Source organism: Streptomyces sp. NPDC101194, assembly GCF_044767885.1.
GTDB lineage: Bacteria > Actinomycetota > Actinomycetes > Streptomycetales > Streptomycetaceae > Streptomyces.
Window position 1 is genome coordinate 167,753 of sequence record NZ_JBIWOS010000011.1, and the last position, 115,343, is coordinate 283,095.

Genomic DNA, 115,343 nt, shown 5'->3' on the forward strand with positions numbered 1-115,343 from the left:
TGGCCGATCTGCTGGCCCGAACCGTGGCAGCCCCCGAAGAGATTCCCGCCGGGGTGATCACCGCCCTGCTCGGCGGTCCGTTCTTCCTCTGGCTGCTGCGCCGCTCCAGCCGTACCGAAGGGATCACCGGATGAGTCCGGCACCGTCCGCGACAGCGCTCGCCGCCGACGGGATCAGCTACCAGGTGGCCGGCCGTACCCTGCTCGACGCGGTCACGCTGGACGCCGCCCCCGGCGAGACGGTCGGCCTGGTCGGGCCGAACGGCAGCGGCAAAACCACTTTCCTGCGCTGTGTGTACGGCGCTCTGCGCCCCGCGGCGGGTCGGGTTCTGCTGGACGGAGCGGACGCCGCGGCCCTCGGCGTGAAGGAACGGGCCCGCCGCGTCGCCGTCGTACCGCAGGACAGCTTCGGCACCTTCGGCCTGACCGTACGCCAGGTCGTGGCGATGGGCCGAAGCCCGCACAAACGGTTCTGGGAGCAGGACGACGCCGACGACGCCCGCCGCATCGACCAGTCGCTCCGGCGCGTCGGCGCGGCGCCCTTGGCGGACCGGCGGTTCGAAGAGCTGTCCGGCGGGGAACGGCAACGGGCCCTGATCGCCCGCGCCCTGGTCCAGGAGCCGGGGCTGCTGGCGCTCGACGAACCCACGAACCATCTGGACATCCGCTACCAGCTGGAGATCCTCGGCCTGGTGAGGACGCTGGGCACCACCAATCTGCTGGTGCTGCACGACCTCAACCTGGCCGCTTCCTACTGCGACCGGCTGTTCGTCCTCAGCGCCGGACGACTGGTGGCGTCCGGCTCCCCGCACGCGGTACTGACGGAGGAACTGCTGGCCGAGGTCTACGGGATACGATCCCGGATCGGCGTCCACCCGGTCACCGGCTCCCCCAACGTCGTCTACCTCCCGCTGTCATGAGGGACGCCACCTCCTCCGTCTGGACGCCCTTGCCGCACGGGCCGCGCTGGCAGGTCACCGAAGGCGAACCGCCCGCGAGCGAAGCAGGACGGTGGCTGGCAGCCGACCGACTGGCCGATCCGGCGGGCACGGAGCTGTCCGGTCTGCTGGAGCACGAACGCACCGGCAGCGGCCACCGCACCGATCACGCGGCCGCACTGACCCTGATGGCGGTGTACGCGGGCTGGGTCACCGCCGCCGCCGTGCTCCATTGGGCGCTGTACGACGAGGTCCCGGACATGCGGTCCGTCAATGTCCTGGTGCGCCCCGCCACGCACGGGATCGGCGGAGTCCGGGTGCGCGGAGCCCGGCTGCTGGCGCCCCGGGTCGGGGAGGACTCCGTACGGCTGCTGCACCGCACCGTGCTCGACGGGCATCTGCTGCCCATCGCCGATGCGCTGCACCGTCGTACCCGCGCCGGGGCACGGCAGTTGAGTGGAGGGATCGCCCATGGCTGCGCCACGGCGTTGTGTGCGTACGGCGAACAGGTGGATCTACTGGCGGTCCGTTGGCGGCAGTTCGTGGACACCGCGCCCGGCGGACTCGCGGCGCTGGGCGAGGTGGTACGGGTCCGACGAGCGCCGGACGGCTCGGAGCGGCTGGTCTATCTGCGCAACACCTGCTGCCTGTACTACACGAGTGCGGAGGCGGTGCGCTGTGCGAGCTGTTGTCTGACGAGCCGCGAGGAGCGGCTACGGGCCTACATGACGCCGGCACCTACGAGTGCGACGACACCGACGGCGGCGCCCACGCGTCGAAGGTCCTGACTCCGACGGCCGTCCTCGCCCGCGCGGCGAAGTGGAACAACTTCTCCTGAGACGATGCCTGGTACGCGTCCTTCGACGTGCTCGGTCGACATCGTCAAGGGTGTGAACGGCGGCGGCTGCGCCTGCTCCAGCCATCGCCGGCGAAACGAACACGTGGCCCCGGCAAGCCTTCGTCCACTCCAGTCCTCCTGGTCCTCGTCGAGGGCAGCCGACCATTCGCTGAACCGAACGAGGACGGGGCGCGGCGGCTCACCGCTCGTCCGAGCGGGCAGCGGAGGTCTCGATGCGCTGCCGGTCGAGGGCATCGTCCAGAGTCGTGGCGGCCATGATCAATGAGAGATGGGTGAACGCCTGGGGAAAATTGCCCAGTTGCTCACCGCTGGGGCCGATCTCCTCGGCAAACAGGCCGACATGGTTGGCGTAGGTCTGCATCTTCTCGAAGGCATAGCGTGCGGGGCGCAGGCGCCCGGCGCGGGCGAGGGCGTCCACGTAGAGGAAGGTGCACAGGCTGAAGGTGCCTTCGCAGCCGCGCAGTCCGTCGGGGGACGCCTCCGGGTCATAGCGGTAGACGAGGCTGTCCGACACGAGGCTCTGTTCGATGGCATCGAGCGTGGACAGCCAGCTCTCCGTCCTCGGAGTCAGGAAGCCGACCCGGGGAATGAGCAGCAGCACGGCATCGAGGACTTCGCCTCCGTAGTGCTGCACGAGCGCCTGTTGCCTCTCGTTCCAGCCGCGTTCCATCACCTGTTCGAGGATGGCATCACGAGAGGCGGTCCACCGGGCGATGTCGGCGGGACGGCTGTACTCGGTCGCCAGTCGCAGCCCCCGATCGAGGGCCACCCAGGACATCACTCGGCTGAAGGTGAAGTCCTTGCGCCCGCCGCGGGTCTCCCACACGCCCTCGTCGGGCCGGTCCCAGGAGTCGGCGAGCCAGTCCAGCGTCCGGGCGACGTTCTTCCAGCCGTGGTAGCCGGCCCGCATGGTGATGTCGCCGCCCTCGGCCAGGGCGTAGAGCGCCTCGCCGTAGATGTCCAGCTGGAGCTGATCGGCTGCGCCGTTCCCGACCCTCACCGGATACGAGCCGCGATAGCCCTCGAAATGCGTGAGCTCCTCCTCCGGCAGTCGATGGTCCCCGTCGACGCGGTACATGATCTGCAGCGGTTCACCTCCGACGGCGTCATGGGCTCGGAAGCGGTCTCCCAGCCAGCGGGTGAACTGCGCCGCCTCTTCGACGTACCCGAGGTCGAGCAGGGCCCGCACCGACAGAGAACCGTCGCGGATCCAGGTGTACCGGTAGTCCCAGTTGCGTTCCCCTCCGATCCGCTCGGGCAGGCCCATGGTGGCTGCGGCGACCGGAGCACCCGTCGGGGCGTAGGTGAGCAGTTTCAGAGTGATGGCCGATCGGTGCACCGCGCCCGGCCAGCGCCCGCGGTACCGGGAGGCGCCGACCCAGCGCTGCCAGAACTCCACCACGTCCCAGAACCGCCGGGTCACACTGTCCGGTGTCGGGGGATCCGGGGGCTGCAGTCCGTCCACGGTGTCGACGGTGAACACCGCGGCGGCCACCTCCCCCGCGTTCAGGGTGACGGCACCCCGTACGTCCCTGCCGTCCAACTGCAGGGGAATCGTGCTCTGCAGATACGCGGTGACACCCGGGGCCCGGAACGTGGCGGTGCCGTCGCGGAGGTCGACCTCGTGGTCGGCCCGGGCGTAGTCGAACCGCGGCCGGCACTCCAGCGCGAAGCGCACACTGCCGCGTACTGCCCGCGCTCCGCGGATCAGCGTATGCCGGTCGGTGACCCTGCCGGTCCGGTCCGGCGGCATGCAGTCGAAGATCTCGCCGGCGCCGTCGGGCGACAGGAAACGCGTCACCAGGACCGCAGTGTCGGGATAGTACAACTGCTTGCAGGTGGCGCCCCGATCCTGCGGGGCGAACAGGAAGTGGCCCCCTCGGTCGTGATCGAGCAGGGCGGCGAAAATGCTGGGCGAGTCGAACCGGGGGGCTGCGAACCAGTCGACGACCCCCTGGGAAGAAACCAGGGCGGCCGTCTGCAAGTCGCCGACGAGGCCGTGGTCGGCGATGGGTGGGTAGCGGTCCATCGTCCTGTCGCCTTCCTGAAACCCCCTTCCACTGTCGTCCCGGTCCGCCGGGGACGCCAGAGGAGCACCGAAGAAGGCTCCCCCGGCCCGTGGCCACCTCGCCGCACCGGCCACTCACCCGATCGACGCCGATGCCGCGCGTGAAGGTCACCGCCGCGCGACGACGGGTGTGGTCCCACGGTTCGGCGAGCGGACCGCTGCCCGTGCCGCGGTCGCACCGGCCCCGACGGCTTCGAAGGGGACGGGGGCGCCTTCTCCATCTGCTCCTTCCGGTACGTCCAGGCCCCCACCCGCGCCGGACACCGGAGAGAGCCTGCCCGGCCGTCGAGACGGTGCTCACCCCCGCAGGCCGCCTCGGCCCGCAGGCCGAGGAGACCAGCCGCACCGCAGAACAACTGGGCCGTTCCCCGAAGCGTTCACGCGCGTGGGTCCCACCGCCGGATTCGGCCTCGACTGCGCATGGGCCGACGGCTGCCCCGGCAGCGCCCCGCGAGCGGTCGCCGTGCGAGCCTGCGGTGCTCGTCCCATGCTGGAGAAGAGGGGGGTGCGGCGACAGAGGGAGTGGTGCGGATGCGAACCGTTGTGGACCTCACGCGCTGCCAGGGCTATGCGCAGTGCGTGTTCCTCGCACCCAAGATGTTCACACTGCACGGCGCGGAAGGACTGCTGTACGCCACAGCCGTCCCGGACGACCAGGCCGAGCGCGTGCGCCAGGCCGCGGCGGCCTGTCCGGTCCAGGCCATCCTCGTCGGTGAGGAAGTGAATCCCGATGGCCGCCGGTGAACTCCGGGACGGCCGGATCGTGATCGTCGGTGCGTCGCTGGCCGGGCTGAGGGCCGCGGAGACACTGCGCGAGGAGGGCTTCACCGGCTCCCTCACGGTGGTCGGGGACGAGCCCCATCCGCCCTACGACCGGCCGCCACTGTCCAAGCAGGTACTGCTCGGCCAGGCGACGGCGGACACCACCGAACTGCCGATGCGCCGGGACCCGGGCGCCGACTGGCGGCTGGGAGTGGCCGCCACCGGTCTGGACCCTCTGGAGAAGCGGCTGCTGCTGGCCGACGGGGAGTCGCTGCCGTACGACCGTCTGCTGATCGCCACCGGGACCCGGGCGCGGCCCTGGCCCAACGCGGCGGAGGGCGCCCTGGACGGAGTGTTCACGCTGCGCACGCGTGAGGACGCCGCGGGGCTGGCCGAGCGACTGGACGCCGGGCCGAAGCGGGTGCTGGTGATCGGCGCCGGGTTCACCGGCTCGGAGATCGCCTCGGCCTGCCGCGAACGCGGACTGGACGTCACGGTCGCCGAACGCGGCCCCGCACCCCTGGTGGGCGCGCTCGGCGGCACCCTGTCGAAACTCGCGGCCGTCATGCACCGCAATCACGGCGTGGACCTGCGCACCGGGGTCACCGTCACCGCCCTGCGCGGCAACGGCGGTTTGACCGGCGCGGACCTGTCCGACGGCAGCCGTGTGGAGGCGGACGTGTGCGTCGTGGCCCTGGGGGCGGTCCGCAACGTCGAGTGGCTGGCCGACTCCGGACTGGCGGCGGGCCCGCGCGGGATCGCCTGCGACGCCGGGTGCCGGGCCTTCAACATGTACGGCATCGTCACCGACGACGTCTTCGTGGCCGGTGACGTCTCCCGGTTCCCCCACCCGCTGTTCGGCTATCAGATGCTCTCCCTGGAGCACTGGGGCAACGCGGTGGAGCAGGCCGAGGTGGCGGCCCACAACATGATCAGCCCGGGGCCCATGAAGCGCCCGCACCTGGCCATCCCGACGTTCTGGTCGACCCAGTTCGGGCTCAACATCAAGTCCGTCGGCGTACCCACCTACTCCGACCACGTGGTCATCGCCCAGGGCTCCCTGGAGGCGCGCCGTCTGGTAATGGTCTACGGCTACCAGGGGCGGATCACCGCCGCGGTCACCGTCGACATGGCCAAGTCGCTCGACTACTACCGGCACCTGATCGAGACCGCGGCCCCGTTCCCGCCCCCGCCCGGCGCGCAGGACCGTGCGCTCGCGGCCGACGTACCGGTTCCGTCCGACGTACCGGATCCGAAGGGGCTGTCCCACGGCCCGACCGTGGCGCTCACCGGATACCTGCCCGACCGTCGACTGAGCGTGGTGCAGCCCACGCATTGACCCACGCCCCGTCCCACGACGAGGAGCCACCATGGACTCCGAGACCCTGCTGGCCCGGATCACCGACTACGCCAGCCGCCCCAACCCCTATCCGCTGTACGCGGAACTCCGCGCGGCCGGTCCCGTGGTCCGGCAGGCGGACGGCAGCTACCTGATCGGCACGTACCACGAGATCGCCGCACTGCTTCACGACCCACGGATGAGTGTCGACCCGCGCACCCGTGGCGAAGTGACCCACAAGCCGCCCTTCCTGCGGCTCGACGACCCGGAGCACGACCGGCTGCGCACCCTGGCCATGCGGCCGTTCGGGCCACCGCACAGCCCGGGCCGGGTCGACGCCATGCGCGGCGAGATCGACCGGATCACCAAGGAACTGCTGGCATCCTTCGAGGCAGGCCGGCAGGTCGACATCGTCGACGACTTCGCCTACCCGCTGCCCGTCACGGTGATCTGCCGCCTGCTCGGCGTCCCCCACGAGGACGAACCGAAGTTCCGGGCCTGGTCCGACGCTCTGGTCACAGCCGCCGACGTCCGGCCCGACAAGGACACCACCGAGACGGACCAGGCCGGCGACCGGGCGCGGATCGAGATGGGCGGATACCTGGTCGGGCTCGCCGAACAGCGCCGTGGCCGGCCGACCGACGACATGCTCTCCGCGTTCGTCAACGAGCCGGACCCGGCCCTGCGGCTCACTCAGGAGGAGCTCGCGGAAACCGCCGTACTGCTGCTCATCGCCGGACACGAGACCACTGTCAACCTGATCACCAACGGGGTGCTCACCCTGCTGCGCCACCCTGAGCACCTGGACCATCTGCGCCGTGACCCCGACCTGCTGCCGCGAGCGGTGGAGGAACTGCTGCGCTACGAACCCCCCGTCCACATGCGTGAGCGCATCCCCCACGCGGACATCGACGTCTCCGGCACCACGATCCCCGCAGGCGCGTCCGTCGTCCTCGCGCTGGCCTCGGGCAGCCGCGACCCCATGAGGTTCCACGAGCCCGACCGGTTCGACCCCACCCGCCAGGACAACCAGCACCTCGGCTTCGGCAGCGGTATTCACCTTTGCTACGGCGGTCCCCTGGCCCGGTTGGAGGCCCAGGCCGCGCTCGGCGCGCTGGTCCCCTGGCTCAGCAAGGCGCACCTGGTCCAGGATCCGCCTCCCTACCGGCAGAACGCCATGCTTCGCGGTCCCCGCCACCTGCTCGTTCAGCTCTGAGGTGATCGACGGCTGTCTCTCGGGCACCGTCCCGACCTCCAGGGCGTGACACCGAGTCCCCCGTCCCGCGGTGCCGCGGGACGGGGGACTCGCGGCTCGGCCTGCTCAGCACGACGACGCGACCCCCGGGTGTTGCGGCGTTCGCCCGGCTCGCCGTTGCGGTCCTGAAGCCTCAGGGGGCCTCGGCGACGCCTCGCGTCGGACCCGGTCCGACTTGCCGAGGCCTGCCGAGGCCGGTGGGGCGTTCCGGTGCGCGAGCAGCGGATCAGCGCTCGTCCTCGGCGGCTTCGACCGGGCCGGCGGTCCGTACCGGAAAGAGCGCGGACCAGCGAGCCTCCTCCTCACGCCGCTCCCGGCCCCGCCGCCGCCACGCCTGGACGGTCAGGGACACCACGGCGGTGGTGCCCCCGACCGCCAGCACCGCGACCATGCCCGGATCGACCGGCATGAGCAGCAGAAACATCGTGAGGGCCGCCGATCCCCAACCGGTCAGCACGGCGGCCGCGGCCAGCCGCCTGGAGTGCGGCCGGTCCTGGCCCGCCCGCAGATCGACGTAGGCAGGCAGGTACCAGACGTTGCCGGATGCGAGGAGCACGACGACACCGACCGCCAGAACACCGTGGGACATCGGGCAGCACTCTCCTGAGGACGGGGCTTACGGGGGGACGGAACGGTCAGTTCGATACAGCGGGTTCGAGTTCGAGCGCGGCGATCTCCGGATGGTGCAGATCGAACGCCGGGGACTCGCTGCGGATGCGGGGCAGGGCGGTGAAGTTGTGCCGGGGCGGAGGGCAGGACGTGGCCCATTCCAGGGAGCGGCCGTAACCCCAGGGGTCGTCGACGGTGACCTTCCGGCCGTACTGGCTGGTCTTCCAGACGTTGTAGAAGAAGGGCAGGAACGACAGTCCGAGAAGGAATGAGCCGATGGTGGAAAGGGTGTTGAGAGCGGTGAAACCGTCGGCGGCGAGATAGTCCGCGTACCGGCGCGGCATTCCTTCGGCTCCGAGCCAGTGCTGCACGAGGAACGTGAGGTGGAAGCCGACCGTCAGCACCCAGAACGTGATCTTGCCCAGGCGTTCGTCGAGCATCTTGCCGGTGAACTTCGGCCACCAGAAATGGAATCCGGCGAACATCGCGTACACGACCGTGCCGAAGAGCGTGTAGTGGAAGTGGGCGACGACGAAGTACGAGTCGGAGACATGGAAGTCAAGTGGCGGTGCGGCCAGGATGACTCCGGTCAGTCCGCCGAAGACGAAGGTGATCAGAAATCCGGTGGTCCACAGCATCGGTGTCTCGAAGGACAGCGATCCCTTCCACATCGTGCCGATCCAGTTGAAGAACTTCACTCCGGTCGGTACGGCGATCAGGAAGGTCATGAAGGCGAAGAAGGGCAGCAGTACGCCACCGGTCACATACATGTGGTGGGCCCAGACGGTGACGGACAGTCCGGCGATGGCGATCGTCGCGGCGACGAGACCGATGTAGCCGAACATCGGTTTCCGGGAGAAGACCGGAATGATCTCGGACACGATGCCGAAGAACGGCAGAGCCAGTACGTAGACCTCCGGGTGGCCGAAGAACCAGAAGAGGTGCTGCCACAGAAGCGCGCCTCCGTTCGCGGGATCGAAGATGTGTGACCCGAATTTCCGGTCCATCTCCAGAGCGAAGAGCGCGGCGGCCAGGACCGGGAAGACCAGGAGGATGAGCACGGCGGTCAGCAGTACGTTCCAGGTGAAGATGGACATCCGGAACATGGTCATTCCCGGGGCACGCATGCAGATGATGGTGGTGATGAAGTTCACCGCTCCGAGAATGGAACCGAAACCGGAAAGCGCCACACCCATGATCCACATGTCGGCGCCGATGCCCGGTGAATGCGTGGCATCGGACAACGGGGCGTAGGCGAACCAACCGAAATCGGCGGCTCCCTGGGGAGTGAGGAACCCCGCGGCGGCGATCAGCGAACCGAAGAGGAACAACCAGTACGCCAACATGTTCAGCCGCGGAAACGCCACATCGGGTGCGCCTATCTGAAGCGGCATGAGCCAATTGGCGAATCCCGTGAACAGCGGCATGGCAAACAGCAGCAGCATCACCGAGCCATGCATGGTGAAGGCCTGGTTGAACTGCTCGTTGGAAATGATCTGCGTCCCGGGACGGGCCAGTTCGGCGCGCATCACGAGTGCCATCGCGCCGCCGATCAGAAAGAAGACGAACGCGGTGACGAGATAGAGCGTGCCGATCTGCTTGTGGTCGGTCGTCGTGAGCCACGAGACGACGATCCGCCCGCGGGACGAACGGCCCGGCAGATCGGTGCCGGGCCGCACCGCCGGCTCCTTCGTGTCGGCCCGATCGGCCTCGCGGCCGTTCCCGGTGGAGTGCGCGTCGGCAGTGGCGGCACCCGGGTCGTGGGGCAAGGGCCCCTGTGCGGGGGCGGTCTGACTGCCCTGCGATTCCATTGCGTCCACCGGACCGTGTCCTCCAGCTGTTGCGGTTCTTCGAACGCCCCCCGGCCGGACGGGGCGGAGGGGAGCGGTCGGGAAGGCCCGGTGGATCACGAGGGGACGGGCCGGACCTTCCCGGCCGCACCATCCTGGCCGTGCCCCTCGAAGCCCTCCAGGGACCGACAGGCACCTTCCACGGGGCCGACCGGCCCTACTGCGGAGCCGTCGGACGGCCGACCGGCCTCACCCGGGCCGGCCCCGGCGGCAGTGCACCGCCGGGCCCCCGGCCCGTGGCTGCCGTAGGCTGACCGTCCGTGGACCGGTCCCAGCCCCGCGGTGATCCGGTGAGCGATTTCCCGGCATACGGCACACGGAACCAGAGAGCGGCGCCCCGATGACAGAGACAGCACCCACCGCGCCCGGCTCCCCGTCCGGAGTCCCTTCACCCGGCTCCGGCTCCCCCGCCCTCGTCGCGCCCGGTGCCTCCTGCCCCGTCCCGGCGACCTGGCCCAAGCCCAGCCGGCCGGACAGGATGCGCAGTCTGCTGGACGCCGTGATGAGTCTGGGGCGGGGCCTGGAACTGCCCGAGGTGCTCCGCGGGATCGTGGAAGCCGCGGTGACCCTGACCGACGCGCAGTACGGAGCGCTCGGCATCGTCGGGGACGGGCAGAAGCTGCTGGAGTTCCTTCCGGTCGGCATATCGGAGCAGCTCGCCGCCGTGATCGGCCAGACGCCGTGCGGGCGCGGAATCCTCGGTGAGCTGATCCATCACCCACAGCCGCTGCGGCTCACCGATCTGAGCAGCCATCCGCGCAGCTTCGGTTTTCCGCCCCATCACCCCCCGATGCGCACCTTCCTCGGAGTGCCGGTGCGCGTTCGCGACGAGGTGTTCGGCAACCTCTACCTCACCGAGAAGCAGGGCGGGGTGAGCTTCGACGCCGACGACGAGGCGGTGCTGACCACCTTGTCGATCGCGGCCGGGGTCGCCATCGACAACGCCCGCATGTACGACGAGAGCCGTCGCCGCGAGCGGCGTCTGGAGGCACTGGGTGAGATCACCCGCACGCTGCTCTCGGGGACGGACGCCGACGAGGTGCTGCATCTGATCGCCGAGCGGGCGATGGAGGTGGCGGGGGCCGACCGGGCCGCGATCCTGCTGCCGACGCACCCGGTGGCCCTCACCGCGTCGTCGGAGGACTCCGGGGCCGAGGCACGTCTCACCGTCGCCGTCGCCCACGGCATGGACGCCGAACGCGTGACGGGACTGTCCGTTCCCGCGTGGGGATCACTGGCCGGACTCGCCGCCCGTACCGGGACACCGGTGCACTGCGCCGATGTCCGTACCGATCCCAGGGCCCACCCGTTCGGCAACGGTGCCGAGGAGGGTCTGGGTCCGGTGGTGACGGTGCCTCTGCGGGTCGACACGGGAGCAAGGGGCGTACTGCGCCTGGGTAGGCCGGTGGACCGTCCACCGTTCGACGACACCGAGATCGCACTCGTCTCGGGCTTCGCCGATCAGGCGGCCATCGCTCTTGAACTGGCCCGTCGACGAGCCGAGTCCGAGGAACTCGCCGTCATGCACGACCGGGACCGGATCGCCCGCGATCTGCACGATCTGGCGATCCAGCGCCTCTTCGCGACCGGGATGACTCTCCAGAGCACCACGCGTGCCATCGCGGACCGGCCGGACGCGGCCGAGCGGGTGAGCCGGGCGGTGGATGATCTGGACACCACGATCCGGATCATCCGGTCCACCATCTTCGATCTGCGGACGGCGGACGGTTCGGACCGTGGCGGCCTGCGGCACCGGATGACGGAGACTGCTCGTACGGCGGCACACGCCCTCGGTTTCCGGCCCTCGGTGCGGATCGACGGGCCCGTGGACACCACGGTGCCGGACGAACTGGCCGAACACGTGGTCGCGGTCGCCGCGGAGGCGGTGTCCAACGCCTCTCGCCATGCGCGTGCCACTCGTATCGGAATCGTGCTGTCCGCCGACGACGAGGTGACCCTGACCGTCACCGACAACGGCATCGGAATCCCGGACGGTGTCACGACCGCGCCCGAGGCAGGGGCAGCGGTCGATGCCGACGAGCCGGCGCCCGGGCGCCTCGGGGGGCTGGCCAACATGCGTACGCGGGCGGAGCTGTGCGGCGGCACACTGGCCGTCGAACGGCCGGCGGACGGCGGCACCCGGATCATCTGGCGCGTGCCGCTCCACGACTGACGCCCGAGTGCCCGTCGGCTCCCCGGGGACGGTGTCAGCCCTGCCGGTCCTTGATCCGGCCGACGAGCATCGCCGCCTGGATCCGGCGGCCCACGCCCAGTTTGGCGAGGATCGAGGAGATGCGGTTCTTGACCGTCTTCTCGGCCAGGAAGAGACGTTCCGCGATCTCACGGTTGGTGAGGCCCTCGCCGATGAGATCCAGGATCTGCCTCTCTCTGGGCGTGAGTCCGTCCAGCTCCGATGCCTGCGACGTCTCGGCAGGGGTTCGTTCGGTGCCCCGCAGCCGTGCCATCACGCGGGCGGTCGTCCGCGGATCGAGCATCGAGGTGCCCGACGCGACCGTGCGTACGGCGGCGATCAGATCGGCTCCGTTGATCTGCTTCAGCACGTACCCCGCAGCGCCCGCCATGATGGCGTCGAAGAGCGCCTCGTCGTCGTCGAACGATGTCAGCATCAGGCAGGCGAGTTCCGGCATCAGCGCACGCAGTTCCCGGCATACCTCGATGCCGGCGTGGTCACCGCCCCGGTCGTCGCCGAGGCGTACGTCCAGCACGGCGACCTGCGGTCTGCTGGCCGGTACGCGGGCCAGCGCCTCCCGGGCGTCGGACGCCTCGCCGACGACCTCGATGCCGTCCTCGGCCTCCAGCAGATCGCGCACACCGCGCCGTACGACCTCGTGGTCGTCGAGGATGAAGACGCGTACGGGGGCCGCGGACTGCGACGGGGTCGTGCTCAAGGGGGACTTCGCGGACTCGTTCACATCATGCTCGATCGGTTCGGGGAGAGGGCCGGAACCAGTATGTGCCCGTCCAAAGGCCCGTTCCCGCCGGGGTGCCACAGCATGGCAAACAGTGGTTGAACAGGGCCGAAAGGCCCTGTGGCCAGGGCCGGTCAGCGGGCCGGACGCGGTGCCATACTGACGCCGCCAAGATCGTCCGGGCACCACGGACATCTCCCGTTCCCGGCCACCCCACTGCGCTGCACCGAGGAGTCACCGGCCCATGAACACTTCGAGCGAGGACTACCACGCACTGCTCGCACGTCACGACGCGATGCGGCTGCGACGACGCATCCTGGCCCCGTCCGACACCCGTCCCGAGCCGTGGAGGACCAAGGCCCCGCAGGCGTACGACGGAACGGCCGACCAGCTGCTGATCAGTGACTCCCTGCCGCTGGTGAGTCCCTTGGAGGAGCTGATCGCCGAACTGTACCGGCTGCTGTTCGAGCGGCATCCGTATCTGCGGTCGTTGTTCCCCGAGTCGATGGCGTTCCAGCAGGTCCATCTCGTGGGCATCTTCCGCCACCTGATCGGCAATCTGCACCGCGCGGACGAAATGATCGGCGTCTTCGAGCAGTTGGGGCGCGACCATCGCAAGCTCGGTGTGCGCCCCGCGCATTTCCAGGCCTTCGAGGCGGCGTTGGTCGAGGCGCTGCGCGTACGCGCGGGCGCCCGGTGGACCAGCGCGCTGGAGCACGCCTGGGTGCGGATGCTGCGGCTCGCGGTCACGGCGATGGTCAGGGGCGCCGACGAGGCGATCGCCGAACCGCCCAGCTGGGAGGCGACCGTGACCTCGCACGAACTCCGCACGCCCGGTCTCGCGGTGCTGCGGGTACGGCCCCATCAGCCCTACGCATGCGAGGCCGGGCAGTACGCGTCCCTGGAGTCGCCGCTGCTGGAACAGGCATGGCGTCCCTACTATCTGGCCCGCGCGCCGCATCCGGACGGTGAGCTGGAGTTCCATGTACGGGCCCGGGGCGCCGGCGGGGTGAGCGATGCGCTGGTGCACGGTACGCGGGAGGGCGGCGTCGTCCGTCTCAGCGCCCCGCGCGGCGCGCTGGCGCTGCCCGATCACACTCCGTCCGCGGACCTGCTGCTGATCGCCTCCGGCACGGGCTGGGCTCCGATGAAGGCGCTGCTCCAGCGGATCGACGCCGACCGGTCCCGTGCGCACCGGGTACGGCTGCTGCTGGGTCCCGCCGCGCCGGAGGAGGGGGTGCCGGCCGAAGGGATGTACGACGCTGCGTATCTGGAGGCGTTCCGACGCGGACGCCCCTGGCTGACCGTCATCACGGCCGATGCGGCGGATGCCCGCTTCGCGGCTGCCGGACTGCGGGCCCTGAACGACGTACTGCCCCCGCGTCCCGGGGCCGCCGCCCGTCAGCACGCCTTTCTGGCCCTGGCCCCCGAGGCCTCCACGACGGAGCCGGCGCGGGCCGTCGCCGAACGGCTCGTCGCCGCCGGAGTACCGGCCGCGCACATCCATCACGAGACCACCGGCATCGTGGCGGTCACAGAAACGTCTGCCAGTACGACCAGAACCGGGTTGCTATCAGCGTGACGATGGCCAGGCACCAGGTCACCGGCACCACGAGCGGGAACTCCAGCACCGCCGCCACCAGGGCGCGTGGGGCGGGCAGGACACCGTGGCGCAGATTGTGCACCGTGGTGTGCCAGAACATGAAGATGGTGACCACCCACACGAGCACGCACCACAGGCAGAGGGCGCCGATCTCGTACAACGCCTGCGTCATCAGCCACATGCAGAAACCGACGCCGAACAGCATGCCGAGATTCAGCCCCACCCAGTACCAGCGCCTGTAGCGTGCGCCCGCGAGCAGGCCCGCACCGGCGCCCATCACCACCCCGAAGGCGACCAGCCCGATGAGCGGGTTGGGGAAGCCGAACACCGACGCCTGCTCGCTGCGCATCACATTCGTGCAGGACACCACGGGGCTCAGCGAGCAGGCGGGCACGAAGCCGGGGTCGGCGAGCAGTTCGAACTTGTCGATCGTGATGACGAACGAGCCGAGCAGCCCGAGCGCGGCGGTGATCACCAACAGCCACCCGAACCCCCGCCTCGCCCCGGCGCACTCCTGGTCGGCGCCCGTCCCGGACGCACCGGCGCACTCCCGGTCGTCGGTATCGGGACCTTCCGTCATCAACCCGGTCCCACGTTCCGACAGTTTCATGTCCGCCCCCGTACAGAACCCTCCGGCCAGACGACCTCCACCCGGATTCCTCGCGCACGCGCGAAGGCGACCAGATGGGCGGTGGCGTCCCGGCCGTCCGACGGCGATCCGTCCCACACGGCGAGCACCGTCCGGCACGTCTCCACCAGACGTTCATCGGCGCTGACACACGCGTTGCGGTCGGCCGGATCGAAAGCCAGCAGCCGTACGTGTTCGGCCAGAACCAGCAGTTCGCCCGCGGCCGACCGGTCCCGTTCGGGCAGCACGGCGGGAACGACGCCCTGGGCCGGCAGCAGCACCGTCAGCTTCCGCCCGGCCTCGCGGGCGGCCCGCCCGAACACCAGCGGCAGCCCCGCCCCGACCCGCACCAGGGCGGCCGCACCTTCCGCCAAGCGGTCCAGCCGCGCCCTCAGTTCAGCTTCCACCAGCTCCAGGGTCCTGTTGCTGAGGTCTCTGTGCCCGACAACTGCGATCACCACGTTTCCCTCCTGCGCGCACAGCGCCGTCCGAACGATCTCGCACGCCGCGCCACGGCCCGGCCCGGCCCGGGTGCCGCTGCCGGACCCGCACGCGCAGCAAGCGATGCACCGCAGTGAACCCATCGGAGGTCCGGCGCCGCTAGGGCCGTTCGGCCCTGGGGCCGTTCGGCCCTGGCGTGGGGACTACGCCGCACGATGTACTCGTGCGGCAGGTGAGCAGACCAGGAGACGAGGCAGCCCCGTGAGCCACTCATGCCATCAGGCGCCCCAGCCGTCCGCGCGCACGGCTGTGACCGCACCGCCGGAGAACACGGCGCCGTTCCCGGGTTCGGCGGCCACCGGGCCACGCCGCACGATCGAATTGACGGGCGCCCAGGCACTGGGCCTGCTCGGCGGGACGTCGCTCGGGCGAATCGTCTTCACCCAGCGTGCGCTGCCCGCCATCCGGCCGGTGAACCATCTGCTGGACCACGGGCGGATCGTCATCCTGACCCATGAGGACTCGGATCTGTACGCCCAGGCCCGCGACCACGGCGATCGGGGAGTCGTGGTCGCCTACCAGGCCGACGACATCGATGCGCTGACCCATCTGGGCTGGAGTGTCGTCGTCACGGGCTACTGCCGCCCGGTCTCCGATCCACACGCGCTGACGCGCTACCAGCGGCTGCTCCGCCCCTGGTCGGGCCCGGTGATGAACTGCGCGGTACGCATCCGTCCGCATCTGATCACCGGAATCCGGCTGACCGTCTGACACGACACACAGAAAGCACGGTGTCTGATCATTCGTCAACTCAGGCGTCGGCCAACGACATCGGCCCGGAACCGGACGACCGCCGGCCTCGACCGGGATCCGCATCGTCGGCCTGTCAGGTCCTGACGCGGCATCAACACAGGAAAGTCCGTGCGGCGGCGGCTTCGCCACCCGCTACGGCAGGACCATCGAACACGAAGAGGCCATCGTCACACCCGCATCACCCCTCATCCGGGCACGGCTTTGGGACGACACCCCCTGGCAGCATCCGCTCACCCAGCAGCACCGCGCAGGCCACGACGGTCAGCAGCCCGCCCGCGAGGAAGGTGCCGCGCACGTCGGCAAGCGGCAGGACCAGTCCCCCGAGAGCGGCGCCCGCCGCGATACCGGCGTTGTAGGCACCGGAGTTGGCCGCGAGCGCGATATCCGTGCGGCCCGGTGCGCAGCGCAGCATCTCGTTCTGGGTGGCCATGAACACCGGCCCGAGCGCACCGCCCATCAGCACCAGGAACACCACCGCCGACGACGGATCGGCGCCGGTCGCGTACAGACCGAGCATGCCCACCGCCTGTGCGGCCACGGCAGTGGTCAGCGTGGATTGCGGGAAGCGGTCCAGCAGCACCCCGGTCATGCTCACCCCGGCCAGACACGCAGCGCCGAAAGCCACGAACAGGGCGCTGACCGCGTTCTGGGAGAATCCGCTCACATCGCCCAGGAACTTCACGATGTAGGTGTACCCCGCGAACGCCCCGGCGGCGGACAGGGCCCCTGCTGTCAGCACCGTCCCGAACCGGCGGGCGTCGGGACGCGCGCCGTAGGCGGCATGCCCCTCTTCCGGACGGGAGGTCGGCAGCAGGGTGGCGATCGTCACGAGGGAGACGAGCCCGAGACCGGCCAGTACCGCGATGGGCACCGGCCAGTCGCTCTGCTGCCCCAGCCAGGTCCCGGCGGGAATGCCGAGCACGAGAGCGAGCGAACCGGCGACGGACAGCGCTCCGACGACCCGCCCCCGGACCTCGGGCTGGAACAGTCCCACCGCGACCGGCCCCATCACGGCCCAGAACAGCGCCTGCGCGAGCGCGGTCAGCAGCCGTGCCGCGAGCAGCAGCCAGTAGGAGGTGGCCAGCGCCGCGACCAGACTGGACGTGATGAGCGCGGCCAGCAGTCCCGTGAGGACATGACGTCGGGGCATGGTCCGCGTGACGTGGGCCAGTGGCAGGGACGTCACGGCGACCGTCACACCGTAACCGGTGACCAGGTATCCGACCGCCGACAGGGACACCCGCAGGTCGTCGGCGATGAGTTCCAGGAGGCCGATCGGCAGGTTCTCCGCGGTGTTGAAGGTGAAGGCGGCCAGCATCAGGGCCGCGAGCACCGCCGGCCTGTGCCATCGAGCCGGTTGCGCCGTGACCATACGGCCTCTTCCTGTTCTCGCCCGTCACGCCCGCGCCGTCCCCCACGACCCGGCCGAGCTCAACCTACACACGATCGCGCCGCTGCGGTTCGTCGCCGTGCGGCCTGCCGTCTTGCGCGGCTGGGGACGGAGGGTCGCCGGCCCGGCCTGTTCGTGGACGACGCCTCGGCCGGTCACCGGTGACGCGGGCCTCGGAGAAGACGCCGACATCCGCGTCCACCGCTCGGTTCACGTCGACTTCGTCCCGGCCCGTCGGGCCGGTCGTCGGCAACCTCGGCACCGGCGCTGCCCGGACCCGCGCCCGGCCCGGCCACTCTTTCCGGTGATCGACCCGGGGAACCGCCATCCGGTGCCGACCGCCACGTTATCCAGGAATCGACGGATCACCGGTCGGACCCTACGGAAGGAAACTGTATGAAGCTCCGCCGTTCACTCTCCTGCGCCGCCGCGGCCCTTGTTGCCGCCACGCTGTGCGTTGCGGCAGCCCACGCACCCGCTGAGGCTGCGTCCCACTGCAAGGGAAATGCCTGCACCGGGAAGAACCCGCAGACGCAGGGGTGCGGTACGGACGCGCACGACCTGCCCAAGAGCGCCGTCAGGGCACCGGGCGGCGGCCCCACCGTCCGGCTGCGGGTCTCCAACCGGTGCAGCGCGGCGTGGGCCAGGGCGGACAAGGCCGACCACGGCTGGCTCTTCAAGATCGAGATCAAGGGAGGGAAGTCGTACCACGGCAATCCCTCCCGGAATGCGGAGACCTACACCGCGATGGTCGGGACGGGCAACGCCTACCGGGCCTGCATCCAGGACGTCGACAAGCAGTGGGAATGCGGCCGGTGGTTCTAGAAACGAACTGACGGCCCGGCGGCGCCCCGCGGAACGGAGACACGAGCTCCGCGGGGCGACCGGCCTTGTCGGCACATCCGCGACGCCCGTCGCCGCAGCCCGATCCGACCGTGTGTCAAAGTCCTTGGCACGGGGCGCTTCGGCGCCGTCAGGGCTTCGTGAGCACAGCCGACACCCACGCGGGAGACCGTGCGGAAGCAGGTCACGACTGCCCGTCGAGGGCCACGCCCCCACCGCGGGCCTCACCGACCAGCAGGGCGACGAGTCGCTCCGCCCGGTCGCGGCGGTCCGGTGCGCCGTCCCAACTCGTCATCAGGAGATGGTGGATGGTGCCGACCAGGGCGAGCGCGATCGAAGGGGCATCGATGGAGGCCCCGAGTCTGCCGAGTCGGATCTCGGCGTGCAGATAGTCGGTGATCGAGTCCTGGATCGCCGCGAAGCCCGGTGCGCCCGCCGCCATCGCCTCACGAATGCGCAGGGAGGTGGCTGGGCGCGTCATGGCCAGGCCGGCGACCGTGGGGTCCAGGGAATCGAGCAGTGCGAGCGCGACCGAGCCGAGGTTCTCGGCGATGGTGGCCAGGCCGGCCCGTCCGTGGAGTCCCGCGGCCTGTCGTGCGCCGCGCGCGAACCGGTCCAGGACCAGCTCGGCGACGAATTCGTCCAAGCCGTCGAAGTGCTTGTGCAGCATGCCCTTGGCGCAGCCCGCCTCGGTGGTGATGGCTCTGCTGGTCAACGCGGCCGGGCCCTCACCGGCCAGGATCCGCACCGCGGCGTCGAAGAGCCGCTCGCGGACATCGGGAATCGCTACTCCGCGCGGTGACATGGGTCCTCTCCTGGTACGAATCCGCGGCGCACCCCGCAGCCGACAAGGGGATTGCCAGTATGGGCATTCGCCCATACCGTTTGGGCGAGCGCCCATTCTAGTCCGCGGGCTGCGTGCCCGGCAGGGGCCGCGCCGCGGCAGGAGCCATGTCCAACAGGGGGTAGTCACATGCGCGTCGTCAACACCGCACAGGCGCAGGCCTGGAACGGTCACGAAGGAGACCACTGGGCCCGGAACCAGGAACGTTGGGATGCCGTGAACGGGGGCTTCGACCAACCGTTGATCGCCGCCGCCTCGATCGCGGACCGCGACCGGGTTCTCGACATCGGCTGCGGGGCCGGCTCCTCGACGCGGCTGGCCGGCCGCCACGCACGTCACGGCAGGGCCTCGGGGTTCGACCTGTCGGCGCCGATGCTGGCCCGGGCCCGCGAGAGTGCCCGGCGCGAGGGCTTGGCCAACGTGAGCTTCGAGCAGGCCGACGTCCAGGTCCACGACTTCGCGTCCCACGCGTACGACGTCGCGATCAGTCGGTTCGGAGTGATGTTCTTCGCCGACCCCGTCGGCGCCTTCGCCAACATCGGTCGCGCGCTGCGCCCCGGCGGCCGCCTGGCGTTCGTCTGCACCGCCGAGGCCGAGGCCAACGAATGGCTGCGGGCCCTCGCGGAGTTGCACGACATCCTGCCCATCGGGGGCTTCGGCGCACCCGGCAGCCCCGGCATGTTCTCCCTCGCCGCCCCGGACAGCACCCGCGGGGTGCTGGCGGCCGCCGGATTCGAGCACATCGACGCGGTACGTGTGGAGGCGTACGGGACTTGGGGCCTCGACGGACAGGACGCGGCCGACTTCCTGCTGGGCTCGGGCCCCGGACGTCATCTGACGAGCCAGGTCGACGAAGCCGCCCGGACCCGCGCCCGCCGGAAACTCACCGACATCCTGCGCACGTACGAGAGGGACGGAGCGGTGCGCATGCGCAGCACCGCCTGGCTCGTCACCGCCGACCGCCCGGCCTGACCGGACCCGCGCGGCGGCGGACCCGAACGCGACGGCACGTGACGCCTTCGGCAAGGGGTGGGCCGAGGGCGGTCATCGCTCCAGGCAGCTGTTCGCGTCCGTGAAACCGGCGCCGAGCGACCGCACATGACTCCGTTGCCGTCGTCCGAGCGGCGACCACCGGTTCCCGGGACGCGCGCCGAGCGGGCCGAACTGCCGCGCGGGGGCGCCCCGTCAGGGGCCGGGCTCGTCGAAGAGCAGAGCGAGTGCCACGGCGCGATAGTGGCGCACGTGCGCCAGCGCCAGCCGGGCCGCCGCCTCCGTGTCGGAGGCGGCGATGGCCTCGTACAGGGCGCGGTGCTCCTCCCACACCGAATGCGGGTCGTCGATCTGCTGGAAGAGCCAGCGCATCCGGCCCTCCAGGGGTTCGAGTGCCGAGGCGAGCAGGTCGTTGCCGGCGATCTCGACGATGTGATGATGAAAGGCCGTGTTGGAGCGGGAGATCCGGTCGGCCCGGCCCGACCTGGTGGCTTTGCGGGCGCTCTCCAACAGCCGCTCCAGGCGCTGAACCTGCGCGGGCAGCGCGCGCTCGGCCGCCCGGCGGGCAGCCAGCACCTCGAGTGCCTCGCGCAGGTCGAAGAGGTCGAGCACGTCCTGATGCGACAGTTCACGCACGACGATGCGGCGAGGCGACAGCGCCTGCAGGAAACCTTCGCTGAGCAGGACCCGGATCGCCTCGCGTACGGGAATGCGCGAGACGCCGAACTCCTCCGCGACCTCGCGCTCCACCAGTCTGTCGCCGGGCTTGAGCCGCCCCGCGATGATCCTGTCGCGGATTCCCTCGCACACCTGGTCACGCAGCCATGCGCCGCCGCCGTTCGCCGGTGCCGCCTCTCGCTCTATCACGTGTCGCCCCCGTGTCCCACCTGCAAAGAAGTCCTCACGGTATACCAAACCCTTGACGCGAGGCCGCCCCGTACTCATTCTTTGGTATGCCATAACGAGTAAGGGGCACGTCAGGGGCTCGCGCATCTGTCGACGCCTGCGTTCACGCGCCCCTGCCAACGCACGGTCCTCAGCTCGACGTCAGCCCCTGCATCCGTCATCGCCAGCCGAATCGAGGGTCCCGCCATGCCGTCGTCCCCGCCTCCGCCCGAGACCGCCCGCTCGACGAGAACCGGTCCGCAGCCCAGCAGGACGGACCCCGGTCCACGTCCCACACGCACACGTTGGAAGGTCTTCGTCCTTCTTCTCGGCATCGTCGCGCTGAACTACATCGACCGCGGTTCCGTCTCCGTGGCACTGCCGCTGATCACCGAGGACCTGCAACTGTCCAAGGAGGTCACCGGGTTCGTGCTCAGCGCGTTCTTCTGGACCTATGCGTTGATGCAGATACCGGCGGGCAAGCTCATCGACCGGTTCGGACCGCGCCGGATGGCGGGGGGTGCCTGCGTCGGCTGGGGGCTCGCCACCTCTCTCACCGCCGCCTCCACCGGGGTCGGCTCACTGCTCGGTTACCGACTGCTGCTCGGTGTGGTCGAAGCACCGGTGATGCCGGCCGGCGGCAAGCTCAACGCACAGTGGCTGCCCGCACGGGAGCGCGGCCGCGGCGCCGTTCTGATGGACGGCGGGGCGCCGCTGGGTTCGGCGCTCGGCGGCATCGCGATCTCGGGACTGATCACCTGGACGGGCAGTTGGCGCGTCAGTTTCGTCGTCGCGGGAGCGGTGACGGTCGGCGTCGGCCTGTTCGCCCTCCGGTACCTGCGCGACACCCCGCGCGCGCACCGCTCCGTCAATGCCGCCGAACTCGCCCACATCGAGCGCGCACACGCCGAGGAGGATGCGGCAAGCCCGGTCGCCGACGAGCCGGCCCGGCTGGTCGCCTACCTCAAGTACCGGTCGTTCTGGGGGATGTGCCTGGGCTGGATGGGGTTCAACGGCGTCTTCTACGGCGTGCTGACCTGGGGACCGCTCTATCTCTCCGAGACCAAGGGCTTCGACATCAAGACCATCGGCTGGTCGACGCTGGTCATCTTCGGCGCCGGTTTCGTCGGCGAGCTGTTCGGTGGCTGGCTCGCCGACCGCTGGCGGGCACGGGGCGTCCACGCCAACACGGTCATGCGCACCATGATGGGCGTCGCCGGTGCGGCCGTCGTCGCGGGCCTGCTCGGGGTCGTCCTCGTACCCGACGCACTGACGGCCGTACTCCTGCTGTCGGTCGTGCTGTTCTTCCTGCGCTGGGCCGGCCTGTACTGGATGCTCCCCTCCGTTCTGGGCGGGCGCAGCAACGCCGGCGTGGTGGGCGCCGCCATGAACCTCTCCGGCAACATCGCCGGCATCGTCACACCGATCGCGGTCGGCTTCATCGTCGGCGGGACCGGCTCCTACACCTGGGCTCTGCTGTACTTCGTCGGCGCCGGGGCCCTGTTCACCGCTTCGTCCCTTGTCATCGACTACTCCCGGAGGCTTGCCGTCCGATGATCGACCAGTCCCTGACCGAGCGCACACGTCCGATACGACTCGGCATGCTCACCCCGTCGTCCAACACCTGCCTGGAACCGGTGACCTACGGCCTGCTCGGCACCGACACCACCCGCTTCACGGCCCACTTCGCCCGCGTCCCCGTCATCCGGATCGCGCTCGACGCCGGAAGCGACTCCCAGTTCGATACCGGTCCGATGCTGGCCGCGGCCCGTCAACTCGCCGACGCCGAGGTCGATGTCATCGCCTGGAACGGCACATCCGGCTCCTGGCTCGGGCCGGCCCGGGACCGCGCGCTGGCCGAGGCGATCACCACCGCGACCGGCGTTCCCGCCACCACTTCGACGCTTGCCCTGCTGGACGCCTGCGCCGCGTACGGGGTGACACGCCTCGGGCTCGCGCTGCCCTACACGCGGGACGTGTGCGAGCGGATCACGGAGACGTATGCGAAGGAGGCCGGCCTGGAGTGCTTCCTCGCCGAGCCGTTCGGCGAGGACGACAACGAGGCGTTCGCGCGGATCCCGGCCGCCGATGTCGCCCGTCAGATCGAGGAAGCGGCGGTGACTGCGGTGGACGGCGCCGTGCACGCCGTCGCCGTCGTCTGCACCAACGTGCACGGCGCTTTCGAGGCCCCCCGTCTCGAACAGCGCCTGGGCATCCCGGTGTTCGACTCCGTGACGGCCACCCTGTGGAAGGCCCTGGATCTCGCGGGCGCCACCGCCGCACTGCCGGGCCGTGGCACGCTGCTGCACACGGGAAGCCCGCGGGCCAGGATCCAGGAGACGCTGGAGACGTTGCTGACGGCGACCGGGGCGGACCGCACCACCTTCCGCGTCGACCTGCCCGCGCTCGGACTGCACGTGGATCTCACGGCGGGCGAGGCCTGCGGCCCCGGCGTCCGCCCCATCCGCCGCGACGCCTCCCTCGACCAGAGGCGTCTCGACACCGTCCGGTGGCTGGCGCAGCACCGCCGCCCTCTCGTCCAGCCGTGCTTCACCGCCGAGCCGCGTCCACCGCAGGCACTGATCGAGGTGTACGGCGTGCGGGGCCAGGTGCTCGTTCCCGTACCGGCGCCGGGCGACGACGCCCTCACCGGCTGGATCTCCGTGCACAGCCTGAGCGAACGGTCCTGGAGCGACGCGGACGTCGCGCACGCCACCGCGGCGGCGAGCCGGCTCTCCGCCGTCATCGGCCGGTTCACCGGAACATCCCACTGAAGAGGAGAAACGCCCCCATGCCCAAGGACATCCGGATAGCCCTCGGTGTCGATGTCGACGCGGTAGCCGGCTGGCTCGGCAGCTACGGCGGTGAGGACTCCCCCAACGACATTCAACGCGGCGTCTTCGCCGGTGAGATCGGCACGCCGCGTCTGCTCAAGCTCTTCGAGCGCCGCGGGATCCGCACCAGCTGGTTCGTCCCCGGCCACTCCATCGAGACGTTCCCCGAGCAGACCCGGATGATCGTCGATGCGGGGCACGAGATCGGTGCGCACGGGTACTCGCACGAGAATCCCATCGCGATGTCCCCGCAGCAGGAGGAGGATGTCCTCGCCAAGTCGGTCGAGCTGATCGAGCAGTTCACCGGGCGCCGGCCCAAGGGGTACGTCGCGCCGTGGTGGGAGATGTCGCAGTCGACGGCCGCACTGTTGCACAAGTACGGCTTCAGCTACGACCATTCGCAGAACTACCGCGATTTCACCCCCTTCTACGCCCGGGTCGGCGACTCCTGGACGAAGATCGACTACTCCGGCGAGGCGAAGGACTGGATGAAGCCCCTCGTCCACGGTCGCGAGGTCGACCTGGTCGAGTTCTGCGGCAACTGGTACGTCGACGACCTGCCCCCGATGATGTTCAACAAGCACGCCCACAACAGCCACGGCTATGTCTCGCCGCGCGCCCTGGAGCAGGACTGGAAGGACCAGTTCGACTGGGTGCACCGGGAGCTGGACTACGCGGTGATCCCCGTGACGCTGCACCCGGACGTCTCCGGGCGCCCGCAGGTCCTGCTGATGCTGGAGCGGTTCATCGACTACGTCTCCGGGCACGAGGGCGTGTCGTTCGTGACGCTGGAGGACGCGGCGGACGACTTCCGCCGCCGCTTCCCGTTCGAGGGAGAGGAGCGGCCGGCCGACATGCGCTGAGGTACGGCGGCATCCGGTGCCCCTTCTCCGGCCGCCTCGAAGAGGGGGCCACGCCGCTTTCGGCGCGCCTCGTCGCCCGGATGCCGATACCGCTGTGACGTTCGATGCCGCGCCCGTCACACACCGCGACGGAGCTCGTCGACGCGGCGCGGCAGCGGGGCGGCGCCGATTCCCACACACTGCCGGGGCCGGGTGACGCGGTTCGACGCCGAAGTCCGGCGCCGCCGTGCGGGCGCCGAACGACAGCTCCGGCGGTGCGACCCGGTCCCGGCAAAGTCCTCCGGCCGGGTCGTGCGCGATCCGGGGGCAGTGCACTGTGGAGACGTGGGCCTCACCGAACGGTTTACGGATCTGCGAGAACCATGGCGTCCGATCCATGTGCTGCTGGCGATTCCCGTCACGCTCATCGTCGTGATCACCGTGGTGGACATCCTCGCGCCGCAGGACATCCGTCTGGGACCGCTGCTGGTCATCGCGCCGGCGCTCACCGCCTCGTTCGCCGGTGTGCTCCCGACCGGAGGCGTCGGCCTCCTGGCGGTGGCGGCCCAGGCCTACATCGGCCGGCACATCGGGGTGCTGTCCTCCCGGAGCATGGTGGTGCAGATCGTCGCTCTCGCTCTGCTCTCGGCGCTGACCGTGCTCTTCGCGCTGATACGCGAGCGGCGCGGCCGGGAGCTGGCGCGCGTGCGGTCGGTGGCCGAAGCCGCGCAGCGGGTCCTGCTGTGGCCGCTCCCGGACCGGATCGGCCCCTTGCGGGTCGCCTCGCTGTACCTGGCCGCGGAGGACGAGACCCTGATCGGCGGAGACCTGTACGCGGCCACGCGGACCAGGGGTGCAACGCGGGTGATGATCGGGGACGTGAGGGGCAAGGGCCTGGCCGCCGTCGGAGAAGCCGCCCTCCTGCTCGGCGCCTTCCGCGAGGCCGCCCACCAGCACGTCGGCCTGCCCGAACTCGCCGCCGCCCTCGAACGGAGCGTCGCGCGCTACGAGGACGACTTCGAGCCCCGGGAGGTGACCGGGGAGTGCTTCGTCACCACGCTGCTCCTGGAGATCCCCGACGAGGACCGCGTCGTCCGCATGACCAGCTGCGGGCACCCCGCGCCCCTGCTCCTGAGTCCCGGGCGTTCCGTCGGCATGCCGAGTCTGCACCCGGCACCCCCGCTGGGGGTCGGGTACCGCGGTCCGGCCGGCTACGCCGCGGACGCGTTCCCCTTCGAGGACGGCGACACCCTCCTCCTCTACACCGACGGCGTCACCGAGGCGCGTGACCGGGGCGGGGACTTCTACCCGTTCGAGGAACGGGCCGCCCGATGGACGGAGAGTTCCCCGGAGGCGCTCCTGAACCATCTGCGACACGACCTCCTCGCCCACGTCGGCGGGCGTCTGGGCGACGACGCCGCGCTCGTCGCGCTCCGTCGCGACCCCACCATGCCGCGTCACAAACGCCGTCCCGCAAGGACCGACCGCCCCGACGCCTCCCATCAGGGCCGAGGAACGACCGGCCCACGGCGTTGACCGGTACGGCCCGGCACGCGCGGTGACCGGGGACACCCCCCGTCCCGGGGACCACATCCGTCCGCCACGGGTCTCCGCACATCGCGCACGGGACCGAGCCGCGCCAACCAGACATTCATGATCGCTTCACCGGGGAGTCGATCGGACCCCACCATGGCCTGGCGCACGCCACCTAGCGTCTTTGGTTCAGACCGGTTATGAACTCGTTACATGGCTGGACCAGAAATCCCGGACCGTATGTCCCGGGCCAGAGAACAGGGACCCCCGTGAGACTCACCCCTCTCGTGATCGCCGCAACGTCCGTCGCCCTCATCTCCCCGACCGCCGCGCAAGCCCAGTCCCCCGGCACCGACGCCCCCGCCACCCCTGCCGCGCCCGGCGTCAGCGTCCCGGGCGGACGGTACGAGCATGCGGTGGAGCTGAAGTTCCGGGCCGAGCGCGGGACCACCGTCCGCTACACGCTGGACGGCACGACCCCGACCCGCGACAGTCGCGTCTACTCCCCCGGCCGTCCGCTGCGGATCAAGAAGGACACCAACGTCACGGCCGTGGCCTTCCGCGGCAAGCAGAGCAGCGTCCCGGTGTCCTACGGCTATCTGATCAAATCCCGGGAGAAGCCGCTCGCCCGCCTCGTGGTCATGTCCGATGTACATGTCGGCAGCCACGCGAGCGCCGACAAGAAGTACGAGAGCTTCTTCGACACCATCGGATCGATCTTCCCGCAGCCGGACGCGATCCTGTCCAACGGCGACATGATCAACGACAACGGCGACGGCAAGGGCCCCGACCACAGGATCGTCTCCGAGATCTTCCAGGCCAACCTCGCGCGCAAGGGCATGACCGACACCCGGCTGCTGATCTCCAACGGCAACCACGACGCGAGCCTCGCGGCGATACGGTCCGGATACCCCGAGGCGTGGTTCCCCGACTCGGGCGGCGGCTCCTACGAGTCGGAGGTGAAGGGCCTGCACATCCTCACGGTCAACACCGAGACGTACAACTCCGACACCGCGCAGCGCACCTGGCTGAAGCAGCGGCTCGCGGCGATCACCGCCGACCCGGGCTACGCGGGCAAGCCCGTCCTGGTCCAGGGGCACCGCCCCACCACCGGGACGACCATGGACGGACAGCAGGCTGCCAACCCGCGGCTCGCGGAGGATCTGAGCGCCTTCCCGCAGGCCGTCCTCTTCTCGGGCCACTCGCACCTGAACATCAACGACGACCGATCCATCCATCAGCGCGACTTCACCTCGGTCAACGACGGCTCGATGTCCTACGTCGAGATCGATCACGGCTACCAGATGGTCACCGAGGACGGCCTCGCCAACCGCTTCGAGTCGCCGACCGCGCAGGCACTTTTCGTGGAGGTCTACAAGGACCGTACGGAGATCGCGCGGGTGAACATGGCCGCGGACAAGCACGACATCTACACCGGTGGCCAGTGGTCGGCGAACTGGCAGCCGCCGTACGCCAGCGCGGGCACCCTGAGCGGCGCCACCTGGACCGTGCGCCTCAAGGGCTCGACGAACCAGCAGATCAAGGACAACTTCCGGTACACGGACGCCGAACGCAACACGGTGGCGCCGGAGTTCACCACCGATCGGCCGCTGTCCCGGGTGCGGGACGCCAAGGGCGGCACCGCGCTGAGGATCGCACAGGCCGAGGACGACCAGATGGTGCACCACTACGACGTCGACATCACCGACGCGGCCACGGGCGCCTCGGTCGTCTCGTCCAAGGTCCTCTCGGACTTCTCCTTCATGCCCCGGCCCAACACCCTCGACATCCCGGTGCCGGGCGCGGTCGAGGGCAGGCGGTACGTGGCGCGGGTCGTCGCCGTCGACGCGTACGGCAACGCCTCCCCGGCCGCGTCGCTGACGTTCCGCAGGTAGCGCGGCCGGGACCGGGCGGCTCCCTCCCTGGGGTGCCGTCCGGTCCCTGTCCTTGCCGGGTGGGTCAGGTCGCGTCGGGATCGACCGCGGCCCGGCCCCTGGCTCGCCTGCCGACGACCGCAGCCGCCGCGACCGCGCTGCCCGTGAAGGCGAGGGCGACCATCCAGGGCTGGTTGAAGACGTGCCGGGTGACATGGTCGACGGAGTACCGGCCGGGTCCGGTCAGGCCGATCGCCGCGGCGGTGAAGCCGAGGAAGGCCGGGTACTCGTAGCCGCCGCCCTGTGCGAAGAATCCGGCGGGTGCGTGGACGGCCACGGCCCCCGCCATCGCCCCCGCCGCCGCCGCGCCCGCCGCGGGGGTGCCGAGGCCGAGGGCCAGCAGCGCGCCGCCACCCGCCTCGCCGAGCCCGGCGGCGACCGCGCTGTACTTCGGTGGATGGAAGCCCATGGCCTCCATCGCGGCGGTGGTTCCTTCGATGCCCCCTCCGCCGAACCAGCCGGCCAGCTTCTGGGTGCCGTGCGCGGCCAGTACCGCGCCGGTGCCGACGCGCAGGACGAGCAGGCCGAGATCACGCCGGTCGAGGCAGGCCATGGGAGCCTCCACAGGGGTTCAGGGGGAGCCGGTCGGACGCCCGCCCCACGCCGTGGCAGCGGATGCCGCGCTTCCACTCTCGGTGGCACGGAGCACCGATGTGCCCTGGTGTTACGCCGTCCGGGGGACGGCCCCCCTGTGCGACTCTGTAACGCACACCATTTTGCAACTTGTTGCACAATGGTGTTCGGGTGGTCTACAACTGGCGCGACGACACTGCGCGAGGAGCCCCGCATGAGCCCGTACCCGAACCTGCTGAGCCCGCTCGACCTCGGGTTCACCACCCTCCCCAACCGGGTGCTGATGGGGTCGATGCACATCGGTCTGGAGGAGGTGGAGCGGGGCTTCGAGCGGATGGCCGCCTTCTACGCGGAACGCGCCCGGGGCGGCGTGGGTCTGATGGTCACCGGTGGTATCGCCCCGAACGCGCGGGCCTGTTCCTTCCCCGGCGGTGCCAAGATGACCGACGAGGCGGAGGCCGAGCAGCATGCGCTGGTCACTGCCGCCGTCCATGAGGCCGGCGGCCGGATCGCCATGCAGATCCTGCATTTCGGCCGGTACGCGCACCATCCCGAACTGGTGGCACCGAGCGCGATCCAGGCTCCGATCAGCGCCTTCACTCCGCACGCCCTTGACGACGACGAGGTCGAGGAGACCATCGAGGACTTCGTCAGGGCCGCGGAGCTCGCGCGGCACGCCGGCTACGACGGTGTCGAGATCATGGGTTCCGAGGGCTATCTGATCAATGAGTTCATCACCACCGCGACCAATCGGCGCACCGATCGCTGGGGCGGCTCGTACGAGAACCGCATCCGGTTCCCCGTCGAGATCGTGCGCCGGGTCCGTGAGCGGGTCGGCAACGACTTCATCCTGATCTACCGGCTCTCCATGCTGGATCTGGTCCCCGGTGGTTCCTCCCTGGAGGAGGTCGTCCGGCTCGCCCGCGAGATCGAGGCGGCCGGAGCGACCATCATCAATACGGGGATCGGCTGGCACGAGGCCCGGATCCCCACCATCGCCACATCCGTGCCCCGCGGCGCCTACGCCTGGGTCACCGAGCGGGTGCGCGGCGCCGTCTCCGTACCGCTGGTGACGAGCAATCGCATCAACACGCCCGAGGTCGCCGAGGAGATCCTCGCCTCGGGACGGGCGGACATGGTGTCGATGGCCCGGCCGTTCCTCGCCGACCCCGATTTCGTCGTCAAGGCGGCCGAGGGCCGCTCCGACGCGATCAACACCTGCATCGGCTGCAACCAGGCGTGCCTGGACCACGTCTTCAGCGGCCGGGTCACCTCCTGCCTGGTCAACCCGCGCGCCTGCCACGAGACCGAGCTGATCCTGTCGCCGACGCGCACCGTCAAGCGGGTGGCGGTCGTCGGCGCCGGGCCGGCCGGTCTCGCGTGCGCCGTCTCGGCCGCCGAGCGCGGGCACCGGGTGACGCTCTTCGACGCCGCGGAGGAGATCGGCGGCCAGCTCGGTGTGGCGCGCAGGGTTCCCGGCAAGGAGGAGTTCAACGAGACGCTGCGCTACTTCCGTACCCGGCTCACGGAGGAGAAGGTCGAGCTGCGGCTCGGTACGCGGGTCACGGCCGATGCCCTCGACGGCTACGACGAGGTCGTCCTCGCCACCGGTGTCACGCCCCGCTCCCCCGACGTGCCGGGCGTGGACCACCCCAGCGTGGTCGGCTATCTCGACGTCCTGCGCGACGGGGCACAGGTCGGTGAGCGGGTCGCGATCATCGGGGCGGGCGGCATCGGCTTCGACATCGCCGAGTTCCTGACCGACTCGGGGGATGCCGCGAGCCTCGACCCCGAGGTGTTCTTCCGGCAGTGGGGCGTCGACACCGACTACCGCGACCGGGGCGGTCTCCGTGCCCCGGAACGTCCGAGGGCGCCACGCACCGTGCACCTGATCCAGCGCAGGACCGGCAAGGTCGGTGCCGGGCTGGGCAGGACGACCGGGTGGATCCACCGCACCGAGCTGCGGCACCGCCGCGTCACGATGATCGCGGGCGCCACCTACGACCGGATCGACGACGACGGACTGCACCTCACCGTCGACGGGGAACAGCATCTCCTGCCGGTCGACACGGTGGTGCTCTGCGCGGGCCAGGAACCCCATCGCGAGCTGTACGAGGAGCTCGTCGCCGCGGGCCGTTCGGCACATCTGATCGGCGGCGCCGACGTGGCCGCCGAGCTGGATGCGAAGCGCGCGATCCGCCAGGGCACGGAGCTCGCGGCCTCGCTCTGACGGATCCCGAAGCCCCTGGCCCGGGGAGCTTCCGCCGGCCGGGCCCCGCCGTCATGGGGCCGCCACCGGGCCGTCCTTAGGATGCACCCATGTCACTCCCGCACGCGATCCTCACCGCCCTGCTCGAAAAGCCGTCGTCGGGGCTGGAGCTGACCCGCAGGTTCGACCGGTCGATCGGCTACTTCTGGTCCGCCACGCACCAGCAGATCTACCGCGAGCTGGGGAAGCTGGAGCAGGCGGGACAGATCCGGGCACTGCCGTCGAAGCAGCCCGCCCGTGGGCAGAAGAAGGAGTACGAGGTGCTGCCTGCGGGCCGGGAGGCGTTGTCCGCGTGGGTGGCCAGTTCCGAGGATCCCAAGCAGATCCGTGATCCGCTGCTGCTGCGGATGCGGGCGGCCGCGGTCGTCGGAGCACCCGGCCTGGACGCGGAGCTGCGCCGTCATCTGGGACTGCACCGTCGGCAGCTGACGGAGTACCTGGAGATCGAGAAGCGGGACTTCCCGCCCGAGCGGAATTCCGACGAGGACCGGCTACGGCATCTGGTGCTGCGCGGCGGCATCGATCTGGAGAACTTCTGGATCGGCTGGCTGACCCGGGCACTGACCCCGGCCGGGGACCGGACGCCGGGTCCGACGGGCCATGGAGACCGGCACCGCCCGTCCGCCGGACGTCCCGACGAGTGAGCGGGGCTCGCGCCGCCGCCCGCCCTTCCCGGCACGAAGGCGTGGAGACGGCGGGCGAGCAGGGTGTCGGGACGGTCAAACCCCGACACACGCGCCCGATCGGCAGCGAACAACCATGCCGTCACGCCGCCCGACAGGCGAGCGAAGGAAACCGACTGCGGCGGCACACCGACGATGGCGCACACCGCCGGGCAGGCCGCCCAGGAGACCACGACGCACGGCTCCGGCGCCGTGAACCCATCACCCACACCGGGACGATCCCACCTGCGACCGGCTGTCACAGGGCAGCCCTAGGCTGAGTGGATGCTTGAACCTGATGTGAGGAAGATGCAGGCGGTGCTGCCTGCCCATGCGATCGAGATCGGAACCGAGCCGCTGGAGCAGCCGCTGCGGAACTCGGTGGGCGGCTGGCCGTTCTTCGACGACGCCCAGGAATGGCCGGAGTGCTTCTGCGGCATTCGAATGACCTTGTTCTTCCAGCTCGACCTACCGTCGGACCTGGGGCCTTTCGGCGGAGATCACCTCTCGGTCTTCCACTGCAGCATGCACAACGACGCATCCGAACCCGAGACCGCCGACGGTCGGCTCGTCCCACGGTTCTGGGATGCACCGCAGCCGCCCTACCCACGTCCGTTCTGGCGCGTGCTGCTCCAGCGCAACGCAACACTGCCGGCGGCGGAGCCCGAACCGTCCGTGCGCGCCCTGCCGCTGACCCTGCGCCCCTTCGCCGACACCCCTGATGCGCGAGGACTGGGAGCCCAGATGTTCAAGGTGGGCGGCAGGCCGTCCTGGGCCCAGGATCCCGAGTACTACCGGTGCTCGTGCGGCGCCGATTTGATGTACATCTGCCAGGTTCCTGAACAGATGCAGTTCGCCGTCCGGCCCGGCCGGCCAGAACAGCCCTACAGCATCAGCGCCGATACCTACTGGCTGTTTCTCGGCAACGAGGTCTACCTGCTCGCCTGTCCGGACCACTGCGATCCGGCGGCGGCCTGGCCGGTGAACCAGAACTGATCCCGGCCGGATCCGGACGAGAGGCCCCGGACTTCCCCGGCGGCCGAGCCACTTCGGCGCGTCACGGTCCGCCCACCGGGGCCCGGCCCGGTTCGGGGCGCAGCACCGGCTGGTCCATCGGCGTCCGGCTCCCGACCACCACTCGCGACGGCGATCCCGCCGCCGGCTCGGGATCGGGCGCGGCCGGGCCGGCGACGGCCAGAGGCTGTGCCTGTGTCCGGGCCTGCGCACGGCTGAGCAGAATCACGCCCCGTACCGCCGCGGCCGTTCCGAGCAGCGCCGGGACCAGGCTGATCGTGCCCCCCTGGAGGCGTTCGCCGAGCAGGGCCAGGCCGATGGCCGCCGCAGCCACCGGATTGGCGAGGGTGACGACGGCCAGTGGTGCGCCCAGACCGCCCCGGTAGGCGGTCTGGGAGAGCAGCAGCCCGCCCATCGCGAACGCGGAGACCAGAAGCGCGACGATCACCAGGCGCCAGCTGAGCAGTGGGCCGGTGTGGTCGGTGACGGCGACGGTCAGCGTCTGGGTGAGTGCCGACGCGACTCCCGAGGTGATGCCGGAGGCCGCCGCGTGCCGCAGCCCGGGGCGAGCTCCCGGGCGGCTCAGTCCGGCGACGACAGCCATGGTTCCGGCCCCGACGGCCAGCGCTTCGGGGAGGCTGAGCATTTCGTGCGGAGCGGTGCCGCCCGCGGTGATCAGCAGGGCACCGAGCCCGAGCAGGGTCAGGATCGTGCCGCGCCATTCGATCCGGGTGACCCGGCGCCCGGCGGTCCTGGCACCCAGCGGCACGGCCGCGACCAGGGTGAGGGCGCCGAGCGGCTGGACGAGGGTGAGCGGCCCGTACTTGAGTGCGGCGACGTGCAGCAGCGCGCCGCCCGCGTTCAGCCCGACCGCCGACCACCAGGCGCCCCGCCCGAGCAGCCCCAGGACCCCGGCGTCCGGCTCGGTGCGACCGGCGAGCCGGGCCTGTGCCACCGCGGCCGAGGCATACGCGGCGGCGGATACCAGGGACAGCGCGACGGCGATCAGGGTGGCGTTCATCGCCGCGCTCCGTGCGACGCGTACGAGGACGCGGAGCGGGCCCGCGATCGGGTGTACGCGGTCGGCGGTGCGGGATCGGCGGTGCGGGGCAGGACCATCGCCGCGGGCGTACTCGTGGTGGCGGGCCATGGGACGTGTGTCCGCACCGGCTCCGTGCGCCGCAGGGGCAGCGCGGCGAGAGCCACCGCGAGAAGCGCGGAGACCACGATCGAGTCGAGCCAGTAGTGGTTGGCCGTGCCGACTATCACCAGCAGGGTGACGAGCGGATGCAGCAGCCACAGCCAGCGCCATCGGCTGCGGGTGGCGACGATCAGCCCCACGGCGACCATCACCGCCCAGCCGAAGTGCAGCGAGGGCATCGCGGCGAACTGGTTGGCCATCGAGTCGGTCGCCGGCGTCGCTCCGTACACCGTCGGCCCGTACACCTGGCCGGTGTCGACGAGACCTGTGGCGGCCAGCAGCCGCGGCGGGGCGAGCGGGAACAGCAGATGGAGAGCGAGGGCGGCGCCGGTGAGCGCGGCGAGGATGCGGCGCGACCAGACGTAGTGGCGCGGGCGGCGCCAGTACAGCCACACGAGGAACAGCAGCGTGGCCGGAAAGTGCACGGTCGCGTAGTAGGTGTTCGCGAGGTGGATCAGCGTCTCGTCGTGGAGCAGCAGACTCTGCACCGCGCCTTCGCCCGGCAGATGCAAGGACCGTTCGAAGTCCCAGACGTTCCCCGCGTTGCGGTACGCCTCCTCGACGTGACCGTTCGCGGCCTGCCGGCCGAGCTTGTAGATCACGAAGAGTCCCACGACGAGAAGAAGCTCGCGGAGGAGGGGCGGTCGGGCAGTGCTGTCCGGCTCCCGATCTGCGGGCTCGCGACCGGCGTACCTCATCCGGTGCCCCTTTGCTGACGAAGCGGTGTTACGGAGGCAGGGCTCGGCCCACGCCATATCGATACGCCAGTGTACCGATACGCGAACGTATCGGTACACATGCGTTTCGGTACACTGGCGTATCGATGGACCTCGTCGCAGAATCGCTGAGAGGGAAAACACATGTCGCCGCAGGAAGCCGCGCAGGAACCGGCACACACGCCCCGCCGCTCGAAGATCACGCCGGAGCGGGCGCAGGAGTTCTACGCGGCCGTGCTCGACATGCTGAGAGAGTCCGGGTACGAGGCCCTCACGATGGAGGGGGTCGCCTCGCGGACACGCTGCGGCAAGTCCACGCTCTACCGGCAGTGGGGATCCAAACCCGAACTGGTCGTGGCGGCGCTCCACGGCACCCGGCGGGTACTGCTCCCCGACATCGACACCGGCACGCTGGCAGGGGATCTGCGCGAGGCGGCACAGGCCATCGGCGCGGGATCGAACCGCGACACCCCACTGATGCACGCGCTCAGCCATGCCGCACTGCAGAACCCCGAGCTGCTGTGCGCGCTGCGTGAGGCGCTGATCCTGCCGGAGATCGCCGCGATCGAGGCGATGATCCGGCGCGGCGCGGAGCGCGGCGAGATCCCGGCGGGCACCCCGGCGGCGGAGTTCGTCTCCGTGCAGTTGCTGGGCGTACTGCGCGCCCGCCCCTTGCTGGAGGGGAAGTACGCGGACGAGGCCTACCTCACCCGCTTCGTGGAGAACGCCGTCCTTCCCGCACTCGGACTGGACGCGCCCACGCCCCAGTGATCCCAGAGACGTGGGTCGCCGTCCGAGCGGATGACGACGACCCGCTCGCGCCGCACCGTGGGGACGGGGGCGGCGCACCATCCGGGCGGCCGGTGACTCCTTCGGGAGCCACCGGCCGCCCGTTCCCCATCGCCTCCCGCCCGTCCCGGCCGACGCTCGCCCAGGAACCTCCGGCTCCCTTTTCCGCTCCCGCCTCCGACAGCACCGGCGTGGACCGGCGATCATTCTCGTCCCCTTGACGATATCGCCCCACCCCTCTTATCGTCTACATGACGAGAACAGAGGGGATTCCGACATGGCCGACATCACCCGGCGCCTCGGCTGGCGCCATCTGCGCTCCGCACCCACTGCGCACATCCGCCACCACAAGCGCGGCCGGCTCGCCCACGACGGGCCGGGGCTGAGTTTCTGGTACCGCTCCCTGACCGCAGCGCTCTCCGAAGTCCCGGTCAACGACCGGGAGTTGGCCATGGCCTTCCACGCACGCACGTCCGACTTCCAGGACGTCACCGTGCAGGCCACCGTGACGTACCGGATCAGCGACCCGGCCGAGGCCGCCGCCCGCCTGGACTTCTCCGTCGACCCGGACACCGGGGTATGGCGCGGCGCACCGCTGGAGCAGATCGCCACGCTGCTCACCGAGACCGCTCAGCAGCACACGCTGGACGTGCTGGCCAGGACGGCATTGGCCGAGGCGCTGGTGGACGGTGTCGCATCGGTGCGCGACCGGGTCGCGGCCGGGCTCGCCGCGGAACCCCGGCTGCCCGCCACCGGTATCGATGTGGTCGCGGTGCGGGTGGTCGCCATCCGTCCCGAGGCCGAGGTGGAGCGAGCCCTGCGCACCCCTGCGCGCGAGCAGATCCAGCAGGAGGCCGACCGGGCCACCTATGAACGCCGCGCCGTTGCCGTGGAACGGGAACGGGCCATCGCCGAGAACGAGCTGGCAAGCCAGATCGAACTCGCCCGCCGCGAGGAGCAGTTGGTCGAGCAGCGCGGCACCAACTCCCGGCGCGAGGCCGAGGAGAACGCGGCGGCCGACGCGGTGCGTGCCGAGGCCGAGGCGGCACGCAAGGTACGCCTGGCCCGAGCCGAGGCCGAGGCCGCACGCGAGGTCGGCGCCGCACGCGCGGAGTCCCAGGCTGCCTGGCTGCGGGTGCACGGCGAGGTGGACGCCGCGACCCTGCACGCCCTGGCGACGACGAGACTGGCGGAGAACCTGCCCCGCATCGACAGCCTCACCCTCTCCCCCGATGTCCTCACCGGCCTGCTCAGCAAGCTCGGCAGGACCGATCCCGAGCCCCGGGCATGAGCCTCGCCCCCCGCGCGGTCCTGGTCCACCGCACCACGGAGTACGAGGAGTTGCTGGCCCGGCACGGCACGCACGGCCAAGCCGCGTTCTTCCTGTCCAGCCGCGGCCGGTCCATCGACGAGGTGGCCCGGCGGCACCGGCACACCCGGCAGGCGATCGCCGATGTGGCGGCAGCCGTACCGCTCCAGTGGCGGCAGTCGCGGGTGGAGCGCGCCGATCTCGACCGCTTCCTGTTCGCGCCCGAGGACGTGGTGGTCGTCGTCGGGCAGGACGGGCTGGTCGCCAATGTCGCCAAGTACCTGTCCGGGCAGCCCGTCGTGGGCATCGACACCGATCCCGGACGCAATCCGGGGGTGCTCGTACGCCACCGTCCCTCCGACGCGGCCGGCCTGCTGCGGGCGGCCGCGTCCCCCGTCGGCGCGGCGGACGAGCTCACCATGGTCGAGGCGGTCGCCGACGACACCCAGCGCCTGCTCGCCCTGAACGAGATCTATCTCGGTCCGCCCGGCCACCAGACCGCCCGCTACCGGATCGGCCCCGACGTACCCGGCGCCGCCGCCGAACCGCAGGCTTCGTCCGGTGTCCTGGTCGGCACGGGCACCGGTGCCACGGGCTGGCTCCGCTCACTGTGGCAGGAACGCCGCAGCGCCCTGCCGCTCCCGGCCCCCACCGATGCCCGGCTGCTGTGGTTCGTCCGCGAGGCCTGGCCCTCGCCCGCGACCGGGACTTCGCTGGTCGCGGGCGAACTGGGGCGCGGACAGGGGCTGAGACTCACCGTCGAGTCCGACCGGGTGGTGGTCTTCGGCGACGGAATGGAGACGGACGCGCTGGCCCTGACCTGGGGACAGACGATCCGGCTGGGCATCTCGGCGACGTCGCTGCGGCTGACGGTCTGACGACCCGGACCACACCTCTGACGAGGACGATCGCCGGGTCGGCGCCCTCCGCGCTCACCCCGGGGAGCCACTGTCCGGCCGCCGTGGTCGAACGGTGGTCCGTGGTCCGTAGGCTTCCTTCCACGTACACCGGACTGCCGAGGCCACGCCGCGACACCCTGCGCCGACCCGCGAGGAGCACCATGGACACCGCCCCCGACGAAACCTTCCCCCGCAACTCCCGTCCACCACTGGCGCAGGCGGCGCTCGGCGTGGGTGTCATCGTGCAGGACGCTCACGGGCGCGTGCTGCTCGGCAGACACCACAGCGGCACCTGGGAGCTCCCCGGCGGCAAGGTGGACCCGACCCATGAGTCCATCGCCGCCGCCGCCGTCCGTGAGCTCCGCGAGGAGACGGGCCTGGATGTCGATGTGGCCGACGTGAGGGTTTTCGCCATGCTCCACGACGTCGTGGCGGGGATCAACCGTGTGTCGATGGCAGCCGTGGTGACGCTGGAGTCGGGGCGCCCCCGGGTGACCGAACCGCATCTGATCAGCACCTGGCAGTGGACCGCACTCGACGCACTGCCCAGGCCGTTGTTCGGTCCCTCGGCGCAGGTGCTCGCGGCCTGGCGCCCGGATCTCTCGATCGAACACCCTCCGGCGCACCGGCTGACCGTCTCCGCCGCCGAAGACGCCTCGTGAGCCCTCAGCCGAGCCGGTGAGCGCCGCGCCGGGCGACGGCGAGGATGGCCATGTCGTCCTGGTGGCCGTCGGAGGTCCAGCGTGCGACATCCGCGGTCACCGCGTGGACCAGGTCGTCGGGATCCCTGAAGCAGGTACCGGTGAGGGTGGCGGACGCACACGGATCGTAGAAGGCACCCGTGCGATTGCGCGCCTCGGTGACACCGTCGGTGATCAGGAGCAGCAGCGCGCCGGACGGCAGCGGAAAGACATCGGTGAGGGTGGCGCCGTCCGGCGCGGCCCCCGTGCCCAGCCCCATGCCCAGAGGCAGCTGCGGGCGGGTGGCGTCGAGCCGTGCGACCGCGCCGTCGTGGACCAGGTACGGGCCCGGATGGCCACGGTTGACCAGGCGCAGCAGCGCGCCGTCACCGGGCACTTCGGCCAGCACGGCCGTGGTGAAGTCCTCGCCGGACGTCCTGCTTCCGCTGCGGCTGGACTCCCTGCTCAGCGCGTCGTCCAGGCGCTGGGCCAGTTCGGCGAGCGTGGGTGCGTGTTCGGCCTCCTGGCGGAACGCCCCGATCGCCACCGAGACGGCCGCGACCGCCTGGACCCCTTTGCCCTTCACATCCCCGATGATCATGCGCACGCCGTAGGGGGTCTCCTGCACGGCGAAGAGGTCGCCGCCGATCCTCGCCTCGGCCTGTGCGGCGGTGTATCCCGCGGCGACGGCCAGGGGCCCCGCCTGCGAGGGTGGGTCCGGCAGCACCGCCAGCTGTACCGCCTCCGCGATGACCCGGGCCCGCGCGAGATCCCGCCCCTGACGCTGCAACAACACATTCACCGCGAGGGCCAGGATCCCGATGAGGCCGATCACGGCCAGATCGACGAAGCTCGCCGTGGTGGAACGCCGCCGGATGAGATCCAGCACCAGCGACACACCGCAGGCGAGACTCGCGACGAGCACTCCCGCCCGGAACGACAGCATCGCTCCGGCGATCAGCGGCGCCGCGGCCAGCAGCGGAAGCCCCATGTACGGCTGGGGCGCGAAGACATTCAGCAGCACACCCGACACCAGGGCCGGCACGACGAGCAGCCAGCCCGCCCACGCCGCTGTGCGCCGACTCTCCTGCACCTGTACTCCCTGTCGCCCCCTCCAGGATCCCAAAACTGAACGTACCATCCATGATGCCCGCAAATACCCAACGATGGACCGGGTCCCCTCCGCCCCGCGATCCGTGCCGCCATGGGGCCGTCGGCTCATGCGGGCAGGGCCGAACGGACCGGGCGACGTGGTCGGTGAGGGTGCGCCCATCGGGTGGACGACGTCGCACACGAGGGACGGGGAGCGCCTCGTGCCCCGTCCCCGCGGGTCATCGGTCGCCTCGGCCCTCGCCATGTGCCGGGCGAACGTTCCCGCACCCGACCGTTCTCCCCGCACACTTGTGGCCATGCTGAATCGAGTAGCCGTACTGTCCGACATCCACGGAGTCCTGCCGGCCTTGGAGGCCGTGCTCGCCGATCCGGACGTGCAAGCCGCGGATCGCATCGTGCTCACCGGCGACATCACCGCCGGCCCACAGCCGAACCAGGTCCTCGACCGGCTCGTCGGCCTCGGCGACCGTGTCGTGTGGATCAGCGGCAACGCCGACCGCGAACTCCTCGAATACCGCCGCGGACAGCGGGAATCGATCCCCGATCCGATCGCCCCCTGGGCCGCCGAACAGCTGCGCGAGGACCATCTCGACCTGCTCGGCTCGCTGCCCCGGTCGCTCTCCCTGTCGGTGCGCGGACTCGGGAAGGTGCTGTTCTGCCACGCGACTCCCCGTGACGACGAGGAAGTCGTCCTGGTCGACTCCCGCCTCGACCGCTGGAAGGAGGTCCTCGGCGGACTCGACGACGACGTGCGCACCGTGGTCTGCGGCCACACCCACATGCCGTTCGTCCGTCTCGCCCACGGCCGGCTCGTGGTCAACCCCGGCAGCGTCGGCATGCCCTACGGAAGAGCGGGGGCCCATTGGGCCGTTCTCGGGCCGGGCGTCGAACTGCGCACCGCGGACTTCGACGTCGAGACCGCGTCGGCGCAGATCGCACAGGACTCCGGCTTTCCCGGAATCTCCGAGTGGACCGACTACTTCCTGCACGCCCGCGCGACGGACGAGGACGCTCTTCACGCCTTCGCCCCACGGGACGGCCGCGACCACGCGCCCTGACATCCCCCTCGGCGACCCGGTGAGCACAGCGGGCGGACCGGTCGCGGCAGTGACTCCCACGGCCTCGGCCACACCCACGCCGCGCAGCAGCCGCACACGGTGCGACCCATCGGCCGCGAGCGGTTCGGGCGGCCCGGAGAGCGGGCACGACGGCCCGTACCCCGGTCCGCCCCGGCACCGTTCCCCGGTGATCGGTACCGTCAGTTGTTCGAATATCCGAACGTCCGGACCGGCTTCCCGTACCGCTGCCGGGTCGGCGGTACGCCGGTCCGACGCATCGGAAGCGCATGAGGAGCAGCGATGAACCCTGAACCCTTACTCCGACAGACGGTGGCCGAGGACATGACAGCCATCCCGGCCGGGGAGATCGTCCTGCGGGACGAGGGCACCAGAACGAACTGGAAGGTCGCGGTCGGAGCCTTCCGGCTGGCGCCGTATCCCGTGACCACCGAGTTGTACCGGGCGGTCCGGGGCGAGGCGCCCGCGGGCCCGGCGGGCCCGCTGACACCGGTGACGGAGGTTTCCTGGAAGGAGGCCGTCGGTTTCTGCAATCTGCTCTCGCGAGCGACGGGGCTCGAACCCTGCTACGTGATCGGTGACGATCCCGACGGGCAGGACGTGGTCTGCGACTGGGAGGCCGACGGCTACCGCCTCCCGTCCGAGGCCGAGTGGGAGTACGCGTGCAGGGCCGGGACGTCCGACGCCCGCTACGGAGAGCTGGACGAGATCGCCTGGCACCGCGGCAACTCCGGCGGCACGGTGCACGATGTCGCGACGAGGAAACCGAACGCGTGGGGGCTCCACGACATGATCGGCAACGTGTGGGAGTGGTGCTGGGACGTCTACGATCCAAGCGTCTACGGCCCGTACCGCGTCTTCCGCGGCGGTGGCGCGTACGACCGCCCCCGCGGCTGCCGGGCGTCCTGCCGCCGCAGGAGTCACCCGACCTTCCGCATCGACGACCTGGGGTTCCGGCTCGCACGATCGCACTGAGCGGGACATGAACGGCGCGCCCGGTGGCCGTCCTCCGCTCCGGGGCAGCCGCCCCGCTCAGGCCGGGGCACCTGCGGTGAACGTGACCGGCAGGTGCTCCGGGCCGCGCAGACCACCCGGCCGCCACCGCAGTTCGCCGGGAGGCACCGCCAGGGCGAGACGCGGAAGGCGGCGCAGGACGGTGCCGACGGCGATCTGGCCTTCGAGCCGGGCCAACGGGGCGCCCAGGCAGTAGTGGATGCCGTGTCCGAACGCGAGGTGCGCGTTGTCCCTGCGGGCGATGTCGAGACGGTCGGGGTCGGGGAACTGCTCCGGGTCGCGGTCTGCGATGGCGGAGGCGATCAGCACGGTCGCGCCGCGCGGGATGTCCACCCCGGCGAGGGTGACGTCCTCGCGCGCGAACCGGGCGATGCCGGGGTTGACCGGTCCGTCGTAGCGCAGGAACTCCTCGATCGCGCCCGGCAGCAGCGCCGGATCGTCCCGCAGCATCCTCAACTGGTCGGGGTGGGCGAGCAGCGCGGCGATGCCGCTGCCGATCAGGTTGACCGTGGTGATGTAGCCGGCCACCAGCAACAGGAAGGCCATGGCGATCAGCTCGTCCTCGTCCAGCCCCTGCCGCTCGTCCCGGGCGACGACCAGCGCGCTGAGCAGATCGTCCCCGGGCCGGGCGCGTTTGGCATCCAGCAGCCCGGTCAGGTAGGAGCGCATCCGGCGCCACGCCCCGTCCACCCGGGCCGGGTCCGGTGGTTCGTTCCCTCGCAGGACCATGTCGTCGGTCCACCGCTGGAAGTCGTGCCGGTCGGTCACGGGCACGCCGAGCAGTTCACTGATCACGGTGACCGGGAGCGGCAGTGCGTAGCTCTCGATGAGATCGGCGCGGCCGGTCGGCACGATCTCGTCGAGGAGTCGGTCGGCGATCTCCTGGACGCGGGGCCGCAGTTGCGCCACCCGGTGCGCGGTGAACGCCCGGGAGACCAGTCGGCGCAGACGGGTGTGGTCGGGCGGATCGCAACGGAGCATGTTGCGCAGTACGGACTCGCGGTCGGTGGTGGGCAGCCGTTCGGCGAACCGGGGATCCGACGCATCACGGACGTCACTGCTCAGTTGTGGGTGGGACAGCGCCGCGAGGCCGTCTTCGTACCGCGTGACCAACCAGGCTTCCATGCCTCCGATGACGACGGCGCGCCGCACCGGGCCCTCCTGGCGCAGTTCCCGGTAGAACGGGAAGGGGTCCGCCACGAAGGCCGGATCGGCATAGGGCAGGAGGACCGGCTGCTGGCTCATCATGCCTCCTCGGGGCATCGCACCCCTTTGCTCATATTCGTATATTTTGGTCCGATTCGCTCCAGCCTAATGGGCCCGGGACGTCATCGAGGGAACACGCGGCCCGAGGCCGACACGGCACGGCTCACCGGCCGGGCCTCCGCCCTCGGACGGTCTCGGGCCCGAGCCCGACGCGTGCGGCCCTGCCGATCGGGGTCGGGGCGATCCCCCGACCCGGGGAACGGGGACCTCGGCCCGGCGGGCCCCTGACCGCGTCCCGGAGGGTCTGCGCGAGCCGCGACAGACATCGACGGGCTGTGCGCGGTTCCCGACGTGCTCAATGGCCGGGAGCACGGCCCAGGACGCCCAGCGGGCTCGAACTCTCCAGGTCCCCGAGCCGGGTGCTGTCGGCGCTGCTGTGTCGATTCCCGGACCATGCGCCTCCGGGTGACGTCGGCCCTCAGGCCGGCCAGTCGACCTGCCCGTTCTCCACCGTGAGCACATCCGGCGTCAGGGCTTCGTGGAACCTGATGCAGCCGATCCGGACCGCGGCGTGGTCCGCGATCAGGTGGGTGCTGTGCGCTCGGGCCGCCAGCCAGCTGAGCAGTTCGCCGACGAGGTCGAAGTCGTCGGGGTGAATCTCCTGTCGGGAGGTCAGCGACCAGCCCTTCCCGGGCAGGTCCGCGCGACCGGCCAGCGCCGAGCAGAGCACTCCGCCCACACGTGAGGCGGCGCCACTCTCCGCCAGCAGGGGACGAGGCTCGTCCACGACCACCGGATCCCCCGAGTCGTCCACGGCCACGAAGGGGAACCCGGTCACGACGGACAGGCGCTCGGGCTGTGGCCCGATTCCCAGATGCCAGCGCAGCTCGGCGAGTTCCTGCTCGGAGAGCTCGTCGCGCAGATCGACCGTGACCACCAACTCATAGATGTCACCCACCTGGCGCACTCTACCGAGACGCCGGGTCACGACCAGGAGCCGGGGAGAGCGGGAACACCGTCGCGATCGGTCCCCGAATGCCCCTCTGTCCGCAGCGCACTTCGACCGGGTCGGGATGCGCTGTCACCCCGTCAGGAACCGATCCCCGGTCGGACCCTACAAACGATCAAGAGGCCGTTCCGGATCACTCCGCAAACGACCTCTGACCTGCGACTCATATGAGTCGGGACGACAGGATTTGAACCTGCGACCCCTTGACCCCCAGTCAAGTGCGCTACCAAGCTGCGCCACGTCCCGATGCGATTCCCCCCGGTCTTCCCGGGCGGCTGCGCAGGACAAACATTACCTCACTCCGAGGACCGGATCGACGCCCGTGCCTGGTGGGCGCGGTCGGCCAGGGATTCGGCACCGCATGCCGTGGCCAGTTTGTGGGCCCGGGCGAGTTCGCGCGGGGAGCGGATCGCGATGCCGTAGTCGACGAGAGCCAGGGCATGTTCGTACGCGGACGGGGAGGCCTCCAGATGACGGACCGACTCGGCCAGCAGATGGACGGCGTCCTCCGGGCGTGCGAAGAGCGCGACACAGCGCAGGGCCTCACCGATCGCGGTGTCCGTACCGAAGCGCTCGGCGTGCACCCGGGCGGAGGCGGCGATCCGGGCGGCGCGGCCCGGGTCCTCCTCGGCCAGGGCGCGGGCGAGATCGCCGGCCCAGGGAGCCCATACGCCGTTGAACCTGCCTCGTGCTTCGAGGGCGCGGCCGGCCGTTTCCAGTTCGGTGACCGCCTCCTCCGTACGGCCTTCGGCCAGCAGCAGCCGACCGCGCAGACACGGGGCGTCGGGCAGCACCATCGCGCTGGGATAGGGCGGACCGAAGTCGTAGCGATCGGCGATCTCGCGGGCCTCCGCGACACGGCCGCGGGCGGTCAGCGTGTCGATCAGGAGACAGGCCGCGTCCCAGTGGACGGGGAGCCCGCTGCCGACACGGTCGGCGAGGCGCAGTCCTTCACGCAGGAAGCCCTCCGCCTCCGCGAGTCGTCCGCGGCGGCGGTGGACCAGACCGAGCAGGGTGTGCGCGAACGCGAGGTGGGCACCGCTCCAGCCGGAGATCTCGAAGGCTCTGACGGCCTCGCCGAAGAGTTCCTCGGCACGGTCGAGCTGGTCGGTGAAGGCGTAGGTGATGCCGACGAGGGTCGGGAGCTCGAAGCCCCATTCCGTGTCGGTCCAGCCGAGTCCGCGGGCCGGGTGGCCGTCGACCAGGGCACGTTCGCAGAGGTCGACGATGAGCTGGGAGTTCTCGCCGCGCATCATGGCGTCGAAGGCGCGGAGCGTGAGCAGGGCGCGCTCGGCGTTGTCGCGGCCGGAGAGATGGTCGGCGTTGCGGGCGAGTCTGCTGGAGCGGGCGGGTCCGTCGTCCTCGGTGGACTGCATGCCCTCCCAGAGGAAGTGGGCGGCCTGAAGCCTCATCAGGCCGGGGCCGGGCGCGGTGCGCGCGGCCTCGGCGGCAAGGGCGGTGGCCGCATCCTTCAGCTGGTTGTTGTGGGAATGCGCGGCCGCCAGCCGGTAGGTGGCGTCGACCCGCTGGTCGTCGTCGAGTCCGGGCATGTCGAGGGCGGCCCGCAGATGCCGGACGGTGGTGGCTGGGGAGCTGAGCAGCGTGGCGCAGCCCAGTTCGTACAGCAGCGTTGCCTGCACGCGTGGGCGCGGCGGTTCCTCCAGGGCGCGTTCGAGGCAGCGCCGGGCCGCCTCCGGAGCGCCGACCGCGAGGTGCTGTTTGGCTGCCTCGCGGAGCTGTTCGACCAGTTCCTGGTCGTCGTCCGGGTGCACTTCGAGCAGGTGCCGGGAAGCCGCCGCGGCACCGAGGCCGGCCCGGGTGATCGCCCAGGCCGCCCGGCCGTGCATGGCGGTACGGGTGGCCGGCGGGATCGAGCGGTACACCGCGGTGGCGATCAGCGGGTGGACGAACTCCAGCGGGTCGAAGCCGGTGACGATACGGGCCTCGCGCAGCCGCGCCGTGCAGTCGGCCGCCTCGGCGGGACTCATTCCGGCGAGGGTGGCGGCGAGATCCTGCGAGATGTCCGTACCGAGGACCGCGGCGGCCCAGGCGAACCGGTTGGCATTGGTGCCGAGCCGTTCGAGCCGCGCGACGAGGCCACTGCCACGGGCCGACGCGCCGAGTTCGCGCAGCAGCCCGGCCGATTCCTCCAGCGGCGCCAGCTCGCGGTCCTGGACCTTGGCGACGAGTTCGACCGCCTCGTAGGGGTTGCCGCCGGTCACGGCCCACACCTCGCGGCAGAACGGATCGTCGGCGTGTTCCCCGAGGGCCGCACGGGCCAGCTCCGCGGTGGCGTCCGGGGTGAGGGCGCGCAGCGCCACCCGGACCTGGGAAGGGTGCGAGCCGCCCACTGCGCTCTCCTTCTGCCGCGCCGCCAGTTCCTCCGGCCGGTGGGCCTGGACGACCAGGACGGGCAGTTCACCGAGGCGGGCGGTGAACGAGGCGAGCCAGGCGAGGGATTCGCCGTCCGCCCAGTGCGCGTCGTCGATGACGAGCAGCAGCGGACGGTGGCTGAGCCGGGACGCGAGGCGGGAGACGACGAAGTCGAGGCCGTCCCGGACACCTTGCGGATCCGCCTGCGGGCCGGTCGGCCGAGCGAGCCCGAGGGCCGGCGCGGCGATCTCGTACCAGGCCCCGAACAGGGTCCGCACCTCGTCGGGCGGGAACTGGTCGAGGGCGGGCTGCAGCAGTTGGCGTACGACGTGGAACGGCACGGACGTGACGGTTTCGCCGCCGCGCGCGGACCAGACCGTGCAGCGGTCGGCGGCCATCGCCTGGATCTCGGCGAGCAGTGCTGTCTTGCCGATGCCTGCCTCACCGCTGAAGATCAGCAGCCCGCCGGCCGCCTGGGCGCCGCACAGGGCATCCACGGCTTGTGCGGCAGCGGCGAGTTCCGGTTCGCGCTCGTACAGCGGCCGGGACTGCTTCATCCCTACCCTCCCCAAAGTGGTGCGGATGACTGTCGACACTAGTCGTGCGCGGGGGTCCACGGACAGCGGTTCGGACAGTTCGCCGCAGGTGCGGGGCACAATCGAGGGGTGGACGAGACTCACCGCGACCGCGATGCCGAGGGCCGGGCGCGCAATGCGCGCCCCCGTGACGGACTGGGACGCCCGCTGCCGTACGGGACTCCGGGAGTGGAGCGGCAGCCGGAGGGGGTCGCGCGTACACCCGAGGAGACCCTGTGCGAGGCACAGCGGCTGCTGGACGCGGGGATGCCGTTCCATGCGCACGAGGTGTTCGAGGACGCGTGGAAGTCGCGGCCGGTGGCGGAGCGGGAGTTGTGGCGCGGCCTCGCACAGCTGGCCGTGGGACTGACACACGCGGCGCGGGGCAACGCGACCGGCGGGGCCCGGCTGTTGCGGCGCGGAGCGGCGGCGCTCGCGGAGTACGGAGCCGCCCGGCCTCACGGAATCGGGGTCGACGGGCTGATCGGCTGGGCCGGAGAGCTGGCGGGGCGGGTGGAGCCGGGCGGCGGCGCGGCCGATGCGCGGCGGGCGAGTGCCGAACCCGTGGACGCGGCCGTCGAGGCTCCCCGTCTGCGGCCCCTGGAACCGTAGCCCGCACGATCGGGAGCGGCGACGCACGGCCGGTGGCCCGGACGGCGCGCGCGGTGGGGCATGGGGCAGACTCGGTGCGGTGAGAAAGATCTATGTCATCGGTATCGGCGCGGGCGACCCCGACCATCTGACCCTGCAGGCCATCAAGGCTCTGAACAGGGCGGATGCGTTCTTCATCCTCGACAAGGGCGAGGAGAAGTCCGATCTGACCGGGCTGCGACGGGACATCCTCGACGTACATGTGAAGGACGCGTACCGGCTGATCGAGGCACGGGATCCGGAGCGGGACCGCAGGACGTCGGACTACTCACCCGCGGTGGACGACTGGCGCAGGCGCCGTGCGGATCTGTACGAGCGGTTCATCGCGGAGGAGCTCGGCGAGGACGAGTGCGGGGCGTTCCTGGTGTGGGGCGATCCCGCGCTGTACGACTCCACGCTCGGCATCCTCGAAGAGATCCTGGACCGGGGCGCGGTCGCCTTCGACCACGAGGTGGTCCCCGGGATCAGCAGCGTCTCCGCACTGCTCGCCAAGCATCGGACAGGGCTGAACCGGGTGGCACGTCCGGTGCAGATCACGACGGGCCGACGGCTGGCCGAGGGCTGGCCCGAGGGCGTGGACGACGTCGTGGTGATGCTCGACGCGCGGCAGGCGTTCACTCGCCACCTGGACCAGGATCTGCACATCTACTGGGGGGCCTATGTGGGCACCGCCGACGAGATCCTGGTCTCCGGGCGCCTCGCCGAGGTGTCGGACCGGATCGAGGAACTGCGGGCCGAGGCGCGGGCCCGCAAGGGCTGGATCATGGATACCTATCTGCTGCGTCGCGACTGAATCAGCCTTCCTGGCACAGCAGTCGGAGCGCCGCGGCGACATCGTGCACGACGCGCACGCCGCCGGGCGGCGGCGGTCGGCGGACCACGACCACGGGCAGCCCGAGGTTCCTGGCAGCGGTGAGCTTCGCCGCGGTGGCGGAGCCACCGCTGTCCTTGGTGACGAGGACATCGATGCTGTGGTCGCGCAGCAGTGCCGTCTCGCCCTCGACGGTGTACGGACCGCGGTCGAGGAGCACCACGGTGTGGCGGGGCAGCGGCGGCTCGGGCGGATCCACGGACCGTACGAGGAAGTGGAGCCGGTCCGCGCCGGGGGCGGTGGCGAACGCGGCCAGGCCGAGACGGCCGGTGGTGAGGAGGATCCGGCGGCCCAGGCCGGGCAGCCGGGCAGCGGCGTGGGCGAGGTCGTCGACCTGATGCCATCGGTCGTCGGGACCCGCCGTCCAGCCGGGGCGGCGCAGTGCGAACAGTGCGGTGCCGGTGGCCTTCGCGGCTTCGGCGGCGTTGGCACTGATGGCGTCGGCGAACGGATGGGTGGCGTCGACGACGGTGTCCACGCCGTGGGTGCGCAACCAGTCGGCGAGGCCCCCGGGCCCCCCGAAACCGCCGATGCGTACGTCCCCCGCGGGCATCCGGGGCCGGGCGACCCGGCCGGCCAGCGAGGTGGTGACGCGCGCGGTCGCCCCGCCGCCGGGCCCGGTCAGCTCGGCGGCGAGCCGCCGGGCTTCGGTCGTACCACCGAGGATGAGGATGTGGCCGGGCATGCACCGAACCTACGTCACTTTCTCCGTCCGCCGCCCGGAGCGGCGAACAGGGCTGCCCGCAGCCACTACGATCCGGCGTCATGAGCACTTCTGACCAGGACCAGGCCGTGGACACCCCGATAGCCGATCCGGAGGCCGCGTCGAAGACGGCTCCCGGGACTGTTCCGGAGGCCGTTCCCACGACAGCTCCCGAGACTGTTCCGGAATCTGCTTCGCGGAAGCTCGCGCACCCGGTTCCCGGGACCGCGGCAAAGACCGCTGCCGAGACCGCCCCCGCGGCCGGTCCGGAGGCCGCCGACGAGGCGGCGGAACGTCGACTGACACCGCGCCAGGCGAGACGGCTGCGCATCGTCCTCTCGTCGATCGGCATGGCGGCGATGGCGGTCGTTCTCGCGCTGCGCATCGCCAGCCGGTCGTCCGTGCTGGTGGTCGGGGTCTACGGGCTCGCGCTGATCCTGTGCGGGATCGTGATCGAGCTCAGCAGGAACGGCCGTACCAGGCTCGGCAGTTGGCTGCTGGCCGTCGGGCTGCTGGCGGCGATCGGCTCGGACTGGCTGCTCATTCCCTGACACATGGTCAGGACATTGCGATCCGCACGGTCGGGCCGTGCGGATCGACCCGGTCGAGCCAGTCGGCGCGCAGATGGAACGGGCGGCCCGGCACGGCGGGCAGCAGCAGCCGCTGCCGGTGGAGTTCGCGGCCGCCCTGTCGGACGACGAGCAGCGGCGAGGCCGGCCTCCGGGCGGTGCGCAGGGTGAAGCGGCCACGGAGCGGGATGTCGCCACCGGGGCCGACGAGATTGGGTGCGATCCACTGCAGCGGGGCGTCGACCGCCAGCGAAGGCCGGTCCGAGGGCCAGGCATCCCCGGCCAGATGACGCAGTACGGGGACGGCGGCGGCCCGTCCCTCGGCCGACGCGACGCCGGCCCGCTCCACACCGTGCAGCAGATTGCCGACGGCGAAGACGCCCGTCCCGGTCGTGCGGTACGACGCGTCGTGGGCGGGCCCGCGGGTGCCGGGGTCCAGCGTGACCGCGCCGCGTCTGGCCAGTTCGTGGTCGGGGATCCAGTCCGCCGTGAAGACCACGGTGTCGCAGCGCAGCGTCGTGGTCCGGCCGTCGTGATGCCGCAGCGCGACTCCGGTGAGCCGTTCCCGCCCGGTCAGACCGGTGACCGTGGCGTGGGTGAGGAGCGGGGTGCGGTCCCGGAGCCGGGTCGGTGCGAGGGGACCGGACGGCGGCCGGTCGGTGACCATGGCGACGACATCCAGGCCGGCGACGCGCAGCGTGTCCGCCGCGGCACGGCTGACGGGCTCGTCGCCGATGACGACCGCACGGGTGCCGATCCGCTGTCGGTGGAGGTGGACGGCCTGCTGGAGTTCGCCGGTGGTGTAGACGCCGGGCGGACGGGTGCCGGGCACGAGGCGGGCGCTGCGCGGGCGTTCACGGGCCCCGGTGGCGAGAACGACGGCGCGGGCGGTGATCCGCTCCAGGCCGGTCGGCGCGGTGGTGTCGACGGTCAGCGGCCCGGCCCAGCCGGTCACGGTCACGCCGGTGCGCAGGACGGCCCCGGCCCGTTCGGCCGCGGCCACACATTCCCGGGCGTACGCGGGTCCGGTGAGACCTCCCCGGGCGGTCCGGCCGCCGAAGCCGCCGTGGAGGCAGTGGCGCGGGATGCCGCCCGCGGTCTGTTCCCGCTCCAGGATCTCGACCCGGCCCGCGACGGACGCGGCGAGTTCGGCCCCGGCGCCGAGACCGGCCGGACCGCCCCCGACGACCAGAACGTCGACCGTGCGCTCGCGCCGGATCACGGGCGGGCCTCCTCGAACAGTGCGCGGACCGCGGCCCCGCAGTAGAACCCCTGGCAACGCCCGTTGCCCGCTCTGGTCCTGCGGCTCAGGCCGTCCCGGGAGTGCGGCGGGATCGTCGCGCCGAGGGCGTCCCTGATCTCGCCCGCGGTGACCCGCTCGCAATGGCAGACGATCGTGCCGTAGGCGGCGTCCCCGGCGATCAGTCCGGCGTCCTGGTACGGGCGTGGGAACGCCTCGCCGAGGTTGGGCATGGTGACGGGCGGCAGTTCGGACGGCACGCCGAGGTCGAGGCCCGATGCGCCGAGCAGTTCGACGACGTGTGCGGCGATGGCCATGGAAGCGGTGAGTCCGGTGGAGCGGATGCCGCCGACGGCGATGTAGCGCCGGTCCGGGTGGTCCTGAATGCGGTAGTCCTCCTGACCGGTGGCGGCGCGCAGTCCGGCGTACACGGCCGTGACCTCTTCGTCGAGCAGCGCGGGCAGGATGCGGCGGCCCCTCTCGCGCAGCAGCGCGATGCCGTCCGCGGTCGATCCGGTGGCGGTCTTGTCGTCGAGTTCCTCGGCGGTGGGGCCGAGCAGCACATTTCCGAAGACGGTCGGTGCGACCAGGACTCCCTTGCCCGCTGCGGTGGGCACGGGCAGGAGGATGTGGCTGACGAGGTCGCGGGCGAGTTTGTCGAAGACGATGAGCTGGCCGCGGCGTGGGGTGACGGTGAAGGCGTCGTGGCCGAGTTCCCGGTCGAGTTCGTCGGCGTGCAGTCCGGCGGCGTTGATCAGGTGGCGGGTGCGCAGCGGCCCTCGCGAGGTGCTGAGGGTGTGGATGTCGACGCCGCTGTCGATGTGCCGCACCCGGCAGTTGAGGTGCAGATGGACTCCGGCCCGCACGGCCTGGGTGGCGTAGGCGAGCGGCGTCGTCCACGGGCAGATGATGCTCTCGTCGGGGATCTCGAGCGCGCCGAGGGCGCCCGGCCCGAGAAGGGGTTCGCGGGCCCGCAGTTCTTCGGCGTCCAGGATGCGGGCCGCGTGGTGGTCGTTGCGTTCGGCCTTGGCCAACAAGGCGGGCAGCGCGGCCAGTTGTTCCTGGTCCCAGGCGACGAGGAGCGCGCCGACGCGTTCGACCGGGATGCCAGTCTCGGCGGCGTACGCGAGGAGCCTGCGCTGCCCCTCGCGTACGAGCCGGGCTTCCAGTGAACCGGGTACTGCGTCGAAACCGGTGTGCAGGATGGCCGTGTTGGCCTTCGACGTGCCGTTGCCGATGTCGTCCGAGGCTTCGACGAGGGCGATGCGCAGCCGGTAGCGCGCCAGTTCGCGGGCGATGGCGGTGCCGACGACACCCGCGCCGACGACGGTCACGTCGTAGACGGGTGGATCGGCCTGATCCGCCGACGGGATCCCCGGCAGGTCGGCGGGCAGGGCTCCGGCGGTGGTGATCGTGCGGTTCATCGCGTGACTCTCGTACGTATCAGGCATGGTCCAGCAGGGTCTGCACGGCGGCGCGGAATCCGGCGAGGCGTTCGGCCGCCTCGTCGGCGCCGATCCGGGGTTCGTACACGGCGGCGGGCTTCCATTCGGGTACGGCCTGTCGGAGCGGGAGCCGGGGGTCGAGGCCGAGGCGGGCGACGGCTCCGACGCCGAGTGCGGTGACATCCGGCAGCGCCGACACCTCGACGGGGCGTTGCAGCAGGTCGGCCTGGGTCTGCATGAGCAGTGCCGAGCGGGTCAGGCCTCCGTCGACTCGGAGCGAGGTCAGCGGGGAGCCCAGGTCGGTCGCGACCGCCTCGGTGAGTTCGACGACCTGTGCGGCGATGCCTTCGCACAGCGCACGCACCAGATGGCCCGCGGTGGTGTCGAGGCCGAGGCCGGTCACCGATCCGCGCAGGTCGCCGCGCCACCAGGGGGCGGCGAGCCCGGCGAGCGCCGGTACGAACGTGACGCCGCCGGAGCCGGGGACGCCGGCACCGATCGCGTCGAGGTCCGCCGCACCCGAGATCACCCCCAGGCCGGTGAGCCAGTCGACGGCGGACGCGGCGGTGTAGACCTGTCCGTCGAGGCAGTAGCTGGTACGGCCGCCGAGCCGCCAGGCGACGCAGCTGACCAGTCCGGTCGACCCGCGGCGGGGCGTCGGACCGGTCTGGGCGAGCAGGAAGGCGCCGGTTCCGTAGGTGCACTTGGCGTTGCCGGGGTCGAGTGCGTTCTGGGCGAGCAGGGCGGCCTGCTGGTCGACGAGGAGTCCGGTCAGCGGGAGTTCGCCGCCGAAGGCGGTCGTGGTGCCGACGGTGCCGTCGGAGTCGACGACGGCCGGGAGGCGCTCGTCACCGAGGCCGAAGACGTCCAGGGCCTCGGGTGACCAGCCGACCCGGTCGAGGTCGAGCAACTGGGTGCGTCCCGCGGTCGCCGCGTCCGTGACGAACGCGCCGGTCAGCTGATGGACGAGCCAGGAGTCGCTGGTGGTGACCACGCCCTCACGGGTCAGCTCGCGCCGGATCCAGGCCATCTTGGGGGCGGCGAAGTACGGATCGAGCGGCAACCCGGTGAGGCGGGTCAACTCCTGCTCGTGCGCGGCGAGTTCCGCACAGACGGGTGCGGAGCGCCGGTCCTGCCAGACGATGGCCTCGGTGAGGGGCCGCCCGGTGTCCGGATCCCAGGCGAGCACCGTCTCGCCCTGGTTGGCGAGTCCGACGGCGGCCACCGGCTCGCCCGCTTCGCGCAACGCCCGACGCCCGGCCTCGACGACCGAGCCGAGCAGTTCGGCGGGGTCGACCTCGACCGCCCCTCCGGCGCCATGAAGCGGCCGCACGGGCACCGAACCGGAACCGATCACGCCACGCTCCGGGCAGACCACCAGAGCCTTCGTTCCCGACGTGCCCTGGTCCACCGCGAGTACCGGGCCTGTCATCGACACTCCAGTCGTGCGAAAGCTCTACGGCTTGAACGGAATCGTGATCATTGGTCTCCGCCGCCCAGAGTGGTGCAGACCACCGCGTACGTCAAGGGCCGTCCGGGTGCACGTCCGGAACCGTCGGATGCTGATCAACGTCCGTACGGATCAATCGACTTGAGTAAGATCCGCGAATCGGTCCGGAGTTCGGGGCAACTGGCCTTACACTCACCGCCGAGCAACAACCGGACGTTTGCAAGCAGTTCGGTCTTCAACATCTGCTTCACCCCCCACGCCCTTGAGGATTGATGACACCGACACCCCCTCCCGAGCCCCGAGACCTCGAATCCCGGGCCTTCCGCTTCCGCACGGGTTCCATGCCACCGCCGGGCTGCGTGACGTGCTGAGAAGATCTCCCGTCCGTCGCACCCCGTCCGGCCGCACATGGGCAGGGCGTGTCCATGGCCAACAGTGAATTCCGGCCCGTCTACCACCCGGCCGGCCATGACAACGAATTGCGTGTCGCGTTACAGGATCTGCGCACCGGGCGCTGGCTTTCCATGCGCGACCTGCTGGAGCGTACGCCGGACTGGACCCTGTGGACGCAACGCACCCAGGTGCTCGGGGCCATCGCCGCCGGCTCGGACGCGGTGCAGGCCTGGCTGGCCGAGGAGCCGCGGAGTGTCGCCGCCTCCGTGATGCACGCACGGGTCGTCGTGGAGCGGGCCGTGCGGGCCCATCGCGAGGGCCATCACCGTGCGCAGGAGCTGTGGCAGGAAGCCTGGGGAGCCTGCCGGACGGCCGCACACACCTCACCCGCCGACCCGGTGCCCTGGGTGTGCCTGCTGGCCCTGTCGCAGTTGGACGAGCACCAGCAACTGGAGGAGCACCGGCTGCACCCGCCGGGGCCGATGCTCTTCCCCGGCCCGTGGGGACTGCTGGCGGAGGCCGACAAACGGGACCCGTACAACCGCGAGGCCTACCACCGGATGCTCCAGTTCGTGTACGCGCGGAAGGCCGGAGGATCGCTCTCGGAGGCGGTCAACTTCGTTCAGTGGGCGGCCTCTTCCGCTCCCGACGGATCCGCGCTGCACGCGCTGCCCCTGTACGTGCGGGTCGAGCGCTACCGGCGTGAGCACGGGCACGAAAAGGCCCTGGATCTCCACTGGGTCACCGAGGACGCGGAGCGGGACGCGGCTCGGGCCCTGGAGCTCTGGTTCCGTCGCACGCCCCCGATCTCCCATTCCCTGCTGGACCTGAACCATCTGGCCCACGCCCTGTGGGGGGCCCTCCAATTCGCCGACGCCGCACCGGTGTTCCGGGAACTCGGGCCCTATTTCACCTCCGTTCCCTGGGTGTATCGCACACGGGACCCCAAGGCCCCCGGTGGCGCAGAGGAAGTCTTCCTGCGTGCGCGCAGCCGCTGCCTCGCGGTGACCCGCGACCCCGGACGGGGGCCGCACGGCTGAGCCATGGCGCCGCGCGCCGGGCCGCCTCCCCGTTCCGGACCGACCGCTTTCCTTCCCGTCCCCATCACTCCTCATGGAGGTTTTCCCATGTCCATATCCACCCCGACCCAGTCGGGTGCGGAGGCCATCCCGCCGAAGGACGAGGAGGAGCGGCTTCGTGAACTCGGCTATCAGCCCGTGCTCGCCCGACGCATGGGCGGCTTCGGCAACTTCGCCATCAGCTTCTCCGTCATCTCCATCCTGTCCGGCTGCATGACCCTGTACGGCTTCGGCATGTCCACCGGTGGTCCGGCGGTGATGCTCTGGGGCTGGGCCGGTGTCGGGCTCTTCGTGCTCTGTGTGGGCATGGCACTCGCCGAGGTCACCAGCGCCTACCCGACCTCGGGAGCGCTCTACTACATGGCCGACCGGCTCGGCGGCCGCAAGTGGGGCTGGTACACCGGCTGGCTGAATCTGCTCGGTCTGCTCGGTGCGATCGCCGGTATCGACTACGGTGCCGCGCTGTTCACCGGTGCGCTGATGAATCTGCAGTGGGGATTCACCCCCACACCGGGCAAGACGATGATCATCTTCCTCTGCATCCTGCTGCTGCACGCCGTGCTGAACCTCTTCGGTGTCCGCCTCGTCAGTGTGCTCAACTCCATCAGTGTGTGGTGGCATCTCGCCGGTGTCGCGGTCATCGTCGTCGTGCTGGCGGTCGTGCCGTCGCACCACCAGTCGCCCTCGTTCGTCTTCACCGAATTCGTCAACGACACGGGCTGGCACAATCCGTTGTATGTGGCGGCGATCGGTCTGCTCCTCGCCCAGTACACCTTCTGCGGCTACGACGCCTCCGCCCATCTGTCGGAGGAGACCTCGAACGCCTCGGTGACGGCCGCCAAGGGCATCGTCCGCGCGATCTGGGTCTCCTGGGTCGCCGGATTCGTGCTGCTCGCCGGGCTGACCTTCGCGATCCAGGACTACGCGGGCACCCAGAACAGCGCGACCGGGGTGCCTCCGGCCCAGATCCTGATCGACGCGCTGGGCACCTCCGGAGCCACGGCCCTGCTGCTGATCGTGATCGCGGCCCAGCTGTTCTGCGGCAACGCCGAGGTCGCCGCCGCCAGCCGGATGGTGTTCGCGTTCAGCCGGGACAACGCCCTGCCGGGCTCGGCGCTGTGGCGCAAGGTGAGCGCCAGCACCCAGACGCCGGTCAACGCGGTATGGCTGTCGGTCGTCGTCGCCGGCGTGCTGGCGCTGCCGTCGCTGTACTCCGCCACGGCGTACGGCGCGGTGACCGCGATCAACGTCATCGGCATCACGCCCGCCTACGCGATCCCGATCTTCCTGAAGCTGCGCTCCGGTGGCCGGTTCGAGCGCGGGCCGTGGCACCTGGGCCGCTGGAGCAAGCCGATCGGCTGGATCGCCGTGGTGTGGGTCGCCATCGTGACCGTGCTGTTCCTGCTCCCCCAGTCGTCCCCGGTGACGGTCGACTCGATGAACTACGCGTCGATCGCGCTGGTCGCCGTGCTGGTTCTGGCCACCGTCTGGTGGTTCGTCGCACGTCGTTCGTACAGCACGCCGTCCGCGTACGGGAACGCACGCGAGCAGGCGGAGATCGAGGAAGGCATCGTCTGACCCGGCCCCGCCCACGCCTTGTTCCCAGCCCTCCCCGGTCGCAGCGAGCAGCTGTCGGGGAGGGCTGAGGCGTGTTCGCGACGGTGGTACGGATCGTCGTGTGCGCTCAGCGCAGGAGCAGCTGGAGTCCGCCGAGGACGGTCGCGCCGATGACCAGTTGCTCGAAGAGCCGCTGGTTGGCTGCGGCAGCCAAAGACAGTCGGCCGTCGGCAGCTCCACCGCCGCCTCGCCCGGGAGCACCGGAACGTCGCCCAGGTCGTCGGGTGAGGCCCGTCGTTCCGATCACGCCGGACTCGCGTGCCCCGGCACCGCGCCGCGCCGCGCCGTCGTCGATCGCCAGGACCCCGCCACGACTTCCTCCTCCGCCTCGCGAACACGGCACCGGCGCCCCTCACCCGATCCGGCCCGACCCGGACGAAAGGCCCCGGGCGCCGTCGGGCAAAGCCGGCATGCGCTCTCCGAGGCAGGCGAGGCCCAGGGAACGATCCACGCCCGTGGACAGCGCCGGGGCGATCGCTATGCTGCGACGCGAACGCTCACAGGAAGCGCTCAAACGAACAACACGCGGCGGTACGGCGAGGGGGCCAACAGCATGCGGGAGCCGGTCGAACTCAGGCGACAACGAATCCTGTCCGTGGTGGAGTCGCGCGGCGCCGTCAGGGTCGGCGTGCTCGCGGCCGAGCTGGATGTCTCGGTGGTCACGATCAGGCGGGACGTCGAGGAGCTCGCCCGGGCCGGACGGCTGCGGCGGGGGCACGGGGTGGCCCGGCCGGTCGGGGAGGCGCAGCCGCCCGCCGCGGTGCCCGCGTCGCGGGGCGAGGACCCCGCCGAACAGGGCGGGGCGGTGGCTCTGGTCGTACCGGAACGGCATTCGTACCTGTACGAGACCCTGCACGGCGCCCGGAGCGTTCTGGAGGAGTCCGGCATGCGCATCGCCCTGCACATCGCACCCCAGGCGGCAGGCGCCGAACGGCCACTGGTGGAGCGGGCACTGGCGGACGGGGCACGCGGGCTGCTGATCGCGCCGCGCTGGCGCAACGCGCGCTCGGAGGAACTGGACTACGGATGGCTCGCGAACGTGGGCGTGCCGACCGTGCTCATGGAGCGGCGGCCCCGGCCGGGCAGCGCGCTGCACGCCCTCGACTCCGTCTGTTCCGACCACTGGTACGGGACGCACCTCGCCGTCGAGCACCTGGTGTCGCTGGGGCATCGCCGCATCGTGCTGGCCGCCCGTGACGACAGCCCGACGGCCCGCAGCATCCGTGCGGCGTTCGCCGAGATCGCCGCGGCGCACACGGAGGTGGAGGACTGGTCGGTGGTGCTGAGTTCCCCGGCGGCCGTGCCCGGCCCCGATCCCGGCTCCGTCGGCTCGGGAGCCGTCGCGCCACGGGACCCCGCGGCCGATGCCCGTACCGGCCTCGACCTCGCGGCGCTGTTGCGGGAGCGGGGGGCCACGGCGGCCGTGCTGCACGGCGACATCGATGCGTTGATGCTGGTGCAGCGGCTGGCGGAGAGCGGTGTCGAGGTGCCGCGCGACTGCTCCGTGGTGGCGTACGACGATGTGGTCGCGGCCCTCGGCAGCACGCCCCTGACCGCGGTCGCGCCACCGAAGACGGAGATCGGACGCGCCGCCGCGGAGCTGCTGCTCCACAGGCTGTCCGGGGCTGTCGGCGCGCGTGGACCCGTGCGCCGGACGGAGTTGCTGCCCACGCTCAAGGTGCGCGGATCCGCGCAGGAGAGGATCCCTTCCACGGAATGAGCGTTTGACCGCTTTCATTTTCTTCTGAGCGATCTATTGACCAGTACCGATCAGCCGATCAGGATTCCCCGTGACCCCCAATCAGGAGCCGCGGGAGGCGCACATGCCCGGTCGACAGAGCCGTCGATCCGTGCCCGCCACGATCGCCGCCCTGCCTCTGACGGACGCGCCGAGCGCCTGTGGCGGCAGCGGCGGTTCATCGGGGTCGGGCAGCAGGAGCAACACCGGCTTCACAGGCACCACCGGCAGCGGGGCCGGGAAGAACACCACGCGCATCACCTTCCGGTCCGCCCTGCGCGGCAGTCAGGAGGTCCTGGACGCGTTCAACCACAGCCACGACGCCGCCCGGGTCGGCTTCCAGCAGATCTCCACGGGCGGCCGGGGTGGTCACGCCGAACTCAGCGACGCCGCACGGGCGGGCAACGCGCCCGACGTGGCGACGACCGAGTGTCCCCAGGTGCCCGGCTTCGCGATCGACGGGGTCGCCCGTGGGATCACCGACATGGTCGGCGACGACCTGCGCGCCGCGCTGCTGCCGCAGGCGCTCGCCCTCACCACCTGCGACAAGCGCGTCTCCAGCGTTCCGCCGGACGTCGAACCGATGGTGACGCACGACCCCGCGCGGAAGGGCGGGTGGGCCGTCGCACCGCTGCCCCGGTGGAAGGGGGAGACCCGCCGTGATCACGGGCTCGCTGCTCGCGGTGCTGCCGCTGATCCTCGCCTTCGCCCCGCTCCAGCGGTTCCGGAAGTCGGGGCTCACCGCGGGCGCGGGCGAGCAGCCGCGCCACCGTCCTCGTCCCCGACCAGGAGAGAGATGCCCAGTACCCACACCACCCCACCCGCCGGCCGGAACCGACCGCGCGCCGCCGTCGCCATGAAGCCGGACGCCGCGACCGCCCTCCTCGACGCCCGGTCCCTGGCCGCGCTCGGCGAGGTGTGCGACCTCGCTCCGCCGCCCGTTCTCGACGACTTCACCACCGATCGGGCCCGCGCCACTCTGGCGGATGCGGAGCTCCTGGTCACGGGCTGGGGCTGTCCGCCGCTCGACGAGGCGGCCCTGGCGGCGGCACCGCGGCTGCGCGCCGTCGTGCACACCGCGGGCAGTGTCCGCGGACACATCACCGAGGCCTGCTGGGACCGCGGCATCGAGGTGTCGTCGGCTGCCGCCGCCAACGCGCTGCCGGTCGCGGAGTACACCGTCGCGATGGTCCTCCTCTCCGGCAAGCGGACCCTGGAACGGGCCCGTGCCTACCGCACGGAACGCCGGCGCGACAACTGGCTCGCCACCGCGACCGAGGTCGGCAACTACGGCCGTACCGTCGGCGTCCTGTCCGCCTCGATGATCGGACGACGCGTCATCGAGCTGCTGCGACCGTACGACCTGCCGGTCCTGCTCCACGACCCGTACGTCTCCGAGGAGGAGGCCGCGGCGCTCGGCGTCCGGTCCGTCGGCCTCGGTGAACTGTTCGCGCACAGCGACGTGGTGAGCGTGCACACCCCCCTGCTGCCGGCCACCCACGGGCTCGTCAGCCGTGAACTGCTCACCTCGATGCGTACGGACGCCGTGCTCATCAACACCGCACGGGGCGCCGTGATCGACCAGGACGCGCTCGTCGACGTGCTCCGGCAGGACCGGATCCGGGCGATCCTCGACGTCACCGTGCCCGACTCGCTGCCCCCCGCACACCCCCTCTGGGAGTGCGACAACGCCCTCATCACCCCGCATCTCGCAGGCTCACAGGGAAACGAGTGGCGGCGACTGGTCGATCTGGCGGTCGGTGAGGCCGGCCGCTGGGCCGCGGGCGACGGATTCGCCCATCCCGTACGACGCGAAAGGCTGGCATTCCTCGCATGACCGCACCCCATCCGGTCTCCTCTCTCCGACTACCCGCCGAAGACCGGGCGTTGAGCCCGCACACCGGCTACACCCGTGCGCACTGGGAGGGTGCGGCGGACGGACTGCTCAAGGCGGCCTGGCAGTGGGCCACACCGGGCGGCGCACTGCTGGACCTGCCGGGCCGGCCGTCCGCCTCCGGGGTGCGCTCCGACGGGCTGGAGGGGTACGCGCGTACGTTCCTCGCCGCCGCCTTCCGGGTGGCGGGCGCGGACGGCAAGGACCCCCACGGCTGGCTCGACCGGTACGCGGGCGGACTCGCGGCCGGAACCCTCACCCCCGGCCGCGACGACACCGAGTCCTGGCCGTTGATCCGTGACCACACCGTGTTCGGCCAGCCCATGGTCGAGTCGGCCTCGGTCGCCATCGGTCTGCGGCTGACCCGGCCATGGCTCTGGGACCGGCTGGAGTCCGGGGTCCGGGACCGTGCCGAGGAGTGGCTGCGCGGCGCGCTGCGCCACACCCCCTCGCCCAACAACTGGTACCTGTTCCCCTACTCCGTGGCCGCGTTCCTGGAGTCCGTGGGCCGTGGGGACGCGGAGACGGCCCGCGCGAAGGAGCGCGCCCTCGGCCTGCTGGAGGGCTGGTACCGCGGCGACGGCTGGTACGCGGACGGCGACGGCCGCGCCTTCGACCACTACAACGGCTGGGCGCTGCACCTCTACCCCGTGCTGGACGCCCATCTGTCGGGCGACACGGAGCTGTCCGCGCACTACGGTTCCCGGCTGCGCGAGCATCTGGAGGGCTACTCCCTGCTGTTCGGCGGCGACGGCGCGCCGATCCACTTCGGCCGCTCGCTCACCTACCGTTTCGCGGCGGCCTCGTCGGTGGCGCTCGGCTCCATCACCGGGCACACCCCGCTCACACCGGGCGCCTCGCGGCGGGTGATCAGCGGATCGCTGCGCTACTTCCTGGACCGGGGCGCGACCGGTACGGACGGGCTGCTGAGCCTGGGCTGGCACGGCCCGCACGAGGCGTCGCTGCAGAACTACTCGGCGCCCGCGTCGCCGTACTGGGCGTCCAAGGCCTTCGTGTCGCTGCTCGCCCCGGACGGCCATCCGCTGTGGACCGCGACCGAGGAGCCCGCGCCGAGCGAGGGCACCGACCGGGTGCTCGCGCTGCCCGCGCCGGGCCTGCTCGTCCAGTCCACCCGGGCGGACGGGATCGTACGGCTGCACAACCACGGCAGCGACCATGTGCGCGTGCACGAGGGCGAGTCCGGGGTGGCGGACGACCCGCTGTACAGCCGTCAGTCCTACTCCACGGTGACGGGTCCCACGGCGAAGGCCAACCCGGCGGACAACCACCTGGCCGTGGTGGTCGCCGGAACGCGCAGCAGCCGTCGCTCCATCCGCCCGCTGGGCGCCGGCGGCGGCGACGGCTGGGGCTGGGCCGCCTCCTGGCACCGACCGGTGTTCTCCTCCGGTGCGCCGATGGTGCCGGGGATGCGGGTGGAGAGCGTCACCGTGGCACGCGCCCGCTACGAGCTGAGGGTGCACCGGGTGCTCGGCGCGCCCGCCGGCGCCCGGGTGGAGCAGACGGGCTGGGCGACCGGCCCCGACGACACACTGACCTCCGCACTGCACGGGCTGCATGGCTGGGGGCCCCAGGACGGGGTACGGGCCCCGCAGGGCACGGCGTACACGCGCTGGGCGGTGGTGCCCCGGCTGTCGGTGGACGCGGAGGGCACGACGGTGCTGGTCGCGCTGGCCTCGCTGACCGCGGAGCCCGACCCCGGGCCGCTGGACGCGGTGGTGGACGGGGTCCGGGTGAACGGGGGCACGGTGGAGGTCCGCTGGGCCGAGGACGGCACGCCGACCTCGACGGTCGACAGATCGACGACGCACACATGCAGGTCGGGAACGAGGGACAACGCCCGCCGCCCCTGGTCGGGCGAGCCGTCCAGGAAGATCGTGCCCGTCTCGGCGCAGCTGACGGCCGAGGCGGTGACGACCCCGTCCAGCGCGTCGAGGCGGGGCGCAGGGACGGCGGCGGAGTCCTGCTGGACCTCGCCGTCGTAGGTGCCGAGCCAGGCCGGGTCGAGTCCGGCCGGCACACCGATCCGTCGGGCCCCACGCTCCCGCAGCGCCTCGGCGACGGCGTCCGCCGTGCGGTCGGCGGTACAGGTGCGTACATGGGCCTTGTAGTCGACGAGCCGGTCGGTGAGGAGTTCCAGTCTCTCCTCGTCGGGAAGGGTGCGGCCGGTGCGGTAGGCACGGGGGACGACGGTGTCCTGGGCGGGGGCGAGGGCCAGGGCGTCCTTGATCCTGCCCAGCACCGTTTCACGAGCGGTCGTCACTTCTCCCCGTCCTTCCGGCTCTTCCCGTACTCGTCGGTGGCGGCCCGCATCGTCGCGGCGCCCTCGGCCGATGCCAGCCAGGAGCGGAAGGTCTGCTTCGGCGGCGCGGCTGTGTCGCGGCTGTCGCTCCATCCGTCGAACGGCGGCGGCAGATGGGAGATCTTCCCGTCCCGCCCGGCGACGACCCGGCCCAGGCCCGCTCCCTTCTGGGCGGCGGTGAACAGCTTCGGCCGCTTCATGACGGCGGCCGCGGCCTTCATGGCCAGTTTCTCCGCCGTCGTACCGGCCTGCTCGGTGTGCTGATGACGCAGCTCGACCAGCAGCGACGGGATGTCGATCTTGACCGGGCAGGCGTCGAAGCAGGCGCCGCAGAGGCTGGAGGCGTACGGCAGCGAGCTGTTCGGATCGTCCTTGGCCGCGTGCATGCCGGCGAGCTGCGGGGTGAGGACGGCGCCGATCGGCCCGGGGTACGTGGATCCGTACGCATGGCCGCCGGCCCGTTCGTACACCGGGCAGACGTTGAGACAGGCCGAGCAGCGGATGCAGTTGAGCGCCTCGCGCCCGATCCGGTCGGCGAGCGCCGCGGTGCGTCCGTTGTCGAGCAGGACCAGATGGAAGTCCTGCGGTCCGTCGCCGGGTGTCACCCCGGTCCACATCGAGGTGTAAGGGTTCATGCGCTCCCCGGTGGAGGAGCGCGGCAGCAACTGCAGGAACACGTCGAGGTCCTGGTAGCGCGGCAGCACCTTCTCGATGCCCATGACGGTGATCAGGGTGTCGGGCAGGGTCAGACACATACGGCCGTTGCCCTCGGACTCCACGACGCAGAGGGTTCCGGTCTCGGCGATCCCGAAGTTGGCGCCCGAGACAGCCACCTTGGTCGTCATGAACTTCTCGCGCAGATAGGCGCGGGCCGCGGCGGCGAGATGCGCGGGTACGTTGTCGAGGCCCGGATCGACGCCGGGGATCTCCTTGAGGAAGATCTGCCGGATCTCGTCGCGGTTGCGGTGGATGGCGGGGACGAGGATGTGCGACGGCTTGTCGTGCGCGAGCTGGACGATCAGCTCGGCGAGATCCGTCTCGTACGGGGTGATGCCGACCGATTCGAGGTGCTCGTTGAGGCCGATCTCCTGGGTGGCCATCGACTTGACCTTGATGACGTCGCGGCTGCCCGTCGCCTTGACCAGCCGGGCGACGATCTCGTTGGCCTCGACTCCGTCACGCGCCCAGTGGACGGTGCCGCCCCGCTCGGTGACCTCGCGCTCCAGTTGTTCCAGGAGTTCGGGGAGCCGGTTCATGGTGTCGGTCTTGATGGCCGAGCCGGCGTCGCGCAGTTCTTCCCAGTCGGGCAGTTCGCCGGTGACGTTCAGGCGTTTGGCGCGGATCGTGCGGGTGGCCCGGCCGAGGTTGCGGCGCAGTTGTTCGTTGCGCAGTTCGTCGTGGGCGGCGGCGGGGAACGTCCGGTCGCCACGCAGATTGCCCGTTCCGTACGGGGAACGGGGCGGGGTCGCGGGCATGCCGAGGAAGGTGCTGCTCATCGGACGGCCTCCGTCGGGACGTACGGCGAGGTGCGGGTGGCGGAGAGGATCTGCGCGAGGTGCAGGGTGCGGGTGCCCGAGGCGATACGGGAGAGCCCGCCGCCGATGTGCATCAGGCAGGAGGAGTCCCCCGCGGTGCAGACATCGGCCCCCGTGGTGGCGATGTTGCGCATCTTGTCCTGAAGCATGGCCGTCGACGTCTCGGCGTTCTTGACGGCGAAGGTGCCGCCGAATCCGCAGCAGGAGTCGGCTTCGGGCAGCTCGACGAGGTCGATGGAGTCGACGGCGCGAAGCAGCTTCAGCGGCTTGTCGCCGACGCGGAGCATGCGCAGGGAGTGACAGGTGGGGTGGTAGGTCACCCGGTGCGGGAAGTAGGCACCGACGTCGGTGACGTCCAGGACGTCGACGAGCAACTCCGACAACTCGTACGTCTTGGCCTTGACGGTGGCGACACCCGCGCGCAGCGCCGCGTCCCCGTACCGCTCCGCGACGATCTCGTGCTGGTGGCGGACCGAGCCCGCGCACGATCCGGACGGCATGACGACGGCGTCGATCGTGGCGTCACCGAACTGCTCGGCGAAATTCCGTACCAGGGGAACGGGTTCGCGCTGGTATCCGGTGTTGACGTGCATCTGGCCGCAGCAGGTCTGCCCGGGCGGGAACACCACGTCATGGCCCAGTCGGGCGAGCAGGACCGCGGTCGATTTCACCGCCTCGGGGAAGAGCGTGTCTCCCAGACAGGTGGCGAAGAGTCCGATGCGCATGGGTCTCTCCGATCTTTTCTGCATTTATATGGTCCGACCATACTAGCCTCGGTCCGAAACATGAAGGATGCGGCGCACGGAGTGGCGACGAGGCCAGAGAGTCATATGCATGACAAGTTGCGCCCGAGGGGCATCGCCGGCGCGTGCGGCCCGCCCTCAGAGACGCTCCGTGTTCTCGTCGACCAGCGTGCCGTGGAGGCTGCGGATGTGCCGCTCGACCAGGTCGGCGGCCTTCTCGCCCTTGCCCGCGCGCACCAGCCGCAGGAGTTCGGCGTGTTCCGCGTTGAGCGCGGCGGCCGTGGCCGGCCAGTCCTCGGCCCGCTCCAGGGCGCGCAGGATCAAGGGGCGCACCGACTCGCGTACAGCGGAGGTGAGCGTGGAGGTCAGCGCGTTGCCGGAACCGCGCGCGAGGTGAACGTGGAAGCGGGTGTCCAGGTCGTTGAACTCGGGCACCGCGACATCCGGCTCCCCCATCCGCACGACCAGGGTCTCCGCCTCGTCGAGGTCTTCCTCCGAGGCATGCCGTGCGGCCGCCTCGAAGCTGGACCTCTCCAGCACGACACGCGCCTCCAGGACGTCCTGGAGGCTGTAGCTCCCCAGAGCGAAGTGCAGACGCAGCAGCCGCCCGAGGGCGTCGTCCGGGTTCCGCACGATCCGCGCCCCGGCATCCGGCCCCCGGCCGGGCTGGGCGACCAGCACACCGATGGTCTCCAGCACACGCAGCGCCTCGCGCAGCGCGGACCGGCTCACCCCGAGCACCGGAGCGAGTTCCCGCTCGGGAGGCAGCCGGTCGCCGGCCCTCAGCTCCCCGGCGAACACCCGCTCCTCGATGCTCCGGAGCACGAGTTCATGCGTACGGGACTGCCGTACGGGTTGCCACTCGACGGGCATCCCGTCACCCCCTGCCTCGACCGGAATCGTCCGGTGTCGTCTTGTCTGCCGCCGATCTTCAACTATGTCACACATCACGTATGGTCGGACCAAACTGCTGAGGAAGCACGTACCTGCCCGGCGGTCGCGCTCGGGCGCGGTCCGCCGACGACGACCTCGCCACCACGGTGTCGGGCCGCGCGCCGGACCGCGCCCGTGCGGTTCCCCGCTGTCGCATGATGCGACCGCCGTTCAGTCGTCGAAGGAACCGTGCCGACCGGCGCCGCCGCCGAACCGGTCCGCGCCGGTCTGCGTCTCCCCCGCCATGAGCGGCACCAGGCCGTGCCGGTACTCCCCCGCCAGAGCCTCCGGCTCGCTCAGACCGTGCTGCTCCCTGACCGAGAGCCGGTCGTGACGCAGGCACAGTTGGGGGAACGCGGCGATCTCCCGGGCGAGCCGCTCCGCCGCGCGCCGGGCCTCGCCGGTCGGCACGATCCGGTTGACGAGCCCCATGGCACAGGCCTCGGGCGCCGGAACGGGGCGCCCGGTGAGAATCATGTCCATGGCCCGGCTCTCGCCGATGAGGCGCGGCAACCGTACGGTTCCGCCGTCCACCAATGGCACTCCCCAGCGGCGGCAGAACACTCCGAACACCGCGTCGTCCTCCGCCACGCGCAGATCGCACCAGAGGGCCAGTTCGAGTCCCCCTGCCACGGCATGCCCCGAGACCGCCGCGATGACGGGCTTGCTCAGGCTCATACGGGTCGGACCCATCGGCCCGTCGCCCTCGGCCCGGACCTCGTTGCCGCGCTCCGTACCGATGCCTTTCAGGTCGGCACCGGCGCAGAACGTACCTCCCTCGCCCCACAGCACGGCGACGGCCGCATCCGGGTCGGCGTCGAACTCGCGGAAGGCGGCGGCCAGCAGATCCGCCGTCGGACCGTCCACGGCGTTGCGGACCTCGGGCCGGCTGAGGACCACCGTGAGGACGGGGCCGTCGCGTTCGATCCGTACCGCAGGTGTCTCACTCATCGTCGCCCTCCACAGGGGTCACGCGGGTCCCGGCGGAGGATCTTCCCGACCGGGGAGTACGGGATGGTGTCCACGAAGCGCACGTCCTTCGCAGCCTGTTCCGGCCACCCGCGCACACGCGTGGCCTCACCCCCGTGCGCAGGGTGAGCGAGAGGGTGACGGCTCTCCGTCCGGGTGCGGCCGGATTCATCTGATTCTCACGCAACCGTTCTACCGTGGGCCGTGTGACCCAGACGAGCCCGCCCGGCTGGCATCCAGACCCCGGGTATACAGGAATCGGCCCCGTTCAGGAACGCTGGTGGGACGGCAACCAGTGGACCGACCATCTCCGCCTGCCGCCCGCCACGATCAGGCGCCGACGGACACTCATCGGCGTCACCGCAGGTGTGGTGGCGCTCGCCGCGATCGGGACAGGCGTTCTTCTTCTGTCGGATCATTCCGGCGGCCCGAAGGAGAACGCGGCCACGGCGCCGTCCACCGCGCCGCCCGGCGCTCCCGGAGGCGGCGGGCGCGGGGGCGGCGGCGAGAGCCGGGCACCCGAGCGGCAGTTGCCGCAGACCGAGGACGGCTACGCCACCGATCTGGCCGGGGGCATCAGCCTCCCCGTGCCCGACGGCTGGAAGGGCACGTCGGGAATCGCGGGGGCGGGCGTGACCACCGGTGAGTACGCCTGCCCCGGCGACACGTCCCAGCAGTGTGTGCGCGGCGGCGTGTTCTCCATGCCGGCGAAGGCCCTGAAGCTCGACACCACCACGGCGAAGGCCACGGCGACGAAGGACATCTCCGCCAACGCCACGGAGTCCTACGGCGAGAAAATCTACGGGGGCATCACCTCGCATCAGGAGCTCAAGTCCGAGCCGGTCACCGTGGCCGGCCGGCAGGGCTATCTGGTCCGCTGGAAGGTGATGACGAAGAACGGCGACAACGGGTACGTGCAGTCGCTGGCCTTTCCGTCCCCCCGCTCCGAGGAGATGCTGATCGTCGTCCGCTCCGGCTTCGACATCGACGCCAAGGCACCGGCGCTGTCCGTCATGGACGACATCACCAAGGGCATCAAGGCCGCCTCGGGTACGGGCTCGGGTCCCGGCACCACCGCATAGGGGCGCGGACCGCGACCACGCCGAGCGGGTGCGGCCGACGGGCGTGAGTACCGGGGAACAACCGGCTGAGTACGACGCCCGATTCGCCGGCGGGCCGTGGCTGGTCGAATGGCCGCCATGGCTCCTGACGCACCGCACCGCCCCCGCCTGCAGCACGTCACCACGGCAGGTACGGCCCTGGCCTTGACCTTGACCCCGCTGGTGATCGGCGTACTGCTCGCCAAGTCCATGGCGACGGACCCCATGACACCGGTCAACGCGATGGTCACCCGGGGCGGGCAGCCCGTGCCCGTGTCGCCCGCGCAGTTGCGCCGATGCGGCAGGCACGCGCTGCGCAGGTGGAAGCGCCCGCTGATCGCGTACAAGCGCCCTCGGGCGCTCGCTCGGCGGTGCCCCGGGGTCCCGCCGAGCGAGCGCCGAGGCAACCACTCCCCCCGGTGAGACCGACGTATCAGGTGCGTCGGCAGTGCAGGAACAGCTGGGGCTCGGCCACCGCCGCTTCATGGGCCGGGGTGAACAGGCCGGCCTGCTCCCACAGGACCGCGAATCCCGCCCCGGCGACCAACTCGGTGAACTCCTCGGCGCCGAAGCTGGTCGCCCGCACCTCATGGCCCATGAACAACACGCCGACGTCCTCGGCGTCCACCGGTACGGTCGCGACGACCAGGTGACCGCCGGGGACCAGCAGCCGCGCCAGCTTCCGCAGCAGTCGGGACTGGTCGTCGCGGGACATCTGCAGCAGCGAGAAGTACACACAGACCGCGTCGAAGCTGCCCTCTTCCAGGGGGAGTTCACGAATGTCCGCGCACTCGAAGGACGCACCGGGCACCTGCCCGGCCGCCAGTTCCACCATGACGGGCGAGACATCGACGCCCAGCACGTCATGACCGGCCTCGGTCAGGACCTGCGCGGTCGGCCGACCCGTTCCGCTGCCCACATCCAGAACCCGGCTGTGCGGTGCGAGGTGCTCCAACAGCCTTTGCAGTGAGGCGTGGTGGGTGGCCGATCCGGCGAACGCCCGCTCGTACTCCGCCCCCAGAGCGTCGAACACCCTGGCGGCGGCGAGGCCGTGGTCGTCGTCCATCGATGTGGTTCCTTCCGTTGCCCAGGACGGCTCCCGGGTTCGTTCCATCCTTCGAGGAGTCCCTCAACACGCCACTCTGTCACGCCAGATGACGATTCGATCAGCAGCACGGCGAGCGGTCCCGCGGCCGCGTTCCCGTCCGGCGGCCCGGAGAAGAACGGCCCGGAGAAAAATCCGGTGCCCGGCCCACGCCGGTCTCATTACACTCGCCACGAATCGCACGCCGCGACGCGGCGCGCACCGTGACGAACGAGGGGAGACCGGCCATGCGTCACCGCACCGCCGTGGTCGTCCCCCGGTCCCGGTACGAGGTGATCCTGGTGTCTTCGCCCGCCCGGTGCCCGCTGCGCGGCCGGCACCGGATGTCCGTGACGAACAACTGACCTCCCCCTGAGGCATTTCGGGCCGTTGCGACGGCTCGTCACCGATGCGGTGCGCCGCATCGGGGGGACATCCGCACGGCCTGTCCGCGGGCCGGTTCGTCCGGCGATCGCGCCGCTTCATCCGGATCACCCCGAAAGGCCACCGGCCGTGCGTACCGACCTGCACCGTCATCCCACCAGTCCGCTGAACGGCGTTCGCAATCTGGGCATCCTCGCCCACGTCGACGCCGGCAAGACCACCGTCACCGAACGGATCCTCCATCTCACCGGCATGACGCACAAGCGGGGCGAGGTCCACGACGGGACGACCGTCACCGACTTCGACCCCCAGGAGCGCGATCGCGGTATCACCATCTTCGCCGCCGCCGTGAGTTGTACCTGGGACGGCCACCGGATCAACCTGATCGACACCCCTGGCCACGTCGACTTCTCCGACGAGGTGGAGCGCTCGCTGAGGGTGCTCGACGGCGCCGTCGCGGTGTTCGACGCCGTCGCGGGGGTCGAGCCGCAGAGCGAGACGGTGTGGCGGCAGGCCGACCGGCACGGGGTGCCGCGGATCGCCTTCGTCAACAAACTGGACCGCGCCGGGGCCGACCTGGACACGGCGGTCGCCTCGATACGCGAGCGGCTGCACACGGTTCCGCTGGCCGTGCAGATGCCGATCGGGAGGGAGGACGGATTCACCGGAGTGGTGGATCTGCTGCAGATGCGGTCGCTGGTCTGGTCCGACGACGGCACCGCGTTCGAAGAGGGGCAGGTGCCCGACGACCTGCGCGCGGAGGCGCACCGGCGGCGCGGGCTGCTCGAGGAGACCGTGGCGGAACTGCACCCGGCGGCGCTGGAGGAGTTCTGTGCGCAGTCGACGGTCCGCGCACCGACCCTGGCCGCCGCACTGCGCGATCTGACCCGTACCGGTGAGGCCGTCGTCGTGCTGTGCGGGTCGGCCTACCGCAACCGGGGCATCGAGCCGTTGCTGGAGGCCGTCGTGGCCTACCTGCCCTCGCCCCTGGACGTGCCCGCGGTACGCGGCACGCTGGACGGTGCGGTGCAGGAGCGGCCCGCCGACCCGGCGGCGCCGTTCGCCGCGCTGGTGTTCAAGGTGAACTCGACCGACACCGGGCGGCTGACCTACCTGCGTGTCTATTCGGGAACGATCCGGAAGGGGGACACCGTGCTGGACGTGGGCGCGCGGCGCACCGAGCGGATCGGCCGGATCTTGCGGGTCCGAGCCGGACGGAACTCGGACGTGGACCGGGCGGTCGCCGGGGACATCGTCGCGGTGATCGGGCTGAAAGCGGCCCGCGCCGGGGCGACCCTGTCCGCGCCCGCGACGCCCCTGGTCCTCGAACCGCCTTCCGTGGCCGATCCGGTCGTCTCCGTGGCGGTCGAGGCCCGACGGAACATCGACACCGACCGTTTGGTGTCGGCGCTGGCACGGCTGGTGGAGGAGGATCCGTCGCTGGCGGTCCGGACCGATCCCGAGACCGGTCAGACAGTGGTGTCGGGTATGGGAGAACTGCATCTGGAGGTCGCGGTGGAGAAGATCCGGCGAGCTCACGGGCTCGATGTCGGCGTCGGCCGACCGCAGGTGGCACACCGGGAGACGGTGGTCCGCGGCGTGTCCGGGCTGGTGTACCGGCATGTCAAGCAGGACGGCGGCGCGGGCCGGTTCGCCCATGTCGTCCTCGATGTGGAGCCGTGGGAGGCCACGGGTGAGGAGGGCGGTGGCGGGACGACGGACTTCGTGTTCCGGTCCACCGTCGTGGGTGGCCGGGTACCGCAGGAGTTCGTCCGTGCGGTGGAGACCGGCTGCCGGGACGCCCTGGCCGAGGGCCCTCCTGGGCGGGCACCCGGTGACCGGGCTGCGGGTCACGCTGACCGACGGGGCGACCCACTCCAAGGACTCCTCGGAGATGGCGTTCCGGACGGCCGGTCGCCTCGGGCTGCGGGAAGCGTTGCGCAGCAGCGCGATGGTGCTGCTGGAACCGATGGCCGAGGTCACGGTCACGGTGCCCGACGACGCCGTGGGCGGGGTGCTCGGCGACCTGGCGGCACGGCGCGGCCGGATCTCGGGCTCGATGGCGCGGGCAGGCACCTCGGTGGTCACCGCTGCCGTGCCGCTGGCGGAGCTGTTCGGCTATGCCACCCGGCTGCGCAGCCGCACCCGTGGCCGGGGAACGTTCACCTCCCGGGCCACCGGCTACGCGCCGGTGCCGAGCGCGGTGTCATCCGCCGGGGCGTCGGCCCGGTGGTGACCGTGCCGGCCCTGCCCGTTCGCGGGCGGGGCCGGCACGGCCTCGGGATGCACCGCGGCCGTGCCGACCGTGTGACCGAGCCGTGTCGGTCGATTCACCGGGCCCGGTGCGGCACTCGGCACCCGTCTTCGTGCACGCGACCGGTCGACCCGGGACACCGTTCGCTGATTCACTGCGTGCGGCGCCCGCCGACCGGGGACCGTACGGCTCTCACGGCCCCGGGTCGGCCGGATCCGCGGGAAGCCCCTGCGCGCCGTTCGCGGTGTTCGGCGCGCAGGGGCCGGGGGTTCGTGGCCTAGAGTGCGGTTGTGCCGTCGTACAGCATTGGACAGGCAGCGCAGCTGCTCGGAGTCAGCTCGGAGACCGTCCGCCGGTGGGCGGACGGCGGCAGGCTGCGCATGGACCGGGACGGCTCGGGCAACCGGGTGATCGACGGAGCGAGTCTGGCGGCCTTCGCCAAGGAGCGCGGGGCCGGCCTGCATGCCGTGCCGGACGAACTGCCCACGTCCGTGCGCAATTCCTTCGCGGGGATCGTGACCGCTCTACGGGTCGACGACGTGGCGGCACAGGTGGAGGTCCAGTCGGGGCCGCACCGGCTGGTGTCGCTCGTGACGCGCGAGGCCGTCGAGGAACTCGGACTCGCCGTCGGGGTCACCGTCACCGCGCGGGTGAAGTCGACGAACGTCCACATCGACCTGCCCTGACCTCCTCGGTCGTCAGCGGCACAGCAGTGCCGCGCGCAGATCCAGCTTGTGGTCGAGGCGGGAGATGTCCCGGCCCGTGAGGCTTTCGATGCGCTCGATGCGGTAGTGGACCGTATTCACGTGGAGGTGCAGGGCCTCGGCGGTCCTGGCCCAGGAGCAGTTGTGCGCCAGGAAGACTTCGAGCGTCGCGAGCAGCGTCGCGTTCGAGGCTCGATCGGCGTGCAGGAGCGGACCGAGCACCGTTTCGCGGTAGACGGCCCGCACGTCGTGGGGCACGCCCGCCACCAACGTCTCCAGGCTGGAGAGATCATCGACGCCTGCCACCCGCGCGGTGTGCGGGACCGTCGTGCGGGCCGCGGCGAGTGCGTGGCGGGCCTGCGCGAGGGCCGTGCCCAGCTCCTCCGGGACGGTGACGGGCCTGCTGACCCCGGCGTGCAGAACGGCGTCGGGCCGGCAGGCGTGCAGCAGTGGCCACACCTCCCCCAGCCCTCCCCGGACATCGCATTCCCCCTCCTTCGCCCGAGGGGCGACGACCGCCACCGCCTCGGCGCCGGGACGCCCGCCGACGGCGAAGGGGAGCGAAGGGAGATGGTTCAGCGCCTCCGTGAGCGCGTCACGGCTTCCCGAGCCGTCCTTCGGCGGCGTTTGCGAAGCGACCACGACGGTGTAGGGCCCCTTCTCCGCCAGTCCGCACGAACTCAGCGCATTCTGCAGGGCGTTCACGTCGGGGTACGCCGCGCCGACGAGTTCCGTCAGCCGCCCGCCGGCCTCTCGGCCCGCGGCCCCTCGTCGGTCGCCGCGGCGCCGGTGCCGCCCCAGAAGCTCGGCTATCTCCTGCAGCACACGCGGTGGCGCCTGTCCCTCGTCCGGCAGATGGAGGTGCCAGGCGTCGAAGACGGAGTCATCGGCCTCGATCCGCAGCGTCGTGCCGCGCGCTTCGCGCAGGCGCTCCGCCGCCTGCCGGGCGGGCAGTTCGGGCGCTGCGGTGGTGCGGGCGACCGTACGGCCGCTGCCGGTCAGGAGGTAACAAGGGGGCGTGCCGAGATGGGCGAACGCACGCTCCAGCAGTTCGGCCGCCGGGGCGCCGCGCTCCAGTTCGCGGCCCAGGTCCACGCGTACGTTCTCGGGGAGCGCGTAGTGGCCCGTGGGGCGGCGGCTGAGCTCTCCCCACTGGCGGAGGTAGACGGCTTCGGTGATCGCCCGGAAGCTCGTGTGCGCCGGAACGGCCAGCAGTGCGATCCGGTGTCTGCGGCAGGTGTCGACCAGCTCGCGGGGGACCTCGCCGTGCGTCTCCTCACCCGCGAGGAGTGCCACGGCTCCGGCGGAGCGCAGGGCGGAGACGAAACGGTCGGCCCTGTCCCGGCCGCCGTCCGGGCTCCACCACACGAGGCCGCTGAGGACGATCTCCCCCGGCTGGAGAAACCGGGCCGGGTCCTCCAGGTCCGTGGCCGTCACCCCGCTGATCTCTTGGCCGAGCAACGTCCCCTCCCCCCAGAGCAGGGCGAGATCGAGGCGGTCGAGCCGGAGGAGATGTTCGACGTGCATGCGGGCTCCTTGCGCGGTCGCGGGCCAAGCCCGCATCTCACATTTACGAGGCATATACCAGCCTGGTCATCGTAAGTGCCCGGATGCAGACGCAAAATGCTTCTTGGTTGATCCTCCAGTACACGACTTTGCCGGGTGGAGGTTTTCCGGGCTCCGAACCAGTCGTCCCCCTGGGCCCCTGCGGGCTTCACTGGCGTGAAAGCACCTGCCGGGAGGCGTGGGAAGAGATGGATCTGAACACGGTCACAGATGTACGGGACGCGCGTCTGCGCGAGCCCTGGCGGCCGGGCGACGCCTGGCTGGGAGGAGGGACGTATCTGTTCTCCGAGCCCCAGCCGCACCTGCGGCGGCTGATCGACCTGAGCCGGATGGGCTGGGAGCCGCTCGTACTGCACGGAGACGGGTCGCTGGAGATCGCCGCGACCTGCACGATCGCTCGGCTCTCCCGTTTCACGCGGACGCCGGGCACGGTCGCAGGCCCACTGTTCGAGCAGTGCTGCCGGGCCTTTCTGGCCTCGTTCAAGATCTGGAACATGGCGACCGTCGGCGGGAACCTGTGCAACGGCCTGCCCGCCGGGCCGATGATCTCGCTGACCGCCGCGCTCGACGGAGAGTGCCTCCTCCAGGCACAGGACGGCTCGCTGCGGCGCGTGAAGGTCGTCGACTTCGTCGTCGGCGCGGGACGCAAGGACCTCGCGGAGGGCGAGTTGCTCCGCTCCGTCACGCTGACCGGCCGGGCGACGGCGTGCCGTACGGCGTTCCGGCAGGCGTCGCTGTACGGGCTGGGCCGCTCGGGCGCGCTGGTGATCGGGGCGCTCGATCCGGTGGACGGCTCACTGGCGGTGACGATCAGCGCGGCGACCGTACGCCCCTTCCGGTTCTGGTTTCCACTGCCGCCGGACGCCGAGGAGCTCCGGGACGCGATCGCGTCGGGCATCGACGAGAACGACTGGTTCGACGACATCCACGGACTGCCCGAGTGGCGGCGGCACATGGGTTTCCGCCTCGCCGAAGAGGTCCGCCGTGAACTGACCCGCCCCACTCAGGAGGGTGCCCGATGAGCTTCCGCATCCGGATCAACGAGCAGACGTTCGAGGACGCACCGCACGCCGGCCAGTGTCTGCGCACCTACCTGCGCGAACGCGGCTGGTTCGGCGTGAAGAAGGGCTGCGACGCCGGGGACTGCGGCGCCTGCACCGTCCATGTGGACGGCGAGCCGGTCCACAGCTGCCTGTATCCGGCGGTACGCGCCTCGGGCCGCAATGTGACCACCGTCGAGGGACTCGCCCCGTCCGGCGGCGAACTCCACCCCGTGCAGCAAAAGTTCCTCGACGCGCAGGGATACCAGTGCGGATTCTGCACGGCCGGCTTCCTGATGACCACCGCCGCACTCGAAGCCGAACGGGACACCGCGCACGACGACGGCAAACTCGACGATCTGCCCCGCGCGTTCAAGGGCAACATCTGCCGCTGTACCGGATACCGCGCCATCGAGGACGCCGTACGGGGCGTGCGGCACACCGAACGCCCGTGTGCGGGACAGGCCGTGGGCAGGAACGTCGGCGCGCCGGCAGGCCCCCAGGTCGTCACCGGCACCGCTCGCTACACCTTCGACATCGAGGTGCCCGGCCTGCTGCACATGAAACTGTTGCGGTCCCCTCACCCGCACGCCCGGATCGTCGCCGTCGACACCTCCGCCGCCCTGCGGGTCCCCGGGGTACACGTCGTGCTCACCCACGAGGACGCCCCTGCCACGCTGTACTCCAGCGCCCGCCACGAGCACCCCACGGAGGACCCCGACGACACCCGGGTCCTGGACAGCGTCGTCCGGTACGTCGGGCAGCGGGTCGCCGCCGTCGTCGCCGACAGCGAGCAGGCGGCCGAGGAGGGCTGCCGCCGGATCGAGGTGACGTACGAGGAACTGCCGTACGTCACCGACCCGGAGGCCGCGATGCTGCCCGGCGCACCGGCGCTGCACGGTGACAAGGGGCCCCGGTCGCGGATCGCCCGCGCCGCGGACAACGTGGCGGGCGAGGTGCACGGCGAGATCGGCGACGTCGAGCAGGGCTTCGCCGAGGCCGATGTCGTGCACGAGGAGACCTTCCGCACCCAGCGCGTGCAGCACGCCAGCCTCGAAACCCACGGCTGCGTGGCGTACTTCGAGCCGAAGGAGGACGGGACGGGCGAGCGTCTGACCGTGCGTTCCTCCACCCAGACACCGTTCCTGACCCGGCGCGCCCTGTGCGCGCTGTACGGCCTTCCGGAGGACGAGGTCCGTGTGGTCGCGGGCCGCGTCGGCGGCGGGTTCGGCGGCAAGCAGGAGATGCTCACCGAGGACGTCGTGGCACTTGCCGCGCTGAAGCTGCGCCGGCCGGTGAAGCTGGAGTACACCCGCGCCGAGCAGTTCCACGGAGCGACCACCCGGCATCCCTTCGTCATCGGCATCAAGGTCGGGGCCCGCGCGGACGGCACCCTGACCGCCGTGCAGATGCGGGTGGTCTCCAACACGGGCGCGTACGGCAACCACGGCCCGGCCGTCATGTTCCACAGCGTGGGTGAGTCCTTCGCCGTCTACCGCGCCCCGCACAAGAAGGTGGACGCCTACTCCGTCTACACCAACGCCGTCCCCGCGGGCGCCTTCCGGGGGTACGGACTGGGCCAGGTCACCTTCGCCGTCGAGTCCGTGATGGACGAGCTCGCCCACCGCCTCGGCATGGATCCGCTGGTCCTGCGCGAACGGAACATCATCGGTCCGGGCGAGCCGATGCACAGCCCGATCGGCGAGGAGGAGGATCTGCACATCGCCTCCTACGGACTCGACCAGTGCCTGTCCGTGGTCCGCGGGGCCATCGCCGAGGACACCGGCGACCAGGACGTGCCCGAGGGGTGGCTCACCGGCCAGGGCACCGGCATGGCCATGATCGCCACCGGTCCGCCCGGCGGCCACTACGCCGACGCCCGCGTCTGCCTCCTGCCCGACGGCACGTACGACATCGCCGTCGGCACCGCCGAGTTCGGCAACGGCACCACCACCGTCCACGAGCAGATCACCGCCGGCGCCCTGAACACCACCGAGGACCGGATCAGGATCCGGCAGTCCGACACCGACGTCGTACGTCACGACACAGGTGCCTTCGGCTCCGCCGGCACCGTGGTCGCGGGCAAGGCCGTTCTGCTCGCCGCGCAGTCGCTCGCGGAGCGGTTGCGCACGCTCGCCGCCCGTCACACCGGCGCGGCTCGGCACCTGTGCGTGCTCGGGGCCGAGGCCGTCGACTGCGCAGGCCGGCTCGTCACACTCAAGGAGTTGTACGAAGCGGCCGAGGCGACCGGTGCCGCGGACGAACTCGCGGCCGACGGGCACTGGGGCGGCTCGCCCCGCTCCGTCGCCTTCAACGCGCAGTGGTTCCGGATCGCCGTCGATCCCGGCAGCGGAGAGATCCGCATCCTGCGCAGTGTCCACGCCGCCGACGCCGGCAAGGTCATGAACCCGATGCAGTGCCTCGGGCAGGTCGAGGGCGGGGTGGCCCAGGCGCTCGGGGCGACTCTCTTCGAGGACGTACGGCTCGACGAGCGCGGTGAGGTCACCACGGCCGCGTTCCGCCGCTACCGGCTCCCCCAGTACGCCGACGTCCCCCGGACCGAGGTCCATTTCGCGCAGACCGCCGACGCGATCGGCCCGCTCGGCGCCAAGTCCATGAGCGAGAGCCCGTTCAATCCCGTCGCGCCCGCCTTCGCCAATGCGCTGCGCGACGCGACCGGGATCCGCTTCACCGAACTCCCTCTCACCCGCGATCGCGTCTGGCTCGCTCTCAGCCGGCACGCAGACGCCGCCGAGGGCCGGCCTCTTGGTTCATGAACCTGGATAATGCGATCGCTTCACTCGTAGCAAGCTCACAATCACACGCGAAACAGCGTGCTTTGGGTGGCAATCACGATTCCCGCACCGGGCTGTCGGGTATCACTGGGCGCAGTCGCGGCACCGACCGCCCGAAGGGGATTGACGATGAGCCGGCTCAGCACTCCACCGCATTCGACCACCGCCCGGCACGGCACCTTCGCACTCTGGGGGGAGGTGGCCCTTCCGACGACACTGACCGTCGCCGACCTGCGGCAGGGCTGGACTCAGCACCGTGCCGACGTCGTCTTCGACTGCGCGACCGCCGGGCCGCAGCATCACACCTTCGAAGGACCGCTGCTGCGCGAGGTCGTGAGCCGGACGCGTCCGCGGTTCGACCCGGTCCGGCGCAAGGAGCGCTCCCGCTTCCTGCTCGCCGTGAGCGGTGGCGACGGCCACCACACCGTCCTGTCGTGGGCGGAGATCGACGCCGACTTCGGCAACGCCCCCATGCTCCTCGCGACGTGCATGGACGACGAGGAACTCGACACGGCCGGCACCCAGCTCGTCGTCCCGTCCGACCGCTGCGGCGCCCGCTACGTCAGCGCAGTCACGACCATCTGGATCGGCACCTGTCGCGTGCCCGGCGCCCCCTCGCGAAAGGACTGAGAAGCCGCGACGCCGTCCTCCGTCCGGGCCGCACATCCGCCGGGCATCAGCCACCGACCCTGCGCACCGCCGGACCGGCGTGGACCCGGTCGTGGCCCGCCACGACGAGCGTGGGCGCCACCTTCCCCGCACGCTGTGCGCCCCGTACTCCCTGCCGGGTTTGATCGAGGTCACCCGCCGCGCGGTCGAGGACGTCGGCCCCCGAGCGTCCCCGGAAATGTTCGAGGGGCCGTTTCGGATTCCTCCGAAACGGCCCCTCGAACCACGACTCCTTCGAGTCGGGACGACAGGATTTGAACCTGCGACCCCTTGACCCCCAGTCAAGTGCGCTACCAAGCTGCGCCACGTCCCGATGCCCGCCTGACCTGGGGTTTCCCCCTGGCCGAACGCGCATGAGAACAATACCGCACTCGGGTGGGTGGTCACGAACCGCTTTCCCCGCTTGACCTCAACCGAGCTTGATGTTTCACGCTGGACCCATGACGAGGACGACTGCCGCACCGACGGCCGACTACGGCGACATGAACCGGCTGATGGGCCTGATGACGGGGGACGAGAAACACGGCCCCGCCGCGACCTCCACGCTGGACGCCCTCTGGGTGCTCTACGACCGGGTGCTGCGGGTGACGCCGGGCACCGTCGACGCACCCGACCGCGACCGCTTCCTGCTGTCCAAGGGGCACGGGCCGATGGCGTACTACGCGGTCCTGGCCGCGCACGGCTTCTTCGACGAGGGGCTGCTGCCGGGCTTCGGTTCGTACGACTCGCCGCTCGGGCACCATCCGGACCGCACACTGGTGCCGGGGGTCGAGATCGGCAGCGGGTCGCTGGGGCACGGGCTCCCGCTGGCCGTGGGGAGCGTGCTCGGCCTGCGGGCGCAGGGGCTGACCGACCCCCGGGTGTGGGTGCTGATCGGGGACGCCGAACTGGACGAGGGCAGCAATCACGAGGCGCTCGCCTACGCGGGGCCGGCCGGGCTGGAGCAGCTGCACACCGTGGTGATCGACAACGCGTCGGCGTCCTACGGCCGCCCCGGCGGGATCGCGGCCCGGTTCGGGGCCGCCGGCTGGTCGGTCGAGTCCGTCGACGGCCGGGACCACGAGGCGCTCCACGCGGCTTTCACGGCCGCCCACCCCGGACGGCCGCGCGCCGTCGTCGCGCGGGTCGCCCCCAAGAACTGAACGCGTCGGGCGAGAACCGGAGACACGGTACCGACGAAATCGGAGAGGGACACTTCACATGGACACGATGCGTGACCGCTTCATCTCGACCACGTCGCAACTGCTGGACGAGGACCCCCGTCTCGCGCTGGTACTGGCCGAGATCAGCCGGGACGGTTTCGAAGGGGCCGAGCGGGCCCATCCGGACCGGGTCGTCAATGTCGGCATCAGGGAACAGCTGCTGGTCGGCGCGGGGGCCGGGATGGCCCTCACCGGGCTGCGACCGATCGTGCACACCTTCGCCAGCTTCCTCGTGGAGCGGCCGTTCGAGCAGGTCAAGCTGGACTTCGGCCACCAGGGAGTGGGCGGGGTGCTGGTGAGCGCCGGAGCTTCGTACGACTGGCCGGCCGGCGGCTTCACGCATATGGCACCGGGCGATGTCGCCCTGCTGGACACCCTCGACGGCTGGACCATTCAGGTGCCGGGCCACCCCGACGAGGCCGAGGCGCTGCTGCGGCAGGCAGCGGCCGGGGACGGCCGGGTGTATGTGCGGCTGTCGCTGCAGTCCAACGACCGGGCCCGACCGGTCGGTGGGACGACCGGGTTCCTCACGGTGCGCGAAGGCACGGGCGGCGTGGTGATCGCGGTCGGGCCGATGCTCGACAACGTCCTCGCGGCGACCGAGGGCCTCGACGTGTCCGTGCTGTACGCGACGACGGTCCGCCCGTTCGACGGGGCGGGGCTGCGCCGGGCGGCCGGTAGCCGCGGGGCCGCCGATGTGGTGATCGTCGAGCCGTATCTGGCGGGCACGTCCACCGCCGCCGTCAATGACGCGCTCGCGGAGCTGCCCCATCGCGTGCTGGGCCTCGGGGTGGGGCGGACCGAGCTGCGCAAGTACGGGCAGATGGACGAGCACCTCGCCGCCCACGGCCTGGATGCGCGGGGCCTGCGGGAACGCATCAGCGCGTTTCTCCGCCGCTGACCGGGCCGGGGGGCCGCCTGTCGGCACCCCGCGCACCGAGGCCCTGGCGTCGTCACAGACGTGCACCACCGCCCCATTGACCCCATCAAGAGCTGAACCTAATCTGAACGATGCACTCCAGAAAGCGCTTTCTACATCCCGCAGTCGGCATCTACCGCACAGGGAGCGCCCATGAGTCATCGTCCGTCGCCCGGCCGCCCGTTACACGGTCACCGGTCTCCGCCCCCGCTCATCGCCCTCACCGCACTCCTGGCGCTGGTCGTCGGCCTTCTCGTGGCCTCGCCGCCCCGGGCACAGGCGGCCTCCTTCCGGGTCCTGGTCTACTCCGAGGTCACCAACTTCAGGCACGACTCGATTCCCGCCGGAGTCGAAGCGATCAAGAAGCTCGGCGCCGAGAACGGATTCGAGGTCGAGGCGACCGACGACTCCGCCGTCTTCAACGAGACCGATCTCGCCCGCTTCCAGGCGGTCGTGTTCAACAACACCAACTCCACACCGGAGTCCGGGGACCTGTTGAACGCCGCCGAGCGGGCGGCGCTGCAGAAGTACGTCCGAGCGGGGGGCGGCTGGGTCGGTCTGCACGCCGCGTCCGCCAGCGAGCGCGACTGGGACTGGTACGAGGGCCTGGTCGGCGCCGTCTTCGACCAGCACCCGGCCGTGCAGACCGGCCGGATCAAGGTCCTCGACCACGCGCACCCCTCCACCAAGGGCCTTCCGGATCTCTGGGAGCGTACGGAGGAGTGGTACAACTGGCGCACCAATCCGACCTCCAAGGTCCACACCCTCGCACAGATCAAGGTGCGCGACGGCATCTTGGGGCTCGACGAGGGCGTGGACCATCCGTGGTCCTGGTGCCAGAACTACGACGGCGGCCGTTCCTGGTTCACCGCGGGCGGGCACGCGTCCTCGGCGTTCCAGGAGGAGGGCTTCGTCCGGCACCTGCTGGGCGGCATCGAGTGGGCAGCGGGTGCGAAGCCGGGTGACTGCACGGCCACACGGACCGGTTCCTTCCAGCGGACCGCACTGGCCACCAGCGATCTCGCCGACCCGTTCGAACTCGCCGTGGCACCCGACCGCCGGGTGTTCTTCGCCCAGCGCACCGGGAAGCTGAAGGTCATCGACCAGCGGACGATGAAGGTGTCCACCGCGCTGGACCTCGCGTACACCCCGGAGATGACCAGTCAGTCCGACGGACTGCTCGGCCTCGCCCTCGACCCGGGCTTCGCCACGAACAACCGGCTGTATCTGCTGCACTCCGACAAGACCGAGAAACAGCTCGACCTCTCCCGGTTCACGGTCACCGGCAACACGGTCGACCCGGCCTCGGAGAAGAGACTGCTGACCATTCCGACCTGGCGGGGCGAGGGCCGGGCCAATTCCCACATGGCCGGTTCGCTGGCCTTCGACAAGGCCGGAAATCTGTACGCGGCGACCGGTGACAACACCGATCCGTTCGCGTCGGACGGTTTCACCCCGATCGACGAGAGCGCCGGCCGCCGGGCCTGGGACGCCCAGGGCACGGCGGGCAACACGAACGATCTGCGCGGAAAGATTCTGCGTATCACCCCGAAGGACGACGGCACCTACACCGTTCCCGAGGGAAATCTCTTCGCCCCCGGTACGGAGAGGACACGTCCCGAGATCTACGCGATGGGGATGCGCAATCCCTTCCGCATCACCACCGATCCGCTGAGCGGCGCGCTGCTGGTCGCCGACTACGGACCGGACGCCAAGGAGGCCGTCGCCGACCGCGGGCCCGAGGGCACCGTCGAGTACACCCGCATCACGAAGGCGGGCAACTTCGGCTGGCCGTACTGCATCGGTGACAACACCCCGTTCAACGACTACGACTTCACGACGAAGAAATCGGGTCCGAAGTTCGACTGCGCGGCGCTCGTCAATGACTCGCCGAACAACACCGGACTGCGGGAACTGCCGCCCGCCCGGCCCGCCACCGTCTGGTACGCCTACTCCGCGTCCGCCGAATTCCCGGAGCTCGGCACCGGGGGCGGCGGCCCGATGAGCGGTCCGGTCTACGACTACGACCCGGACAACACCTACCGCACCAAATTCCCCGAGTACTTCGAGGGGAAGTGGATCAACTACGAGCTGACCCGACGCTGGTTCAAGACGTTCTCCTTCCAGCAGAAGGACCAGACGTTCACCGATCCGCGGTTCGCGCCCGTCAAGGCCGGTGAACTCCAGTCCATCAACGGCATCTTCCAGGACATGCAGTGGAACCAGCCCTTCGATGCCGACTTCGGCCCCGACGGGGCGCTGTACGTCATCGACTTCGGGCTCGGCAGCGGTACGGGCCGCGGTGGCAGCAACGAGGGTGCCGGTATCTACCGGATCGACTACGTCGGTGACGGACGGCTGCCCGACGCGAAGATCACCGCAAGCCGGGACAACGGACCGGCGCCACTGGCGGTCGACTTCTCCAGCGCCGGTTCCGGACTGCCCGACGGCCGGCCGGTCTCGTACGCCTGGGACTTCGACGGGGACGGCACCACCGACTCGACGGACGCGAACCCCTCGTACACCTATCGCACGAAGGGACTGGTCACCGCGCGGCTCACGGTCACCGGGCCCGGCGGCCTCACGGCGCAGGCCGTGCAGGACATCACCGTCGGCAACACCCGCCCGGAGGTGACCATCAAAGAGCCCCCGAACGGCGGGGTGTTCAGCTTCGGTGACACCATCCCCTTCACCGTCAAGGTCAAGGACAGGGAGGACGGAAGGAATGGGCGGGTCGACTGTTCACGGGTGGTCGTGCAGTCGCAGCTCGGCCATGACACCCATCTGCATCCGCTCGACAACCACACCGGCTGCACCGGGGAAATCGTCACGGATGCCGGGGACAGCCACGGTCCGGGACAGAACCTGTACTACGGAATCACCGCTCAGTACGAGGACCGGGGCGCTCCCGGCGCACCCGCGCTGACCGGTTCGACCTCGCTCACCCTGCGCACCGCCTTCCGCGAGGCCGAGCACTTCACGGCGACCGGCGGTGCGCACGGCGGTGCGGTGATCGGGAGCAGGGCCGATGCCTCCGGCGGGAAACGGCTGACCGAGATCGAGGACGGTGACTGGATCAGCTTCGATCCGGTGAACCTGAAGAACATCGACTCGGTGACCGTCGGTGCGGCCTCCGGCGGGATCGGCGGGAGTGTCGAATTCCGGGCGGGTTCGCCGACGGGCCCCCTGCTCGGCCGGGTGACCGTCCCCAACACCGGCGACTGGGGCAAGGTCGTCTCACCGACGACGGCACTGACGGATCCCGGTGACAGCGTGAAGCTGTACGCGGTGTTCAGCAACCCGGAGTGGAGCAGCGACAAGGCCGACCTGTTCGCTGTCGACTGGCTGCACTTCAACGGCCCCGGCGTCGAGAAGCGACCGGGGACGAAAGTCACGGTGAGAGCGACTCCGACGACGGGCACCGCACCGCTCTCCGTGACGCTGAGCGGCGCGGTCCGACCGGTGGCCGGGCGCACGATCGCCTCGTACCACTGGGACTTCGGCGACAACATCAAGGCATCGGGCACGGAGGGTGCGACGGCCACGCACGTCTACGACCGCAAGGGTGCGTACACCGCACATCTGACGGTCACCGACGACAAGGGCGACACCACCACCGGTTTCGTACGCATCGACGTGAGTTGAGAGGGGAGACCCGCATGGACCGCACACGACGCACCTTTCTGAGCACGGCCGTGGGTGTTGCCGCAGCCGCGGGGCTCGGCACCACCTCCGCGTCCGCCGCCGAGGCCCGCCGCCGCCGGCGCATCCCTCCGTCGGGAATCGGCATGCACCTGTACACCATGCGCACACCGTTGGCGACGGACTTCCGGGGCACCCTGGAGCGGCTGGCAAACATCGGCTACGCCACGGTCGGGGTGAGCGGCCGGCACGGACACAGCGCGGCCGACATCCGGCGGATGCTCGACGAGACGAGGCTGCGGACCGTCCTCGAACACGTCGCCTACGACATCGTGAAGGGGGCCGGACTCCCCCAGGCCCTGGAGGACATCCACACCCTGGGCGGCAAGTGGATCGTCGTGCCCAGCCTGCCGGGTTCGCTGCACAGTCCGGCCGGATACCGGGAAGTGGCCAAGGTCTTCAACCGGGTGGGGCTCGCCGCGCGCGCGTCCGGTCTGAAGCTGCTCTACCACAATCACGGGACGGACCATCAGGTGGTCGACGGCGTCGGCCTGTACGACATCCTGCTCACCGAGACCGACCCGGACCTGGTCGGTTTCGAGCTGGATCTGTACTGGGCGGCCAACGGGGGCGCCTCGGCGCCCGGGGAACTCTTCGTGCGCCATCCTCGGCGCTTCCCTGCGCTCCATGTGAAGGACATGGCACCCAACGGGGACTTCGCGGATGTCGGTTCGGGGGTGCTGGACTTTCCGGCGATGTTCGACACGGCGCGACGGGGCGGTGTGAAGCAGTGGCTCGTGGAGCACGACGCGCCGGCTGATCCGTTCGCCTCGGCGCTCGCGAGCTACACCTACCTTTCCCGGTTGCGGTACTGAGCGGACCGGACCGACCCACGGGGTGGCGGCCCCGGACCGCGCGCGACGCGGTCCGGGGCCGCTTCGGTCTCAACGGGAGGCCAGCAGCTCCTCGTACCGTGCGAGCGTGGAGTCCAGCGTGGCGTCAAGGGGGTTGGGCACGAGACCGTACGCCTTCCCGATGGCCGAGGAGCCGACGATCTGCGCCTGCGTGTGCTGGTAGCAGCTCGCCGGCATGGGTCACAGCGGCGTCACGCTGCTGGGCGCACAGACACGGATGCCGGCGGACGCGTCCGGGCTGGAGTGAATGGAGCGGCCGTTCCGTCCTCCACCGCCCCGGACGGGCCCGGTCCTTGGGCCCGTCCGGCGGCCGGGGACACCGTCAGTCGTGTGCGGAAGCCGCCCCCAGCAGGTCGCGGATGCGGGCGGCCGCGTCCCGGAACTCCGGGCGGCCCAGCGTCTCGCCGTACTCCCGTTCCGCGTCCAGCCCCACCTCGATGACCTCGGAGATCGTGCCGGGGCGCGGGCTCATCACCACCACGCGGTCGGCCAGATAGACGGCCTCCGAGATGGAGTGGGTGACCAGCAGGACGGTGGTGCGGGTCTCTCGCCAGATGCGGTTCAGCTCCATGTTCATCTGCTCGCGGGTGAGCGCGTCCAGCGCGCCGAACGGCTCGTCCATCAAGAGCACCGGGGGTTCGTGCAGCAGCGCCCGGCACAACGCCACACGCTGCTGCATTCCGCCCGACAGCTCATGCGGATAGGCGTCCTCGAAACCGGCCAGGCCCGTCATCCGGATCAACTCGTCGGTCCGGCCGCGCGCCTGCGCCACAGGCATCTTCCGGATCTCGGCCTGGAGCAGGATGTTGCGACGCGCCGAGCGCCACTCCAGGAGGGCGGCGCGCTGGAACACGTAACCGATGTCGTGTCGCACCCCGTCTACCTGCTCGCCGCCGAGCCGGACCTCGCCCGAGGACGGCTTCAGCAGTCCGGCGACCAGCTTGAGCAGGGTCGACTTGCCACATCCGGACGGTCCGACGATCGCCACGAACTCACCTGGCGCCACATCGAGCGAGACCTCGCGCAACGCGGTGACATCGCGCTTCCTGCTGCGGAACCGGACCGCGACATCGGACAGTCCGACCGCCGCGGCAGGAACCGGTGCCTTGGTCCGCGTCGTGTACTGCTTCGGCATCGTCATCCCTTCAGCGCCGTCTTCTCGTCCCAGTACTCCGCGACGGCCTTCGGCTTGCCGACCATGCCGGCCTCGGCGAAGACGTCGATGGTCTGCTGCCAGTCGGCCTCGTCGTTCACTCCGGGCGCCTTCCCCTCGGTGGACGAGGTGTGCAGCAGGGTGAGCGTCGTCTTGAACTGCTCGGCCAGGACCGTGGCCGGCGGCAGCTGCTCCGAGGCCCCGTCCATCGCCGCGACCGCCGGCCCGGGGGCCTTTTCGGCGGCCGCCCACGACTCGCTGACCGCCTGCACCATGCGTTCGGCGAGTTCGGACTTCGTGGCGAGGATCTTCTGTCCGGCGAGCAGACCGTTGGAGTAGAAGTTCAGCCCGTTCTCGGAGAAACGCAGATACGAGACCTTCTTCTTGGCCTTCTCCTGCATCGTGGGGCCCTGGTCACTGGCGTAGCCGAGCAGCCCGTCGGTCTTCCCGGAGATCACCGCGGCGATCTTGCCCGCAGGATCGGTGTTCTGGACCTTGACGTCCGACGCGTCGAGGCCGTTCTTCTTCAGGAAGATCGGAAAGGTCTTGGAGAGCGCGTCACCGGCGGTCCCCGCAATGGTCTTTCCCTTGAGATCCGCGGGCGATCCGATGCCCTCGGCGTCGAAGGACTGCACCGAAGCCGGAGTGGTCTGGAGGAAGACCCCGAGGCTCTTCACCTGGACGCCCTGGTCGACACCTGCGAGCAGTGCCGGGGTGTCGGCCCAGCCGAAGTCGGTCTGACCGGCGGCGGTCGCCTGCACCGTCTTCTGCGAGCCCTGGCCCGCCTGGATGCTCAGATCGATGCCGTGCTTCTCGAAGATCTTCTGCTGCTTGCCGTAGTAGAACGGCGCGTGTTCGCCGTACGGATACCAGTTGAGCGTCAGCGTGACCTTGTCCAGTTTCTTGCCCGATTCGCTCGTGGTGGTCGACGCGTCGTTGCCACCGCAGGCCGTGGCCACCAGGACGAGGGGTACGACACCGATCAGGAGTCTGCGCGCATGCATGGGCTGGCCCTTCTCGCGACGAATTCGGTATGACGCAGTCAGTACGTGGTGGTGGCGGAGGTGTCCCGGCGGCTGGCGTGCCACGGGAGCAGCAGCATTTCGGCGATCTCCACGACGACGAAGAGCACGACGCCGATGAGTGACATCACGAGCAGCCCGGCGAAGAGCATCGGGGTGTCGAGGTTGCCGTTGGCCTGGAGGATCACATAGCCCAGGCCCTCGTTGGCGCCGACGAACTCGCCGACGACCGCGCCCGTGACCGCCAGGGTGACCGCGACCTTGAGCCCGGAGAAGAGATGCGGGAGCGAGGCCGGGAAGCGGATCTTGAGGAAGGTCTGCCAGGGCCTGGCGCCCATCGTCGCCGACAGCTGGATCATCTCCGGGTCGACCGCCTTGAGGCCGGTGACCATGGAGATCACGACGGGGAAGAAGGCGATGAGCACGGCGATGAGGATCTTCGGCTCGATACCGAAGCCGAGCCAGACGACGAACAGCGGCGCGATCGCGATCTTCGGTACGACCTGGGCGAACAGCAGAATCGGATAGAGCGTGCGCTCGACGGTCGAGGAGTACACCATGACGACCGCCGCCAGTACACCGACGGCCACGGCGATCAGAAAGCCGAGCAGCGTTTCGTACGTGGTCACCCAGGTGTGCTGCCAAAGATATCCGGCCTTGCCGGTGAGGACGTCGAGGGTCGCCCCGGGGGACGGTACGAGATACGGCTTCACCAGCTCCGCCGCCGAGATCACCCACCAGACGGCGAAACAGGCCAGCAACAGGACGACGGGCCGCCAGCTCTGCTCGGCCGCCCGCGCGAACCGCTCCCCCGCCGAGGGACCGGCCCGTCGGACAACTCCCTCCGCTTCGGGGGGACTTTTGGTCAACGCGCTCTGGCTCACTGGGAACTCCCGCCGCTTCGGGTGCAGTTGTGGAGAGTTGTGCGATCCTGCGATGACGAGAAGGCGCTTTCAGAAAGCGCTTTCTGATAAGGTTTTGGCCACGCTAATGACTGCCTGCACGCACGGTCAATAGGTCGTCGACAAGTTTCGTGGCCTTCCACCACCGCGCCCTTGGGGGTCGAGTTGAGTGAACGGGGAACAGCGCACCGCCCGGAGCCGCGCGGCGGCCTTCCCGCAGCGGGGCACGTGACGCTCGACGCCGTGGCCCGGGAGGCCGGCGTGTCCTCCGCCACCGCATCGCGCGCCCTCAACGGCACGACCCGGGTCCGGGACGACCTGCGCGAGCGGGTGCGGGCGGCTGCGGACAAGCTCGGCTACATACCCAACGCGCACGCGCAGGCGCTCGCCGGTTCGGCCAACAACCGTACGGTGGGCCTCATCTGTCATGACGTCAGCGACCCCTACTTCGCCGCCGTGTCGAGTGGTGTGATGCGCGCCGCGGCCGAGCAGGACCTGCTGGTGATGCTGGCCTCCACCTTCCGGGAGCCCGCCCGGGAGATCGCCTATGTCTCGATGCTGCGGGCCCAGCGCGCCCGCGCGATCCTGCTCATCGGATCCGGGTTCCAGGACCGGGCGTGGGAGCGTGCCCTGGATGCCGAACTGGAGCCGTACGTACGGGGCGGCGGCCGGGTGGCCGTCGTCAGCCGGCACCGCAGCCTGCGCGTGGACACCGTGCAGCCGGAGAACCGGGCGGGGGCGGCCGCGCTCGCCCGGCGGCTGGTCTCGCTCGGGCACCGGAGATTCGCGGTGCTCACCGGCCCGCCCGCACTGACCACGGTCTCGGACCGGCTGACCGGCTTCCGGGAAGGCCTCGCGGAGGCGGGGATCGGGCTCGACCGGGTCGTGGAGGGCGCGTTCACCCGCGATGGCGGGTACGCGGCGGCCCGCGCGCTGCTGGTCGGCGACGGGCCGCGGCCGACCTGCGTGTTCGCGGTCACCGATGTGATGGCGGTCGGTGCGCTCGCCGCACTGCGGGAAGCGGGGCTGCGGGTACCGGAGGATGTCTCGCTCGCCGGTTTCGACGACATTCCGCTGGTGCGGGAGCTGTCACCGGCACTCACCACGGTGGCGCTGCCGCTGACCGCGATGGGCGAGGACGTGATCGCGCTGGCGCTGCGGGAGCGGTCCGCGCGGCGGCGGGCCCGGGTGGTGCGGGTCGCGGGAGAGGTGGTGGTGCGGGAGAGCACGGGAACGCCGCCGGTGGGGTGACCGGCGGCGCCCGGGTGCCGAGGTGTCCGTCGCGCTCCGGCGACGGAGAGCGGACCGTTACGGGTGGACGAGCACCTGGGAGAGTGCCACGCGGCCCGTGCCGGAGGTCACGATCCGCACCGTGCGGGTGCGGCTGTCCAGATTCAGAACGGTCGGGCGCAGTGCCTTCCCGCTGACGTGGACCGTTCCGTCGTCCGTGACGACATCGAAGTCGGCCGTCGTGGACGAGGAGTTGTTCCAGATCTCGATCTGCCGGATGTGCCGCTCGCGGCCCAGGTCGACCTGCCACCAGGCGCCCGCCTCCGACAGCGTGCGGGTGTCGGTGTTGGTGTCGGCGTCCAGGGCGAGCGCCGCCTCGGCCGTGCCCTCGGTGGAGGACTGGGCGGCGGTGCCGGTACGGGCCAGGTCGGTCCTCAGTTGCTCGACGGCGCCGCCGTGGGCACCCGCTCGCGCGGCGACGGCGAGGGCTCCGGCCGGGAGCCGGTCCAGACCGGTCAGGTTGTCCGTCATGACCGATCCCGTGCCGCCGAGAGCCGGCGCGGTGGTGTCGGTCCAGTTGCCCCGCGCGGTGTTCTGGATGCCGTAGTCGGCCCAGTTGGAGACCCACTTGTAGCCGATGCGGGTGATGACGTTCCGCTCGACGACGATGTGCGAGGACTGTTCGTCGAGGTAGATGCCGTTGCCGTCGCGCTCGGTGTTGCCGAAGGCGGAGCGGTTGATGTAGTTGCCGGAGACGACCGTGCCCGGCTGAGCGCCCTGGGTGTAGATCGCGCCGCCGTCGTGCTGTGCCTGTGCGACCTCCATGACGTCGGTGATCCGGTTGTCGGTCACCTTGTTGTCGCGCAGCACGGACTTCTGGGCCTCGGGCTGGTTCCAGCCCCAGCCGACCGAGATCCCTGAGTACGGGAGGTGGTCCAGGCTGTTGTGGTCGACGGTCAGCTGGGCCTCGTAACCGGCCCAGATCCCCACCGAGTCGGTGTACTCGACGCCGGTGCGGCTGATGGTGTTGTACGCGACGGTGTTCCGCTCCCCCGCGAGCGCCGCCCCGGGCATCGGCTCGGTGTCGCCCACGTACACCGCGCCGGAGGAGAGGTCGGTGAAGGACGACCGGGTCACTGAGCTGTCCTTGGTGCCCGCTTCGAGGATCGCGCCCGCCCCGCCGAGGCGGCTGAACCGGGCGTTGTCGATGCTGACGCGCTGTCCGCCGCGCACGGTGACCGCGGCGGAGGGCTTGGTGTAGAAGCGGCCCGCGTGGTCGACGGGGCCGGTGGCTCCGGTCAGGGTGAGGCCGGCCTGCATGCCCGCGTAGCCCTCGTCGGTGTCCGGCTGGCGGTACGCCGCGTAGGCGAATCCGATTCCGCTGACCGTGAGGTCGTGGGCACCGTCGACGACGAGCAGCTGCTCGGTGTGCGGGGTGACGGCCTGGGCGCGGCGCATGTTCTCGCCCTTCCGCGGCAGGTACGTGACGGTGCGGTCCTTCGAGCTCCACACGAACTCGCCGGGTTCGTCGAGGAGTTCGCGGGCGTTCTCGAAGTAGGCGACACCGCTGTAGCGGGTGGAGTCGACCGCGGTGGTGTCCCAGGCGGGTCCGGTGCGGTTGGTGCCGCTCGCCGAGTTGGTCCAGCAGGGCTGGGCGAAGGTCATGACATCGCCGCTGACGTCGGTGATCCGGCAGTGGTAGTTGCGCCAGCGGACCCGGATGACGGCCTCGGCGTCGGTGGGGCGCTGCCACGTGGCGATGCCGGTGGCGGTCGCGCCGGTCATGCCGGTCCTGGTGGCGTCACAGGTGCTCGCCGCGCAGGCCGCGCCCCGGGCGCGGGTCGCGCGCCGGCCGTCGATGAAGAGCTGGCGCGGGGTGGCACCGGCCGGGACGTCGGCGGTCCAGGTGCCGTCGGTGTTCGGCCGCCAGCCGGTGATGTCCTGTCCGCCGGAGAGGACCGGGTGGGCTCCGGGGGCCGCGGTCCAGGTGACCGTGTGGCCGTCCTTCCCGGAGTCGGCGACGCCGAGTCTCAGGGGTTCGGCAAGCTTGTACGTACCGTCTCTCAGGAGTACGCGGACATCACGCCCGGTCTCGGTGCGGGCCTCGTCCCGGGCGCCTTCGAGGGTGCAGGGGCGGGCGGCCGTACAGGAGCTGCCCTGCCCGTCCGGGGCCGCGTGGAGGGTGCGGACCCCGGGGGCGGCCAGGGCGGCCGGGGCGGAGAGGAGTGCGGCCAGAACGGCAGCGGTGGCGGCAGCGGCGGTTGTCCGTACGACGTTCAGAGGGCGGCGGTTCACGCGGAGGCCTTCCAGTCGGGGTGGCCGGGCATGGGCGGATTCACGGCTCCGAAGAGCCAGTCGCGCAGGAACGGGTCGAGGGACGTGTCGCCGGTGACGTCGACCGTGTGCCGGATGAAGGCTTCGCTGGTGCAGGTGGAGTCCTTGAAGCGCTTCACCCACTCACGCATGACCCGGTCGAACTGCCGCTGACCGATCCGGAGGCTCAGGGCGTACAGGACGAGTGCGCCGCCGTCATAGATGTTGGTGCCGCCGAGCGCCTTCGGGAGTCCGGGCGGGCCGTCGGCGGCGCGGACCGCGTCGAGCTTCTCGTACGTCGCCTTCATCTTGTCCTCGAAGACCGACCAGCCGCGCTCCTCGCCGTACAGGCCGGCGTAGTACACGGCGGGGCCCTCGTTGAGCCAAGCCTGCTGCCAGTCGTTCGGGGTGACGGAGTCGCCGAACCACTGGTGGACGAGCTCGTGGACCATGGTGGTCTCGTAGCCCGGCTGGCCGTTGGCGTTGGGCTTGAACCAGTTGGTGGAGAACAGGGAAAGGGTCTGGTTCTCCAGGGCGTCGGTGTAGCCGTCGTAGATGTGGACGCCGTAGACGGAGAACGGATAGCGGCCGAACTTCGCCTCCAGCCAGTCCAGGTGGTCCGGGGTACGGGCCACGATCGGACCGTACTTCTCCTCCTGCCCCTGCGGAACGACGTGCCGCAGGGGCAGGCCTCGCCGGCTGGTGCCGTACAGATAGGTGCCCTTGACGACGGCGATGCCGATGAGTTCGGTCGCCATGCGCTCGCGCAGGGCGAAGTGCCACACGGTGGAGCCGTCGGCGCGCGGGGTCTTGTGGAGCAACTCACCGTTGGCGGTGGCGACATAGCCCTGCGGTGCGCTGATGTGGAAGGTCCACGTCGCCTTGTCGGACGGAGTGTCGTTGCAGGGCAGGAAGGTGTCGGCGCGGGAGGACTGGGCCGCGGAGGCGAAGCCGCCGTCGGTGCCGAACTTCCAGCCGGTCAGGCCGAGTCGGGGCGCCTTGCCGTTGCCCCGGTAGCGGACCTCGACAGCGAACGCCTGCTCGTTGTGGAGCGGTCGGGCAGGGGTGATGGTGAGCTCCTGGCCGCTCTGACCGGGCGAGAGCTCCCAGCCGGCGGGGCGACCCGCGACGGTGACGGACTCGATGGTGTGTCCGTCGGTGTCCAGGTTGAACGCGGAGAGGTCCTGGGTGGCCTTGGCATTGATCTTCACGGTCGCGGTGAAGTCGTACGTCACCGGGGTGAAGTCGAAGGTCAGGTCGTAGTGGACGACCTGGTAGCCACCGTTGCCGAGGGTCGGGAAGAGCGGGTCGCCGACGCCGTCGGAGCCCGGCTTCGGGTCGAAGCCGTGCGGCTGTGCGAGGGCGGGCGAGCCGAGGGCGGGTACGGCGACGGCCGCCGCGACCGCCGCGCCGCCGATTCTGAGGGCCGAGCGTCGTGTCGTCACTTCTTCCCCTTCTGGAAGGCGTCCTCGAACTCGCCACGGGCCTGCTCGCCGCCCTTGGCCAGGTAGTCCTTCACGAGCTGGTCGTAGGCGGACATGGGCTTGCGGCCGGCGATGATGTCCTTGAGCGCGTCCTGCTTGAACGTGTAGAGGCTGCCGGTGCCCTTCGAGTCCCAGGTGGGCGAGGAGTACCGCAGGGTCGGGTCCTGCTCCATGATCGGAATCATCTTGGTGAAGGCGTCATGGACGTGGCGGACACCCTGTTCCGAGTCGGCGCTGAAGATGGCGGGGACGGCGGAGGCCATGAACTTCCACGGCACGGTGACGTCCTGGGTGCCCTGCTTGGTGAGGGCCGGGTTGCCCTTGGCGTCCCGGGTGAAGTCCTTGCCCTCGACGCCGTAGTTGATGAGCGTGTACTCCTGGCTGCCGAACGGGGACGCGGCGAAGTCGGCCAGCGCGAGAACCTGCTTCACCCGGTCTCCGGACGCCTTCTTGATGTGGGTGTTCTGGAGCTCGACGTTGTCCATCCAGGCGATGGCGTCCTTGCCGACCGGGACGAACGGGCGCGGGTCGTACTTCTTGTCGATCGCGTTCATGGCCGCGACGTACCCGACACCGGGTGCCAGATAGGTGGGCATGCCGTCGTACACGTACGCGCCCTTGCCGTTCTTGAACATGTCCGTGTACTGGGCCTTCTGCGCCCCGGACATCTGGAGGGTGCCCGGGTAGAAACAGCCGGCCTTGTACAGCTCGCGCGCGGTCTCCACGGCCTGGCGGTACTCCGGGGTCTCCAGGTCGGTGGTGAACCTGCCGGTCTTCTCGTCCAGTCGCCAGAAGTAGGGCGCGCCCGCCGACATGGCGAGTACGTTGGTGACGCCCGCGATGATCGCGTACTGGTCCTTCTTGGGCCGGGTCAGTTCCTTGCAGAGCTCGACGAACCTGTCGAGGCCGGTGATCTGGTCGAGGCTCGTGACGCCGGCCTCCTCGAACAGGTCGTGGCGGTAGAAGCCTGCGCCGCCGGTGCCGGTGCGGGCGATCGGGATGCCGTACAGCTTTCCGCCGAAGATGGCGGCCTGCCAGGCGCCCTTCGGGATCGCGGCCAGGTTCGGGTAGTCCTTGGCCTTCTCACCGGCGAGATACGGGGTCAGATCCGCGCACGTGGCCTGCAGGAAGGCGGCCTTGTTGTCGACGCCTCCGATCTCGGGGTACATGAAGAGGTCGGGCAGGCTGTCGCTGGCGACCATGGTGGAGAACTTGGTGCCGTAGTCGTCGGCGGGGACGGCCGTGATGTTCACCTGGCCGCCGAGGAGCTTCTCGATCTCCTGCCAGGCGGCGTTCTTGCCGCGGGCCGGCGGCGGCGGGGAGAAGGTCTCCATCGTCGCGCTGATCGGCTCGGCGCCCTTGAGCGGGGTGTCCTTCGTGGCCCGGAGCGGCTTGGCCGGGTAGCTGAAGTAGCCCTGCGGAACACCGGCGGCGGTGCCCGCCAGGTCGGGCTTGAGGCCGATGTTCCGGACCGCGGTGTCCGGGATCAGCGAGGCGCTCTTGGCCTCCGCCTTCGCGGTCGTGCCGCCGTCGCCGCAGGCGGCCAGCAACGGGGCGGCGGCCAGTGCGAGACCGACGCCCGCGCCCATGCGGAACAGTGCTCTGCGGTTGATGGGGGTGGAGCTCGACACCTGAATCTCCTTGGGAGAGGGGACGGAAGGAGTGGGGGGCGGTGGCTGCGCTCAGCCCTTGACGGCGCCGGTGAGGACGCCCTTGGTGAAGTAGCGCTGGAGGAACGGGTAGACGCAGAGGATCGGTACGACGGCGATCACCAGGACCGCCATCTGTACGGCCTGCTGCGGGGCGAGGACCTCGCCGGCCGAGGCGGCGTTCAGGCTCTGGCCCTGCAGGACATAGGTACGCAGCACCATCGGCAGCGGCCACTTGTCGGAGTCGTTGAGGTACAGGAGCGCGTTGAAGAAGGCGTTCCAGTACGTCACCGCGTAGAAGAGGCTGATGACGGCGAGGACGGCCTTGGACAGCGGCAGGACGATCCGCACCAGGATGCGGAAGTCCCCGGCGCCGTCGACCTTCGCGGCGTCGTACAGCTCCTCCGGCAGGTTCATGAAGAAGGACCGCAGGACGACCAGGTTGAAGGCGCTCACCAGGGTCGGCATGACGAGGGCCGCGTAGGTGTCGTACAGGCCGAGGCCCTTGACCAGCAGGAAGTTCGGGATGATGCCCGCGTTGAAGAGCATCGTGAACAGGGCCGTCATCAGGATGAAACGGGAGCCCGTGACATCGCGGCGGGACAGTCCGTAGGCCATGCCCACGGTGACGAGCAGGCTCGCGAGGGTGCCGAGGACGGTGATGCCGACGGAGACGATCAGCGCTCGGGTGACGACTCCGCCGGTGAAGATGGTGCGGTAGGCGTCCAGGGTGGGGTGGTCGGGCCACAGGACGAGACCGGAGCTCTTGATGATGTCGGTCTGCGAGGCGAAGCTCGTGCCGATGACGCCGACCAGCGGGTAGGCGACGGCGAGGACGACCACGACGACGACGACCGCCTTGGCGATCTGCCCGATGCGGGTGGGCCGTTCCATCCACGGCGGTCGGCCGTCGGACGCGCGGACGGCGGCGGGCCGGGGCGTCGGTGCGGTGGATTTCGTCGTGGCGCGCGTCTTCTCAGCGGTCAGCACCGCGGTACACCCCTTCGTGGCCGAGTCGGTGGGCGAATTTGTTGGCGCCCAGGACGAGTGCGGTGCCGATGACCGCCTTGACGAGTCCGACGGCGGCGGCGACGCCCCAGTCGTTGTCCTTGATTCCGTGGTAGTAGACGTAGGTGTCCAGGACCTCACCGGCGTCCGGGCCGACCGCGTCGCGCTGGAGCAGGATCTGCTCGAAGCCGACGGAGAGGATCTGCCCGAGGTTGAGGATCAACAGCAGGATGAGTACGGGGGCGATGCCGGGCAGGGTCACGTGCCACAGACGGCGCCGCGGACCCGCGCCGTCGATCGCGGCCGCCTCGTACTGCTGTTTGTCGATGTTCAGCAGCGCGGCGAGGATGATGATCGTGCCCCAGCCGGCGTCCTTCCAGGCCACCTGGAGGGTCAGCAGCCACGGGAAGGCGTCGGGGTCGCTCATCATGTCGTAGCGCGGCAGCCCCAGTCCGCCGAGTACGTCGGGCAGGAGTCCGGCGCCACCCAGGATCTGCTGGAAGATCGAGACGATGATGACCCAGCCGATGAAGTGCGGCAGGTAGACGACGCTCTGCACGAAGCGCCTGATGCGGTCGCTGGCGATGCTGTTGAGCAGCAGGGCGAGGGCTATCGGGACCGGGAAGAAGAACACCAGTTGGACGAGGGCGATCTCCAGGGTGTTGAACGTCGCGGACCAGAAGGCCGGCTCACCGAACGCGGCGGAGAAGTTGGCGAACCCCACCCAGACGCTGTGCATGTACCCGAGGTACGGCTGATAGTCCTGGAACGCGACCACGTAGCCGAGCAGCGGCACGTAGTGGAAGACGACGAAGTACAGCAGGCCGGGCAGGGTGAGCAGCAGCATCACCCGATCCCGCTTGATCCGCTGCCAGAGTGTCAGCCGGTGCTGTGCGACGACGGCCTGGGCAGCGGGCGGGGAGGGTGTCTCGGCCTTCTGTCGCCGTTTCTCCCGCGGCAACGGGGGTGCTGTTTCAGCCATGGTGCGTCCTGTTCGGCTGGGTGGCGCATGGTGAGCCTTCTGGGGCCGCAAGTTAGTAAGCGGTTAACCCAAGCGTCAAGAGATCCGGCCGAAAGTCGTTGAGACGCGATGCCTCAGTCGGTGATTCCTCTCCAGAGAATCAGCAAAAATGCTTCTGAACTGGACAGTTGGGATGACCGCGAGCTTGACGGTCGACCATCGGGCTCCTTAGCGTGCCGGTCATTCCATAGAACGCGATTACTATCCGGAGGCAGGGTGCGAACCACCGAAGAGGCACCGGCTCATTCCGGTGGCGATGCCGCGGCACCGCGCCCGCGACGGCCGCGCACCGTCCTGGTCATGAGCCCCGGACTGCTCGACGACGTCTTTCCGCCACCGGTACGGGCACGTCTGGAAGAGACCGCCGACCTGCTCCATCCCTCCGTCGTCAGCGAGTTCGACTCCCCGGACGCCTCGGCGGCGCTGGGCATGGCCGAGGTCCTGCTCACCGGCTGGGGCTGCCCGCCCGTGGACGCCGAACTGCTGGACCGGGCGCCCGCGCTGCGTGCCGTGATCCATGCCGCCGGCACGGTGAAGACGTTTCTGTCCCCGGCCGCGTTCGACCGCGGGATCGTCGTCTCCTCGGCCGCCGCCGCGAATGCCGTACCGGTAGCCGAGTTCACCCTGGCGGCGATCATCATGGGCGCCAAGCGCGTCTTCCCGCTCGCCGGGCTCTTCCGCACCCGGCGCACCCACCGCACCGGCGCCGACCTCGACCGCCAGCACTGGCTCGGCACGCACGGCCTGACCATCGGCGTGGTCGGGGCGTCCCGGATCGGCCGCAGGGTCATCGAACTGCTCCGGGTCCTCGACGCGGAGGTCCTGCTGTACGACCCGTACGTCAGCCGGACCGAGGCGGAGCGGCTCGGTGTCACCTCGACCGACCTGGACACCCTGGTGGCGACCAGCGACGTGGTCACCGTCCACGCCCCCGACACCCCCGAGACCCGCGGCATCATCGACGCCAGGCGGATCGGCCTGATGCGGCCCGGCACCCTGCTCGTCAACACGGCGCGCGGCCCTCTGGTGGACACCGAGGCGCTGACCGGCCACCTGGTCAGCGGGCGCCTGGACGCGGTCCTCGACGTGACGTCGCCCGAGCCGCTGCCGGACGGCCACCCCCTGTGGGACCTGCCCAATGTCTTCCTCACCCCGCATCTCGCGGGCGCCCAGGGCAACGAGGTGGGGCGGCTCGGGGCACTCGCCGTCGACGAGCTGGCGCGGTACGCGGGAGGCATTCCTTTCGACCACCCGGTGCACCGGGCCGACCTGGGGAGGATCGCATGAACCCATTCCCGGCGCAGGCTCTAGGCTCGGCGTCACACAACAGCCACCAGGGGGTGAGCCGGATGCGCCGGCAGAGCACAGCCGCGGACGGACAACGGCGCGCGACGGTCACCGATGTCGCCCGGCGCGCGGGCGTCTCGACGGCCACGGTCTCCCGCGTACTGAACCGCAACTACCCGGTCGCCGAGGCGACTCGGGAGCGCGTCGAGGCCGCGATGCGCGAACTCGGCTATGTCGTCAACGCCCACGCGCGTGCGCTGGCCGGCGTCTCCAACCGCACCGTCGGCATCATCGTCAACGAGGTCATCGACCCGTTCTACGCGTACATCGCCCGCGGAGTGGAACGGGAGGCGGCGCTCGGCGGACGGCTCTGTCTGGTCTGCTGCACCCAGGGCGACCCGCAGCGCGAGCTGGCCTTCATCGATCTGATGCACGAGCGCAGGGCGGACGCCGTGGTCGTGGTCGGCGGCTCCATCGCGGACCGCGGCTACACCACCGAGCTGGCCCGCAGGGCGCGCGAGCTGGACGCGGGCGGATCGAAACTCGTGCTGTGCGGCAGGCCCCCGCTGGGCGAGCAGGCACCCACCGTCGCGGTCGAGTACGACAACGAGGGCGGCGCCTTCGCCATCACCGACCATCTGCTGATGCAGGGGCACGAGCGGATCCTCTACCTCGGCGGACCGCCCAAGCTCTCCACCACCCGCGACCGGCTGGCCGGGCATCAGCGGGCCCTGGAACTGCGCGGTGTCGCAGTGCGCCCCGAGCTCGTCCAGCCCGGCGCGTTCAGCCGCGGCTTCGGGTACCGACGGATGGCGGAACTACTGCGGGACGGAACGGATTTCACCGCGGCCTTCGCCGCCAACGACATGGTGGCGGCGGGCGCCGCGCAGGCCCTGGAGGAAGCCGGGATCCGGGTGCCGAAGGACGTCTCCCTGGTGGGGTACGACGACATTCCGGTGGCTCAGGAGCTGCGGCCGCGACTGACCACCGTCCATGTGCCGCTGGAGGAGATGGGACGCCAGGCGGTACGGCTCGCCGTGACCCGCGGGGACGAGGACGACTGGCGCGAGCCGACCACGGGCACGCTGCGGCTCGGGACCCACATCGTGGTACGCGATTCCGTTGCACCATGCCCCGGCCGGTCCACCCGCATGTGACCGCTTACTTCCCGCCTGTCCGCAGTTGGCCATAGAAAATCACAGTAACTTCGTGACTCCCCTTGCGGCTCGATAGCAACCGCTTACATGCTGACGCCGAGCAGCACCCGTTCCGCACGCCTCCGCCCCTCACTCGTTTCTGCAGGGAGAGTTCCGCATGCGCACAACCACTGACTCCGTCGGCTCCACCACCTCCCCTTCCTCCGCCTCCTCCCTCGTCGGGCGGCGTTCCGTCCTCGCCGCCGTGGCCGGAGCCGGCGCGGCGATCGCCCTGGGCTCGGGCACGGCCCGGGCGGCCACGGCCGACGCCCCCTCCGGTCCGGGCACGGGCCGTCCGGTGCAGCTGACCCTGACCGCGCGGCCGGCCGCCGAGGCCGAGCGTCTGCGGCTCGGGCAGGCCCTGCGCGGCTCGGAGTTCCAGCCCACCGGCCTGTACGTCCCGGCCGGTACCCCGCTCTCCCTCACCGTCCAGCCGTACGACGGCCTGCTGCCCACCCTGTGGATCGGCGCCTGGGACTACTACGGCGAGATCACCGAACCCCGGAGCTACCCGTTGACCGCGGGCGCCAATACCGTGACGGACCCCCACGGCGGCCCGGTCTACCTCACCCTGACGGGCAGCGGCGAGCGCGCCGGGGTTCTGATCCGCTCCGGTGCCGTCGCCATGCCGGTCTTCACGCTGGGGCGCACCACCGAGGCCGACTACCAGCAGCAGCTGGACACACTCACCACGTCGCCGTACGTCGAGCTCCACGCCCCGCACACGATCATGACGCTCACCCGCGAGGGCGCGCTGCTGTACCGCGACGAGGACCATGCCGCCCTGCTCGGGCTGGTCGAGACGATCATCGACTCGCATGCCCGGATCAGTGGCCTGGACGGTTCGAAGCCGGTGCACCGCCGCAAGGCGGGGCCGTACCACTTCACCGAGGTCAGCAAGGTGCCGGCCGGTGTCGGTGCCTACGCCACCCACGGCTACAACGGCTTCCCGCGGGCCTATCTCGACCGGGCCACGACGGTGGAGGGACTGCGCACCCGCGGCTGGGGCCTCTACCACGAACTCGGCCATCTTCACCAGCAGTTCGCTTACAAGCCCGGTGGTCTGACCGAGGTCACGGTCAACATCTACTCACTGGCCGCGCAGCGCACCCTGAAGCAGCCGTCCAACCTCCTCACGGTCGACGCGGCGACGGGCCTCACCTACTTCCAGTCCGCACAGCGCAAGTTCGGTACGGACGGGCTGAGTTACGAGAAGTCGTTCGGCGCCTACGAGAAACTCGTGCCGCTGCGCCAGCTGGAACTCGCCTTCGGCGACGACTTCTGGCCCCGGTTGCACAAGCTGGTGCGCGAGGAGAACCCCCAGTCCCAGTACACGGAGAACGACAAGCGCTACCGGGCCCTCGCCACGTACTCCAGCCGCGTCGCCGGCCACGACCTCACCGACTTCTTCGTGAACACCTGGGCGTTCCCGATCGATGCCACCGGCAGGGCCGAACTGGCCGCCCTGAACCTGCCGAAGCCCCCCGTCGACCCGTCCACGCTGACCGACTGACCGGGGCGGGAAAGGAACCACCGTGAACCTCAGCAGAAGGACCCTTCTCGCGGCCGGCACCGCCACGGCCGTCACGGCCGTCACGGCCGTCACGGCAGGGACGACGCTCATGACGTCGGCGGGCGCCGCCCAGGCGCGGCCCGTCACGACCGCGTCCGACAGATCGACGACGGCAGCGGACTTCGGCACCCTCCTCCAGCGCGCCGAAACGCTGCTCACCGGCGGCGGGTTCGACCCGTCCGACACCGACTTCACAGCGGCGCTCGCGGCCCTGGACAGCACGGCCGCGGGGCTCTGGAGCACGCTCGACCGCAGTGCCGGACGGACCGCCCTCTGGTCCGACCTCGCCCCGCTCACCGACCCGGGAAACTTCGGCCAGAGCTACACCCGGCTGCGTACCGTCGCCACCGCCTGGGCCACCGAGGGCACCTCTCTCGCCGGGAGCGCGGAGGTGGCGGACGCCCTCGTCGCCGCACTGCGCTTCACCCACGACACCGCGTACAACCCGGCCAAGCGCGAGACCGGCAACTGGTGGTTCTGGGAGATCGGCGCCCCACGTGCACTGATGGACTGCTCCGTCCTCCTCCGCGAAAGGCTTCCCGCAGCCGATCTGGCGGACTATCTGGCGGTCGTCGACCGCTTCTGCCCGGACGCGGACCGCCGTACCAACTCCCCCACGCTCGCCGAGACCGGCGCCAACCGCACCGACAAGGCCGTCATCGTGGCACTGCGCGGGCTGCTGGGGCAGGACGCCGACAAGCTCGCATCCGCCCGCGACGCGCTCTCCGACGTGCGCGACTCAGGGCGCAACAGCCTGTTCCGCTACACGAGTTCGGGTGACGGCTTCTACGAGGACGGTTCGTTCGTCCAGCACGACGTGGTCGCCTACACCGGTTCGTACGGGATCGTGCTGCTCAATGGCACCGCCTATCTGCTGGCACTCCTCGCCGGCTCCGAGTGGGCGGTCGCCGACCCGGACGTGTCGGTGATGTACGAGGCCGTGGAGCGGACCTTCGCCCCGGTCGTCTTCGACGGACTGATGATGGACTCGGTGCGCGGTCGGGCGATCTCCCGGGAACGCGCCGGTGACCACCGCGACGGCGCGACGGCCCTCTCCGCGATCCTGCTCCTCGCGTCCGGCGCCCCCGCCGCGTACGCGGACCGCTGGCGGGCACTGGTCAAGGGCTGGCTGACCCGCAACCGCACGACGCCCTTCACGGCCCTGGCGACGCTGCCCCAACTCGCCCTGGCCAAGGCCGTGCTGGACGACCACACGGTCGAGGCCGAGGCGCGCACGACGGGTCACTTCGTCTTCGCCGACATGGACCGCGTCGTGCACCGCCGCCCCGGATGGGCCTGCGCGCTGTCGCTGTCGTCGAAGCGGATCTCGGCGTACGAGGCGGGCAACGGCGAGAATCTGCACGGCTGGTACACCGGCGACGGCATGACGTATCTGTACGACGGCGACGATCTGGGGCAGTTCAACGACGGCTTCTGGCCCACCGTCGACCCGTACCGGCTCCCCGGCACCACGGTCGACACCCGTCAGCGGTCCGATCTCGGCACGGGCGCCGGCACGTCCACCTACCGTCCGACGAACGCCGTCGCCGGCGGGGCCGTGCTGGGCGGCCGGTACGGGGCCGCCGCGATGGAGGTGATCGGCGCCCAGGGGAGCACCCTGAGGGCCAAGAAGTCCTGGTTCCTGCTGGACAACGCGGTGATCGCGCTCGGCACGGGCATCACCGCGAGCGACGGCCGGACGGTGGAGACGATCGTCGAGAACCGCAATCTCGGCACGGACGGACGGCACCGGCTGCTGGTCGACGGCGTCCGGCACCCCGTCGAAGAGGGCTGGACCCAGGACTTCGAGCGAGCCCGGTGGGCGCATGTCGACGGCGTCGGCGGCTACGTCTTCCCCGAGGGGACCGCCCTGCGCGCCCTGCGCGAGCAGCGCACCGGCACCTGGCGGGCCATCAACACCGGAGCGGACACGGGTGGCAGCACCGATCCCGTCACCCGGCGCTACCTCACCCTCTGGGTCGACCACGGTCTCTCCCCCACCGATGCCCGGTACGCCTATGTGCTGCTGCCCGGCGCGTCGGCGGCGGCGACCTCGGTCTGGTCGCACTCCCGACCGGTCCGGACAGTCGCCAACGATGCCACCGCGCAGGCCGTGGAGGTGCGCCGCGCGGGACTGACCGCCGTGAACTTCTGGGGCGCCGGAACCGCGGCCGGGATCACCGCCTCCGGTCCGGCGTCGGTGCTCGTGCAGCGCCGGGGCGGACACGTCTCGGTCGCGGTCGCCGACCCGGGCCGGACGCTCACCACGCTCTCGGTCGAGCTGCCGTTCCATGTGCGGTCGGTGGTGGACGCCGATGACACGGTGAGCCTCGTACCGGGCCGCAGGCCCGTACTCACCGTCGCCGTGGGCGGCTCGCGCGGCCACACCCACCGAGCCCGACTCGTCCAGTAGTCCGCCCCTTCCCCCCTTCCGAGGAGCAGCACCACCATGTCCGTCGCACCGCATCTGCAACTGCCGCCGCCCGACCGGATCCTGTCCTCCCGTACCGGTTGGACCCGGGCCCACTGGGAGGCGACGGCCGACCGGATGCTGGACGCACTGGTGCCCCACGCGACCCCCGGCTTCGCTCAGTACCGGCTGCCCGGCCGCAACAGCTGGTCGGGGGTCGTCTCGGACGGACTCGAAGGATTCGCCCGGTCGTTCCTGCTCGCCGCCTGCCGGATCGCAGGCGCGGACGGGGCGGTCGACGCCGCACTGATCGAGCGGTACACGACGGGACTGATCGCGGGCACGGACCCTCAAAGCGGTGAGTCCTGGCCGCGGCTGACGGACTGTTCGCAAGCGATGGTGGAGGCGGCGTCGATCGCGGTCGCGCTGCACGAGACGCGGCCGTGGATCTGGGACCGGCTGGACGCCCGGGTGCAGGAACGGGTCGTCGACTGGTTCTCGGGGTTCGTGGGCGGACGCACCTGGGACAACAACTGGCGGCTCTTCCAGGTGGTGTCCGAGCAGTTCCTCGCGTCGGTCGGCGCCCCGTACAGCCGCTCGGACATCGAGAGCAATCTGGACAGGATCGAGGACTGGTACGTCGGTGACGGCTGGTACACCGACGGGGACGGCCGCAATTTCGACTACTACATCGGCTGGGCCATGCATCTGTACCCGCTGCTGTGGTCGCGGATCGCGGGCCCCGACGACGGCGGCCGGACCGAGGTCTACCGGCAGCGGCTCAGCCGCTTCCTGGAGGACTACCCGCACTTCTTCGGATCGGACGGCGCACCGGTCCACCAGGGCCGGTCGCTGACATACCGCTTCGCCGCGCTCGCACCGGTGTGGATGGGAGCACTCGCCGACTGCACCCCGCTGGCGCCGGGGCTCACACGCCGGCTCGCCTCGGGCACGATGCGGCACTTCGCGGAGCGGGGTGTGCCGGACGAGCGGGGGCTGATGCCGCTCGGCTGGTACGACACCTTCCTGCCGAGCACCCAGCCGTACTCCGGCCCCGCCTCGCCGTACTGGGCGAGCAAGGGCTTCCTCGGACTGCTGCTCCCGGCGGACCATCCGGTGTGGACGGCCCGCGAACTCCCCCTGCCCATCGAGGAGTCCGACCAGTACACCTCGCTGCCCGCCCCTGGCTGGCTGCTGCACGGCACCCGTGACGACGGCATCGTGCGGCTGATCAACCACGGCAGCGACCACAATCCTCCGTACGACGAGGCGGACGATCCGGCCGAGGGCACCCACGATCCGCACTACGCGAAGCTCGCCTACTCGACGGCGACGGCGCCCGAAGCCGCCCCGCACGCCGTGGCGCGCTCCATCGACGGCCATCTGGCGCTCGTGGCCCCGGACGGCACCCCGTCGTCCCGCCGCCGCATCCATCCGCTGCGCTGCGAGGACCGCGTCGCCGCCTCCTGGTACGCAGCCCGGCTGCCCGGTGACGACCAGCCGTACCGGATCGGAACGACGAGTGTGCTGCACGGTCCGTGGGAGATCCGGGTGCACCGGGTCGAGGCGCCCGAGGGAGCGGTGGTGCGGGAAGGGGGTCACGCGGTCGCTCATGAGGAGAACCCGTTCGCCGTGTCCGGTCCCGACTGGGCGCTCGCCCGTACGGCCGACGGTCTCAGCAGCGCCCTGGTCGCGCTCCACGGCTGGGACGGCGGCGCCGAGGCAGCGGGCGTGGCGCGTGACGTCCAGTCCAACGCGTACGGCCCGCGCTCCGCGATCCCGTATCTGCGCAGCCGGCCGCATCCGGGCGGGCGAAGCATCCATGTGTCGCTGGTCGCCCTCTCCCGGGACACCGTGCGTCCGGAGGCGCTGCGCGATTCCGTGCGGGTGCGGGTGGGTGCGGACTCGGTGGTGCTGACGTTCCTGGACGGGAGGACGGTCGAGGTCTGACGCACGGGGCCGTTCGGGTCCTGGGCGCCGGTCGGGAGTCGGGGCCGGTCGGGGCAGACCGTGGTCGATGCCACGCCGACTGCGATGCTCCGGCGGGGCCGATGTCTCACCGTCAGCGAACGCGCGCGGCCGGCGTCCCCTCGCGTACCGGGCCGCGCGGCCCGCGTCTCAGATGCCGAGGCTGTTGCCCTCTCGCTGATCGATGTGCACGACGAGTTCCCGCGCCAGGGACTTGATCATGTCCAGCCCTGCCCTGCCCCACGACCTGGGCACGGTGTCGACTGCGCAGACGGCGCCCAGCGCGACGCCCGTGCGGTCGATGAGGGGCGCGCCGAGGTAGGAGCGGATGCCTATGTCGTCGACCACCGGATTCCCGGCGAACCTCGGGTAGTCGCAGACGTCCTCCAGGACGAGCGCCTTGCGCCGTACGACGACATGCGGGCAGTAGCCGCGGTCCAGGGCCACGTACCGTGCCCCGCGACCACTGGCCGCGGCCGTGGCACCCAGGTCGGAACCCTTGTCCGCGCCGGCCGGGGTGTGCAGTCCGGCGAAGAACTGCCGGTTCCCGTCGATGAAGTTGACCATCGAGAAGGGCACTTCGGTCACTTCGGCCACGCGGTCGGCGAAGGCGTCGAAGTTGTCGAAGGAGGAGTCGACACGTTCCCCGAGGCCCAGGGTCCGCAGCCGTCGCGTACGGACGAGGGCGTCGCGGTCGACAGGCGTGAGCGGCAGCCGGTCGGCGACGTGTCGGATCACGGGTGGGCTCCGAAGGCGGACATCGGGGCCGGCGTGGAGCTCGCGTTGATCAGGTGCTGGACCAGCGTGACCAGCGCCCCGGTGCCGGAACTGGCGATCCGGGCGTCACAGAGCACGACGGGCACGTCCGCCTCCAGATCGAGTGCGGCCCGCACCTCCTCGGGCGCATAGCGGAAGGCGCCGTCGAACTCGTTCACCGCGACGATGAATCCGATGCCGCGCCGCTCGAAGAAGTCGACGGCGGCGAAGCACTCCGCGAGCCTGCGGGTGTCCGCGATGACCACCGCTCCGAGCGCGCCCTGGGAGAGTTCGTCCCACATGAACCAGAAGCGTTCCTGGCCGGGGGTCCCGAACAGGTAGAGGACATGCTGCTCGTCGAGCGTGATGCGGCCGAAGTCCATCGCCACGGTGGTGGAGGTCTTGGACTCGATGCCGTCGAGACTGTCGGTCGCCGCGCCGACCTGGGTCAGCAACTCCTCCGTGCTCAGTGGCGCGATCTCACTGACCGCGCCGACGAACGTCGTCTTGCCGACGCCGAAACCGCCCGCCACCAGCACCTTGAGCGCGACGGGAAAGCCTGCCGAGCCCCCCGGTCCGTCGCTGCCGCGGGAGTCGTAGGTGCTGCCCGAGTCATAGCTGTCGTCGTAAGCCATCGAGCACTGCCTCCAGCAGGGATCGGTCGGTGGGCATGTCATGGAAGGCGGGCGGATGCGCGGTGACCGCCCCGCAGTCCACCAGGTCGGATACGAGCACCTTGGTCACCACCGCGGGCAGCCGTAGATGGGCGGCGATCTCCGCCACGGAAGTGGGACCGCAGCACAATCCCAGCGCCACGGAGTGCTCGGGACCCAGATGCGTCTGCGGCTCGGTCCCCGTGGCCATCACCAGGGAGAGCAGGTCGAGCACGGTCGTCGGACGGGTGCGGCCGTTGCTCACGGTGTACGGGCGGATGAGCCGTCCTGCCGCGTCGTCGAGCAACGGCCCGTCCGGAGGGACCGACACCCTCAAAGCCCCGTGGGACTCGGGACCCCGGCCGCTTGTCTCGCCGGAGTCATCAGGTAGGGCCGGACGCTCTTGACCAGCATGGCCATCTCGTAGCCGAGCACCGCCGGGTCCGCCTCGCGCCCGGCCAGTACGGCGAGGCAGGTGCCCGACCCGGCGGTGGAGACGAACAGCAGCGTCGAATCGAGCTCGACCACCACCTGGCGTACGTCGCCGCTGTCGCCGAAGCGCGCGCCGGCGCTGCGGCCGAGTGAGTACAGGCCCGCGGCCAGCGCCGCCATGTGATCGGCGCTGTCGGCGTCCATGCCATGGAGGGACTTCACCAGCCCGTCTGCGGAGAGAAGGACGGCGCTGCGCGTGTACGGCACGCGCTGGACCAGTCCGCTCAGCAGCCAGTCGAGGTCCGGGACCTGACCGGACGGCATATCGGTCGCCATGGTGCATCTACTCCTTGGAGGTGTTCGCTTCGAGAGGGTCGGTGGCCTGGGCCGCGCCCGGCTCCGGAACCGGGGCCCGGTGGTACGGGGCGACGGTCGCCGTCCGTCCGCGGACCGGCAGCGGGACCTGCGGCCGCCAGGCCTGGGACGGCGTCGATCCGTGGTGCGTGTCCGGGGCCGGATCGGTGTCCGTCTCGGCCTCGGTGCGTGCCTCGGCCAGTTCGATGCCCCGCCGGAAGGCCGCCATGAGACCGGGGTCGTGCAGGATCTGTTCGCCCTCGGCGCGTGCGGCCGGTGCCTCTCTGAGCTGCGGAACCAGATGCTCCTGATGGGCGCGCCTGGGGAGTTGCGGCCGGCCGACGGTGCCGCGCGCGACGCCGGGCTCAAAGGGGGGTGGCGCGGGTGCGTCGTCCGTGCGCCGGTTTCCGGGCCGGGTCTCGGCCGGGGTGGGTCGGTCGAGGCGTTCGGCGCGCAGGGGAAGCGGCGGGGCTTCGGCCTGGTGCCGTGCCTGCCGGGGTGGTCGGTGCAGGCGCAGCGGTTGGCCGGGGCCGTGTGGCTGTTGGTCGGTTCCGGCCTGTGGACCGGGTGCCGGGCCGGGGTTCCGGTCCGGCCTGCGGTGGCTGCCGGGGTCGTTCTCGGCGGGTGGGCGGTGCACGGGGCCCGGGGGCGGGACAGGAGTCGCGTCGCTCCCGGCCGGGGCGTCCGCACCCGCGCCCAGCAGACACTGCGGGAGAACGAGTACCGCCTGTGTGCCTCCGTAGATGTTGCTCTGCAGCCGGACCGCGATGCCGTGCCGCCGGGCGAGCGATGCGACGACGAACAGGCCGATCCGGCCGTCCTGCAGCAGACGGGCCACACTGACCTGGTCCGGGTCGGCCAGCAGGGCGTTCATCCGCTTCTGCTCGTCGCCGGGCATGCCGAGGCCGCGGTCCTCGACCTCGAGCGCCAGTCCGGCGGTGACCTGCTGTGCGCGCAGCAGCACTTGGGTGTGCGGGGCGGAGAACACGGTGGCGTTCTCCACCAGTTCGGCCAGCAGATGGATCACATCGGCCACGGCGTGACCGCGCAGCGTGCCGTCGACCGGGGGTACGAGTTTGACCCGTGGGTACTGCTCGACCTCGGCGATCGCCGAGCGCAGGACCTCGGTCACGGTGACCGGGTTGCTCCACTGCCGTCGGGAGACGGCGCCGCCGAGCACGGCGAGGTTCTCGGCGTGCCGGCGGATGCGTGTGGCGAGGTGGTCGACCTGAAAGAGGCCCTTGAGCAGGTCGGGGTCCTCGACCTCGTGCTCCAGCTGGTCGAGCAGCTGGATCTCGCGATGCACCAGCGACTGCAGACGGCGGGCGAGGTTGACGAAGACCTCGACCTTCTGTTCCTCGCCGGTGCGGTCGGGGAGCCGGGACGCCTGCACGACAGCGGCCACGGCGACCTCCTGCTGGCGGCCGAGTTCCTGTGCGAGCAGCTCGAAGGGGTCGCTGCCGGGAGCGGTGGGCCGCGCGGGCCGTCGCGCGGGCACGGGCTCGCCGTTGCGGAGCTGTTCCACCACCCGCTGCAGTTCGGCCTGGCCCTGTGCGCTGGCCCGGCGGAGCGCCAGACAGCGGCCGAGGACGGTGGTCGCGACGCGGTCGGCGGCCAGGTACGCGGACAGCACGGCGGCGAGGGCCAGCGCGCTTGCCACGCCCAGGGCGGTCCACAGTTCCGCGGTCGCCCGGACGCCGGTGGAGCGGATGGTGAAGACGACCGCTGCGGCGCCGCTCAGCACGGCGGCGACGGTCGGCAGTACCGCTGCGCGCAGGAGTTGGGGACGTATACGCGCCTCGAGGGATGGCTGGGCGGCGCGCGGCCTGGCCGTGGCCGAACGGGAACGGGCACCGGGTCGGCCGTGCCGTCCGCCCTCTCGGCGTTCCGGTCGCGCTTCGGGTGCGCGCAGTTGAGACATCAGTGTCCTCGGTACGTGGGGCACCAGGAATCGGCGTTCATGTGGTGGCACCTACGGTGGTCGGTCAGGCTCGGTTCATCGGTCGGGCAGGCTCGGCAGTGATGAGCCCACCGTTGATCACCGGGCACACACGGTAGTCGTCCATCACGTATGCGCGACGGGCAGTTGTCGAACTTGCCCGCCATCCGTCCCGCTCTGGTATGAGCTGTCGCACGGTCGACCGATTACGTCGCTTTGACGCCTGGTCGTAGGACACCCGAACGGTCCACAGGACGTGTCCCCGCCCCGGCGTCGTTCGGCAGACGGCGGTGCCGAGGCACGGCCCGGGGCGTCGAGTTCCTGAGCGCGGGGACCCCGGCGATCCGGCCGACATCAACTCCACCACCTGCCCCGACGACGGTCGCGGCGGCGGCGCCGGAGTCACGGGCACGTTCAACGTGGACACCGGCGACGCCGGCGCGCGCGAGATCCGCCACCGCCTCGACGGCGAGTTGCCCGAAGACACCGACCCCGGCCTGCTGGACGGCACCGACGAGTCCCCGGACGGCGAGGGTGGAAACTGCCGCAAGCCGCCCACCAAGCCCGCCCTGACCGTGGCAACGGTGCCGTAGCCGAGCGAACATCACCTCTCAGCTCCCCGCGCGAACGCGGGGCGCCCCGGCCATTCGCGGCGGAGCACCCTGTCGCTTCCGGCCTTGCTCGGCCACCCGCCGGTCAAGGGGTGCAGCGCCGCCCAACCGGGAAAGGACTCGGCGGGCTCGTCGACCGGGTCCGCCCGTGTCAGGGCTCCGCCGGCCGGGCCGGGAACGCTGCCGCCCCGTCCGGCGTCGGGGGCACCCCGATGCGGCGCGCGCCGAGACCGGCGAGGACGTCCGCGAGGGTCGCGGCCGTCTCACTCGCGGTGCAGGTGCGTACCTGCGCCTTGTAGTCCATCAACCGGTCGACGAACAGCTCCAGGCGCTCGTGGTCCGGCAGGGTGCGGCCGCGCCGGTAGGCGCGTTCCACTGTGACGGCCGGCTGCGGAGCGAGCGCCAGCGCGTCCCGTACGCGGCCGAGCGCCGTCTCACGTGCGGTCACCGCTCCCCCTCTTCGATGTCGTGGACGCCGCCCGACACGGCGTCGGCGAGGATGCGACGCCCCCCTTCCGAGGCGTACCACTCGCAAAAGGTGTGCCGGGGCGGTGCGGGTGTGTCGCGGCTGTCGCTCCAGCCGTCGAAGGGCGGCGGCAGGTGTGAGATCTTCCCATCTCGCCCTGCGGCGATCCGGCCGAGCCGGGAGGCCGGCGTTGTCAAGCTGCTGGTGTGGCTGGCGTGTGAGGTTCAACGTGGCGCGCGGCGGATCGGCGGACCTGGACGACATGGACCGGCTCGCCCGTCGGGTGCACGACCTGAGCGGCTGGTACACCGATGAGCCGCACCGAACGCGTCGGGCGGCTCAGCCGGGCGTCGGCCATCGGCACGGCCAAGCGCCGTGCCCGGGCCCCGGGGCGACAGCCCGTCCCATGGCGCGTACGGCGGGCAGTCGACATCTTTCGTCGTTGGCCATCGCGACCAACGGCTGACGCTGAGCGGGTTGAGGGGGTTTTAACGTAGCCGGGTGACTCGTGTGGAATCTACGGCCCTTGAAGCATCGGCTCGCCAGGCACTGGCGGCGAGGCTGCGTTCGGCGACCCTGCGGCTGGCCGCCCCGGGCAGGGCTCTCTTGGCTCCCGGAATGTGGTCTCCCTGGCGCGTCGTGGGCGAATCACTGCTGAGCGTAACTTTTGGGCTGCTGGGAGCAGGTCTCGCGGCCCTGGGCCACGGCGGCACCGTACGGATCGCTGCCGCCGGGCTGGCGATCGCGGCGCTGTCACTTTTGCGCCGGACGCTGCCCGCGACCGTGCTGCTGGTGACCGCCGTCGGCTCTGTCCTGTTGGGCGGTCTCGCTCCGTTGGTTCTTGTCGCCGCGTGGTCGGCGGGGCGGCGGATCGACGGGGTCGGCAAGGCCGTCGGCATCTTCGCCCTCGCATACATTCTCAACCTCGGCCTGGCTGTCGTGCAGGCGCTGCCTTATCTCTCACTGCCCCGCTTGGTCTTCAGCGTCTTGTGGCCGCTGGTCGCGATCATCGTGCCCGGCCTGGCCGGCCGCTACCGGTCGCAGCACCGCACGCTGACCGACACGCTCCGGGAGTACGACGCCCAGCAGCAACGCGAGCGCGCGTTGATCGCCGGACAGGCCCGGGCGCGGGAGCGTCAGCGCATTGCGCAGGACATGCACGACAGTCTCGGTCATCAGCTGGTGCTCATCTCGGTGCACGCGGGCGCGCTGGAGGTGGACCGCGAGCTGACCGGACGGCAGCGGGAGGCAGTGGGGGTGCTGCGCGAGGCGTCGGTGGCCGCGATGCACGAGCTGCGCGAGGTGATACAGGTGATGCGGGAGAGCACGGAGGCCCCCCACCCGGACCGCGCTACCTCAGGCGCCGCGGCTGCGGCGACGGAGGACACCACGGCGCTGTCGCGCGGGGTGGCGGGCATCGAGGGCCTGGTGGAAACGTCCCGGAGCGCGGGCGCGGCCGTGGAGCTGCGGCACTCCGATGAGCCGCGCCCGCTCCCTGCGGCCGCTGATCACGCGGCGTACCGCATCGTCCAGGAGGGCCTGACCAACGCCCTCAAGCACGCCCCGGGCGCCCCGATCACCGTCGAGCTGCGGTATGAGCCGGACTCGCTGGTCGTGGAGGTCGCCAACGGACCCGCAACCGGGACGACGGACAACGGCCGGGACGTGGTGAGCGGCGGCCAGGGGCTGACCGGGCTCGGTGAGCGGACCCGGCTCATCGGGGGCATGGCGCACGCGGGCCCGACGGCGGACGGCGGCTTCCGGCTGGCGGGCGTGCTGCCGTACACATCGCCGGAAGGTGGTGTCCCGAGCCCGGAGCCCGGCAGCATGGCGACGACGTTCGTTGATCCGACGAACACCTTTTGGCAGCAGACCCCGGGGGACTCCCTGGACGAGGGTGGTCCCGTCATGAACGGGAACGGTCTGAAGGAGCTGGCCAAGGCGATGAGCAGGAAGAACAGAAGCGGCATAGCCGTCGGCTGCGGGATGGCGGTACTGATCCCTCTGCTGCTGGTGATCGCCGCCGTCGGCGTCGGAGGGTACGTCCTCCTGGACAAGGCGGAAAAGGCCAGGATCGAGCCGAAGCAGTACGACGCGGTGAAGGTGGGCCAGTCCGAGGCAGAGATTCGCGAGCAGTTGCCCAAGGAGAACTCCTTCGTGACCGACGGCCTGGAAATGGGTGCGCCGCCCGTGCCCAAGGGGGCGAAATGCCTCAGCCTGACTTCCACGGAGTCCAGCAGCAATCCGGACATGGAGTCGGTCTTCCGGTTCTGCTTCAAGGACGGCAAGTTGATCGAGAAGAAGTCCTTCGAGGTGAGGAACTGAGGAGTACCGGGCGCTCGATCAGGGATGATGGTGAGTGACCTCAGGTAGACACTCAAGGACCGCGCAGGGGATTCATGATCAGGGTTCTCGTCACGGATGACGAGCCGCTCATCCGGGCAGGCGTCAGGATGATTCTCTCCTCTGCCGACGACATCGAAGTCGTCGCCGAGGCTGGGAACGGCCGTGAGGCGGTCGAACTGGCCCAGACCCGCCGCGTGGACGTCGTGCTGCTCGACATCCAGATGCCGATCATGGACGGACTGACGGCCCTGGCCGAGCTGCACCGGACCGTGCCTGACACGCGGGTGCTGATCCTGACAACCTTCGGGGAACAGCAGAACGTACTGCGCGCCCTGACCGAGGGCAGCGTGGGTTTTCTGCTCAAGGACTCGGCGCCCGTGGAACTCATGCGCGCAGTCCGGGCTGCCGCGGCCGGAGACGCGTACCTGTCGCCGGGTGCCACCCGCCGTGTCGTGGACTCGTTGGCGTCCGGCCAGAACGCCCACCGTGCCGAGCAGGCCCGCCGCCGGCTGGAGGCGCTGACCAACCGCGAGCTGGAGGTCCTGGCGCTGTTGGGTGAGGGCCTGTCCAATGCGGACGCCGGTCGGCGGATCCATATGAGCGAGGCCACGGTCAAAACATACGTGAGCCGGATCCTGACCAAGCTGGACTGCGAGAACCGAGTGCAGGCCGCACTGCTGGCACGAGACGCCGGCCTGGAACCTGATCACACCACTCGATGACGTTGATGCAGAGCCCGCTGCGGGTGGGTCTCAACGGACAGGTCCGAGCCTCACGTGTCGCCTGGCAGACCCTCTCACCGGAACTGACCCGGGCCCACCTGGGGTTGTCTGGACAGAGAGGGGCGTTATCAAGTTGAGGAGGGAGGTGTGATGGTCTTGGTGTAGGTCGTTGTGGGAGGGGCTGGTCGTGGACGCGCCGTCGTACGAGGGCTACAGGTTCCCGGCCGGGTGATCGGTCACGCCGTGTGGCTGTATCACCATTTCCCGCTCTCGTACCGCGAAGTCGAGGAACTCCTCCTGGAGCGCGGCATCACGGTCTCCTACGAGACCATCCGGGCCTGGTGTGCCACCTTCGGTCCCACCTACGCCGGGGAGCTGCGCCGCCGTAACCGCGACCGGGCGACAAGTGGCACATGGACGAGGTGTTCATCAAGGTCAATGGGCGGATGCGGTACCCGTGGCGGGCTGTCGACCAGGACGGCAACTCCTGGACATCCTGGTGCAGAACAAGCGCGACACCGCAGCGGCCAAGCGCTTCTTCCGCAGGGTCCTCAAGGATCTTGGGTATGTGCCGCAGGTGGTCGTCACGGACAAGCTCCGCAGTTACGGCGCCACCCACCGCGAGGTCATAGCGTCGGTCGAACACCCCCGCACCGGGTATTGCAAGGACGTTCCCAGCAGGTCGAGCGCGTGCCCGACCGACAGCACGTGGTATAGCGCCGGACCGGCACCGATGAAGCCGTCACCGTCCGCCGCAGGCAGCGGCTCGCCGAACTCCGGCACGAGACCGGTGAGCGGGTCCTGGAGCCCGGCCAGTCGCCGGACGTGCTCGTCGGCGGCCGACTGCTCCGGGGCGGTGGCCAACAGGAGGTCCGCGATCTCGACAGCGTCACAGTGCGCTCGCACCGTGGGTAGCACGCCTGGACGGTCGACGTAGCGCTCACCGTCCCAGCAGCAGCCGAGGATCTCACCGGCTTGAGCACGAGCCTTGTCCGCGAACCGGACCAGTGCATCGCCAAGACAGCCGATACCGACCGCGGGCTTGCCGGTGGCAGGTACGCCTGCAGATCCGCCGGCCCGGGGCGGCCGGGGACCGGTGTCCCGCCGGTCGCGCAGGGGCCGGGCCGGGTTTCCGGCAGCCACCGTCCACGGCGGCAGATCCTTGGTGACCACCGCTCCGGCGCCGATCACACAGTGGTCGCCGATCGTCACTCCATCCACCACGATCACATGGGAACCGATCCACACGTCGTTGCCGACCGTGATCCCCACACTGGTGTGGGGCTGCTGATAGACCGGCAGGTCGGGAGCCACGGAGTGGTTGAAGCCGAGCAGCGAGGAGTAAGCCCCGATCCGCACCGCGTTGCCCAGAGTGCCCCTGCCGCGCACTGTTGAACGGGTTGAACGTGCAGTGCTGACCGGTGGTCACTTCGCCGGTGACATAGGCATGAGCCGCGATGTAGGAGTCGGCCCCGAGGTCAAGCTGCTCCGGAAACACCGCTGCGGACTCCGCGACGTAGCACCGCTCACCGATCTCATTTTCGCCACAGATCGACCGCTGCCGCTCCCGTTGCTCGATCCGCTGCTCTTCCGACGCCTCCTTGGCAAACATCCAGGGCAGGTAGTCGAAGCGCCGCCGGAGGATGTCAGTGGAACGATCCGCCACCGACGCGACCGGAGCAGAGGCGCCCGGACTGCTGGCCGGGTCCGCAGGAGAAGGCGATGAAGGCGCCACGGCATTCCGCAGCCTTCGCGGGT

At 70.7% G+C, this 115,343-nt stretch carries 92 protein-coding genes, 2 tRNA genes and 7 pseudogenes (1 of these 101 cut by a window edge); 55 read left to right on the forward strand and 46 right to left on the reverse strand.

The genetic code is table 11. The annotated features are described in order from the left end of the window. The 3 genes in view from ACIRP2_RS32340 to ACIRP2_RS32350 are tightly spaced (each overlapping or abutting the next) and all read left to right on the forward strand, a layout consistent with a single transcriptional unit that may run on beyond the window. Positions 1-134, forward strand: the end of a protein-coding gene (locus tag ACIRP2_RS32340) for a FecCD family ABC transporter permease (RefSeq protein ID WP_404256555.1). The gene continues 922 nt to the left of window position 1, outside the view; only the last 134 of its 1,056 coding nucleotides appear in the window; its start codon lies off the left edge, out of view; the stop codon is at positions 132-134. Further along, complete coding sequence (locus ACIRP2_RS32345; RefSeq protein WP_404256557.1) at positions 131-919, forward strand: ABC transporter ATP-binding protein; 789 nt, start codon at positions 131-133, stop codon at positions 917-919. The genes ACIRP2_RS32340 and ACIRP2_RS32345 overlap by 4 nt, the downstream gene beginning before the upstream one ends. Then, positions 916-1,725 (forward strand): (2Fe-2S)-binding protein, encoded by an 810-nt coding sequence (locus tag ACIRP2_RS32350; RefSeq protein ID WP_404256559.1) that lies wholly within the window; start codon positions 916-918, stop codon positions 1,723-1,725. The genes ACIRP2_RS32345 and ACIRP2_RS32350 overlap by 4 nt, the downstream gene beginning before the upstream one ends. Before the next feature lie 249 nt (positions 1,726-1,974). On the opposite strand, the gene ACIRP2_RS32355 is transcribed toward ACIRP2_RS32350, so the two are convergent. Continuing rightward, on the reverse strand, positions 1,975-3,825 hold the full coding sequence (locus ACIRP2_RS32355) for a glycoside hydrolase family 15 protein (RefSeq protein ID WP_404256561.1): 1,851 nt from the start codon (positions 3,823-3,825) through the stop codon (positions 1,975-1,977). Positions 3,826-4,395: 570 nt separating this feature from the next. On the opposite strand from ACIRP2_RS32355, the gene ACIRP2_RS32360 reads away from it, so the two are divergent. From ACIRP2_RS32360 to ACIRP2_RS32370, 3 genes are read left to right on the forward strand one after another with little or no spacing between them, the layout of a single operon-like run. Further along, entirely contained in the window at positions 4,396-4,608 is a 213-nt protein-coding gene (locus ACIRP2_RS32360; RefSeq protein WP_404256563.1) for a ferredoxin, read from the forward strand. Then, positions 4,595-5,965 (forward strand): NAD(P)/FAD-dependent oxidoreductase, encoded by a 1,371-nt coding sequence (locus ACIRP2_RS32365; RefSeq protein WP_404256565.1) that lies wholly within the window; start codon positions 4,595-4,597, stop codon positions 5,963-5,965. The genes ACIRP2_RS32360 and ACIRP2_RS32365 overlap by 14 nt, the downstream gene beginning before the upstream one ends. A 31-nt stretch (positions 5,966-5,996) precedes the next feature. Then, a complete protein-coding gene (locus ACIRP2_RS32370; RefSeq protein ID WP_404256567.1) occupies positions 5,997-7,181 on the forward strand; it encodes a cytochrome P450 in 1,185 nt (394 codons plus the stop codon). Positions 7,182-7,446: 265 nt separating this feature from the next. Here the strand turns inward: ACIRP2_RS32370 and ACIRP2_RS32375 are convergent, their stop codons facing one another. Both ACIRP2_RS32375 and ctaD read right to left on the reverse strand, forming a co-directional pair. Further along, positions 7,447-7,809 carry a hypothetical protein gene (locus ACIRP2_RS32375; RefSeq protein WP_404256569.1) on the reverse strand — a complete coding sequence of 121 codons (363 nt, stop codon included), beginning with the start codon at positions 7,807-7,809 and terminating at the stop codon, positions 7,447-7,449. 46 nt (positions 7,810-7,855) lie between these two features. After that, complete coding sequence (ctaD, locus tag ACIRP2_RS32380; RefSeq protein ID WP_404256571.1) at positions 7,856-9,649, reverse strand: cytochrome c oxidase subunit I; 1,794 nt, start codon at positions 9,647-9,649, stop codon at positions 7,856-7,858. A 508-nt stretch (positions 9,650-10,157) separates the two neighbouring features. On the opposite strand from ctaD, the gene ACIRP2_RS32385 reads away from it, so the two are divergent. Then, positions 10,158-11,852, forward strand: a complete 1,695-nt coding sequence (locus ACIRP2_RS32385) for a GAF domain-containing protein (RefSeq protein ID WP_404256796.1) — start codon at positions 10,158-10,160, stop codon at positions 11,850-11,852. Between the two features lie 34 nt (positions 11,853-11,886). Here ACIRP2_RS32385 and ACIRP2_RS32390 read toward each other — a convergent pair whose 3' ends face one another. Then, positions 11,887-12,588 (reverse strand): response regulator, encoded by a 702-nt coding sequence (locus tag ACIRP2_RS32390; RefSeq protein ID WP_404256573.1) that lies wholly within the window; start codon positions 12,586-12,588, stop codon positions 11,887-11,889. A gap of 265 nt (positions 12,589-12,853) precedes the next feature. Here ACIRP2_RS32390 and ACIRP2_RS32395 point away from each other — a divergent pair, with 265 nt between their 5' ends. Beyond that, on the forward strand, positions 12,854-14,191 hold the full coding sequence (locus ACIRP2_RS32395; protein ID WP_404256575.1) for a globin domain-containing protein: 1,338 nt from the start codon (positions 12,854-12,856) through the stop codon (positions 14,189-14,191). On the opposite strand, the gene ACIRP2_RS32400 is transcribed toward ACIRP2_RS32395, so the two are convergent. Together ACIRP2_RS32400 and ACIRP2_RS32405 are read right to left on the reverse strand one after the other, a co-directional pair. Continuing rightward, positions 14,142-14,792 (reverse strand): vitamin K epoxide reductase family protein, encoded by a 651-nt coding sequence (locus ACIRP2_RS32400; RefSeq protein ID WP_404256577.1) that lies wholly within the window; start codon positions 14,790-14,792, stop codon positions 14,142-14,144. The genes ACIRP2_RS32395 and ACIRP2_RS32400 overlap by 50 nt on opposite strands. A gap of 26 nt (positions 14,793-14,818) precedes the next feature. Then, positions 14,819-15,298 carry a hypothetical protein gene (locus ACIRP2_RS32405; protein WP_404256798.1) on the reverse strand — a complete coding sequence of 160 codons (480 nt, stop codon included), beginning with the start codon at positions 15,296-15,298 and terminating at the stop codon, positions 14,819-14,821. A gap of 292 nt (positions 15,299-15,590) precedes the next feature. Between ACIRP2_RS32405 and ACIRP2_RS32410 the strand changes: the two genes are divergently transcribed. After that, on the forward strand, positions 15,591-16,052 hold the full coding sequence (locus ACIRP2_RS32410) for a pyridoxamine 5'-phosphate oxidase family protein (protein WP_404256800.1): 462 nt from the start codon (positions 15,591-15,593) through the stop codon (positions 16,050-16,052). A 220-nt stretch (positions 16,053-16,272) separates the two neighbouring features. Here the strand turns inward: ACIRP2_RS32410 and ACIRP2_RS32415 are convergent, their stop codons facing one another. Beyond that, entirely contained in the window at positions 16,273-17,466 is a 1,194-nt protein-coding gene (locus ACIRP2_RS32415; protein WP_404256579.1) for an MFS transporter, read from the reverse strand. Positions 17,467-17,880: 414 nt separating this feature from the next. On the opposite strand from ACIRP2_RS32415, the gene ACIRP2_RS32420 reads away from it, so the two are divergent. Continuing rightward, positions 17,881-18,309: a DUF2690 domain-containing protein gene (locus ACIRP2_RS32420; RefSeq protein ID WP_404256581.1), complete on the forward strand. Its 429-nt coding sequence runs from the start codon at positions 17,881-17,883 to the stop codon at positions 18,307-18,309. A gap of 202 nt (positions 18,310-18,511) precedes the next feature. Here ACIRP2_RS32420 and ACIRP2_RS32425 read toward each other — a convergent pair whose 3' ends face one another. Next, on the reverse strand, positions 18,512-19,132 hold the full coding sequence (locus ACIRP2_RS32425) for a TetR/AcrR family transcriptional regulator (protein WP_404256583.1): 621 nt from the start codon (positions 19,130-19,132) through the stop codon (positions 18,512-18,514). Between the two features lie 168 nt (positions 19,133-19,300). Here ACIRP2_RS32425 and ACIRP2_RS32430 point away from each other — a divergent pair, with 168 nt between their 5' ends. Further along, positions 19,301-20,143 (forward strand): class I SAM-dependent methyltransferase, encoded by an 843-nt coding sequence (locus ACIRP2_RS32430; RefSeq protein ID WP_404256585.1) that lies wholly within the window; start codon positions 19,301-19,303, stop codon positions 20,141-20,143. A gap of 213 nt (positions 20,144-20,356) precedes the next feature. Here the strand turns inward: ACIRP2_RS32430 and ACIRP2_RS32435 are convergent, their stop codons facing one another. Continuing rightward, positions 20,357-21,028 carry a GntR family transcriptional regulator gene (locus ACIRP2_RS32435; protein ID WP_404256587.1) on the reverse strand — a complete coding sequence of 224 codons (672 nt, stop codon included), beginning with the start codon at positions 21,026-21,028 and terminating at the stop codon, positions 20,357-20,359. Positions 21,029-21,253: 225 nt separating this feature from the next. Here ACIRP2_RS32435 and ACIRP2_RS32440 point away from each other — a divergent pair, with 225 nt between their 5' ends. From ACIRP2_RS32440 to ACIRP2_RS32460, 5 genes are all read left to right on the forward strand, one after another. After that, on the forward strand, positions 21,254-22,603 hold the full coding sequence (locus tag ACIRP2_RS32440; RefSeq protein WP_404256589.1) for an MFS transporter: 1,350 nt from the start codon (positions 21,254-21,256) through the stop codon (positions 22,601-22,603). After that, a complete protein-coding gene (locus ACIRP2_RS32445) occupies positions 22,600-23,820 on the forward strand; it encodes an aspartate/glutamate racemase family protein (RefSeq protein WP_404256591.1) in 1,221 nt (406 codons plus the stop codon). Before ACIRP2_RS32440 ends, ACIRP2_RS32445 begins: the two co-directional genes overlap by 4 nt. Positions 23,821-23,837: 17 nt before the next feature. Then, a complete protein-coding gene (locus ACIRP2_RS32450) occupies positions 23,838-24,743 on the forward strand; it encodes a polysaccharide deacetylase (RefSeq protein WP_404256593.1) in 906 nt (301 codons plus the stop codon). Between the two features lie 324 nt (positions 24,744-25,067). After that, on the forward strand, positions 25,068-26,258 hold the full coding sequence (locus ACIRP2_RS32455) for a PP2C family protein-serine/threonine phosphatase (RefSeq protein WP_404256595.1): 1,191 nt from the start codon (positions 25,068-25,070) through the stop codon (positions 26,256-26,258). Between the two features lie 266 nt (positions 26,259-26,524). Continuing rightward, positions 26,525-28,150, forward strand: coding sequence for a chitobiase/beta-hexosaminidase C-terminal domain-containing protein (locus ACIRP2_RS32460; protein WP_404256597.1), 1,626 nt, complete (start codon positions 26,525-26,527; stop codon positions 28,148-28,150). A 64-nt stretch (positions 28,151-28,214) separates the two neighbouring features. Here the strand turns inward: ACIRP2_RS32460 and ACIRP2_RS32465 are convergent, their stop codons facing one another. Then, positions 28,215-28,742 carry a DoxX family protein gene (locus tag ACIRP2_RS32465; protein ID WP_404256599.1) on the reverse strand — a complete coding sequence of 176 codons (528 nt, stop codon included), beginning with the start codon at positions 28,740-28,742 and terminating at the stop codon, positions 28,215-28,217. A gap of 234 nt (positions 28,743-28,976) precedes the next feature. On the opposite strand from ACIRP2_RS32465, the gene ACIRP2_RS32470 reads away from it, so the two are divergent. The 3 genes from ACIRP2_RS32470 (at position 28,977) to ACIRP2_RS32480 (ending at position 32,689) form a co-directional block, all read left to right on the forward strand. Further along, positions 28,977-30,992, forward strand: coding sequence for an FAD-dependent oxidoreductase (locus tag ACIRP2_RS32470; protein ID WP_404256601.1), 2,016 nt, complete (start codon positions 28,977-28,979; stop codon positions 30,990-30,992). Positions 30,993-31,081: 89 nt separating this feature from the next. Further along, the gene (locus tag ACIRP2_RS32475; protein ID WP_404256603.1) at positions 31,082-31,675 is read left to right on the forward strand and encodes a PadR family transcriptional regulator; all 594 of its coding nucleotides are present in this window, start codon (positions 31,082-31,084) and stop codon (positions 31,673-31,675) included. Positions 31,676-32,002: 327 nt separating this feature from the next. Beyond that, positions 32,003-32,689, forward strand: coding sequence for a hypothetical protein (locus ACIRP2_RS32480; RefSeq protein WP_404256802.1), 687 nt, complete (start codon positions 32,003-32,005; stop codon positions 32,687-32,689). Between the two features lie 61 nt (positions 32,690-32,750). Here ACIRP2_RS32480 and ACIRP2_RS32485 read toward each other — a convergent pair whose 3' ends face one another. Then, positions 32,751-33,728 carry a hypothetical protein gene (locus ACIRP2_RS32485; RefSeq protein ID WP_404256605.1) on the reverse strand — a complete coding sequence of 326 codons (978 nt, stop codon included), beginning with the start codon at positions 33,726-33,728 and terminating at the stop codon, positions 32,751-32,753. Beyond that, the gene (locus ACIRP2_RS32490) at positions 33,725-34,606 is read right to left on the reverse strand and encodes a phosphatase PAP2 family protein (protein ID WP_404256607.1); all 882 of its coding nucleotides are present in this window, start codon (positions 34,604-34,606) and stop codon (positions 33,725-33,727) included. Before ACIRP2_RS32490 ends, ACIRP2_RS32485 begins: the two co-directional genes overlap by 4 nt. Before the next feature lie 162 nt (positions 34,607-34,768). On the opposite strand from ACIRP2_RS32490, the gene ACIRP2_RS32495 reads away from it, so the two are divergent. The 4 genes from ACIRP2_RS32495 to ACIRP2_RS32510 all read left to right on the forward strand — a co-directional run bounded on the left by ACIRP2_RS32495 (position 34,769) and on the right by ACIRP2_RS32510 (position 38,283). Beyond that, on the forward strand, positions 34,769-35,395 hold the full coding sequence (locus ACIRP2_RS32495; protein ID WP_404256609.1) for a TetR/AcrR family transcriptional regulator: 627 nt from the start codon (positions 34,769-34,771) through the stop codon (positions 35,393-35,395). A gap of 295 nt (positions 35,396-35,690) precedes the next feature. Then, positions 35,691-36,704, forward strand: coding sequence for an SPFH domain-containing protein (locus ACIRP2_RS32500; protein ID WP_404256611.1), 1,014 nt, complete (start codon positions 35,691-35,693; stop codon positions 36,702-36,704). Beyond that, on the forward strand, positions 36,701-37,600 hold the full coding sequence (locus tag ACIRP2_RS32505) for a hypothetical protein (protein ID WP_404256613.1): 900 nt from the start codon (positions 36,701-36,703) through the stop codon (positions 37,598-37,600). The genes ACIRP2_RS32500 and ACIRP2_RS32505 overlap by 4 nt, the downstream gene beginning before the upstream one ends. 182 nt (positions 37,601-37,782) lie before the next feature. Next, positions 37,783-38,283 carry an NUDIX hydrolase gene (locus ACIRP2_RS32510; protein WP_404256615.1) on the forward strand — a complete coding sequence of 167 codons (501 nt, stop codon included), beginning with the start codon at positions 37,783-37,785 and terminating at the stop codon, positions 38,281-38,283. Positions 38,284-38,287: 4 nt separating this feature from the next. Here the strand turns inward: ACIRP2_RS32510 and ACIRP2_RS32515 are convergent, their stop codons facing one another. Then, a complete protein-coding gene (locus ACIRP2_RS32515; protein ID WP_404256617.1) occupies positions 38,288-39,394 on the reverse strand; it encodes a PP2C family protein-serine/threonine phosphatase in 1,107 nt (368 codons plus the stop codon). Positions 39,395-39,710: 316 nt separating this feature from the next. Here ACIRP2_RS32515 and ACIRP2_RS32520 point away from each other — a divergent pair, with 316 nt between their 5' ends. Both ACIRP2_RS32520 and ACIRP2_RS32525 read left to right on the forward strand, forming a co-directional pair. After that, positions 39,711-40,472 (forward strand): metallophosphoesterase family protein, encoded by a 762-nt coding sequence (locus ACIRP2_RS32520; protein ID WP_404256619.1) that lies wholly within the window; start codon positions 39,711-39,713, stop codon positions 40,470-40,472. Between the two features lie 342 nt (positions 40,473-40,814). Beyond that, positions 40,815-41,465 carry a formylglycine-generating enzyme family protein gene (locus ACIRP2_RS32525; RefSeq protein WP_404256621.1) on the forward strand — a complete coding sequence of 217 codons (651 nt, stop codon included), beginning with the start codon at positions 40,815-40,817 and terminating at the stop codon, positions 41,463-41,465. A gap of 57 nt (positions 41,466-41,522) precedes the next feature. On the opposite strand, the gene ACIRP2_RS32530 is transcribed toward ACIRP2_RS32525, so the two are convergent. The 4 genes from ACIRP2_RS32530 to ACIRP2_RS32545 all read right to left on the reverse strand — a co-directional run bounded on the left by ACIRP2_RS32530 (position 41,523) and on the right by ACIRP2_RS32545 (position 46,649). Next, the gene (locus tag ACIRP2_RS32530) at positions 41,523-42,749 is read right to left on the reverse strand and encodes a cytochrome P450 (RefSeq protein WP_404256623.1); all 1,227 of its coding nucleotides are present in this window, start codon (positions 42,747-42,749) and stop codon (positions 41,523-41,525) included. A gap of 439 nt (positions 42,750-43,188) precedes the next feature. Beyond that, complete coding sequence (locus ACIRP2_RS32535) at positions 43,189-43,668, reverse strand: hypothetical protein (RefSeq protein ID WP_404256625.1); 480 nt, start codon at positions 43,666-43,668, stop codon at positions 43,189-43,191. Positions 43,669-43,891: 223 nt separating this feature from the next. Next, positions 43,892-43,965, reverse strand: a tRNA-Pro gene (locus ACIRP2_RS32540). 50 nt (positions 43,966-44,015) lie between these two features. Beyond that, positions 44,016-46,649, reverse strand: coding sequence for an ATP-binding protein (locus ACIRP2_RS32545; protein WP_404256628.1), 2,634 nt, complete (start codon positions 46,647-46,649; stop codon positions 44,016-44,018). A gap of 108 nt (positions 46,650-46,757) precedes the next feature. Between ACIRP2_RS32545 and ACIRP2_RS32550 the strand changes: the two genes are divergently transcribed. Both ACIRP2_RS32550 and cobF read left to right on the forward strand, forming a co-directional pair. Beyond that, complete coding sequence (locus ACIRP2_RS32550) at positions 46,758-47,279, forward strand: DUF309 domain-containing protein (protein WP_404256630.1); 522 nt, start codon at positions 46,758-46,760, stop codon at positions 47,277-47,279. Between the two features lie 79 nt (positions 47,280-47,358). Next, on the forward strand, positions 47,359-48,111 hold the full coding sequence (gene cobF, locus ACIRP2_RS32555) for a precorrin-6A synthase (deacetylating) (protein WP_404256632.1): 753 nt from the start codon (positions 47,359-47,361) through the stop codon (positions 48,109-48,111). A 1-nt stretch (position 48,112) separates the two neighbouring features. On the opposite strand, the gene ACIRP2_RS32560 is transcribed toward cobF, so the two are convergent. Further along, entirely contained in the window at positions 48,113-48,874 is a 762-nt protein-coding gene (locus ACIRP2_RS32560) for a cobalt-precorrin-6A reductase (RefSeq protein ID WP_404256634.1), read from the reverse strand. Positions 48,875-48,954: 80 nt separating this feature from the next. Here ACIRP2_RS32560 and ACIRP2_RS32565 point away from each other — a divergent pair, with 80 nt between their 5' ends. After that, positions 48,955-49,443 (forward strand): hypothetical protein, encoded by a 489-nt coding sequence (locus ACIRP2_RS32565; protein ID WP_404256636.1) that lies wholly within the window; start codon positions 48,955-48,957, stop codon positions 49,441-49,443. A 7-nt stretch (positions 49,444-49,450) separates the two neighbouring features. Here the strand turns inward: ACIRP2_RS32565 and ACIRP2_RS32570 are convergent, their stop codons facing one another. From ACIRP2_RS32570 to ACIRP2_RS32580, 3 genes are read right to left on the reverse strand one after another with little or no spacing between them, the layout of a single operon-like run. Next, positions 49,451-50,683: an NAD(P)/FAD-dependent oxidoreductase gene (locus ACIRP2_RS32570; protein WP_404256638.1), complete on the reverse strand. Its 1,233-nt coding sequence runs from the start codon at positions 50,681-50,683 to the stop codon at positions 49,451-49,453. Continuing rightward, entirely contained in the window at positions 50,680-52,125 is a 1,446-nt protein-coding gene (locus tag ACIRP2_RS32575) for an NAD(P)/FAD-dependent oxidoreductase (protein ID WP_404256640.1), read from the reverse strand. Before ACIRP2_RS32575 ends, ACIRP2_RS32570 begins: the two co-directional genes overlap by 4 nt. A gap of 19 nt (positions 52,126-52,144) precedes the next feature. After that, positions 52,145-53,578, reverse strand: coding sequence for an FGGY family carbohydrate kinase (locus ACIRP2_RS32580; protein WP_404256642.1), 1,434 nt, complete (start codon positions 53,576-53,578; stop codon positions 52,145-52,147). Between the two features lie 443 nt (positions 53,579-54,021). On the opposite strand from ACIRP2_RS32580, the gene ACIRP2_RS32585 reads away from it, so the two are divergent. The 6 genes and pseudogenes from ACIRP2_RS32585 to ACIRP2_RS32610 all read left to right on the forward strand — a co-directional run. Further along, the gene (locus ACIRP2_RS32585; protein ID WP_404256644.1) at positions 54,022-55,029 is read left to right on the forward strand and encodes a hypothetical protein; all 1,008 of its coding nucleotides are present in this window, start codon (positions 54,022-54,024) and stop codon (positions 55,027-55,029) included. A gap of 87 nt (positions 55,030-55,116) precedes the next feature. Continuing rightward, positions 55,117-56,646: an amino acid permease gene (locus ACIRP2_RS32590; protein WP_404256646.1), complete on the forward strand. Its 1,530-nt coding sequence runs from the start codon at positions 55,117-55,119 to the stop codon at positions 56,644-56,646. Positions 56,647-57,238: 592 nt separating this feature from the next. Further along, positions 57,239-58,405, forward strand: coding sequence for a substrate-binding domain-containing protein (locus ACIRP2_RS32595; protein ID WP_404256647.1), 1,167 nt, complete (start codon positions 57,239-57,241; stop codon positions 58,403-58,405). Between the two features lie 671 nt (positions 58,406-59,076). Further along, positions 59,077-59,175: pseudogene (locus ACIRP2_RS32600) on the forward strand (carbohydrate ABC transporter permease); the annotation flags it as partial. A 44-nt stretch (positions 59,176-59,219) separates the two neighbouring features. Next, positions 59,220-60,260 (forward strand): hydroxyacid dehydrogenase, encoded by a 1,041-nt coding sequence (locus ACIRP2_RS32605; protein ID WP_404256804.1) that lies wholly within the window; start codon positions 59,220-59,222, stop codon positions 60,258-60,260. After that, positions 60,257-62,119 (forward strand): annotated as a pseudogene (locus tag ACIRP2_RS32610) (DUF2264 domain-containing protein); the annotation flags it as partial. The gene ACIRP2_RS32605 and the pseudogene ACIRP2_RS32610, both read left to right, overlap by 4 nt. On the opposite strand, the pseudogene ACIRP2_RS32615 reads toward ACIRP2_RS32610, so the two are convergent. From ACIRP2_RS32615 to ACIRP2_RS32635, 5 genes and pseudogenes are all read right to left on the reverse strand, one after another. Further along, positions 62,095-62,598 (reverse strand): annotated as a pseudogene (locus ACIRP2_RS32615) (lactate utilization protein C); the annotation flags it as partial. The pseudogenes ACIRP2_RS32610 and ACIRP2_RS32615 overlap by 25 nt on opposite strands. Beyond that, entirely contained in the window at positions 62,595-64,133 is a 1,539-nt protein-coding gene (locus tag ACIRP2_RS32620) for a LutB/LldF family L-lactate oxidation iron-sulfur protein (RefSeq protein ID WP_404256649.1), read from the reverse strand. The pseudogene ACIRP2_RS32615 and the gene ACIRP2_RS32620, both read right to left, overlap by 4 nt. Next, positions 64,130-64,897 carry a (Fe-S)-binding protein gene (locus tag ACIRP2_RS32625; protein WP_404256651.1) on the reverse strand — a complete coding sequence of 256 codons (768 nt, stop codon included), beginning with the start codon at positions 64,895-64,897 and terminating at the stop codon, positions 64,130-64,132. Before ACIRP2_RS32625 ends, ACIRP2_RS32620 begins: the two co-directional genes overlap by 4 nt. 156 nt (positions 64,898-65,053) lie before the next feature. Further along, on the reverse strand, positions 65,054-65,788 hold the full coding sequence (locus ACIRP2_RS32630; RefSeq protein WP_404256653.1) for a FadR/GntR family transcriptional regulator: 735 nt from the start codon (positions 65,786-65,788) through the stop codon (positions 65,054-65,056). A gap of 231 nt (positions 65,789-66,019) precedes the next feature. After that, the gene (locus ACIRP2_RS32635) at positions 66,020-66,799 is read right to left on the reverse strand and encodes a crotonase/enoyl-CoA hydratase family protein (protein WP_404256655.1); all 780 of its coding nucleotides are present in this window, start codon (positions 66,797-66,799) and stop codon (positions 66,020-66,022) included. Between the two features lie 224 nt (positions 66,800-67,023). Between ACIRP2_RS32635 and ACIRP2_RS32640 the strand changes: the two genes are divergently transcribed. Both ACIRP2_RS32640 and ACIRP2_RS32645 read left to right on the forward strand, forming a co-directional pair. Continuing rightward, positions 67,024-67,899, forward strand: a complete 876-nt coding sequence (locus tag ACIRP2_RS32640; protein WP_404256657.1) for a DUF2510 domain-containing protein — start codon at positions 67,024-67,026, stop codon at positions 67,897-67,899. A 117-nt stretch (positions 67,900-68,016) separates the two neighbouring features. After that, a complete protein-coding gene (locus ACIRP2_RS32645; RefSeq protein WP_404256659.1) occupies positions 68,017-68,340 on the forward strand; it encodes a hypothetical protein in 324 nt (107 codons plus the stop codon). Positions 68,341-68,350: 10 nt separating this feature from the next. Here the strand turns inward: ACIRP2_RS32645 and ACIRP2_RS32650 are convergent, their stop codons facing one another. Continuing rightward, complete coding sequence (locus ACIRP2_RS32650) at positions 68,351-68,983, reverse strand: class I SAM-dependent methyltransferase (RefSeq protein ID WP_404256661.1); 633 nt, start codon at positions 68,981-68,983, stop codon at positions 68,351-68,353. 531 nt (positions 68,984-69,514) lie between these two features. Between ACIRP2_RS32650 and fusA the strand changes: the two are divergent. Next, positions 69,515-71,621: pseudogene (gene fusA / locus ACIRP2_RS32655) on the forward strand (elongation factor G). Positions 71,622-71,929: 308 nt separating this feature from the next. After that, the gene (locus ACIRP2_RS32660; protein ID WP_404256663.1) at positions 71,930-72,325 is read left to right on the forward strand and encodes a molybdopterin-binding protein; all 396 of its coding nucleotides are present in this window, start codon (positions 71,930-71,932) and stop codon (positions 72,323-72,325) included. Positions 72,326-72,337: 12 nt separating this feature from the next. On the opposite strand, the gene ACIRP2_RS32665 is transcribed toward ACIRP2_RS32660, so the two are convergent. After that, positions 72,338-73,870, reverse strand: a complete 1,533-nt coding sequence (locus tag ACIRP2_RS32665; RefSeq protein WP_404256665.1) for a PucR family transcriptional regulator — start codon at positions 73,868-73,870, stop codon at positions 72,338-72,340. 227 nt (positions 73,871-74,097) lie between these two features. Here ACIRP2_RS32665 and ACIRP2_RS32670 point away from each other — a divergent pair, with 227 nt between their 5' ends. The 3 genes from ACIRP2_RS32670 (at position 74,098) to ACIRP2_RS32680 (ending at position 78,374) form a co-directional block, all read left to right on the forward strand. Continuing rightward, the gene (locus tag ACIRP2_RS32670; protein WP_404256667.1) at positions 74,098-74,931 is read left to right on the forward strand and encodes an FAD binding domain-containing protein; all 834 of its coding nucleotides are present in this window, start codon (positions 74,098-74,100) and stop codon (positions 74,929-74,931) included. Beyond that, a complete protein-coding gene (locus ACIRP2_RS32675; protein WP_404256669.1) occupies positions 74,928-77,726 on the forward strand; it encodes a molybdopterin-dependent oxidoreductase in 2,799 nt (932 codons plus the stop codon). The genes ACIRP2_RS32670 and ACIRP2_RS32675 overlap by 4 nt, the downstream gene beginning before the upstream one ends. A 147-nt stretch (positions 77,727-77,873) precedes the next feature. After that, on the forward strand, positions 77,874-78,374 hold the full coding sequence (locus ACIRP2_RS32680) for a molybdopterin-dependent oxidoreductase (RefSeq protein ID WP_404256671.1): 501 nt from the start codon (positions 77,874-77,876) through the stop codon (positions 78,372-78,374). Between the two features lie 278 nt (positions 78,375-78,652). On the opposite strand, the gene ACIRP2_RS32685 is transcribed toward ACIRP2_RS32680, so the two are convergent. Further along, positions 78,653-78,726: transfer RNA gene (locus tag ACIRP2_RS32685), tRNA-Pro, on the reverse strand. 127 nt (positions 78,727-78,853) lie between these two features. Here ACIRP2_RS32685 and ACIRP2_RS32690 point away from each other — a divergent pair. The 4 genes from ACIRP2_RS32690 to ACIRP2_RS32705 all read left to right on the forward strand — a co-directional run bounded on the left by ACIRP2_RS32690 (position 78,854) and on the right by ACIRP2_RS32705 (position 85,051). Further along, complete coding sequence (locus ACIRP2_RS32690; protein WP_404256673.1) at positions 78,854-79,555, forward strand: transketolase; 702 nt, start codon at positions 78,854-78,856, stop codon at positions 79,553-79,555. A gap of 58 nt (positions 79,556-79,613) precedes the next feature. After that, entirely contained in the window at positions 79,614-80,516 is a 903-nt protein-coding gene (locus ACIRP2_RS32695; protein ID WP_404256675.1) for a transketolase family protein, read from the forward strand. A gap of 171 nt (positions 80,517-80,687) precedes the next feature. Further along, complete coding sequence (locus ACIRP2_RS32700; RefSeq protein WP_404256677.1) at positions 80,688-84,179, forward strand: ThuA domain-containing protein; 3,492 nt, start codon at positions 80,688-80,690, stop codon at positions 84,177-84,179. A 14-nt stretch (positions 84,180-84,193) separates the two neighbouring features. Next, entirely contained in the window at positions 84,194-85,051 is an 858-nt protein-coding gene (locus ACIRP2_RS32705; protein WP_404256679.1) for a sugar phosphate isomerase/epimerase family protein, read from the forward strand. Between the two features lie 69 nt (positions 85,052-85,120). On the opposite strand, the gene ACIRP2_RS32710 is transcribed toward ACIRP2_RS32705, so the two are convergent. The 4 genes from ACIRP2_RS32710 to ACIRP2_RS32725 form a co-directional block, all read right to left on the reverse strand. Beyond that, positions 85,121-85,267 carry a hypothetical protein gene (locus ACIRP2_RS32710; RefSeq protein ID WP_404256681.1) on the reverse strand — a complete coding sequence of 49 codons (147 nt, stop codon included), beginning with the start codon at positions 85,265-85,267 and terminating at the stop codon, positions 85,121-85,123. A gap of 145 nt (positions 85,268-85,412) precedes the next feature. After that, positions 85,413-86,231 (reverse strand): ABC transporter ATP-binding protein, encoded by an 819-nt coding sequence (locus ACIRP2_RS32715; protein ID WP_404256683.1) that lies wholly within the window; start codon positions 86,229-86,231, stop codon positions 85,413-85,415. Beyond that, positions 86,228-87,247, reverse strand: coding sequence for an ABC transporter substrate-binding protein (locus ACIRP2_RS32720; RefSeq protein ID WP_404256685.1), 1,020 nt, complete (start codon positions 87,245-87,247; stop codon positions 86,228-86,230). The genes ACIRP2_RS32715 and ACIRP2_RS32720 overlap by 4 nt, the downstream gene beginning before the upstream one ends. 38 nt (positions 87,248-87,285) lie before the next feature. Further along, positions 87,286-88,149, reverse strand: coding sequence for an ABC transporter permease (locus ACIRP2_RS32725; RefSeq protein WP_404256687.1), 864 nt, complete (start codon positions 88,147-88,149; stop codon positions 87,286-87,288). Between the two features lie 246 nt (positions 88,150-88,395). Between ACIRP2_RS32725 and ACIRP2_RS32730 the strand changes: the two genes are divergently transcribed. Next, positions 88,396-89,418, forward strand: a complete 1,023-nt coding sequence (locus tag ACIRP2_RS32730) for a LacI family DNA-binding transcriptional regulator (protein WP_404256689.1) — start codon at positions 88,396-88,398, stop codon at positions 89,416-89,418. A gap of 57 nt (positions 89,419-89,475) precedes the next feature. Here ACIRP2_RS32730 and ACIRP2_RS32735 read toward each other — a convergent pair whose 3' ends face one another. The 5 genes from ACIRP2_RS32735 to ACIRP2_RS32755 all read right to left on the reverse strand — a co-directional run bounded on the left by ACIRP2_RS32735 (position 89,476) and on the right by ACIRP2_RS32755 (position 96,833). After that, a complete protein-coding gene (locus ACIRP2_RS32735) occupies positions 89,476-91,692 on the reverse strand; it encodes a right-handed parallel beta-helix repeat-containing protein (RefSeq protein WP_404256691.1) in 2,217 nt (738 codons plus the stop codon). Further along, entirely contained in the window at positions 91,689-93,155 is a 1,467-nt protein-coding gene (locus tag ACIRP2_RS32740) for a M1 family metallopeptidase (RefSeq protein ID WP_404256693.1), read from the reverse strand. Before ACIRP2_RS32740 ends, ACIRP2_RS32735 begins: the two co-directional genes overlap by 4 nt. Beyond that, positions 93,152-94,825: an extracellular solute-binding protein gene (locus ACIRP2_RS32745; RefSeq protein ID WP_404256695.1), complete on the reverse strand. Its 1,674-nt coding sequence runs from the start codon at positions 94,823-94,825 to the stop codon at positions 93,152-93,154. The genes ACIRP2_RS32740 and ACIRP2_RS32745 overlap by 4 nt, the downstream gene beginning before the upstream one ends. A gap of 51 nt (positions 94,826-94,876) precedes the next feature. Further along, positions 94,877-95,737, reverse strand: coding sequence for a carbohydrate ABC transporter permease (locus ACIRP2_RS32750; protein WP_404256806.1), 861 nt, complete (start codon positions 95,735-95,737; stop codon positions 94,877-94,879). 82 nt (positions 95,738-95,819) lie between these two features. Further along, the gene (locus ACIRP2_RS32755; protein ID WP_404256697.1) at positions 95,820-96,833 is read right to left on the reverse strand and encodes an ABC transporter permease; all 1,014 of its coding nucleotides are present in this window, start codon (positions 96,831-96,833) and stop codon (positions 95,820-95,822) included. Positions 96,834-97,172: 339 nt separating this feature from the next. Here ACIRP2_RS32755 and ACIRP2_RS32760 point away from each other — a divergent pair, with 339 nt between their 5' ends. From ACIRP2_RS32760 to ACIRP2_RS32780, 5 genes are all read left to right on the forward strand, one after another. Next, positions 97,173-98,159: a hydroxyacid dehydrogenase gene (locus ACIRP2_RS32760; RefSeq protein ID WP_404256699.1), complete on the forward strand. Its 987-nt coding sequence runs from the start codon at positions 97,173-97,175 to the stop codon at positions 98,157-98,159. 62 nt (positions 98,160-98,221) lie between these two features. Further along, positions 98,222-99,316, forward strand: coding sequence for a LacI family DNA-binding transcriptional regulator (locus tag ACIRP2_RS32765; RefSeq protein WP_404256808.1), 1,095 nt, complete (start codon positions 98,222-98,224; stop codon positions 99,314-99,316). 157 nt (positions 99,317-99,473) lie between these two features. Beyond that, positions 99,474-100,868 carry a M60 family metallopeptidase gene (locus ACIRP2_RS32770; protein ID WP_404256701.1) on the forward strand — a complete coding sequence of 465 codons (1,395 nt, stop codon included), beginning with the start codon at positions 99,474-99,476 and terminating at the stop codon, positions 100,866-100,868. Positions 100,869-100,890: 22 nt separating this feature from the next. Further along, positions 100,891-103,341, forward strand: coding sequence for a polysaccharide lyase 8 family protein (locus ACIRP2_RS32775; RefSeq protein WP_404256703.1), 2,451 nt, complete (start codon positions 100,891-100,893; stop codon positions 103,339-103,341). Between the two features lie 36 nt (positions 103,342-103,377). Then, positions 103,378-105,288, forward strand: coding sequence for a DUF2264 domain-containing protein (locus tag ACIRP2_RS32780; RefSeq protein WP_404256705.1), 1,911 nt, complete (start codon positions 103,378-103,380; stop codon positions 105,286-105,288). Between the two features lie 168 nt (positions 105,289-105,456). Here the strand turns inward: ACIRP2_RS32780 and ACIRP2_RS32785 are convergent, their stop codons facing one another. From ACIRP2_RS32785 to ACIRP2_RS32805, 5 genes are read right to left on the reverse strand one after another with little or no spacing between them, the layout of a single operon-like run. After that, positions 105,457-106,044, reverse strand: a complete 588-nt coding sequence (locus ACIRP2_RS32785) for a GAF domain-containing protein (RefSeq protein WP_404256707.1) — start codon at positions 106,042-106,044, stop codon at positions 105,457-105,459. Beyond that, positions 106,041-106,697 (reverse strand): GTP-binding protein, encoded by a 657-nt coding sequence (locus tag ACIRP2_RS32790; protein WP_404256709.1) that lies wholly within the window; start codon positions 106,695-106,697, stop codon positions 106,041-106,043. The genes ACIRP2_RS32785 and ACIRP2_RS32790 overlap by 4 nt, the downstream gene beginning before the upstream one ends. Further along, positions 106,675-107,046, reverse strand: coding sequence for a DUF742 domain-containing protein (locus tag ACIRP2_RS32795; protein ID WP_391746446.1), 372 nt, complete (start codon positions 107,044-107,046; stop codon positions 106,675-106,677). The genes ACIRP2_RS32790 and ACIRP2_RS32795 overlap by 23 nt, the downstream gene beginning before the upstream one ends. Positions 107,047-107,048: 2 nt before the next feature. Beyond that, positions 107,049-107,483, reverse strand: a complete 435-nt coding sequence (locus ACIRP2_RS32800) for a roadblock/LC7 domain-containing protein (RefSeq protein WP_404256711.1) — start codon at positions 107,481-107,483, stop codon at positions 107,049-107,051. Positions 107,484-107,490: 7 nt separating this feature from the next. Next, positions 107,491-109,422, reverse strand: a complete 1,932-nt coding sequence (locus ACIRP2_RS32805) for an ATP-binding protein (RefSeq protein WP_404256713.1) — start codon at positions 109,420-109,422, stop codon at positions 107,491-107,493. Positions 109,423-109,730: 308 nt separating this feature from the next. On the opposite strand from ACIRP2_RS32805, the gene ACIRP2_RS32810 reads away from it, so the two are divergent. Next, a complete protein-coding gene (locus ACIRP2_RS32810) occupies positions 109,731-110,033 on the forward strand; it encodes a hypothetical protein (protein ID WP_404256715.1) in 303 nt (100 codons plus the stop codon). A gap of 220 nt (positions 110,034-110,253) precedes the next feature. Here ACIRP2_RS32810 and ACIRP2_RS32815 read toward each other — a convergent pair. Then, positions 110,254-110,499, reverse strand: a pseudogene (locus ACIRP2_RS32815) (lactate utilization protein C); the annotation flags it as partial. Then, a pseudogene (locus tag ACIRP2_RS32820) lies at positions 110,496-110,702 on the reverse strand ((4Fe-4S)-binding protein); the annotation flags it as partial. The pseudogenes ACIRP2_RS32820 and ACIRP2_RS32815, both read right to left, overlap by 4 nt. 433 nt (positions 110,703-111,135) lie before the next feature. Here ACIRP2_RS32820 and ACIRP2_RS32825 point away from each other — a divergent pair. From ACIRP2_RS32825 to ACIRP2_RS32835, 3 genes and pseudogenes are all read left to right on the forward strand, one after another. Then, positions 111,136-112,842 carry a sensor histidine kinase gene (locus ACIRP2_RS32825; RefSeq protein WP_404256717.1) on the forward strand — a complete coding sequence of 569 codons (1,707 nt, stop codon included), beginning with the start codon at positions 111,136-111,138 and terminating at the stop codon, positions 112,840-112,842. Between the two features lie 74 nt (positions 112,843-112,916). Further along, positions 112,917-113,585, forward strand: coding sequence for a response regulator (locus ACIRP2_RS32830; RefSeq protein WP_404256719.1), 669 nt, complete (start codon positions 112,917-112,919; stop codon positions 113,583-113,585). A 187-nt stretch (positions 113,586-113,772) separates the two neighbouring features. Continuing rightward, positions 113,773-114,231 (forward strand): annotated as a pseudogene (locus ACIRP2_RS32835) (IS6 family transposase); the annotation flags it as partial. Here ACIRP2_RS32835 and ACIRP2_RS32840 read toward each other — a convergent pair. Further along, complete coding sequence (locus ACIRP2_RS32840; protein ID WP_404256721.1) at positions 114,189-114,974, reverse strand: acyltransferase; 786 nt, start codon at positions 114,972-114,974, stop codon at positions 114,189-114,191. The pseudogene ACIRP2_RS32835 and the gene ACIRP2_RS32840 sit on opposite strands and share 43 nt — an antisense overlap. Positions 114,975-115,343 lie beyond the last annotated feature (369 nt).

Bases quoted from the DNA above. Each gene is read 5' to 3' on its own strand.
- ACIRP2_RS32345 (WP_404256557.1), top strand. From the start codon at position 131: ATGAGTCCGGCACCGTCCGCGACAGCGCTCGCCGCCGACGGGATCAGC.
- ACIRP2_RS32350 (WP_404256559.1), top strand. From the start codon at position 916: ATGAGGGACGCCACCTCCTCCGTCTGGACGCCCTTGCCGCACGGGCCG.
- ACIRP2_RS32355 (WP_404256561.1), bottom strand. From the start codon at position 3,825: ATGGACCGCTACCCACCCATCGCCGACCACGGCCTCGTCGGCGACTTG.
- ACIRP2_RS32360 (WP_404256563.1), top strand. From the start codon at position 4,396: ATGCGAACCGTTGTGGACCTCACGCGCTGCCAGGGCTATGCGCAGTGC.
- ACIRP2_RS32365 (WP_404256565.1), top strand. From the start codon at position 4,595: ATGGCCGCCGGTGAACTCCGGGACGGCCGGATCGTGATCGTCGGTGCG.
- ACIRP2_RS32370 (WP_404256567.1), top strand. From the start codon at position 5,997: ATGGACTCCGAGACCCTGCTGGCCCGGATCACCGACTACGCCAGCCGC.
- ACIRP2_RS32375 (WP_404256569.1), bottom strand. From the start codon at position 7,809: ATGTCCCACGGTGTTCTGGCGGTCGGTGTCGTCGTGCTCCTCGCATCC.
- ACIRP2_RS32385 (WP_404256796.1), top strand. From the start codon at position 10,158: ATGCGCAGTCTGCTGGACGCCGTGATGAGTCTGGGGCGGGGCCTGGAA.
- ACIRP2_RS32395 (WP_404256575.1), top strand. From the start codon at position 12,854: ATGAACACTTCGAGCGAGGACTACCACGCACTGCTCGCACGTCACGAC.
- ACIRP2_RS32400 (WP_404256577.1), bottom strand. From the start codon at position 14,792: ATGACGGAAGGTCCCGATACCGACGACCGGGAGTGCGCCGGTGCGTCC.
- ACIRP2_RS32415 (WP_404256579.1), bottom strand. From the start codon at position 17,466: ATGGTCACGGCGCAACCGGCTCGATGGCACAGGCCGGCGGTGCTCGCG.
- ACIRP2_RS32420 (WP_404256581.1), top strand. From the start codon at position 17,881: ATGAAGCTCCGCCGTTCACTCTCCTGCGCCGCCGCGGCCCTTGTTGCC.
- ACIRP2_RS32425 (WP_404256583.1), bottom strand. From the start codon at position 19,132: ATGTCACCGCGCGGAGTAGCGATTCCCGATGTCCGCGAGCGGCTCTTC.
- ACIRP2_RS32430 (WP_404256585.1), top strand. From the start codon at position 19,301: ATGCGCGTCGTCAACACCGCACAGGCGCAGGCCTGGAACGGTCACGAA.
- ACIRP2_RS32440 (WP_404256589.1), top strand. From the start codon at position 21,254: ATGCCGTCGTCCCCGCCTCCGCCCGAGACCGCCCGCTCGACGAGAACC.
- ACIRP2_RS32445 (WP_404256591.1), top strand. From the start codon at position 22,600: ATGATCGACCAGTCCCTGACCGAGCGCACACGTCCGATACGACTCGGC.
- ACIRP2_RS32450 (WP_404256593.1), top strand. From the start codon at position 23,838: ATGCCCAAGGACATCCGGATAGCCCTCGGTGTCGATGTCGACGCGGTA.
- ACIRP2_RS32465 (WP_404256599.1), bottom strand. From the start codon at position 28,742: ATGGCCTGCCTCGACCGGCGTGATCTCGGCCTGCTCGTCCTGCGCGTC.
- ACIRP2_RS32470 (WP_404256601.1), top strand. From the start codon at position 28,977: ATGAGCCCGTACCCGAACCTGCTGAGCCCGCTCGACCTCGGGTTCACC.
- ACIRP2_RS32475 (WP_404256603.1), top strand. From the start codon at position 31,082: ATGTCACTCCCGCACGCGATCCTCACCGCCCTGCTCGAAAAGCCGTCG.
- ACIRP2_RS32480 (WP_404256802.1), top strand. From the start codon at position 32,003: ATGCAGGCGGTGCTGCCTGCCCATGCGATCGAGATCGGAACCGAGCCG.
- ACIRP2_RS32485 (WP_404256605.1), bottom strand. From the start codon at position 33,728: ATGAACGCCACCCTGATCGCCGTCGCGCTGTCCCTGGTATCCGCCGCC.
- ACIRP2_RS32490 (WP_404256607.1), bottom strand. From the start codon at position 34,606: ATGAGGTACGCCGGTCGCGAGCCCGCAGATCGGGAGCCGGACAGCACT.
- ACIRP2_RS32495 (WP_404256609.1), top strand. From the start codon at position 34,769: ATGTCGCCGCAGGAAGCCGCGCAGGAACCGGCACACACGCCCCGCCGC.
- ACIRP2_RS32500 (WP_404256611.1), top strand. From the start codon at position 35,691: ATGGCCGACATCACCCGGCGCCTCGGCTGGCGCCATCTGCGCTCCGCA.
- ACIRP2_RS32505 (WP_404256613.1), top strand. From the start codon at position 36,701: ATGAGCCTCGCCCCCCGCGCGGTCCTGGTCCACCGCACCACGGAGTAC.
- ACIRP2_RS32510 (WP_404256615.1), top strand. From the start codon at position 37,783: ATGGACACCGCCCCCGACGAAACCTTCCCCCGCAACTCCCGTCCACCA.
- ACIRP2_RS32520 (WP_404256619.1), top strand. From the start codon at position 39,711: ATGCTGAATCGAGTAGCCGTACTGTCCGACATCCACGGAGTCCTGCCG.
- ACIRP2_RS32525 (WP_404256621.1), top strand. From the start codon at position 40,815: ATGACAGCCATCCCGGCCGGGGAGATCGTCCTGCGGGACGAGGGCACC.
- ACIRP2_RS32530 (WP_404256623.1), bottom strand. From the start codon at position 42,749: ATGAGCCAGCAGCCGGTCCTCCTGCCCTATGCCGATCCGGCCTTCGTG.
- ACIRP2_RS32545 (WP_404256628.1), bottom strand. From the start codon at position 46,649: ATGAAGCAGTCCCGGCCGCTGTACGAGCGCGAACCGGAACTCGCCGCT.
- ACIRP2_RS32560 (WP_404256634.1), bottom strand. From the start codon at position 48,874: ATGCCCGGCCACATCCTCATCCTCGGTGGTACGACCGAAGCCCGGCGG.
- ACIRP2_RS32565 (WP_404256636.1), top strand. From the start codon at position 48,955: ATGAGCACTTCTGACCAGGACCAGGCCGTGGACACCCCGATAGCCGAT.
- ACIRP2_RS32575 (WP_404256640.1), bottom strand. From the start codon at position 52,125: ATGAACCGCACGATCACCACCGCCGGAGCCCTGCCCGCCGACCTGCCG.
- ACIRP2_RS32580 (WP_404256642.1), bottom strand. From the start codon at position 53,578: ATGACAGGCCCGGTACTCGCGGTGGACCAGGGCACGTCGGGAACGAAG.
- ACIRP2_RS32585 (WP_404256644.1), top strand. From the start codon at position 54,022: ATGGCCAACAGTGAATTCCGGCCCGTCTACCACCCGGCCGGCCATGAC.
- ACIRP2_RS32590 (WP_404256646.1), top strand. From the start codon at position 55,117: ATGTCCATATCCACCCCGACCCAGTCGGGTGCGGAGGCCATCCCGCCG.
- ACIRP2_RS32595 (WP_404256647.1), top strand. From the start codon at position 57,239: ATGCGGGAGCCGGTCGAACTCAGGCGACAACGAATCCTGTCCGTGGTG.
- ACIRP2_RS32605 (WP_404256804.1), top strand. From the start codon at position 59,220: ATGCCCAGTACCCACACCACCCCACCCGCCGGCCGGAACCGACCGCGC.
- ACIRP2_RS32620 (WP_404256649.1), bottom strand. From the start codon at position 64,133: ATGAGCAGCACCTTCCTCGGCATGCCCGCGACCCCGCCCCGTTCCCCG.
- ACIRP2_RS32625 (WP_404256651.1), bottom strand. From the start codon at position 64,897: ATGCGCATCGGACTCTTCGCCACCTGTCTGGGAGACACGCTCTTCCCC.
- ACIRP2_RS32630 (WP_404256653.1), bottom strand. From the start codon at position 65,788: ATGCCCGTCGAGTGGCAACCCGTACGGCAGTCCCGTACGCATGAACTC.
- ACIRP2_RS32635 (WP_404256655.1), bottom strand. From the start codon at position 66,799: ATGAGTGAGACACCTGCGGTACGGATCGAACGCGACGGCCCCGTCCTC.
- ACIRP2_RS32645 (WP_404256659.1), top strand. From the start codon at position 68,017: ATGGCTCCTGACGCACCGCACCGCCCCCGCCTGCAGCACGTCACCACG.
- ACIRP2_RS32650 (WP_404256661.1), bottom strand. From the start codon at position 68,983: ATGGACGACGACCACGGCCTCGCCGCCGCCAGGGTGTTCGACGCTCTG.
- ACIRP2_RS32665 (WP_404256665.1), bottom strand. From the start codon at position 73,870: ATGCACGTCGAACATCTCCTCCGGCTCGACCGCCTCGATCTCGCCCTG.
- ACIRP2_RS32670 (WP_404256667.1), top strand. From the start codon at position 74,098: ATGGATCTGAACACGGTCACAGATGTACGGGACGCGCGTCTGCGCGAG.
- ACIRP2_RS32675 (WP_404256669.1), top strand. From the start codon at position 74,928: ATGAGCTTCCGCATCCGGATCAACGAGCAGACGTTCGAGGACGCACCG.
- ACIRP2_RS32680 (WP_404256671.1), top strand. From the start codon at position 77,874: ATGAGCCGGCTCAGCACTCCACCGCATTCGACCACCGCCCGGCACGGC.
- ACIRP2_RS32690 (WP_404256673.1), top strand. From the start codon at position 78,854: ATGACGAGGACGACTGCCGCACCGACGGCCGACTACGGCGACATGAAC.
- ACIRP2_RS32695 (WP_404256675.1), top strand. From the start codon at position 79,614: ATGGACACGATGCGTGACCGCTTCATCTCGACCACGTCGCAACTGCTG.
- ACIRP2_RS32700 (WP_404256677.1), top strand. From the start codon at position 80,688: ATGAGTCATCGTCCGTCGCCCGGCCGCCCGTTACACGGTCACCGGTCT.
- ACIRP2_RS32705 (WP_404256679.1), top strand. From the start codon at position 84,194: ATGGACCGCACACGACGCACCTTTCTGAGCACGGCCGTGGGTGTTGCC.
- ACIRP2_RS32710 (WP_404256681.1), bottom strand. From the start codon at position 85,267: ATGCCGGCGAGCTGCTACCAGCACACGCAGGCGCAGATCGTCGGCTCC.
- ACIRP2_RS32715 (WP_404256683.1), bottom strand. From the start codon at position 86,231: ATGACGATGCCGAAGCAGTACACGACGCGGACCAAGGCACCGGTTCCT.
- ACIRP2_RS32720 (WP_404256685.1), bottom strand. From the start codon at position 87,247: ATGCATGCGCGCAGACTCCTGATCGGTGTCGTACCCCTCGTCCTGGTG.
- ACIRP2_RS32750 (WP_404256806.1), bottom strand. From the start codon at position 95,737: ATGGAACGGCCCACCCGCATCGGGCAGATCGCCAAGGCGGTCGTCGTC.
- ACIRP2_RS32755 (WP_404256697.1), bottom strand. From the start codon at position 96,833: ATGGCTGAAACAGCACCCCCGTTGCCGCGGGAGAAACGGCGACAGAAG.
- ACIRP2_RS32760 (WP_404256699.1), top strand. From the start codon at position 97,173: ATGAGCCCCGGACTGCTCGACGACGTCTTTCCGCCACCGGTACGGGCA.
- ACIRP2_RS32765 (WP_404256808.1), top strand. From the start codon at position 98,222: ATGCGCCGGCAGAGCACAGCCGCGGACGGACAACGGCGCGCGACGGTC.
- ACIRP2_RS32770 (WP_404256701.1), top strand. From the start codon at position 99,474: ATGCGCACAACCACTGACTCCGTCGGCTCCACCACCTCCCCTTCCTCC.
- ACIRP2_RS32780 (WP_404256705.1), top strand. From the start codon at position 103,378: ATGTCCGTCGCACCGCATCTGCAACTGCCGCCGCCCGACCGGATCCTG.
- ACIRP2_RS32790 (WP_404256709.1), bottom strand. From the start codon at position 106,697: ATGGCTTACGACGACAGCTATGACTCGGGCAGCACCTACGACTCCCGC.
- ACIRP2_RS32800 (WP_404256711.1), bottom strand. From the start codon at position 107,483: ATGGCGACCGATATGCCGTCCGGTCAGGTCCCGGACCTCGACTGGCTG.
- ACIRP2_RS32805 (WP_404256713.1), bottom strand. From the start codon at position 109,422: ATGTCTCAACTGCGCGCACCCGAAGCGCGACCGGAACGCCGAGAGGGC.
- ACIRP2_RS32825 (WP_404256717.1), top strand. From the start codon at position 111,136: ATGTGGTCTCCCTGGCGCGTCGTGGGCGAATCACTGCTGAGCGTAACT.
- ACIRP2_RS32830 (WP_404256719.1), top strand. From the start codon at position 112,917: ATGATCAGGGTTCTCGTCACGGATGACGAGCCGCTCATCCGGGCAGGC.